The sequence below is a fragment of the Serratia liquefaciens genome (genome assembly GCF_027594825.1).
Lineage (GTDB): Bacteria > Pseudomonadota > Gammaproteobacteria > Enterobacterales > Enterobacteriaceae > Serratia > Serratia liquefaciens_A.
Genome location: NZ_CP088930.1, coordinates 2085376 through 2200718 on the forward strand (window position 1 = coordinate 2085376; position 115343 = coordinate 2200718).

Here is a 115343-nt window from a genome sequence, read left to right on the forward strand (position 1 = left end):
AGCATCGCCAGGGCGTGCAGTGGAATATCCGGGCGTGACCAGGCATCCGGTGCCGGCGACAGGTCATCAGTGTTGGTTTCACCGGTGACTTTGAATACGGTAACGGTGATTTTTTCCGCCAATTGCGGACGAGACAGATACCACTCGGCATCGGCCCAGGACTGCATAATCTGCTTGGCGTGCGGGTTACCCGCTTTGGCTTTTTCTTCCACGTCGTAGAAGTTGTCGAACATCAGCAGCGTATGGGACAGCGCAATGGCCGCAATCGCAGCCAACTTTTCGTTATCCAGCGCGTCGATCAGCGGATGAATGTTATAGCCACCTTGCATGGTGCCTAACAGTTCTACGGCTTTCTCGGGGGTAATCAGGGGGGAGGTCGCTTCGCCTTTGGCGATGGCTGCCAGGAAACCGGCTTTTACATAGGCGGCTTCGTCGACGCCCGGTGGCACACGGTTAATCAGCAGGTCTAACAGGAATTCTTCTTCGCCTTTTGGCGGATTCTTTAATGATTCAACCAGCGCTGCCATTTGGGTGGCGTCTAACGGCTTAGGGACGATGCCCTCTGCAGCACGCTCGGCTACGTGCTTACGGTATTCTTCTAGCACGACATTCTCCTCGCTCTCATTGTCATTTATTGTGCCTGGCGTTCTCTATTCAAACCGGGTTTAGCGCACGGTGTTGAGGCCATTGATCCTGACGGGGCACTGCTGTCGATGTCCTGGACTGTAAGTTACAGTGCCCGGTTCCGCTCAGCCAGCATATCAGGATTTGAATTGGTTGTTAATTCGTTCACATAAAAGCAACATTAAATCTTTGCTGAATCGTTGAGCGCAGTGTAATCGGCTGCAACACAGGCCCGACGGGGCTGCAGGAAGGTTCCGTTCACAACCTGCATCAGCCTGACGAGCACAACATAATACCCACTCACTTACAATGGCTATTGGTCGCGAATAGTAAAAATTGAGATCGGAAGGCACAAAAAAACCGCCGTTAAGGCGGTTCTGTTGTTCCGTTCGGTGTTAGCAGGCACCTTACGGATTTCTTACATCGTTAAAGAACGATACAAGCGCCACAAAGCAGGGATATTGTGCGCAACGATGATTAAAAAATCAACAAAAAGAATGTCTGGAAATTCATTTCAACGTAATATTTAGCCGGGTCTGTTCTGCCGGTTTAGCAGTCGGTCATCGGGCTTGAGAACAGTGCTGCAACGACTGCGATACAGGCGCCACAAAGCGCTTGTTCCGCCGGGATTTTTCCGGTGAAGTCGCGGTGGTCGTGGTTCCACAAGGATCGCGCAATGAAAGGGAGTTCCCTATTTATCCTGCTCATTGTACTGGGATCGGCGTTTGGCGTGAGCAAAGGCGGTTGGTCGGTTAACGGCAACAGCCTCACGTTCAACGTGATATTCCAGAACAAGTAAGCTACTGGCCGCTCATCGAGCGGCCTTTTACCTGGATGCCACGCATAAAAAAACGGCCCCTTTTCAGGAGCCGCTTATTCACCTTTCAAACCAGCAGAATTACTTCTTCTTGGCTTTCGGGTTAGGCAGATCGGTGATGCTGCCTTCAAAGATCTCTGCCGCCAAGCCTACGGATTCGTGCAGGGTTGGGTGAGCATGGATAGTCAGCGCGATGTCTTCCGCGTCGCAACCCATCTCGATAGCCAGACCGATCTCACCCAGCAGCTCGCCGCCGTTGGTGCCGACAATCGCGCCACCGATGATACGGTGAGTTTCTTTGTCGAAGATCAGTTTGGTCATGCCGTCTGCGCAGTCGGAGGCGATAGCACGGCCAGAAGCTGCCCACGGGAAGGTGGAAGTTTCGTAGCTGATGCCTTTTTCTTTCGCTTCTTTCTCGGTCAGACCCACCCAGGCAACTTCCGGCTCGGTGTAAGCGATCGATGGGATCACTTTCGGATCGAAGTAGTGCTTCATGCCGGCGATAACTTCAGCGGCAACGTGGCCTTCATGCACGCCTTTGTGCGCCAGCATCGGTTGACCGACGATGTCGCCGATAGCGAAGATGTGCGGCACATTGGTGCGCAGCTGTTTGTCGACGTTGATGAAACCACGCTCGTCAACTTCCACGCCGGCTTTACCCGCTTCCAGCAGCTTACCGTTAGGTACGCGGCCGATAGCAACCAGCACCGCGTCATAACGCTGTGGTTCTGCAGGGGCTTTTTTGCCTTCCATCGTGACATAGATGCCGTCTTCTTTGGCTTCTACCGCGGTCACTTTGGTTTCCAGCATCAGGTTGAACTGCTTGCTGATACGCTTGGTGAAGACTTTCACCACGTCTTTGTCAGCCGCCGGGATCACCTGGTCAAACATTTCGACGACGTCGATCTGTGAACCCAGCGCATGGTATACGGTGCCCATTTCCAGGCCGATGATGCCGCCGCCCATAACCAGCAGACGCTCTGGGACAGTTTTCAGTTCCAGTGCATCGGTAGAGTCCCACACGCGTGGATCTTCATGAGGAATGAATGGCAGTTGGATCGGACGAGAACCTGCAGCGATGATAGCATTGTCGAAGTTGATGGTGGTTGGACCATTTTCGCCTTCAACAACCAGGGTGTTAGCGCCGGTGAACTTGCCCAGGCCGTTAACCACTTTCACTTTACGGCCTTTAGCCATGCCAGCCAGACCGCCGGTCAGCTGATTGATGACTTTTTCTTTCCAGACGCGCACTTTGTCGATGTCAGTTTTCGGCTCGCCGAAAACGATGCCGTGCTCGGCCAGCGCTTTGGCTTCTTCGATCACTTTGGCAACGTGCAGCAGTGCTTTGGAAGGGATACATCCCACGTTCAGGCAAACACCGCCCAGCGTGGAATAACGTTCAACCAGAACGGTTTCAAGACCTAAGTCAGCGCAACGAAAGGCAGCAGAGTAACCTGCCGGGCCCGCCCCAAGTACCACGACCTGAGTTTTAATTTCAGTACTCATCATGACCTCTTAATTGATTGTCCGGCGGGTCAGACGTCATTTTTATTGCTAATCGATCTCATAACGCCCTTCATCCACCGGGACGCTTACACCGCGAGCAGTTTACAGAATTGTTAATAATCTGCAAAGCGTGTTCGAGTGACCCGTGTCTCAACAATTTTGTCGAGTCGTGCAAAAACCGACAAAACTGCTACAGAAGTGATAAGGGCGCAGCATGCTGCGCCCTTTTTTCATTACATCACCATACGGCGGATATCAGCCAGCATGTTGTTGATGATGGTAATAAAGCGCGCACCATCTGCACCATCGATAACACGGTGGTCGAAGGAGAGCGACATTGGCATCATCAGGCGCGGCACGAACTCTTTACCGTTCCAGACCGGCTCCATAGCAGACTTGGAGACACCCAGAATAGCCACTTCCGGCGCATTCACAATCGGCGCGAAGTGAGTTGTCCCGATACCGCCCAGGCTAGAGATGGTGAAACAGCCACCCTGCATTTCGCCGGCGGTCAGTTTACCGTCACGCGCTTTTTTGGAGATAGCCATCAGCTCACGGGACAGTTCGGTGATGCTCTTCTTGTTCACATCTTTGAATACCGGAACCACCAGGCCGTTTGGTGTATCAACCGCCACACCCACGTTGATGTACTTTTTCAGCGTCAGCTTCTGGCCATCTTCGGACAGAGAGCTGTTGAAACGCGGCATCTGCTCCAGAGCGGCTGCAACGGCTTTCATGATGAACACCACCGGGGTGAACTTCACGTCCAGCTTACGCTTGGCAGCTTCTTCGTTCTGTTGCTTGCGGAAAGCTTCCAGATCGGTGATGTCGGTTTTGTCGAAGTGAGTCACGTGCGGGATCATCACCCAGTTACGGCTCAGGTTGGCACCCGAGATTTTCTGGATGCGGCCCAGTTCAACTTCTTCGATCTCACCGAACTTGCTGAAGTCCACTTTCGGCCATGGCAGCATGCCTGGCAGACCGCCGCCGGCAGCAGCCGGAGCCGCTTCTGCACGTTTGACCGCGTCTTTCACGTAAGTCTGAACGTCTTCGCGCAGGATGCGGCCTTTACGACCGGTGCCTTTCACTTTCGCCAGGTTTACGCCGAACTCACGCGCCAGACGGCGGATGACCGGGGTAGCATGCACATAAGCGTCGTTCTCAGCGAACTCGCCTTTGGCAGCAGGAGCAGCCTGTTTGGCCGGTGCCGCACTGGCAGCCGGAGCCGGTGCCGCTTCTGCTTTTTGAGCAGGGGCTGCCGCTGGTGCTGCGCCTTCAACTTCGAACACCATGATCAGGGAACCGGTTTTCACTTTGTCGCCGGCGCTGATTTTGATTTCTTTCACGGTACCCGCGAACGGTGCCGGCACTTCCATAGAAGCCTTGTCACCTTCAACGGTGATCAGTGACTGCTCAGCGGCAACTTTGTCGCCCACTTTTACCATCACTTCGGTCACTTCTACTTCATCGCCACCGATATCCGGTACGGCAACCTCTTTGGCCGCTGAGGCAGCCGGTGCCGCTGGAGCAGCAGGCGTTTCAGCCGCAGCCGGAGCGGCAGCAGAAGCTGCGCCGGCCACTTCGAAGACCATAATCAGCGAGCCGGTGGTGACTTTGTCGCCGGTGCCGATTTTGATCTCTTTCACGGTGCCTGCGAACGGTGCAGGGACTTCCATGGAAGCCTTGTCGCCTTCAACGGTGATCAGGGACTGCTCGGCTTCCACCTTGTCGCCCACTTTCACCAGGATCTCGGTCACTTCCACTTCGTCGGCACCGATGTCCGGTACGGCAACGTCTTTGGCAGCCGCGGCCGCCGGAGCAGCAGGTGCTGCAGCCGGTTTTTCTTCAGCCTTGGCAGCCGGTGCGGCCTGAGCCGCCCCTTCCGCTTCGAAGATCATCAGCAGTTTGCCGGTTTCGGTTTTATCACCGACGGCAACTTTGATCTCTTTCACCACACCCGCCTGCGGGGAGGGGACTTCCATGGAAGCTTTGTCACCTTCAACGGTGATCAGCGATTGTTCAGCTTCAACTTTATCGCCCACTTTCACCAGGATCTCGGTGATTTCCACTTCGTCTGCACCGATGTCCGGTACTTTGATTTCGATAGACATTTCTTCTGTACCTCTTATGCCAGACGCGGGTTAACTTTTTCTGGGTTGATGTCGAATTTCTTAATCGCATCAGCTACCACAGAAGCTTCGATTTCACCGCGTTTAGCCAGTTCACCCAGTGCAGCAACCACAACGTAAGAAGCGTCAACTTCAAAGTGGTGGCGCAGGTTTTCGCGGCTGTCTGAACGACCGAAGCCGTCAGTACCCAGTACGCGATAGTCGCTGGCTGGAACGTAAGTACGAACCTGTTCTGCAAACAGCTTCATGTAGTCGGTAGACGCCACCGCCGGCGCATCGTTCATCACCTGAGCAATGTACGGTACACGTGGAGTTTCGGTTGGGTGCAGCATGTTCCAACGCTCGCAGTCCTGGCCATCACGCGCCAGTTCAGTGAAGGAAGTCACGCTGTAGATGTCAGAACCCACGCCGTAATCGTCTGCCAGGATCTTCGCCGCTTCACGTACGTGACGCAGGATAGAACCTGAACCCAGCAACTGAACCTTGCCTTTGCTGCCTGCCAGAGTGTCCAGCTTGTAGATACCTTTGCGGATACCTTCTTCTGCGCCCTGCGGCATGGCCGGCATGTGGTAGTTTTCGTTCAGCGTGGTGATGTAGTAGTAGACGTTTTCTTGCGCGTCACCGTACATGCGGACCAGACCGTCGTGCATGATCACTGCCACTTCGTATGCATAAGCTGGATCGTAAGAGATACAGTTAGGGATAGTCAGAGACTGAATGTGGCTGTGGCCGTCTTCGTGCTGCAGACCTTCACCGTTCAGGGTGGTACGGCCTGAAGTACCGCCGATCAGGAAGCCGCGCGCCTGTTGGTCGCCTGCTGCCCAGCACAGGTCACCGATACGCTGGAAACCGAACATCGAGTAGTAGATGTAGAACGGAATCATCGGCAGATCGTTGGTGCTGTAGGAAGTCGCTGCGGCCAGCCATGAAGATGCTGCGCCCAGTTCGTTGATGCCTTCCTGCAGGATCTGACCTTTTTCGTCTTCTTTGTAGTAAGCAACCTGCTCACGGTCTTGCGGAGTATATTGCTGACCGTTCGGGCTGTAGATACCGATCTGACGGAACAGACCTTCCATACCGAAGGTACGCGCTTCGTCGGCGATGATTGGAACCAGGCGATCTTTGATCGACTTGTTCTTCAGCATCACGTTCAGGGCACGCACAAAGGCGATGGTGGTGGAGATTTCTTTGTTCTGCTCTTCCAGCAGCGAGCTGAAGTCTTCCAGAGCCGGCATTTCCAGCTTCTGGGTGAAGGCTGGCAGACGGGTAGGAACATAACCTTTCAGCGCCTGACGGCGTTCGTGCAGGTATTTGTACTCTTCAGAGTCTTTCTCGAAGGTGATGTACGGCAGTTTTTCGATGTCAGCATCGGCAACCGGCACATTGAAACGATCGCGGAAGTGGTGAACCCCTTCCATGTTCATTTTCTTCACCTGGTGAGCGATGTTTTTACCTTCCGCGGTTTCACCCATGCCGTAACCTTTAATGGTATGGGCCAGGATAACGGTTGGTTTGCCTTGGGTGTCCTGCGCTTTTTTCAGTGCAGCGAAGACTTTCTTCGGATCGTGACCACCGCGGTTCAGCGCCCAGATTTCGTCGTCGGTCATGTCTTTGACCAGAGCAGCGGTTTCCGGGAAGCGGCCGAAGAAGTGCTCACGTACGTAAGCGCCGTCTTTGGATTTGAAGGTCTGGTAGTCGCCGTCCAGGGTTTCGTTCATCAGCTGGATCAGCTTGCCGCTGGTATCTTTACGCAGCAGTTCGTCCCAACGACCGCCCCAAATCACTTTCAGTACCTGCCAGCCTGCGCCGGAGAAGATGCCTTCCAGTTCATTGATGATCTTGCCGTTACCGGTGACCGGGCCATCCAGACGTTGCAGGTTACAGTTGATGACGAACACCAGGTTGTCCAGCTTCTCACGGGTAGCGATGGTGATCGCACCTTTGGATTCCGGCTCATCCATCTCGCCGTCGCCCAGGAAGGCGTAAACGGTCTGAGCAGAGGTGTTTTTCAGGCCACGGTGTTCCAGGTATTTCAGGAACTTCGCCTGGTAGATGGCGCTGATTGGGCCCAGGCCCATGGAAACGGTCGGGAACTGCCAGAATTCCGGCATCAGTTTAGGATGCGGGTAAGAAGACAGGCCTTTACCGTGAACTTCCTGACGGAAGTTGTTCATCTGGTCTTCGGTCAAGCGGCCTTCAAGGAAGGCACGTGCGTAAACGCCCGGAGAGATGTGGCCCTGGAAGTAAACCAGATCGCCGCCGTCTTGCTCGTTGCGTGCACGGAAGAAGTGGTTGAAGCAGACTTCATAGAAGGTCGCGGAAGATTGGAAGGAAGCCATGTGGCCGCCCAGGTCCAGATCTTTCTTGGAAGCGCGCAGCACGGTCATTACCGCGTTCCAGCGGATAGCGCTGCGAATACGACGCTCAAGATCCAGGTTACCAGGGTAAGCAGGCTCGTCTTCCACCGCGATGGTGTTGACGTAGTTGTGAGCCGCAGCACCGGCTGCAACGCTAACACCGCCTTTACGGGCTTCACCCAATACCTGATCAATCAGAAACTGAGCTCGCTCAACACCCTCTTCACGGATGACCGATTCGATCGCCTGCAGCCAGTCGCGGGTTTCGATCGGATCCACGTCATTGTTTAAACGTTCTGACATGGTGGTATTCCTTATCTGTCTAATGGTTTGTTTTGGAGCCTGTCTTCCTGTGTTCTGAGGCAAAACACACGAAGACAGGCCCATCAGTTTAGTTGCCGCTTAAATGCTTAACTAAGCACTTCGAACGAAAGCTCCGCAGGCTGGTGTGCCCTGAAGAGAACGCTCTTAATCCTTGCGTTGCTGGAGACGCCGTAGCGATCTCTCGCGCCGAGTATGCTCCCGACCGAGATCCAGCAAGATTTCCTCGATAAACGCCAAATGGCGGTGCGAGGCTTCACGGGCCTTTTCCGGCTCGCGTGCCACAATCGCCTCAAAAATTCCGGCGCGGTGGCTGCTCACCTTTGCCAACATCTCACGGCGCGAGTAGAGCAATTCAAAGTTCTGACGTACGTTCTGTTCCAGCATCGGCCCCATGCAGCGTAGCAGGTGAAGTAACACAACGTTGTGGGCAGCTTCGGTCACGGCGATTTGATACTGCATGACCGCGTCGGCTTCGGCGTCGAGATCGCCGCTTTCCTGGGCCTGCTGGATCACAATATGGCAGTCGCGGATGCGCGCCAGATCTTCGTCGGTACCGCGCAACGCCGCGTAATAGGCAGCGATGCCTTCGAGGGCATGACGGGTTTCCAACAGATCGAATTGTGATTCAGGGTGGTCGGCCAACAGTTCAGCCAGGGGATCGCTGAAGCTCTGCCACAGATTAGTTTGCACAAAGGTACCACCGCCCTGACGGCGCAGGAGCAGCCCTTTGGCTTCCAGGCGCTGGATGGCCTCTCTCAGAGAAGGACGGGAAACATCAAATTGTTTCGCCAGTTCGCGCTCCGGTGGCAGTTTTTCGCCTGGACGCAGTGTTCCCTCGAGGATCAAGTGTTCGAGCTGCTGCTCGATAACATCTGACAACTTGGGTTGGCGGATTTTGCTGTAGGCCATGGGTGAATTCTTCTCTGCGAATGGCGCGGAGTCAATTGGTAATACCAATTTCAAAAACGTGACGGTAAAGTAACAAAGTATTCACCTCCTGTCCATATGGGCCTTGATCGAAATCAGGTTACCCGCACATTTTAACACCCCAATACCAGACCTGCTGCAAACCGCTAACGCGTGCTTGGTAATACCATTTACGAGGTAGGTTTTTGATTTAACTTTTGCGAAACCTCCCGTCAGGCAGACTGAAGCATCAAAGACGGCATTTTATTGCATGTTTATTAAGCTTTAACGAATAGCTATTTGCAGCGCATAAAGTGCGCCTGACCGGTTAATATTTCGCCATCGCAAAGCGACCAGCGCCAAATTATTTTTGCGCATTATGTGATTTATTGCTTATTTCATGCACTGAATCCCCCTTGCCGTCACACAACCCGCATTTTGTTTCCTAAACTGCTGAAATCTTAATCACTCACCCTATAAAGCAGGTGCAAACTGACGCGCATAACATTATTCTTTGCCAAACGGTAGCGGCTCCGTGGAATTAATAGATATAACGCCGTAAATAAAACAAAACACACATCGTAACCACTGCTTTACAGCATGTGAGTAATTCTGCAACGACAGAGGGTTTCATTGATGGATGGTCAACAGCATGGCGACCAGCTGAAGCGCGGCCTGAAAAACCGCCATATTCAGCTCATTGCTCTAGGGGGCGCTATCGGTACCGGGCTATTTCTCGGGATCGCGCAAACAATAAAAATGGCCGGTCCTTCGGTCATTCTCGGCTATGCCATTGGCGGCTTTATCGCATTTCTGATCATGCGCCAACTGGGTGAAATGGTAGTGGAAGAGCCGGTTGCCGGCTCCTTTAGCCACTTCGCCTATAAGTACTGGGGCAATTTCGCCGGTTTTGCGTCCGGCTGGAACTACTGGGTGCTGTACGTGCTGGTGGCGATGGCGGAACTGACCGCGGTCGGTATCTATGTGCAGTACTGGTGGCCGGAGATCCCGACCTGGGTATCGGCGGCGGTGTTCTTCCTGGCCATCAACGCCATCAACCTGGCGAATGTGAAGGTCTACGGCGAGATGGAATTCTGGTTCGCCATCATCAAAGTCGTGGCGATTATCGGCATGATCGTGTTCGGTGCCTACCTGCTGTTCAGCGGCATGGGCGGCCCGGAAGCGACCGTGACCAACCTGTGGGCACAGGGCGGGTTCTTCCCGAACGGCATCATGGGGCTGGTGATGGCGATGGCGGTGATCATGTTCTCGTTCGGTGGGCTCGAGCTGGTGGGCATTACCGCCGCAGAGGCCGACAACCCGCAGAAAAGCATCCCTAAAGCCACTAACCAGGTAATCTACCGTATCCTGCTGTTCTATATCGGCTCTCTGACCATTTTGCTGTCGCTGTACCCTTGGGGCAAAGTGGTGGAAGGCGGCAGCCCGTTCGTGCTGATCTTCCACGCGCTGAACAGCAACCTGGTAGCAACGGTGCTGAACGTCGTGGTGTTGACCGCCGCGCTGTCGGTGTATAACAGCTGCGTTTACTGCAACAGCCGCATGCTGTACGGCTTGGCGAAACAAGGCAACGGTCCGAAGAGCCTGCTGAAGGTCGATGGCCGCGGCGTACCTGTCATTGCCATCGCCGTCTCCGCCACGGCCACGGCGTTCTGCGTGCTGATTAACTACCTGATCCCCGGTCGCGCATTCGAACTGCTGATGGCGCTGGTGGTCTCTGCACTGGTGATCAACTGGGCGATGATCAGCCTGGCACACCTGAAGTTCCGCGCCGCCAAGAACCGCGAAGGCGTAGAGCCGAAGTTCAAAGCCTTCTGGTATCCGTTCAGCAACTACCTGTGCCTGGTGTTTATGGCCGGTATCCTGGTGATCATGTACCTGACGCCGGGCATTCAAATCTCGGTGTTGCTGATCCCGGTCTGGGTGGCCATTTTGGCCATTGGCTATATCGTCAAGCAACGCAGCCAACGTGCAATGAGCGCAACCAGCCGCAGCTAGTTCACGTCAAAAACAAAATGGCCCGCAGTGCGAAACTGCGGGCCATTTTTTTAACCTGGCTTAAGCTACTTCTTGCGCAGCGCCTTCACCTGCTCAGCGGTGATATCCGCCGGCAAGCCTCCCCAGGTTACGCGCAGATAGTTCACCAACTCCGCCACTTGCGCATCGTCCAGACGTTCGCCAAAGGCCGGCATGCTCTGCATGCTTTCACCGTTGGGGAATTGCTGCGCCGGTAAACCGTCCAGCACCGAGACAATCAGATTCTTGGCGTCCGGCTGGCGCAGCGTGGCGTTATCGCGCATCGCCACCGCCACGTGTGGTTTACCCTCACCTTCCCTAGCATGGCAGCCGGAGCACTGATCCAGATAGCTGATGCGTCCGGCATCGCTGCCTTGGCCGAGTTTAACCGGCACTGCAGCAGGCGGCTGTTCCCCCATCAGATAGGTCGCCAGTGCTTGATGATCTTCCGGCGTCAGATGACGGGTGCTGAGATCCACCACCATGTGCATCTCACTGAACGCAGATCCCTGAGGTGCCATGCCGGTCGCCAGGAAACGGTTCAGGTCATCCGGCGTCCAGCCGCGCTGGGCCAATCCGTGCGGCGTGATATCCGGTGCCATAAAGCGCCCCAAATCGCCCCCCTGCATCGGCTTGCCAAGATTCATCTGCCCCAGCATGCCGCGTGGCGTATGGCATTCCCCGCAGTGACCCAGCGTATCCGCCAGGTAACGGCCGCGTTGCCACTGCGCCGAATTGCCTTGTGAACTGTTTGGCAACGGCTCCTGGCTGCGGAACAGCAGGTTCCAACCGATCAGCGCCATGCGTTGGTTAAACGGGAACGGCATGTTGTTTTCCGGAATGGCGACGTCCACCGCCGGGCGGGTCATCAGATAGGCGTAGATGTCATCAGCATCCTGGCGTGAAATGCCTTTATACGAGGTATAAGGCATCGCCGGGTACAGATGGCGGCCGCCCGGTGCCACGCCCTGAGTCAGCGCCAGGAAGAAGTCGTCCCGGGTCCAGCGGCCAATGCCATGATCGGCCGAAGGCGTCAGGTTGCTGCCATAGATAGTGCCGAACGGCGTCTCCAGCGGATAGCCGCCGGCCAAGGGGGCACCGCCGCTGGCGGTATGGCAGGCGGCACAGTCGGCGGCCTGCGCCAGATAGCGACCGCGAGCAACCTGTTCAGTGCTGGCGGTCACCTGCTGCACCGGCCCATCGTAGCGGCGGTTTTCCCGCCACCACAGCACGGCGATGACGATAATGACCACCAGCAGGATCAACAGAGCGAGACGTTTTTTCATTGCGCCGTCTCCTTCAGCAGGCCCGGAGTTTTCAGCACCACGTCACGAACCGCTTCGTAGTAACGGACATAGCCGGTACAGCGGCAGATATGGCTGTCCAGCGCCTGTTCAATGGCGTCTTCCAACTGCTCGCGGGCGATGGGTTCGCGCTTGAGTTTTTCCACAAAGATGGTGGCGGCGTTGACAAAGCCCGGCGTGCAGTAGCCGCACTGGAAGCTGTAATGCTTGAGAAACGCCTGCTGGATAGGTGACAACTCCACCACTTCGCCCTGCGCGTCCACCTTGGCATGCCCCTCGACGGTGCGGACTTTCTTGCCGCTGAAAAAGTGTGCGCCGGTAATACAGGTACGCACTTCTTCACTGGTGCCGCTGGGGTGATCGACAATCGCTACGCAGGCGTGGCAGATACCCTGCCCGCAGCCAAGCCGCGAGCCGGTCAGGTCGAGATACTCGTGCAGGAAATCGATCATCATCAGCCCTTCCGGTACGTCGATCGGGCCGTATTGCTTATCGTTGATGGTCAGGGAAATCGGCTGGGTTTTGATGCTCATTGTAATACCTCACGAATATTTTCTGCACGGACGGGCAAATCACGGAAACGGTGGCCAGTGGCGTCGGCGATGGCGTTGACCAAGGCCGCGACCACCGGGATCATCACCACTTCGGCCATGCCTTTGGGCGGATCGGTTTCCGACAGCGCAGGCAGGATGTCATCGGTCTGCTTCCAGACCGCCACATCGCTGGCGCGTGGCAGGTGGTAACGATTAAAGTTCCAGGTGCCGTTACCGGGCCCGTCTTCGTACAGCGGTAAATATTCGTGCAGCGCATGACCAATCCCCATCGCCAAGCCGCCTTGCAACTGGCCGGAAACCAGTTCCGGCACAATCAGGTTGCCGCACTCCATGATCGAATGGTGATTCAGCAGTTCTACCTGGCCGGTGGCGATATCCACCGCCACTTCCGCCAGGGTGCCGACGGCACTGTAATAGGTCACCGCCGCGTTATTGCGTTGGGTCGGGGGATAATAGGCCTGATTGCGCGGCAGCGTTTTGAACTCGCCGCCGGCGTGGCGTACAGCCAGGCCATCAATCGGCAGGCGTTCGCTGTTGCCGCTCAGGGTAAACTCCGCTTCCGCCCACTGCCAGCGGTTGAACACGTGTACCGCTGCACCGGCGATCCCGCCCATCTGGTAAAGTTGTTTTGCCAGCCGCTCCAGGCTCAACACCTCCATACCGGCAGCGGTCAATCCCCCCTCCACCCAACGCGCATCCTCTCGGCGCACCACCAAAGGCGCCGCCTGACCGCCGCCGATGCCGGATTGCCAAATCGCCATCGCCGCCGGCCACAGGCCATGATCGAATATCAGCCGTGCCGCTTCTCGCGTACTGTGGGAGAAATAATATGCCGAGTTGCTGGCGCTGGAAGGTGAGCAGTAGCTTGGCGTCCAGGCCGGATTGGTTTGCAACCGATCCTGATCGGCCTGCGACATAATGTAGGGATCGCCGCTGGTGACCATCGGCAACACTGACCAGTCGGTCACCGAGAAGTGAGCCTCGTCCGCCGGTTTGCCCAGCCACTGTGCGCACAACACCGACTGTGAAGTCGACATGCCGGTGCCCATCTCGGCACCGCTGTGATGCAGCATAATGCGCCCGTCTTCTCCCAGCTCGACGCGGGCGAATGAAGTCTCGGCACCGGTACCGAAGTCTTTTTGCACGCAGCCAAAGCCTACGCCATAGCGTTTGCCCGGGTGCTGGCTTTCAAACTCCGTCTTGCGCTTGGCGCGTTGCAGCCACATCTCATGCTTCGCCGCCTTCTCCAGCACTTCATCGGCGCGAATAGCCCCGGCAGGAATGGCCCCCTGAGTATTTTTCATGCCGGATTTCAGCACGTTGCGCAAACGGAATTCAATCGGATCAATCTTCAGTTCGGCAGCCAGCTCATCGACCATCATTTCGGTGGCGGCCATGCTTTGCAGCGTGCCGTAACCCCGTGCCGACCCCGCGTCGATGGCGCGCGAAGCCAGCCCCACCGCAGACAAATCGCTTTTCGGGAAGTAATAGATCGACTGTGCCGCGGTCGCCGCCACCATCACCACCGAAGGCGTAAAGTTGCTGCGGCCGCCGCCGTCTGCCGTCATCTCGCCGTGAAATGACTGCAGTACGCCGGTTTGGCGGTTTACCGCAATGCGGTAATTCATGTCGAAGGCATGACGTTTCAGCGCAGTCTGGAACTGTTCGAAACGGTCATTGGCCAGCCGAACCGGGTGCCCGTCGCCGTACATCGCCGCCACCGCGCCGTAATACGGGAAGTTAAAGTGATCTTTCGAGCCGTAACCGACGGTGTAGCAAGGGTGCAGAATCAGCTGTTTAACCGGCGGATTACGTTTTGCCAGCATGCGCGGCATTTCATCGGCCACTTCCTGCGGCGATTGAGTCGGCACCACCAGATGCAGCGTTTGCGTCTCGGCGTCGAACCAGCCGTTGGCGTTGTCCGGCTCCAGCGCGGAGGTGTCGACGGACTGCGTGGTGTAGCGGCGTGACATCACCAGCCACTCGTCCGGCGGCGTTTTCAACTCATCGGCAATCATGCCGGCGTAGTACATCCCTTCCTGATCCAGCTTGCCGCCTTCGCGCCCTTCCGGCCAGACCGGCAGGTGTTTCTTCATCGAAACCGGGAAGATCGGGGTATCTTTCAGGCTGGAAAAACGGTCGTCATCGAACGGCTTGTCTCCGCCCACCCGCACATAGCGGAAAGTGCCCCAAGGGTCACGCTGCAGCGGACCGGTTTGCGCCCCGTATTTAATCGTGCCTTCGCGGAATTTCAGCTTGTCTTTGGCGAAGCGGAAACGGGCAAAGTCGTGATAAATCAGGATTGCCACGGCCTGGCCCAGGTAAGCCGGGGTTTTGCCAATCGGCAGCAGCATGTCGTCACCGTAAAATGCCGGGAAGGCCAGACCGTCGCGCGCCAAATCCTCGGCGGTTACCAGCCGATCGGGTTGCAGGTCGTCGCCCAGCAAGGAGAGATCGATGCCTTCGAACAGCTTGTCAGCTTGAGTGACACGCAAAATAAAGGCGTGCGCCTGCTGCTGTGGCCAGTGCGGCATATCCACCGCGCGAATATCACGGGCAAAGACCTTCTGCCCCATGACTTTGGCACGGCCATCGATACGAAAACGTATGCGTTTCTCATGGGCATCCCAGTTCGGGGACTGGAGGATCTTTTGCTCAAACAGCGCGGCATAGGCGCGGCTGTACAGAGGCGCGAGGTACACGGAGACCCCCGCTATCACGGCGCTTTTGATAAAGCGACGCCGCGACGGGTTGAAATTGCTCATAAAAAGTCCTTTGCATCTTTATTGTAGTTTTGTGTTCAGCGGTGGTGTTGCGCAAACGCTGACGACCTTGCCGTAGACGTCATAAGCATATGCTTATAACCAAAATTATGTGATGATTAACATGCGATTTTCAATAAAAATACATCTCAACAACACATATTTTTAGTAAGGTAATTAGACGTTGCGCAAATTCGGGCGGGTAAGATGACAACAGGCATAGTGATCGCCGCTGCCGGACGTGGAGAACGCTTCTCTCAGGCCGGTGGCGCAGGCAATAAATTAAATGCCGAGTTTGCGGATGCCGCTGGCCGCCAACGTTCGCTGTTTGAACAGACGCTGCGTCAAGCGTTGGCGTCCGGCCTGCCAATATGGGTGGTCACCCGACCGGACAACCACCCGGTACAACAGATTTGCGCCGCCTATCAGGTTCCGGTCACGCTGCTGGCCAGCGACGGTCTTGGCGATTCCATTGCCGCCGGCGTTAACGCCACGCCGCACTGGCAAGGCTGGTTGGTTCATTTGGCGGATATGCCGTTCGTCATCCCGGCGGTTTTCCAGCAGGTAGCCAACGCGTTGCAGCACCACGCCATTGTCCGCCCCCGTTTTGAGCAACAGCCGGGTCATCCGGTTGGGTTTTCCGCTCTATTGCGCAAACAACTGAGCCAATTACGTGGCGATAATGGCGCACGCAATCTGCTTAAAGAGCAGGCGGTACACTGGCTTTATCTTGATCAACCCACCGTGGTGCAGGATATAGATCTTCCGTCGCAGCTACCGGTCAGCGAGTAACTCATCTATGCAACATCTCGATATCACCGTGGTCAGCCAGGCGATAAACTGGCTGAAACAACAACCGGTGTGGCTGTGCACCGTGCTAAGCACTTACGGCTCCTCACCGCGATCGCCGGGGGCGCTGTTGGCCGCCACGCAGGACGGGCATTATTGCGGCTCGCTGTCCGGGGGATGCGTGGAAGAAGACTTTCTGCGGCGCCTGGCGGCCGGGGAGTATCAGGCTGCCAGCCAGGTCATTCGTTACGGTGAGGGCGGTCTGGAGCCCAACGTGGCGCTGCCCTGCGGCGGCGTGCTGGAGGTGCTGATTGAGTATTTGCCGGCAGGCGACGAGAGCATCGATTACCTGACAACCCTCGCCGGCGCGCTAAACGGACACCATGCGCTGGTCAAACGCCTCACCCTGCCGGATGCCTGCGGCAGCCTGACATTGACCGATTTCGCCAGTGCGACCCAGGTGGAACGCCGCGGTCCGCAAATTACCCTGCATATTGCCGCGGCCCCGCGTTTGCTGATCGCCGGTCTGTCCAGCGTGGCATTGTACTGTGCCGATTTCGCCAGTTCGCTGGGGTTTGAAGTGTTGGTGTGCGAGAACCGTCCGGAGGCGCTGGAAAATTTCGCCCTGCAGTTGAGATCCAACGTAACGCTACTGCGTCAGTTTCCGGCCAAGTTTATTGAAGACGGCGGCTGTCACGCCAATACCGCAATTGTCGCGCTGACTCACGATCCCCGCATGGACGATCTGACGCTAATGGAAGCTATCCATACTCCGGCGTTTTATATCGGCGCCATGGGATCGTTGCGCAACAGCGCGCGTCGTCGCCAACGCCTGCAGCAGATTGCCGAATTCAGCCCGCAAGAGCTGGAGCGAATTCATGCCCCGATTGGCCTGCCGCTCGGCAGCAAGACCCCGGCTGAAATCGCGCTGGCAGTGATGGCAGATATCGTGCAGCAAAAGAACCGCTCTGCCACCACGCTCAGTCAAGGGGAGTCACTGGCACCAGGTGTTGGAGCTCAAGATGCAGCTCCTCCCGCTCATTTAGCGAATAGTTGAACATCGTCAGGTCAGGCCCTTCCCGGCGGGCCAGGCCAAGTTGCGGCAAGACCTGAGTGTACATCTGGACGATATGATCGTTCAGGGCCACCGGCTTGCCGGCATAGCAAAAACGACAAAAATCACCGGAGATATCCGGCAGCGCTTCAAGCCCGGCATCGTCACTGACCGGGCAGTCCGCCGCTACCCCCAGGGTGTAATCTACCCGCACTCTTTCCCCATCCGGCACAAACTGGGCCAGCGAATAGGTCAATGCCGGGCGCCCGCCCAGCAGGGCATAGAACGTCTCTTTTATTTTGCTGCGGATGGGAAGGTGCGACTTATCCAGATCGGTAATATCCAGATGGTAAGGGTAACTCTTCCCGCGGATAGCATACTGCCCCTTGGCGACCTTGACGCGATCGACCTTGATATCACCCGGCTGATTCACCGACAGCGAGCGAACCAGATGGCTGAAGTCCTGTTTACGCGCATGGCGATAAACACTGGGAGATTCGGCAAAGTGCTTTTTGAAGCAGCGAGAAAAGGTTTGTTGGTTATCGAATTGATATTCAATAGAAATATCAAGAATGCTTTTTTGCGTATAACGCAAGGCGAAAGCGGCGAGGTACAAGCGGCGTGCGCGAATATAGGAAGCCAGCGACAAACTGGTCTGCTTTTTGAACATTCGCTGCAGATACCATTTCGAGTAGCCTGATTTGGCAGAAACGATATCCAATGACAAGGGATTGGTTAGGTTGTCTTCAATCCAGACCAGCAATTCCCTGATATGACTTTCCTGCGTTTCCATGAGTTTGCCGAACCTTCTGTTCCAAATATGCCTTTATGCGCGTATTAGTGCTTTGCGCGTAGGGTATACAGGTTAAAACATGGCGTCCAGCGGGCTACAGTAATTTACACAGGGGTTGATAAAACCTGAAATTTGCCGCCCCACTGCGGGCGGCAAATCCTTTCGGCGGTTACTTCACGCAGCGAGAACACTGGCCGGCCTGGATCTTCTGGAAGAAGTCATTGCCTTTATCATCCACCAGAATAAACGCCGGGAAATCTTCCACTTCGATTTTCCAGATCGCTTCCATACCCAGCTCCGGGTATTCGACGCAGGTCAGGCTCTTGATGCTCTGCTGTGCCAATACGGCCGCCGGGCCACCGATGCTGCCGAGGTAGAAACCGCCGTGCTTGTGGCAGGCGTCGGTCACCTGCTGGCTGCGGTTGCCTTTCGCCAACATGATCATGCTGCCGCCGTGAGACTGCAGCAGGTCGACGTAAGAATCCATGCGCCCGGCCGTGGTTGGCCCCAGTGAACCGGAGGCGTAGCCGTCCGGCGTTTTGGCCGGGCCTGCGTAGTAAATCGGGTGATCCTTGACGTATTGCGGCAGGCCTTCGCCCCTGTCCAGGCGTTCTTTCAGCTTGGCGTGGGCTATGTCGCGGCCCACGATGATGGTGCCGCTCAAGGACAGGCGGGTGGATACCGGGTATTGCGACAGCTGTTTGAGGATATCGGCCATCGGGCGGTTAAGGTCAATTTTGATCGCCTCACCTTCGCCGGCCTGACGCAGTTCCTGCGGGATAAATTTGCCCGGGTTATGCTCCAGCTTCTCCAGCCAGATGCCGTCGCGGTTGATCTTGCCCTTAATGTTACGGTCAGCGGAGCAGGAAACCCCCATCCCCACCGGGCAGGATGCGCCATGGCGCGGCAGACGTACCACGCGGACGTCATGTGCAAAGTATTTGCCGCCAAACTGCGCGCCCAACCCCAGGTTCTGCGCTTCTTTCAGCAACTCTTCTTCCAGCGCCACGTCGCGGAATGCCTGACCGTGCTCATTGCCTTCGGTCGGCAGGCCGTCATAGTACTTGGTCGACGCCAGTTTTACGGTTTTCAGCGTCGCTTCCGCCGAAGTACCGCCGATAACGAATGCCACGTGGTACGGCGGGCAAGCCGCAGTGCCCAGCGTACGCATTTTCTCGACCAGATAATCCTTCAGCTTGCCCGGAGACAGCAGCGCTTTGGTTTCCTGATAAAGGTAGGTTTTGTTGGCGGAGCCACCACCCTTGGCAATGCACAGGAATTTGTATTCTTCGCCGTCTACGCTGTAGAGATCGATCTGCGCCGGCAGGTTGCTGCCGGTGTTGACCTCGTTATACATATCCAGCGCGGCGTTTTGCGAATATCGCAGGTTGTCTTCGATAAAGGTGTTATACACCCCGCGTGACAACGCTTCTTCGTCACCGCCACCGGTCCAGACACGCTGGCCCTTTTTACCGACGATAATGGCGGTACCGGTGTCCTGACAGGTCGGCAAAATACCTTTGGCGGCGATTTCCGAGTTACGCAAAAATTGCAGCGCAACGTATTTGTCGTTTTCGCTGGCGTCCGGATCCTTGAGGATATCGGCAACCTGCTGCTGGTGCGCCGGGCGCAGCATAAATGAAGCGTCATGAAACGCGTGCTGAGCAAGGAGGGTTAACGCTTCAGGGGCTACTTTCAGAACTTCCTGGCCTTCAAATTCGCTCACGGAAACGTGATCGCGGCTTAACAGATAGTATTCGGTATCGTCTTTCTTCAGCGGGAACGGATCTTGATAATGGAACGGTTTATTCGACATTGATCTCTCACTTGCAACATCAGCTGCGTTAAATTCACACTTACTCAGCCAGCTCGGGGCAGGCCGCGTCAAAAAACTTCCCACACCTTACGTATTTTTAATCAGTCGGTTATTGCGCTAAATCGCATAATAACCTGCTGGTTTCTAGGGGCGCTGTATACTGCGCCCGTGTTAATCGGGACGAATATATTCGTCCCCTACGGGTACAGACTCAGCATGTACGGTTTATTATCCCGCAGTTAACACATTGATTACAATCCATCAGCGTCGATCGGGTTATCAATGCGATAAAAAACCGGCCCGACAGGCGGGATGAGAATTAGTTTTTCGTCTTATTGCCAGCCGTCGCGCCATTGCTTAAGCTAGCCTCAATGAACAAAGTAAGAATCCCCATAGCGCTGCAACAGGCGGTGATGCGCAGCCTGCGCGAAAAACTGCTGCTGGCGCGTCAGCATTTTTCCGTCGAATTTCCGGAACCCAAAGTCGTTTACCAGCAACGTGGCACCAGTGCGGGCACCGCCTGGCTGCAAGCCTGGGAAATTCGCCTGAATCCGGTTTTGCTGATGGAAAACCAGCAGCCGTTTATCGACGAAGTGGTGCCGCACGAACTGGCGCACCTGCTAGTTTTCCGCCAGTTCGGCCGCGTAGCCCCCCATGGGCGCGAATGGCGCTGGATGATGGAAAGCGTGTTGCAGGTGCCGGCCAGCCGCACCCACCAGTTTGAGATTGCCTCGGTGCAGAGCAAAACCTTCCCCTACCTCTGCCGTTGCCAACAGCATCAGCTCACCGTACGTCGGCATAATCGGGTGCTTCGCGGTGAAAGCGAATATCGCTGCCGCCAGTGTGGTGAAAAATTGAAATTTATCGCCAACGAGCCTCTTTAACCGAAAATCCATCGCTATGCCCTGCGAGTTTAAGTTACAGCCAGGCACCCGACTGTAGCTAGGGAGCCACGGGCGTAAAGCCCGTCGTTTGCCACTGTCGTTGACTTCCGCTACCCTGCCTGCCTTTCCAATTTTGAGCCGTTTTGGAACATGCTTCGCAAAATTTTGTTTACGGTGGTTTTCGCCGCAGGTGCCGCACAGGCGCACGGCATTAATAATTTCTCTCAGGCCAAGGCTGCAGCGGCCAAAATCAACCAAGGCGCGCCCGGCTCTTTCTACTGCGGCTGCCGGATTGAGTGGCAGGGTAAGAAAGGCATCCCGGATTTGAACAGTTGCGGCTATCAGCCGCGTAAGAACGCCCAACGCGCACAGCGTATCGAGTGGGAACATGTGGTCCCGGCCTGGCAGTTCGGCCATCAATTGCAGTGCTGGCAACAGGGCGGCCGCAAAAACTGCAATAAAGACGCGGGCTATCGCCAAATCGAAACTGACCTGCACAACCTGCAACCGGCGATTGGTGAAGTGAACGGCGATCGCAATAATTTCATGTACAGCCAATGGAAAGGCGGCGAAGGTCAGTACGGCCAGTGCCCCATGAAGGTGGACTTTAAAAACAAGCAGGCCGAACCGCCCGCCCGCGCCCGCGGCGCTATCGCCCGCACCTACTTTTATATGCGCGACCGTTATCAACTGCGGCTTTCACGCCAGCAGACCCAACTTTTCGAAGTGTGGAACCGTCAGTATCCGGTCAGCCAATGGGAATGCCTGCGGGAGGCACGCATCGCTAAAGTACAGGGTAATCACAATCCCTATATTGAACAGGCTTGCCAGCAACGAAAGGGCTAAATTCCCTTCGTACTTAAAACTGCAGCGGCGTTGACTGCGTGAGCTTACCCGAATCACTTACTTAAGTAAGCTCATCGGGATGCACTCACTTGCCGCCTTGCTGCAGCTTCAATTACTTTGGGTATATACTCTTTTTTTTCAAACTGCAGCACTGATGACTGCACATGAGTCAGGAACGAATATTTCTATGCGTATACCCCGCATTTATCATCCGCAGCCGTTAATCGACCATGCAGAAATCGCACTGAGCGAAGACGCCGCCAACCACATCGGGCGTGTACTGCGCATGAGCGCCGGCCAGGCGCTGCAGCTCTTCGACGGCAGCAACCAGGTATTTGATGCCGAAATCACCCAGGTCGACAAAAAAAACGTGCTGGTGCGGTTAGCCGCCGGCCAACAGGAAGACCGTGAATCGCCGCTCAATCTGCATCTGGGCCAGGTGATTTCTCGCGGTGAGAAGATGGAGTTCACCATCCAGAAATCCATCGAGCTCGGGGTCAATGTCATCACCCCGCTGTTTTCCGAGCGCTGCGGCGTAAAGCTGGATGGCGAACGTCTGGCGAAAAAAATTCAGCAATGGCAGAAAATTGCCATCGCCGCCTGCGAACAATGTGGCCGTAACCGTATTCCGGAAATTCGCGAAGCGATGAAACTGGAAGACTGGTGCGCCGAGCAAGATGGCAGCCTGAAACTTAACCTGCACCCACGCGCCAGCCACAGCATCAATACGTTGCCGCTGCCAGTGGAACATGTCCGCCTGCTGATTGGGCCGGAAGGCGGTTTATCCGCCGACGAAATTGCGATGACCACAGGCCACGGATTTACTGATATCCTGCTGGGGCCACGCGTTCTGCGTACAGAAACCACAGCACTCACCGCAATTACCGCTTTGCAGGTACGTTTCGGTGATCTGGGTTAAAGGAGAAAAGATGATTAAGCTCGGCATCGTGATGGACCCTATCGCCTCCATCAACATCAAGAAAGACACCAGCTTCGCCATGCTGCTCGAAGCGCAGCGCCGTGGCTGGGAACTGCATTACATGGAGATGGACGATCTCTATCTGCACGCCGGTGACGGCCGCGCCCGCACCCGTCTGCTGAACGTAAAGGAAGATAAAGAAAGCTGGTTCAGCTTTGGCAGCGAACAGGATCTGGCGCTGCACGATCTGGACGTGATCCTGATGCGTAAAGATCCGCCGTTCGATACCGAATACATCTACGCGACCTATATTCTGGAACGTGCAGAGGTCAAAGGCACGCTGGTGGTCAACAAGCCGCAAAGCCTGCGCGACTGCAACGAAAAGCTGTTCACCGCCTGGTTCCCGGAACTGACGCCGGACACCCTGGTCAGTCGCAGCGCGGCACACATCCGCAAATTCCACCAGCAGCACGGCGACATTATTCTCAAACCGCTGGACGGCATGGGCGGCGCGTCTATCTTCCGCGTGAAGCAGGATGACCCTAACCTGTCGGTGATTATCGAAACCCTGACCGAGCACGGCAGCCGTTTCTGCATGGCGCAGAACTTCTTGCCGGCAATCAAGGAGGGCGATAAGCGCATTCTGGTGGTTGACGGTGAGCCTGTGCCTTACTGTCTGGCACGCATCCCGGCTCAGGGCGAGACCCGTGGCAACCTGGCGGCCGGCGGCCGTGGCGAAGCGCGTCCGCTGAGCGAAAGCGACTGGAAAATTGCGCGTGCGGTAGCCCCGACGCTGAAAGAAAAAGGGCTGATCTTTGTGGGCCTGGACGTGATTGGCGATCGCCTGACTGAAATCAACGTCACCAGCCCAACCTGTGCGCGTGAAATAGAAGCGGCCTTCCCGGTTTCCATCACCGGTATGCTAATGGACGCAATCGAAAAGCGTCTGGCGGCTAAGTAATTGCAAAGCGGGTGACATTGTCGCCCGCCTTCCCGACCTCCCTGAATGACGCTGTCGGCCCGCGTCAACCGAGTCGCGGCTTGAAAGGCGATGGGGATAGCCGCATACTGGCGGCTGTTTAACTTCTCACCAATCAATTACCTTGAATAACACCATGAATTTACAACACCATTTTCTTATCGCTATGCCATCACTTCAGGATCCTCGCTTCAAACGCTCGGTGATTTATGTCTGCGAGCACAATGAAGACGGCGCCATGGGCCTGGTGATCAATAAACCGGTGGAACAGTTCACGGTGGAAACAGTGCTGAGCAAACTGAAGATCATGCCGCAGGCGCGCGATCCGGCCATCAGTCTGGATAAGCCGGTGTTTGCCGGCGGCCCGCTGGCTGACGATCGCGGTTTTATCCTGCATACCCCGCGCAAAGGCTTCGGCTCCAGCATTCAGATCTCGCCGAAGACCATGATCACCACCTCGAAAGACGTGCTGGAAACGCTGGGCACACCGGAACAACCGGATGACGTGCTGGTCGCGCTCGGCTATGCCGGCTGGGAAAAAGGCCAACTGGAACAGGAAGTGTTGGAAAACGCCTGGCTGACCATTGAGGCCGACACTGACATTTTGTTTCATACGCCGATCGCCAGCCGCTGGCGCGAGGCCGCCAATCGCCTTGGCATCGATATCCGCAGCATTGCCAACCACGCAGGACACGCCTGATGACCAACCGCACCATTATCGCCTTCGACTTCGGCACCAAAAGCATCGGCGCGGCCATTGGTCAGGAGCTTACCGGCAGCGCCCGTGCGCTGGCGGCTTTCAAAGCGCAGGACGGCTCGCCGGACTGGCAGAAAATCGAGAAGTTGCTGAAAGAGTGGCAACCGGATCTGGTAGTGGTCGGCCTGCCGCTGAACATGGACGGCACCGAACAGCCGGTCACCGAGCAAGCGCGCAAGTTCGCCAACCGCCTGCACGGCCGCTTTGGCGTGCAAATCGCGCTGCATGATGAACGTCTCAGTACCGTCGAAGCCCGCGCCAACCTGTTCGATCGCGGCGGCTTCCGTGCACTTGACAAGGGCAGCGTGGATTCCGCCTCGGCGGTGGTCATTCTGGAAAGCTGGTTCGAACGGCAATTGGGTTAATCCTCTGGCAAAGTTCCCTCCACGCCGCCCAGTAACCCCGCACCGATCCGCTGTTGCAGACCTTGCTCAAAGGTCTGCATGCCGGACTGCCCACCGGTTTGCAGCACGCTGGCAAGCTGATGGGTTTTGCCCTCGCGGATCATGCTGCTGACCGCCGCCGTCGCCGTCAGCACCTCAAAAATCGCCACCCTGCCGCCCCCGGGCCGGCTCAACAACTTCTGCGCAATCACCGCCTGCAGGCTACCGGCCAACTGAGCACGCACGTAGGGCTTTTCTTCCGCCGGGAAAACATCCACCAGCCGATCGACCGCCTGCGTCGCGCTACGGGTATGCAGCGTCGCCAGTACCAGATGGCCGGTTTCCGCAGCGGTAAGCGCCAGCCTGATGGTTGTGGTGTCACGCAGTTCCCCCAGCAAGATGACGTCTGGATCTTCACGCAGGGCAGCGCGTAGCGCGTCGTCAAAACTGTGGCTGTCACGGCCCAACTCACGCTGCTGAATTAAAGAGTGTCGACTACGGTGAATAAATTCAATCGGATCCTCCAGCGTAAGAATATGCCGCCGCTGGTGCTGATTGATGCCGTCAATCATTGCCGCCAGGGTCGTGGATTTACCGCTGCCGGTCGCGCCGGTCACTAAAATCAGGCCATCTTCCCTGCGCACCAGTGCCGAAATGATGTCTGGTGCCGCCAACGCCGCCAGCGTCGGGCACTCGCCGGCAATCAGCCGCAAGGCAAGCGAAACCCCGAGGCTTTGCAGAAAGAAATTGGCGCGCAGCCGAATATCGCCCGCAAGCGTCAGCGCCAGATCAAGCTGCCCCTGCTGTTGCAATTGCTGCCGCTGCTGGGGTTGTAGCAGCGCGCTGCACAAGCGGTGCATCTTGGTCTCGGTCAGTTTTTCCGCACCTTCAAGCGGCTGTAATTCGCCATCGATGCGCAACATCGGCCGATGCCCCGTACAAAGGTGCAGATCGGAAGCATTATGCTTTACACTAAGGGCCACGAATTCACCGATATCCATATCAATCTCCTGGGTCAATAATGAGCACTATCCAACAGAATCTGCAGGATGTCAGAAACCGCATTGCCGCGGCCGCTCAAGGCTGCGCTCGCGCTCCAGAAGAAGTGACGCTGCTTGCAGTGAGTAAAACCAAACCTGTGGCGGCGATCGCAGAAGCCATCGCGGCAGGCCAGCGAACCTTCGGCGAAAACTATGTGCAGGAAGGCGTGGAGAAGGTTCAGCATTTTGCCGCGCTGCCGGAAGGGGCAACGCTGGAGTGGCACTTTATCGGCCCTTTGCAATCCAATAAGAGCCGGCTGGTGGCAGAGCACTTTGCCTGGTGCCATACCGTCGATCGGCTGCGTATCGCCCAGCGGTTAAGCGACCAGCGCCCGGCAGACATGCCGCCGCTTAACGTTCTGATCCAAATAAATATCAGCGATGAACAGAGTAAATCTGGCATTGTACTGGCTGAACTGCCGGCGCTGGCTGAAGCGGTGGCTGCCTTGCCAAACGTTCGTTTACGTGGGCTGATGGCGATTCCGGCTCCGCAAGAAGACTACCAGAGCCAATTGGCGGTATTCCGCCAGATGCACGACGCCTTCCAGGCGCTGCAACAGCATTATCCGCAGGTGGACACGCTGTCGATGGGCATGACCGATGACATGACGGCGGCCGTTACCGCAGGCAGCACTCTGGTTCGTATCGGTACCGCCATTTTTGGCGCGCGAGATTATTCGCAGTCCTGACACACTGACGAGGAATTTTAATGCAACACCGTAAGATTACCTTCATTGGCGCCGGCAACATGGCTCGCGCAATCATCGCCGGCCTGGTGGCGGGCGGTTACCCGGCCAAATCCATCAGCGTCTGCGCGCCTTCGGCTAAAAACCGCGATGCGCTGGCTGCCGACTATGGCATCGTCAGCAGCGGCGATAACCTGGCCTGCGCACGCGAGGCCGACGTCATCGTACTGGCGGTGAAGCCGCAGATGATGGCAGATGTCTGCCAGCCGTTGCGCGATCAGATCGATTTCAGCGGCAAGCTGGTGCTATCGATCGCCGCAGGCATTCAGGTCAGCCGTTTTTACCAGCTGCTGGCCGACAACTTGAACATAGTACGCATTATGCCAAACACGCCATCGCTGGTGGGAAAAGGCATGAGCGGCCTGTATGCGCCGCAGCAGGTAAGCCAACAGGATCGTGACTACACCAGTGATTTGATGGCGTCAGTCGGCAAGGTATGTTGGGTGGATGACGAAAACGGCATCAACAGCGTGATCGCCGCCGCGGGCAGTGCCCCAGCCTATTTCTTCCTGTTTATGGAAGCCATGCAGCAGGAAGCCGAACGTATGGGCTTCGACAGCCAGACGGCCCGTGCGCTGGTGCAACAAGCGGCTTCCGGCGCCGCTGCGCTGGTGGAAGCCAATCCGGAGACGCCGTTGTCGACCTTGCGTGAGCAGGTAACCTCCAAAGGCGGCACCACCGCCGAGGCGCTGCGGGTATTCAACGAGCAACAGCTGCCGGCAACCGTGGCCAAAGCCATGCAGGCGGCAGTTTCCCGTGCGCAGGAAATGGAAAAATCATTTTAAATAATCGAGAGTTAAGGAGAAGGACGACTTCATGCTAACGCTGACTTTTTTGGTCAAAACCGTTATTGATCTTTACGTCATGGTACTGCTGCTGCGCATCTGGATGCAGTGGACACGCGCTGACTTTTACAACCCATTCGCGCAGTTTATCGTGAAGATCACCCAGCCGGTGATTGGCCCGCTGCGCCGTATTATCCCGTCAATGGGACCAATTGACAGCGCATCACTGCTGTTGGCTTTCCTGCTGATGACCATCAAGTATCCGCTGTTGCTGCTGATTCAGGGCGGCGCGATGTCACTCAGCCCGTATAACCTGCTGTTTGGCTTGATCTCTCTGGTGAAGTCGGCCGGTTATCTGATCTTCTGGGTGATGATTATCCGCGCGCTGATGAGCTGGATAAGTCAGGGCCGCAGCCCGATTGATCAGTTGATGTATCAACTGACCGAACCGTTGATGGCGCCAATCCGCCGTATTCTTCCGGCAATGGGCGGCATTGATTTTTCAGCGATGGTAGTGATCTTGATCCTGTATCTGATCAACTACCTGGGTATGGATCTGTTCGGTGAGATCTGGTTCCTGCTGTGAGTGCAGTCACCCCCGTGCTGGACGGGCTGGCAATCAGGCTATATATTCAGCCGAAAGCCAGCCGCGACCAGATTGTCGGTTTGCATGGCGACGAACTTAAAGTCGCCATTACCGCCCCGCCGGTAGACGGCCAGGCCAACGCTCATCTGATCAAGTTTCTCGCCAAGCAGTTCAAAGTGGCGAAAAGCAACGTCACCATAGAGAAAGGCGAACTGGGGCGGCATAAACAGTTACGCATCGTTAATCCGCAACAGATCCCCGCCGTGGTCGCGGCGCTAATCGAATAAATTTCAAGGTAGTCATCATGCAAAAAGTCGTTCTTGCCACCGGTAACCCGGGTAAAGTGCGCGAACTCGCCGACCTGTTGGCCGATTTCGGTCTGAACGTGGTCGCACAAACCGAATTGGGCGTGGAGTCCGCCGAGGAAACCGGCCTGACGTTTATTGAAAATGCCATTCTGAAAGCCCGCCATGCGGCAAAAATCACCGGCCTGCCGGCGATCGCCGACGACTCGGGTCTGGCGGTGGATGCGCTGGGCGGCGCGCCAGGCATCTATTCTGCACGTTACGCGGGTGTAGACGCCTCTGACCAGCAAAACCTCGACAAGCTCCTGGTTGCGCTGAAGGACGTGCCCAAGGGCAGCCGTGGCGCACAGTTCCACTGCGTGCTGGTGTATATGCGCCACGCGGAAGACCCGACGCCGCTGGTGTTCCACGGCAGCTGGGCCGGTGAAATCACCGATGCCGCCGCCGGTGAAGGCGGTTTCGGCTATGATCCTATCTTCTACGTTCCAGAACTGGGCCGTACCGCTGCCGAACTGAGCCGTGACGAAAAACGCGCCGTATCACACCGTGGTAAAGCTCTGAAGCTGATGCTGGAAGCGATGCGCAATGCTTAAGTTGCCCCCGCTGAGTTTGTACATTCACATTCCGTGGTGCGTGCAGAAATGCCCGTACTGCGACTTCAACTCGCATGCGTTGAAGGGCGAAGTGCCGCATCAGGAATACGTCGATCACCTGCTGGCGGATCTTGATGCCGACCTGCCGCTGGTCAGTGGTCGTGAAATCAGCACCATTTTTATCGGCGGCGGCACTCCCAGCCTGTTGAGTGCCGAAGCGATGCAATCGCTGCTGGACGGCGTACGGGCACGCATCCCGGTGATTGACGGCGCCGAGATCACCATGGAGGCCAACCCGGGTACCGTAGAAGCCGATCGCTTCAGCGGCTATCAGCGCGCCGGTGTGAACCGCATTTCTATCGGCGTGCAGAGCTTCAGCGCCGAGAAGTTAACTCGTCTGGGTCGCATTCATGGCCCGGAAGAGGCCAAACGCGCAGCACACTTGGCTACCGGCCTGGGTTTGCGCAGTTTTAACCTCGACCTGATGCACGGCCTGCCGGACCAGTCGCTGGAAGAGGCGCTGGACGATTTACGTCAGGCCATCGCCCTCAATCCCCCACACCTGTCGTGGTATCAGCTGACCATCGAACCCAATACTCTGTTTAGCTCACGCCCGCCGGTGCTGCCGGACGACGACGCGCTGTGGGATATTTTCGAACGGGGCCATGAATTGCTGAGCGCCGCCGGCTACCAGCAGTATGAAACCTCGGCCTACGCCAAACCGGGCTATCAGTGCCAGCACAACCTCAACTACTGGCGCTTCGGCGACTACCTGGGGATTGGCTGCGGCGCACACGGCAAGTTGACCTTCAGCGACGGTCGCATTCTGCGCACCGCGAAAACCAAGCATCCGCGCGGTTTTATGCAGGGCAAGTACCGGGACAAGCAGCATGAGGTGACGGCGGCAGATCGGCCGTTCGAGTTCTTTATGAACCGCTTCCGCCTGCTGGAGGCCGCACCGCGTGCCGAGTTCGTCAACTACACCGGGCTGGATGAAAGCGCGATCCGTGCATCGCTGGACGAAGCGCTGGCGAAAGGCTATCTGGTGGAAACGCCGGAATACTGGCAGATCACCGAGAAAGGCAAACTGTTCCTTAACTCGCTGCTGGAGTTGTTCCTGGCGGATGAATGAAAAAAAAGCGCTGAATTATCAGCGCTTTTTTTTAAGTGTCAGGCAGCATGGTGGGGACAATGGGTAATATCCCCTCTTCCCTTTAGCAAGCCTTCAACAGAAATATCCTCATCCAACGTCTCCCAATGGATCCCGCGGGCACTCAGCTCAAAGTGGGCTCGCTCTTGGTCCGTTGCATTCAGCAATCGAGGAAACCAGGCGAGTGGAACGCCGATAATTCTGGCATCGCTCAACTCAACCCACATCGTTGTCTCATCGAAGTTTACGTTTTTAGCTGAAATACTCATCCCAGGCCTCCAAAAATAACCCTTTATGGACTCCAACAACTTCGGTTAATTCTTTTAATATTCTGGCATTAAACCCATCATTACGGGCTACCAGCACCTCTGGCATCAGCCAAAACTTGGCTTCTGCCACGGCATCTCTGACATGAATATGAGCCGGTTCCAACGGCTCACCTTCATTCGAATAAAAAAAGAATTTATAACCTTTATAACGGAATATCACTGGCATCAATGCAAAATCCTTTTAGTCATTGATTATAGTTTAACCAGTCTGTCAGATGTTCGTTAGAAGGTCAAAACAGACCATAAGCCAGATTACTTCAATGCATTAAGCAAATCTTTGCGCTGGGTTTCCAGGCCGGTAACGCGGTTGCACACGTCGTGGCCGAAGTTCTGGAAGTCCTGCTCCTGGTTATTCCATTCGTTCTGAATCGCCTTCTGCAGGCCCCCCAGATTGCCCATAATCGCCTGCAACGGGTTACCGCCACTGTTGGCTGCCTGCTTGACGCCCATCTCATTCAGGCTGTCCTGCAATACGCCACCCATGCTCTGCTGGACGATATTGCGGCCATCCTGTTCAACCTGATCAATCGCCTTGTGATGGAAGGTAAGGCCGTCGCTGCGGTGCTCGATGATACGGTTCATCTGTTGCTTAAGCTGACCGTTCAGCGTGGTCAGGCGGTTACGCACGTTGCTGTCGCTGCCCAACTCTTTGACGATCACCTTGTCCAGCGCCACCCGCGCTTTTTCCAGATGTTGCTGAGCGCCGTTGTCGATCCACGGCAGCTCTTTGCGCAATGCGCTCTGGTAGCTGAAGGCCTTCTGGCGCTGGCTGTCCGTCAGGCTCAACGCCTGGCCGTTGCGAGTGACATCGCCATCCGGTGAAATCTGCAGATTGCCGCTGGCCCCGGTCACCTGTACGTTCTGCGGGCTGATAATCACGTCGTCCTGGGGTTTAACGTTGCACTGATACTCGGCATGGGCCTGTGAAGCAGTCAACAACAGTAAGGCTAACCCGGTTTTCTTTAACATATATTCTCCTGACGCCCTTCCGTGGTGGGGCTAAAAAATCGAACGGCTAATCCGTTGAGACAACAGTTCCAGCGCCGCAGTTCCCGCCAATGAGTTACCGGAAGCATCCAGCTCCGGCGACCAGACGGCGATCGACAGCTCGTCGGGGACGATAGCGACAATGCCGCCCCCCACGCCGGACTTGCCCGGCATGCCCACGCGATAGGCGAATTCCCCTGCGCCGTCGTACATGCCGCTGGTCATCATCAGCGCATTAATCTGGCGTGCCTGCAGGGGGCTTATCACCTCGCGTCCGCTAAGATCACGCCCGTGATTGGCCAGATAAACAAAGCTGCGCGCCAGCTCCACGCAGCTCATCCGCAACGCGCAGTAGTGAAAATAGGTTTGCAGCACGGTAAGCACGTCGTTTTCGAAATTGCCGAACGACTTCATCAGGTAGGCTATCGCCGCATTGCGATCGGAGTGTTCGAACTCGGAACGGGCCACCCGCGAGTCATAGGCCAGGTCATCTTCACCGGCCAGTTGGCGCACCACTTCCAGCATTCGCTGCTTGGGCGCACTGAGCCGGGTTTGCAGCATGTCGCATACCACCAGCGCACCGGGGTTGATAAACGGATTGCGCGGTTTGCCCTGCTCCATCTCCAGCTGCAGCAGCGAGTTGAACGGCAGGCCGGAAGGCTCCTTGCCAACCCGACGCCAGATCTCCGGCTCCTGATAGCGCGTCAGCGCCAGCGTCAGGCTCAGCACCTTGGAGATCGACTGAATAGAGAAACGCTCGTCGGCATTACCGGCCTGGAACATTTCGCCGTCGACGGTGCAAACGGCGATCGCCAGCCGATCGGCCGCCACTTCCGCCAGCGCCGGTATATAGTCCGCCACCTTGCCCTGGCCAATCAGCGGGCGCACCTGTTGCAGGATCTCATCCAGCAACGCGTTATCCAATGTTGTTACCACCGCGGTCACACTCCGGACAAAATAAAGGTGCCGTAAAGGCACCTTAAATCAATAGATTCAGCGCGACGCCAGGCCGCGCTTATCAGGCAGGAAAATCAGTCCCACCAGATATCGAACAGATCGCTGACCTTAACGTCGGTCAGTTTACGCGCTTCCAGCCATTTTTTAACCAGTTCGCGTTGCTCGTCAGTGCAGTGACCAATGGTCTGCAGACAGATCAGGCCTTCCCACTGCAGGTAGCCGCTACCGTCAAAAGCCATGCCGTTCGGCTCAATCACTTCGTCGATAAAAGCGTCCAGCGTGCTGTCGATATCTTCAACCGCGGTGCCTTCGGCAAAGCGCCATGCTACGGAGAAGCCCAGCTCCTGAAACTCTTCAATGTGTAACTTTTTACGTAAACGACGACTGCGGTTCTTAGCCATTATTCTTTCCTCTCAAACATCAAGTCCCAAACGCCATGTCCCAGACGCTGGCCGCGTAATTCAAATTTTGTCAGTGGGCGTGAATCCGGACGCGGCACATAATCATTATCGCTGGAAAGATTGCGATAGCCTGCGATCCCGTTCATAACCTCTAACATATGTTCTGCATAAGGCTGCCAGTCGGTGGCCATGTGGAAGACGCCGCCGACTTTCAGTTTGCGACGCACCAGTTCAACAAACGGCGTCTGTACGATGCGGCGTTTGTTGTGGCGCGCTTTGTGCCACGGATCGGGGAAAAACAGCTGAACCATGTCCAGCGAACCGTCCGGGATCATATTTTCCAGCACCTCAACCGCGTCGTGACACATTACGCGCAGGTTGTTCAGTTCCGCTTCGGTAGCGTCGGCCAGGCAGGCGCCCACGCCCGGCGAATGGACTTCTATCCCCAAGAAGTTCTGCTGCGGGTTGTTGCCCGCCATGGTCACCAGCGAGGCACCCATACCAAAACCGATCTCCAGCACGGTCGGCGCGTCGCGCCCGAACAGTGCGGCGATATCGACAGGTTCAGCCTGATACTCCACGCCCATCACCGGCCAATAGTTGTCCAACGCGTGCTGCTGGCCTTTGGTCAACCGCCCCTGGCGGCGGACAAAACTGCGGATACGGCGCATCGCGCGGCCGTTCTCATCAAATTCCGGGGAGATGACGTCATTAATCATAGTGCTTTCTGTCTGTTTGGCTGCCAATTAGGGAAACGCGCATTATGCAAAGATACATTGGTTTAGCAAGTATTCATCTAATGTACCTGCCGTGCGACGTCGGAAAGTTCCGGTTTACAGCATCATGACTCTATGCTGCAATCGCGCTTCATTTTCTGCCGGATATCGAATCAGCTTATGATGCAAGCACAGCAGTTCGCACAGGTGGTGCTTGACTGGTACCAGCGTTACGGCCGTAAAACTCTGCCGTGGCAGCTTGATAAGACCGCCTATCAAGTATGGCTCTCTGAGGTCATGTTGCAACAAACTCAGGTTGCCACCGTGATCCCTTACTTCCAGCGCTTTATGGCACGTTTTCCCAACGTGCGTGCGCTGGCTGAAGCGCCGCTGGACGAAGTGCTGCACCTGTGGACCGGCCTGGGCTACTACGCCCGTGCGCGCAATCTGCATAAGGCGGCGCAGGCTATTGTCGCACAGCACGGCGGCGAGTTCCCGACAACCTTTGAAGAAATCCACGCCCTGCCCGGCATTGGCCGTTCAACGGCAGGCGCAGTGCTGTCGCTCGCGCTCGGACAACACTACCCCATCCTCGACGGTAACGTAAAACGCGTACTGGCCCGCTGCTATGCCGTCGAAGGCTGGCCGGGCAAGAAAGAGGTGGAAAACCGACTGTGGGAAATCAGCGAAAACGTCACTCCGGCCAAGGGTGTTGGCCAGTTCAATCAGGCGATGATGGATCTGGGGGCGATGGTCTGCACCCGCTCCAAACCGAAATGCGAACTGTGCCCGCTCAGCCTGGGCTGCATCGCCCACGCCCACCACAGTTGGGCAAAATACCCCGGTAAAAAGCCCAAGCAGACCCTGCCGGAAAAAACCGCCTACTTCTTATTGCTGCAGCACGGCGAACGAGCCTGGCTGGAACAACGCCCCGCCGTCGGTCTGTGGGGCGGTCTGTTCTGCTTCCCGCAGTTCAGCGAACGTGGAGAGATGGAACTCTGGCTGCAACAGCGCGGTCTGAAAAACAATCGCCGGGAGCAACTGACCGCATTTCGTCATACTTTCAGTCATTTCCATCTCGATATCGTGCCAATATGGCTGGAAATGGACGCTACAGGCAGCAGCATGGATGAGGGCGCCGGTCTCTGGTATAACTTAGCGCAGCCGCCATCGGTCGGCCTGGCCGCGCCGGTTGACCGCCTGTTGCAACAGTTGGCAAAACAGTCCCCGCGCCAACAGGGTTTATTTGGCGATAGCGCCATTGATGAGGAATTAGCATGAGCAGAACCATTTTTTGTACCTTCCTGCAGCGTGACGCCGAAGGGCAGGACTTCCAGCTTTATCCTGGGGAAGTCGGCAAACGCATCTATAACGAGATCTCGAAAGAAGCCTGGGCAGAATGGATGAAAAAACAAACCATGCTGATCAACGAGAAAAAACTGAACATGATGAACGTCGACGACCGCAAATTGCTGGAAGCGGAAATGATCAAATTCCTGTTCGAAGGGCATGACGTCCATATCGAAGGCTATACGCCACCAAGCGAATAATGCTGTTGGGGCCAGGCGCTGGCCCTTCCAATACTTCTCGTATACGGCTTGCAGATGAAGAAAATTTTAGCTTTGCTAGTGATAGCGCCCCTGCTGATTTCCTGTTCCGGCAAAAAAAGCACCGAAGTCAACGAAGCCTGGGTCAAAGACACCAACGGCTTCGAAATCCTGATGGGTCAGTTCGCCCACAACATCGAGAATATCTGGGGTCTGAACGAAGTTCTGATCGCCGGGCCGAAAGATTACGTCAAATACACCGACCAGTATCAAACCCGTAGCCACATCAACTTTGATTCTGGTGCCATCACTATAGAAACCATCGCCACCACCGATCCCGCCGCGCATCTGCGCCAGGCGATTATCAGCACCTTGCTGATGGGGGACGATCCGGGTTCCATCGATCTCTATTCCGACGTCAACGATATCCAGATCAGTAAAGAGCCGTTCCTTTACGGCCAGGTACTGGATAACAAAGGCGCCCCTATCCGTTGGGAATGGCGAGCGGCGCACTTTGCCGACTATCTGTTGCAGACCAAGCTGCAAAAACGCACCTCCGGCCTGCACGTGATTTACTCGGTCACTATTCAACTGGTGCCAAACCACCTGGACAAACGTGCCCACAAATACCTGCCGATGGTGCGCAAGGCATCGGAAAAATACGGCGTGGAAGAGTCGCTGATCCTGGCGATCATGCAGACTGAATCGAGCTTTAACCCCTATGCGGTGAGCGGTTCAGATGCGTTGGGCCTGATGCAGGTGGTGCAGCACACCGCCGGTAAGGACGTGTTCCAGATGCGTGGGAAATGGGGCAAACCAAGCCGCAGTTACCTGTTCGATCCGGAAAACAACATCGATACCGGTACGGCTTATCTGGCCATTTTGCAGAACAACTATTTGGGCGGGATTCAAAACCCTACCTCACGCCGCTACGCGGTTATCACCGCCTATAACGGTGGCGCCGGCAGCGTGCTGCGCGTGTTCTCGAGCGACAGGAGCCGTGCGGTGAGCATCATCAACGGCATGCAGCCGGGCGACGTCTATCAGACGCTGACCACCAAGCATCCGGCCGGCGAATCTCGCCGTTACCTGGTGAAGGTGAACAACGCCCAGAAGAGTTACCGCAGAAGATAATTTGCGGTGGCGTTATCAATGAAAAGGGCCGGTGCAAGGTACAAACCGGCCCTTATTTTCTATTGCTTGATCATATAGCCGAAAATGCGTTTCCAGCCGTGATCCTTTTTCTCGATATACACGCCCTGCAGCTCCGGTGAGAAGCCCGGCAGCCGGTTGATGCCCTCTTCCAGCGCCAGGAAATAACGCTGTACCGCCCCGCTCCAGACTTCACCCGGCACCACGCACAGCACGCCCGGTGGGTAAGGTAACGCGCCCTCTGCCGCAATGCGCCCTTCGGCCTGCCCGATCGGCACCAGTTCGACGTTGTCGCGAATAAACTCCACGTTGGCGTCCTGCGGATTCATCATCACCTGCGGGAAATGACGCTGACGGAACATCTCTTTTTGCAGCTGTTTAACGTCGAAGCTAACGTACAAATCGTGCATTTCCTGGCACAGCTGGCGAAGGGTATAGCCACGATAACGCTGCTCGTTCTTGCGATACACCGTTGGCAGCACCAGGCTCAGCGGCGCGTCCTCTTCCACGTAACGTTCGAACTGCACCAGCATATCCACCAGCTGTTCCATCTTGGCCGGGTTTTCCGCCGGGGTCAGCAGGAACAGGATCGAGTTAAGATCGCACTTCTCCGGCACGATGCCATTTTCGCGCAGGAAGTTGGCCAGAATGGTGGCCGGCACGCCAAACTCGGTGTACTGGCCGGTGGCTGCATCAATACCCGGCGTGGTCAGCAGCAGCTTGCACGGATCGACCAAATACTGGTCCTGCGCATAGCCTTCGAAACCGTGCCATTTCTCATCCGGAACAAAGTTGAAGAAACGGGCATCGTTGGCGATCAAATCGGTGTCGTGATCCTGCCAATTTTTGCCCGCAACCTGCAGCGGCACGAACGGCCTGAGCTGCGAACAACGTTCCAGCAGTTGCTTGCGCGTCTCGATGCCAAGCTTCACGCAGTCCATCCACATACGGCGACCGGCGGCCCCGGCATGCATCTTGGCGTTGACATCCAGCGCCGCAAACAGCGGATAGAACGGACTGGTAGAGGCGTGCAGCATGAAAGCGTTGTTCAGGTGCTTGTGGTTGCAGTGGCGCTTCTGGCCCTTGATATGGTCGTCTTTCTTGTGGATCTGCGAGGTTTGCGAGAAACCGGCCTGCTGCTTGTGCACCGACTGGGTAACAAAGATGCCCGGGTCAAGCTCATCCAGCTCCAACAGCAGCGGTGAACACTCTTTCAGCATCGGGATAAAACCTTCGTAGCCCACCCATGCCGAGTCAAACAAGATGTAGTCGCACATGTGACCGATGGTGTCGATCACCTGACGCGCATTATAAATAGTGCCGTCGTAGGTGCCGAGCTGAATGATTGCCAGGCGGAAAGGACGCGCTGCCTCGGCTTTCTCCGGCGCTACCTGACGAATTTGTTCGCGCAGATAACGCTCGTCAAAGCAGCGGGAATCTATTCCGCCGATAAAGCCAAAGGGATTGCGCGCGGTTTCCAGATACACCGGCGTCGCACCAGCCTGGATCAACGCACCATGGTGGTTGGACTTATGGTTGTTACGGTCGAACAGCACCAGATCGCCACGGGTCAGCAGCGCGTTGGTGACCACCTTGTTGGCGGCCGAGGTGCCGTTGAGCACAAAATAGGTTTTATCGGCGTTGAACACCCGTGCCGCATGCTTTTGAGCGTCCTTGGCCGAACCTTCGTGGATCAGCAAATCGCCCAGTTTGACGTCGGCGTTGCACATGTCGGAACGAAAAAGCGTTTCACCGTAAAACTCGAAAAACTTGCGGCCCGCCGGGTGCTTGCGGAAAAATTCCCCGCCCTGATGCCCCGGACAGGCAAAGGTCGAGTTCTCCATTTCCACATAGGTTTTCAAGGTTTTGAAAAACGGCGGCAGCAGCGCCTGCTCGTAAGCATCCGCCGCGGCTTCCAACTGCGCCATATAAAACGCCTTGCTGGCGCCGTCCAGCGCAAAAACGCCGCTGATAAACGGCAGGTAGTCCGGGGAGAGATGCTCGTCACCGGCCACCGCCACAAAGGTCGGGATCTCAAAACCGGTGGCTTTAAGCTGCGCCAGGATACCGGCATTGACGTCATCAACCGACACCACCAACGCCGCAACGTCGGTATAATCCGTCTGCTCGACGCGGACAATCTGGCGCAGCGTTTCAATGGCGGCGACCAGGCTGGCACTGGTAGCTATTTTCAATTCTTTCATAGTGCTAACTCTCAAACGGTTAAGGATGAGGGTGTGCCACAAGGCACGGTGATGAGATAACAAAGGTTATCCCGGCAAATTGATGTCCGGGGTGGCAGCATAGAGCGCATGCGTGACCGGCTGATGATCTTAAGATTATCAGGGTACTATCGGGAACTGGTATCAGCAGCGTCCAATAGACATCAGTAAAATCAGAGCCGCAGCTCTATTTTTAATAATGCCTAACAGCGAGCATGAAGTTGCCTTACCGCATGCTGGGCTGGGCGTTTCTGGAGGACGGCGTTCGGGAAAGATAGCGGCGGAGTAGCGGCATCATCAGATGTCTGGTGCGCAGTGGCGCTTGAGGAACCATACCAGTCATGCCTGCAACCCTCTGACTTAAATGAGCGGAAACGCCGTTAGGGGACGTAGAGTGCTAAAATTTGCGCAATGATTGCATGTTTTTTTATGAGGTTCAAGTAACTATTATGCTGATCACCCACTTGAACACACCAGCGTAACTAACTGTTATAAAAAGAATAAAAATAAAATACAGAAAAATCAAAACGGTATAAATACACGGATTTTTTGCATACTTACCGGGTGTTGATGCCCCAAAACGCCGCAGGCTTCGATCGTCACTGCATGAAAATAGAGCAACCGATCGGCTTTGTGACAGAAAGCGATTGACGATATCCGGCCAATAGGGTTAAATGCGCCCCGTTGCCCGGATAGCTCAGTCGGTAGAGCAGGGGATTGAAAATCCCCGTGTCCTTGGTTCGATTCCGAGTCCGGGCACCATATTTAGAGAACCCAGCCAATGGCTGGGTTTTTGCTTTTCTGGGGTAGGACTCTTCATCGAACAAGTTCGATTATTCGGCCTAAAGGCCTCCCCCTGCGGGCCAACGCTAAAGCGTTGTTCAATCCGGCGCAAGCACCGGTTGTCCGAGTCCGGGCACCATATTTAGAAGAACCCGCCTATGGCGGTTTTTTTGCTTTCTGGAGTTGAGCTCTTCATCGAACAAGTTCGATTATTCGGCCTAAAGGCCTCACCCTGCGGGCCAACGCTAAAGCGTTGTTCAATCCGGCGCAAGCACCGGGTGTCCGAGTCCGGGCACCCTATTTAGAAGAACCCGCCTATGGCGGGTTTTTTGCTTTCTGGAGTTGGACTCTTCATCGAACAAGTTCGATTATTCGGCCTAAAGGCCTCCCCCTACGGGCCAACGCTAAAGCGTTGTTCAATCCGGCGCAAGCACCGGTTGTCCGAGTCCGGGCACCATATTTAGAAGAACACGCATATTTCCCCCACAGGAAGGAACAATCACTATTTTTAAATAGCTAGTCTAAATGATTATATTATCTCTCATATATCACACACTATAAAATCATCATTGCAGTCGTACACATCAAGCTTATTTGTTTAAAGTATGACATAAGGCATTCTACTTTCTTGTAAACCAATTAATAATTAATCCAATCAAAAACATACAAGGATATTTTAGTTTTCAACGTTAACCTCCTCCGTAACCCACTCTTACACAATACAAAAAAACATCACAACTCCTTGACTTTATTTAAAAAAATATATTTTAAATAAAAAACATAAACAGTAAGCGCATCACATATTAATTCATAACAAAAACAAATAACATCAAATAGGCTAACCCACTTTAAATAATCAATACAAATCAGAACCTAAAGCTTTACCCCAATTTGAAGTTGAGCTATTTTAGCCATGTTAGATACCGAGAGAGACAATAATCAGCCTCAAATAACTTAATGCATTACCACCCTATTCCTCGGCCAACTCTCCCTCAAACAAATAAAATATCAATCATATTTAAATTAACATAAGGGACGTTAATACCATGTTCAGCTTCAAAGTAAAAAAGATAGCCCACGCCATTAATGGAGCGCTAATATTAGGCACTTCGTGTTTTTTACCCGGTTTACCTAATGCTTTTGCAGACACGCTGATTGTCACTAACGGCAAGCAAAGTGATGTAGAAAACAAAACATTCGATGGCCTTATTGCCTTCGGCAAGGATAGTAATATCACAGGGAAAAATATAACTGTACTTACCACTAGTTCAGATTATAAATCTGGGGCAATTGCTACTGGCCAATCGCATATATCGCTGACAGATGGGAGCATTACCACCCTTGGCAAGATGGGGGGCGGGCTTGTGGCGTCTGGTAACGGCTCGACTATCAGCACCACTGGCACCACGCTGGATATCAGAGGAGATGGAACCAAGGGAGCCATGGCTCAGGATGCCGCGATAATAACCCTTAAAGGCGGCAGTATAAAAACCGCGGGTGATATGAGCAATGGGCTCCATGCATTTGGCGCGGGCAGTTCCGTTAAGGCATCTGATGTCGACATAGCTACAGGCGGAAAAGAAGCCTATGGTGCGGCGGCTTATCAGGGTGGGAAAAACATCGTCAGCGGCGGGAGTATAAAAACCACTGGGGAGAATAGTCGTGGGGTCTATGTCAGCGATGCCGATTCCTCCATTGAAGTATCCGATACCATTATAGAAACAACAGGTCAGGATTCTTATGGTGTGGCGGCATATCAAAGCGGAAAACTTATCATTAACGACAGCACTATAAAAACCGCAGATATTAACGGCCACGGTATTGCCGCTACGGATACGGGCTCATCTGCTGAAGTTATCAATACGACCATTGAAACCATCGGGAACAACGCTGTAGGGGCAGTGTCTCTGAATAATGCCAAAGTCACTCTTCGTGATAGCAGCATAAAAACCGCCGGAGAAGAAGGCGTAGGGTTCCTGGCCAAGAACAATAATGCCGTTATTGAGACGTTTAACGTAAATACCGAAACAACCGGCAAAGACTCTTATGGAGCGGCTGCCTATAAAAGCGGTAAGGTTATTATCAATGATGGCACTATAAAAACGTTCAATACCCGAGGCTACGGGGTAGGTGCGGCGGATGTGGGTTCATCGGTATCTGCGACTAATGCAATCATCGAAACAAAGGGACTCAACTCGGCAGGTGCCGTAGCTGGTAATAAAGGAGAAGTTACTCTGGTTGGAGGAAGTATCACAACAACCGGCGAAATAGCTCACGGCCTTGGCGTATATAACGGCGGCCAGTTGAGCGTCACCGGTACTCAAATCCAGACCGAAGGAAGAAATGCCGCTGTTATTTTTGCCAACAGGGACGATCTATCAAATGCTGATGATACCAGCACCGTCAGTATAACTGATAGCACAATAACGGCCTCTCAGGGTAATATGCTTCATTCAAAAGGGGCTGCAATCGATGTGAATTTCAACAATGTCATTACCCCACGCTCCGGCAGCGGCCTGCTGATTAACGCCTTTGATGCAGATCCCGGTCAGCATGCCGCTGTCAATTTCACTGCAAAAAACTCCAGCCTCTACGGCAATATCATTGCCGCCCCAGAAAACGTGGTCTCAGTAAGGCTGGAAGATGCCACCCTTACCGGCGCAGCCAAAAATGCCACTAATATGGCTCTCGACCAAGGCGGAGTATGGACGGTAACCGATAATTCATCGGTATCACAGTCTGTCAGCAACGCCGGCACCCTTGCCTTCTCTGCCCCGACCGGCGGGCAGTTTAAGACACTCACCACTCAAAACTACACCGGTAACAATGGCACTCTGATTTTCAATACCCTGCTGGGTGACGATAAGTCGCAAACGGACAGGCTGGTGATCACCGGCAACTCGGCGGGTAATTCAAACGTTCAGATTAACAAGGCTGGCGGCAACGGCGCACAAACGGTCGAAGGCATCGAGCTGATTTCCGTCGGCGGAAAGTCTGAAGGCATTTTCACCAAATCAGGGCGTATTGCTGCCGGCGCCTATGATTACGACCTGGTTAAGAAAAACAAAAACTGGTATCTGACCAGCACGCAGGCAAACCCTGTCGACCCCGGCATATCGGAAGAAAAACCTGTTATCCCACCTATCGACCCAGGGACGTCGGAACAACCTGTAACACCGGTAGAGCCTGTAATACCGGCGGATCCTTCAACGCCACTCCTCCCAGTAAATCCTCTGGAACCAGCACGCCCTACCGAGCATATCTTCCGCCCAGAAACAGGCAGCTATGCCACAAATATGCTGGCCGCCAATACGCTGTTTACTCTCTCGCTGCACGACCGTTTGGGTGAAACCCAGTACACCGACGTGCTTACCGGTGAGAAAAAAGTGACCAGCATGTGGTTACGTAACCAGGGTGGGCATCAACGCAGCCAGATGGCTGATGGTCAGAACAAGACTCAGGCCAACCGTTATGTGGTGCAGTTGGGCGCAGATATCGCTCAGTGGACCAGCGACGGACTCAACCGTTACCACCTCGGTGTGATGTCAGGCTATGCCAACCAGAAAAGCCATACGCACTCATCAGTTACCGGCTATGGCTCACGTGGGAATATTGATGGTTACTCCACTGGCATTTACGGCACCTGGTATGCGAATGCGGCAAATAAGTCAGGGCTTTATATGGATGGCTGGCTGCAATACCAGTGGTTTAACAACGAGGTGAATGGCGACAACCTCGACGCCGAGAAATATAAATCCCGTGGATTTACCGCCTCATTAGCCAGCGGTTACAGCTTCCTTCTCGGTGAAAGCAAGAGCCGCCAGGGAATGATCAGAACCTTCTGGTTACAACCTCAGGCTCAGGTTACCTGGATGGGCGTGAAAGCGAAGGAACATACCGAATCCAATGGCACTCGCGTGCAGGGCGACGGACAAAACAACATCCGCACCCGCCTTGGTGTCAAGGCGTACATTAAAGGGCACAGCGCTATCGACGAAGGTAAGGATCGGACATTCCAACCCTTTGTTGAAGCCAGCTGGCTCCACAACAGTAAAAACTTCGGCGTGACCCTGGATGACACCAGAGTCTCAATGGCTGGCACTCGCCAGATCGGCGAAATAAAAACGGGTGTGGAAGGGCAACTCGGTAACAATCTGAATCTGTGGGCAAACATTGGGCAACAAATGGGGGATAAAGGCTACAGCGACACCCAGGCTGCGCTTGGCGTGAAATATCTTTTCTAAAATGCACTTTTGACTGATGTCAGCGTTGGCCGGGGGCATAACTCCTTAAAGGATATTTTCCCTCGGCCAGCGCCTCTCGTTGCAGGATAATCGTACAACCCACCGCTAACGCCGGCCGTCCAAGGTCGGTTTCCTATGCAAAGATAGGGTCGAAAGACAGGTTTTTTGCTTTCCGGCATAAATGCTAATATCGCCTTTTCTCGATAAACAGAATCCAGCATGCCATCGTCTTATCGTCGCTTTCTAACCCTTGTTATCGCACTGATTATCGGCGTTGCCACCCCAGTGCTGGTACAGGCCAGGCCCGATCTGGAACGTACCATTGGCGCTACCGTTGCCGATAGCCCATCACCTGATTATCAATTCAGCGATCTGCGGCTCACTTCCGCAGACGGCCAGCGTCGTTACCGTATCCGCATAGCGCAGCCACGCATTGCCCCACCGTCTACCGGCTATCCGGTGATCTACTTTCTGGACGGTAACGCGGTATTAATGGAGCTGAATGCCCATTTGCTGGCTCAGCTTGCCGTACAAAAACAGCCGCCGGTGCTGGTGCTGCTCAGCTATGACAACGATCTGCGCATCGACTCCAGGGGCCGCAGTTACGACTACACGCCGGCTTCGCAGCAGGATGCTGGAAAGCAGCCCAATGGCGGCGCGGACGCTTTCCTGAAACTGATCGAAACCCAGGTGAAACCTGCCGTTGCCGCTAAGGTTACTGTTAACCCGCAGCAACAAACGCTGTGGGGTCACTCTTACGGCGGCCTCTTCGTCTTGCATACTTTGTTAACTCAGCCAGCCGCATTCCAGAATTACATCGCCGTAGAACCTTCGCTGTGGTGGGGGAAAGGGTTTATCCTGCAAGAAGCACAGCGGGTTATTGACCGACATCCGCCTTTGTCTGCCCATCTGCAGCTGTGGATCGGCGGAGCGGAAAAAATGCGTGAAGCACCGCCGATTATCAGGCAGAGTCAGTTACCCGCAGACGCGGCTCAGAGCCTGACCAAACGGCTGGCAACTCTCGACGGGCTTAAGGTTGACTACCGGGAGTGGCCTGGCCTGGACCATGGGGCTATGCTCAGCGCAGCCATAAAGCCAGCTTTGGAAGGCATAGCCAAAGACAATGCTGCAGGTCAATAACGTGCTGAGGTTGGGGGAATGCGAAACGCGGCGGCTCCCCTTTGGCAAGTTAGCTTGCTCTACCGGTGGAGCCTGAATAACTAATGTATTCCCTGGATGGGGCCCTGGTGAGGCACAATAGGAATAGATTGACTGAGCAGGACCAAAGGCTATTTATTACCGCGTATTACGTTATTTTCTGGCCCTGTCGCAGCTAATATAAACGCTTGAGCACATCACGGGAACGGGTGAAAACCACCCTTGTAATACATTATGAAAAGTGATAGTTAAACCGGTTGGGGCAGCCTCAGTTTGATTGCACTGCCAAATAATTATCACAGGGAATTATATTATAACGATGAATATCAATATTACCGACCAGCCAAATCCGAAAGACGAAGAGTTTGTGATTGACAGTCTTTGGGCCCATAACGCCAAAATCGAGCCCGTGGACATCCACCCTTTATTCCTGACCGTGACCGATGACGAAGGCGCAATCGTCGCCGGCCTGGTAGCCAGAACCTGGTGGGGCGGGCTTGAAGTGCAGTATCTTTGGGTCAGCGATCAATACCGTAAAAGCGGTTACGGCCGTCAACTGATGGTACAGGCCGAAGAAGAAGCCAAGAAACGCGGTTGCCACATGGCTTATGTCGATACTTTCGATTTTCAGGCCCGAGGCTTTTATGAAAAATTGGGCTATCAGGTTTACGGCAACTTAGGCGACTATGCCAAACAGCATACGCGTCACTACCTGGCGAAAAAGATTTAACCCAATTTCAGTCGGTGAGGTCAGAATGGATTCGCCCGATAAAAGTAATGAATTCTATTTGAAAGGCCTGATTGCCATGATGGAGCACTTAAGTGAGCCCTGGGGCATTAAGGACCTGGCATCCCGTCATCTTTACATGAACCGGGCCGCCTACCTCTATACCAACACGCCATTGAGCTTTGATATAGCCGGTAAGCGAGACGACGAGTTCCCCGCCGACTGGGCCGAATCTGCGGCCGATTTTGTAGAACATGACAAAATGACCGAAATCTCGCGAGATCGGGTTGCCGTAATAGAAACGCATTATTGGTACGGGAAAGACAGCCTGACGCCGTTTATCAGCGAAAAACTGCCTATCTACAACGATAAGAAAGAAGTCTTCGGGGTAATGTGGAATGCCAAACCGCTTAACACCTTATCCCCGCTTAATTATATCAACCATCAAAAACCCAGCGTACTGACTACCGAAACCAACAGCACCATTTTTACCCGGGCTGAGCTTGACGTTATATTTTTAATGCTGCAACGGCTGTCGGTGAAAGAAATCGCCAAAATATATAATATCAGCAATAAGACCATAGAAAATAGAATATATAACATTTATCAGAAATCTGATGTCCACACACAGCAGCAGTTTGAGGAGTTTTGCAAATATGCGCGGCTGGACAGCTACATTCCCGATCGCCTGATAGCTAAAGGCATCCAGTTTATTTAAATAGCAAGGAATACCTCACCGTGATCAAAATCGAAGACTACCCGTTAACCCGGGTACCTCAGGATAAAAGAGTCTCGTTTCTAAGCGTGGCCATAGTGCATATGGGCATGTTGACCGCACTGGATCAGTTTATGCTGGGTGCCGTATTGGGCCATTCCATGACGCTGCTCGATGCATTTACCGCCATTTTCATCGGCAGCCTGATTTTTGGCGTAGTGACCTATGGCCTTGGCCTGGCGGGCATGCGTGAAGGGATCTCCGGCAGCCTGCTGGCCCGTTGGTGCGGCTTTGGTCGGCTGGGCTCGGTGTTGATCGGGGTGGTGGTCGCCGTCAGCCTGCTGGGCTGGTTTGGCATTCAAAACGCCATCTTCGCCAAGTCGCTGGATTTTGCTCTGGGGAACAAGCTGGGCTTTGGCCTGGCGGCCGGCCTGTCCGGCACCCTGCTGACCATTCTGGTGGCCTTCGGCTTCAAAGCGCTGCGCATCGCCGCCAGGATTGCGGTACCGATGTTTATTATGCTGGTGGCCTATATCTCCATCATCACCCTCACCGGCCACAATCTGCCTGAAATTATTCAATTGGTACCGCCGGGTGAACCTCTGTCGATCAGCGCCGGTATCACTATCGTGGTCGGGGGTGCGATTGTCGCCAGCCTGATGACCCCCGATTTGACGCGCTACTCCAAGAACGGCAAGCATGTTTTCGGCGTAACCATTTTTACCATTATTGCCGGGGAATTCGTGGTTAACGGCCTGGCGATACTGATCGCCAAAACCTTGGGCACGGCGGATGTGGTCACCATCATGTCACAGGTCGCCGGTGGCGCAGGCCTGCTGGTGGTGGTGTTCTCCACCCTCAGGGTTAACGACCTAAACCTGTATTCCTCCTCGCTCGGCATCGTTAACGCCGTCGAAGGCATGACGGGCAAAAGACTGAAGTACACCGCCACCACGTTGGTGATCGGCGTACTGGGCACCACGCTGTCGGTGCTGGGGATCCTGGACCGCTTCGTCGACTTCCTGACGGTGCTTGGCGTGGTGTTCCCGCCGATTATCGGCGTCATGCTGGTGGATTATTATCTGCTGCGCACCCACCGTAAAATTCTCGACGAGAGCCGCCGGGAAGGGAAATTGCCGGACCAGACGCCGACCATCGGCTGGGCGGCGATCATTGCCAGCATCGTCGGCAGCATCGTCGGGTTGGTAACCGAGTGGGGCGTGCCGACCATCAACTCACTGCTGGCCGCCAGCCTGTTATATTGGGTGTTCAAGTTGGCCATGAGCCGTTCCCAGAAGCCGGCGCAGGCGCAAAGCTGATTGATATCCCTGCTCTCCCGCTCTGGGAAGTGGGGATAATCGGAACATGAAGGGTGTTCGGTGATATTGCCGCAGCCTCTTTTAGGCGCAACAAATTGATATCGGTCGGCTAAAAGCCGACTGGCATCAATACGAAAGCGGTTTTTTTACTGCGGTGCTAAAACTGAAGACGTAGTGGGGATCCCTGGTGTCGGTAGCTAAAACATCCTTTAATACCCAGAGAATGGAAACGCCTCCCTCCCTGAGCTTTTTATTATAGAAGTTGTCAGACAATCGTTAATTAACCGTTTTGACCGTCAAGAAACACTTCAGTGTGGATGAACAGTAGCTCACGCAAACCACCGCGGTCAACACAAAAGTAGACACAAAACCCACTTTTGTGTCCACTTTTGAAGTGTTCTTCGTCTAAGCAATTGATTTATATTTAATTACTTTAATTTCACATTTATCTCATCATGATAAAAGCATCATTTGGCATGATGCATGACGTATAAAAACCCATTTTCAATGATTAATCAGCCGGTTACCCCCAGCTTCTCAGCGTCAGTTCTGGACAATGTTGGCGCGTGCGATATAGTAATGCCGGCCAGAATATTGTAAGGAATGCTTATGAAGACCACTAACGCGCAGCGCAAAATCAACATCATTAAGAATATTGAATATCTGATGCGCACCCGGGGCGAAACTAAAGCATCCTTCTCTAACCGCACAGGCCTGACGCGTACCACCATCTATAAAATTCTCGACGGCCGGGTCAACAACGTGCAACAGGCCACCGTCAACCGGATTTCAGATTTCTTTGGCGTTTCCTGTGAAGAGATCGAAGATTATGATCTGGCAAAACTGGAACTGCTGAACGAAACGCTTTCTACCGAAGGCAATAAAAACCCTTCCGCAGTCCCCGTAATTCCTCAGTCGCGTTTTTTAGCGGTTGCCGGTTGGAAAGTCGGCCAACTGGTGACGGAGTTTCCTTTGACTTATTTCTTCGGGGATGAGTCAAATATGGTAGCAATGAAAATAGAGACCGAAATAAAAGGTTCATTTATTCCAGGCGAGGTCATTATTATAAAACGCCCGCCGGTGCTGGTTTGCGATTCGCCTTTATTGTATCACTCGGGAAAAAACGGCTTCTTTGTGGTTAACGACAAAGAAGATTACTGCATGGAAAAAAATCATCAGGATACCGTGCAATTCCTGGGTTATATCTTTGGAGAACGGCTATAAATGGAACCGAATCAAAAGTTCAAGCTATTGGGCTTTACCCGGCATGGCACCCTGGCCGCCAATGTCATGATATTGGCCACCGGCAAAACCATCACCATGGGGCTCAATGAGCTGGCCGACAGCGAAATATCGGAAGATCTGAGCCGCCATGAGCTGCAGGCGCTGTACCGCAAAATCTACGGTAACAATCAGCAGCAAACCGCCTATGAGCTCAGCGATCGCCATGAACGATCGTGGTACGCCTACCTGATCATCACCGTCGCACTCAGCGTGATTTATATCTTCTCAACCCTGTGTGGCGTCAAACCGATTCAAATTCCCGCATTGAACCTCATCACTCCCCCGGCAATTTTTATTTACCCCCTCACCTTTATCCTGGTGGATATTCTGAACGAGTTTTACGGGCTGCGGCTGGCCAGGCGCACCATCATCATCTCGTTTATGGCAAACCTGATTTTCGTGCTGGGCGTCTGGGTCACCACGCTGGTGCCAAGTATTCCGCAGTGGGAATTCAGCAAGACCTATGACGGCATCGTCCACAGCATCATGGCGGTCCTGGTGGCGTCGTCTGCGGCCTATTTAATCTCCGAGAACGTCAACTCTTACCTGCTGTGCAAAATCAAAGAGCTGACCAACTCCCGCTACCTGTTTGTGCGCGTGATCACCAGTACCGTAGTCGCCTCGGCCATCGACAGCGTGGTGTTTTGTACGCTGGCGTTCTACAACGTCCTGAGCTGGGATATCATCAAGACCATGATCCTGTCACAGTTCTTGATCAAGGTGGTCTACGCCCTGGTGGGTGTCGGGCCGATTTACGCCGCTCGCAGCCTGTTTAACCGCTATATCAATACCGATCATGCAAGGAGCAATGAATATGCATATCAAAAAACAAGATAAAATCACCCATCTTGGCGCAAACTCCGATTATCCGGACCAGTACGCTCCCGAATTGCTCGAGGCCCTGCCACGCTCCCGCGGTCGGGATCTGATCGGTGTAGATGAACAAAATCTGCCGTTCAGCGGTTTTGATCTGTGGACCGCTTTCGAGCTTTCCTGGCTCAACGCCAAAGGCAAGCCGGTGGTGGGCATTGGCGAATTCACCCTGCCCCACTCTTCCACCAACCTGATCGAGTCCAAGTCATTCAAGCTTTATCTCAACAGCTTTAACCAGACGCGCTTCGACAGCGTGGAACAGGTGAGTGCCGCGATGCAAAAAGACCTGTCGCAAGCGGCAAACGGCCAGGTTGGGGTTAAGCTCTATCCGGGGCTGGACGGGTATTCGCCGCAGATCGACAGCCTGCCGGGCATCAATATCGACGATCTGGACATTGCCGTGGATAATTTCGACTTTAAGCCGGAATATCTGCACGGCGCGGCAGACCAACAGGGGGACATCGTGACCGAAACCCTGTCGTCCAACCTGCTGAAATCCAACTGTCTGGTCACCAACCAGCCGGACTGGGGCAGCGTGGTGATCCACTATCAGGGCCGGAAAATCGATCGCGAGCGCCTGCTGCGCTACCTGATCTCCTTCCGCCAGCATAACGAGTTCCACGAGCAGTGTGTCGAGCGCATTTTCAACGACATCAAGCAAAGCTGCCGACCGGAAAAGCTCAGCGTTTTCGCCCGCTATACCCGCCGCGGCGGCCTGGACATCAACCCGTTCCGCAGCGACTTCGAAACGGCCCCCACTCTCGGTCGTCTGATCCGACAATAAGCTTCCCCATCAATGCCCCCATGCGGGGCATTCAGGTTGTTGACAAAGGGGGATAAAAGCGTGGTTTTTCCCCCTTTGTGTGTTGCCAGCCGAAAATCAATAAATTGATTTTCCTGATTTATTTTCAAAACCTTTAACGCCAGCTGACAAACATTATATGTTTGTCAGCTGTCTCAATGCCCCCTGCGGGGCATTATTTTTCCCCTGTTCATCTCCTTGTTATTTTTCGCCATTACCGTCGTTAGCAACTATCTTCAAAACAAACCTCAGGGAGTTTAACGACGCATGCCTGACTTTTCGCGCAGAGAAATACTGCGGGCTGCCGCCATCGGATCGGCTTTTTCACTGTTACCCGCCTCGATCCGCAAAGCCTTGGCGATCCCAGCCAATAACCGCACCGGCACGATCAACGATGTCGAACACGTGGTGATCCTGATGCAGGAAAACCGCTCCTTCGATCATTACTTCGGCACGCTGCCCGGCGTACGCGGCTTTAGCGATCGCATAACCATTCCTTTGCCCGACAACCGTCACGTCTGGCAACAGCAAGGGGAAGATCGGCTGGTGCTGCCTTACCACCTGGACAGCAAACGCGGCAATGCCCAACGGGTAAGCGGTACGCCGCACTCGTGGGTGGATGAGCAATCCGCCTGGGACAGCGGCCGCATGAGCGCCTGGCCGACCTACAAAACGCCGACTTCGATGGGCTATTACCGTCGGCACGAATTGCCCTTCCAGTTTGCCCTCGCCGAAACCTTCACTCTGTGCGACGCCTATCATTGCTCGATCCACGCCGGCACTAACACCAATCGCTTGTTCCACTGGACCGGCACTAACGGCCCGACGGCGGCCGGGGTCGCCGTAGTGGTCAACGAATGGGACAGCCTAGGCCCATCCGACGTGGGTTACCAATGGCAAACCTATCCGGAACGGCTGGAAGCCAGCGGCGTCAGTTGGAAGGTCTACCAGTTTTTACCGGATAACTTCACTGACAACCCTTTGGCGGGGTTCCGTCAGTACCGTGCGGCCAGCGTGAAAGTGGGCAATCCGGCGCAGCCGCCGAAGGACTTTACTGCCTTTGTCCCCTACCGCGACGAGCTGAACGCCGAAGCGCCGTTATACAAAGGCAATGGCAATACGCTGCCGGCGGCGGACGGCAACGATTTAGAGGCCATGCTGGCCGGTTTCCGCGCCGACGTGCAGCAGGGCAAATTACCGCAGGTAAGCTGGGTCATCGCCCCGGCGGCCTACTCGGAACACCCTGGGCCTTCCAGCCCGGTGCAGGGGGGGTGGTTTACCCAGGAGATCCTCAACGCGCTGACGGAGAACCCCGAGGTGTGGAGCAAAACCGTGCTGCTGGTCAATTATGATGAAAATGATGGCTTCTTCGATCATATGCCGTCGCCCTCCGCGCCGTCGCTGCGTGAAGATGGCAGCTTCGCCGGTAAATCGACGGTGCCGTTCGACAGTGAAATCTTCCAGCATGTCGCCCCGCCAGGTTCACAGGAACAGCCGCCGCCGGACGGCCGCATCTACGGCCCCGGCCCCCGAGTGCCCATGCTGGTGCTGTCGCCCTGGAGCCGCGGTGGCTGGGTCAATTCGCAGGTGTTCGACCACACTTCGGTGCTGCAATTTCTGGAGAAACGCTTCAAGGTGCATGAACCCAATATCAGCGCCTGGCGACGCGCGGTATGTGGCGATCTCACTTCGGCCTTTAACTTTGTCGATCCCAACGGGGAAACCTTGCCCAACCTGCCCGTCACCAGCCGCCATTCCGCCGACAGCCTGCGCCAGCGGCAGGAGCAATTGCCGCAGGTGCCTCTGCCGGCCGCGGACAAACAACAGTTGCCGCATCAGGCGCGGCTGGCACGCCCTTCACGCGCCCTGCCTTACCAATTGCATGTTGAAGAAACCCTCTATCCCAGCCAGCAATTACTGACGCTCAACCTGTACAACACCGGTGCGCAAGGGGCGGTATTTCACGTTTACGATCGGTTGGATCTGAATCAGATCCCACGTCGCTATACCGTCGAGGCCGGCAAAGCGCTCAGTGATAACTGGTCCGTGGCGGACGAGTACCACCTGTGGCTGCTGGGCCCGAACGGCTTCCATCGTGAGCTGCGCGGCGCTATTGGGCAACCGCAGCCGGAAGTCCGGCTGACGCCACAAGGCGACCAGCTGTCATTAACGCTCACTAACCCCACCCGCCAGGCTATAACCGTGACTATCGCCCGCTGCCCTTATACGCAAAACGGCCCCTGGTCGATTGAGCTGCCGGCGGGAGGACGCCACCAGCACGCCTTTGACGCCAGGGTCAGCGGAGGTTGGTATGATATTTCATTGCAGGGTTCCGGCGACTGGCAGCGCCGGTTGGCAGGACGGCTGGAGACCGGTGAGCACAGCGTCAGCGATCCGCTGATGGGCAAAGCCTAAGATATCCGCACGGGGGTGTTCAAAAAGCGAAAGGATATGGATTATCATTAGCCTCTTTATTCAACACCCGATGCCCAAGGATCTCCATGCCTGCCGTTCTTATTGCCAAAGCCAGCCGTTGGCTGGCCGCCTGCGCCCTGCTGATGGTCAGCGCCGTACAGGCCGCACCGATCGTCGTGACCGATGTCGCGGGTCGAGAAGTCACCCTGCAGCAGCCCGCCCAGCGGGTGATCCTGGCCGATGCCCGCGCGCTGCTGGCACTGAATATCCTGCATCCGCAGGAGCCGTTGAAAAATATCATCGCCTGGGATAACTCGCTGAAGGTGAAGGCACCGGATCTGGTGGAGGCCTACGCGAAAAAATTCCCGCAGGTGATGCAGATCCCCACCTTCGATAACCCTTACGTCAGCGATTTCAGCGTAGAAAGCGCCGTTGTCCGCAAGCCGGATCTGATCATTTTCGACATCGGCCTGCTGGGCAAGCTGAAGGACAGCGGCGTGCTGGCCCAGTTGGAAAAAATCGGCATCCCGGTACTGATTATCGACTTTCGTCAGCAGCCGCTGACCAACACCGTCGCCAGCATGCAACTGTTGGGCAAGGTGTTTGACGAGCAGCAAAATGCCGACGCCTTTATCCAGCTCTACCAGCAACGTCTGGATCTGGTACGTCAGCGGGTGGCTACACTGAAGCCGGATCAGCGCCCCAGCGTGTTTATCGAACGCAGCGCCGGCATGAAAGGCGAGCAGTGCTGCAACACCTTCGGCAAGGGCAGCTTTGGCCAGTTTATCGATACCGCCGGCGGCAACAACATCGGCAGCAAACTGTTCCCGGAAATGGGCGGTGAGGTGAACGTGGAACAGATGATCGCCAGCAACCCGGATTTCTATCTGATGACCGGCGCCGACTGGAGCCGAGGTCATAAAGGTACATTGGCGGTTCCCTTGGGCTATGCCACCGATACGGCCATCACAGAGAAAAAGCTGGCGGTATTGATGAACCGCACCGGGCTGAACGTGCTGAAGGCGGTCAAGGAAAAACGCGTGATGGCGATCTACCACCAGTTCTATGACACGCCGCTGAATTTTATTGCGGTCGAGGCCATCGCCAAACTCCTGCACCCGGACTTATTTAAAGATATTGATCCGCAAGCGGATATTGAAATGGTGCACCATAAATTCACCGCGCTGGATTACAGCGGCGTGTTTTGGGTCACCGCAAAATAATCCCCCGCTCGGGGCCCGCCAGCCGGGCTCCGACACCTTTCCCCGCCACTTGCTTACCGGTTGAATTATTCCGCAACAAAGCTATTTACTTGCCAATAATTATCATTAAGATTGTCGTTTCTAAAAAAACACATCCGGGTTCGAAACTTTTAAGGCATTATTATGTCAATTCTTTTTCGTCTTTCGCTGTTGGCGGCTTCCGTTGCCATGGCGCTGCCAGTCCTTGCTGCTGATAATAAATCTCAAAATGATGCGCCTGCCGACACTATTACCGTCGTCGGCAACTGGCTGGATAACCCGGATACCAGTTCGGTGTTGCTCAACCACCCCGGCGCACGTTCCATCGTGACCGAACAACAAATGCATGAACAAGGCGACCAGACCATTGCCGATACCCTGCGCGGCGTGCCTGGCGTGCAGGTGCGCGACAGCAACGGTACCGGCGGCAGCGACATTTCGCTCAACGTCGGCGTGCGCGGCCTGACTTCTCGCCTTTCCCCTCGTTCCACCATTTTAATGGACGGAGTCCCCTTGGCGGTCGCGCCTTACGGCCAGCCGCAGCTGTCGATGGCACCGCTGTCGATTGGCAGCCTGCAATCGGTTGACGTGGTGCGCGGCGGTGGCGCGGTGCGTTACGGACCGCAAAACGTCGGCGGCGTAATTAACTTCGTCACCAAGGACATCCCAAAAACCTTCGGCGGCGCGGCCAGCGTCCAGACCCAGGGCGCCAGCCACGGCGGCCTGAAAACCCTGACCAGCACCTCGCTCGGCGGCACCGCCGACAACGGCTTCGGCGCAGAACTGCTGTATTCCGGCCTGCACGGCCAGGGCTATCGCGACAACAACGACAATACCGACATCGACGATTTCATGCTGAAAACGCGCTATGCGTTTACCGATCGCGATGAGTTACTGGCCAATTTCCACTATTACGACGCAAAATCCGGCATGCCGGGCGGGCTGAGCAGCGCGCAGTATGCGCAAAACCCGTTCCAGTCGACCCGCCCATGGGATCAGTTCGAAGGCCGCCGCAAGGACATGTCGTTCAAATATAAGCACCAGGAAGACGACAAGCAGTTCGAAGTGCTGACCTATTTCACCGACAGCTATCGCGGCAGCAGCATCGAATCGGAAGGCACCGGTAAAAACGCCGGGATGAAGCGTATGGTGTCTTACCCACGCCACTACTCCACCTGGGCGATTGAACCCAGCTACTCGCAGGTCTTCCGTTTCTGGGACATGGCGCACGAGATCACCCTCGGTTACCGCTACCTGAACGAAACCATGGATGAAAAAGCGTCCCGTTCTGCCTGGTACAACCCGGCAGATATCGGTTCTACGCCGGAAACGCCGGATTACTATCAGCACACCTCCGGCGGCACCGCAGCCCACGCACTGTACATAGACGACACCATCAACGTCGGCAACTGGACGGTTACGCCGGGCCTGCGCTATGAAAGCATCCGCACCCATGTAGACGATTCGTTCAACAATATCAGCCGCGAGAAGAGCTACAGCGAACCGCTGCCGTCACTGAATGTCATGTACCACATGTCCGACGCCTGGAAGCTGTTCGCCAACGCCAACACCTCGTTCGGCAGCATGCAGTACTTCCAGTTGACCAAGGGCGGCAACGGCAACCAACCCGCACCGGGCCTGACGGCGGAAAAAGCCCATACCTATGAGTTCGGTACCCGTTACGACGACACCATCGTCAAAGCCGAAGCCACGCTGTTCTATATCGATTTCGATAACCAGCTGCAGTACATCAGCAACGACGTCGGCTGGACCAGCATGGGCGCCACCAAGCACAAGGGTATCGAGCTGGCGCTCAGCTACGATCTCAGCGAACTGAACCGCGCGCTGGATGGCGTAAGCGTCTACACCAGCTACACCTATACCAAAGCCAGCACCGACAAGGGCGACTTCGCCGGTAAGGATCTGCCGTTCTATTCTCGCCAGGTGTATACCGTCGGCACCCGCTACGCCACCGGCAGTTGGGTGTGGAATCTGGACAGCTATGCCCAGTCCAGGCAGCACTCGCCGGGCACCGGGCCGGATTACATCACGCAGGAAAGCGCCGACGGCCAGTTTGGCAACATCGCCGGGTATATGGTGTGGAATATGCGCGGGGAGTATAACTTCGGGCCGCAGCTGTCGAACCTGACGCTGGGTGCCGGGGTGAAAAACCTGTTCGATCAGCGCTACTTCACCCGCTCTAACGACAACAACTTCGGCAAATACGTCGGTGAACCGCGCACCTTCTTCGTGCAGGGTTCCGTGGCGTTCTAATCATCAGCGCCCTCTTCGGGGGGCGCTGATCTCAGCGACAGTGCAAACGAAACAGGCGCGCCAGGTGTGCGCCCATCGGCGTCAGCGTGGTGTCCTTACGCTGAATCAGATAAAACGTCGCCTTAGGTAAGCTTTCTTCCAGTGCCAGCGGTACCAGATGCTTACCCAGTATTGGATCAGAGATCACATCTACCGATAAAATACTGACGAAATCACTTTGCGCCACCAGGCTGGTGCAGGCCATAAACGTCTCGCAGGTCACGCTGATTGACGGCGCCATTCCCAAATCCCCGAACAAATCGTGCAGCAGACGGTAGTAGCTGCCTTTGGGCGTCGGCATGGTCCAGTCGCAGTGCTGCAGCTGTTTCAGGGACGTCGCTCCTTCCATCGGATGCCCCTTGCGCACCACCACTCTGTACTCTTTTTCCATCAGCCGTTCGTACTGTAATTCATTGTCCAGGCTGCTGGGGTAATAAGTATTGACGGTAAAATCCAGTTCGCCCTGGCGCAGCTCCGGGATCATCGATACCAGCTGTCCTTCGACAATCCGTACTTTGACCTTCGGGTATTCACGATGAAACTGGGTGATCACCTGCGGCATGACGGTGCGCGCAATGCTGCCGCCTACGCCGATATTCACCGAACCACCCGCCAGCCCCAGCCGTTGCTGAATATCCTCCTGCGCCACCCGCAGCTCTTCGAGGATCAGGCTGGCATGCTGGAAAAAGTTATCGCCGCAGTCGGTCAGCACCACGCCCTGGCTGCGGCGGATAAACAGCTTGGCCCCCAGCACCTGCTCCAACTCCTGAATAGACTTGGTTAACGCAGGCTGGGAAAGGCGTGAAGTGCGGCTGGCGGCGCGGATGCTTCCCTGGCGACTGACTTCTACAAACGCACGTAATTGGTGCAATTTTATTGAGGCTGGCATAGGAAAATGGCGATAACCGTTGTTTATCAATAGCAAGATATTGGCATCTTATTTAGCCTGATTCCATTGTGTACATTCGAAAAAAATAGAATATATAACCAAATTCTTATTTCGCTTAATTAAGCGCATTTTCTGCGCCGATAAGCGCTATTCACGGCAGTTAGTCACTAAATACGCCTTTTTTTCATTAAATAGCTTCACCGTCTGATTTCAGTTCAGCGCACCACTGCTGCCCGGCATTTACCTGGGCGCGATAACTTATGAGATATCAAAATGAATAATCCGCTTTCGATGTTGGTGACCGATCTGTACCCGCAGCTGCAGGCCTGGCGGCGTGACTTTCACCGTTACGCCGAGTCCGGCTGGTTTGAGTTCCGTACCGCTACCCTGGTGGCGGAAGAGCTGGATCGGCTGGGCTACCGCCTGCAACTGGGCCGTGAAGTGATTAACGCCGACGCCCGCATGGGGTTACCGTCGGCCGAGGCTCTGCAGGCTCAGGAGCAGCGCGCCCGCGAACAGGGCGCGCTGGAAAAATGGCTGCCACATTTTTCCGGCGGCTTCGCCGGTATTGTCGCCACGCTGGACACCGGCCGCCCCGGGCCGGTGATCGCCTATCGCGTTGACATGGACGCTCTCGATCTCAACGAAAAGCTGCAGCCTGATCACCTGCCGTTTCGCGAAGGTTTTGCCTCCTGCAACAGCGGCATGATGCATGCATGCGGTCACGATGGCCACACCACCATCGGCCTGGGGCTGGCACACGTTTTCAAAAGCCTGGAGCCTCAGCTCAACGGCACCATCAAACTGATTTTCCAACCGGCAGAGGAGGGCACCCGTGGCGCAAAATCCATGGTGGAAGCCGGCGTAGTGGACGACGTTGATTTCTTCACTGCGGTGCATATCGGCACCGGCGTGCCGGCCGGCGAACTGGTGTGCGGCAGCGACAGCTTTATGGCGACCAGCAAACTCGACGTCACCTACCGTGGCGTGGCCGCCCATGCGGGGGCCAAACCGGAAGATGGCCGCAATGCGCTGCTGGCGGCGGCACAGGCCACGCTGGGGCTGTACGCCATTCCACGCCACAGCGAAGGCAGCTCGCGCATCAACGTCGGTGTGCTGCAGGCAGGGACCGGTCGTAATGTGATCGCCGACCACGCATTTATGAAAGTAGAAACCCGTGGCGCCACCAATGCCATCAACGAATTTGTCTACCAGCAGGCGCTTAACGTGATTGAGGGCGCGGCAAAAATGCACGGCGTTGAGTGCGATATCGCACTGATGGGCGCGGCGCAGAGCAGCAAACCGACCCAGCCGTGGGTGGACTACATTCACCGACAGGCGCAGGGCATTGCCGAACTGAGTTCGGTGGTCGACCGCCGCGAGCAGGCCGCCGGTTCAGAAGACGCAACCTACATGATGGAACGGGTGAAATCGCACGGTGGACAGGCCTCGTACGTGATCTTCGGCACCGAGCTGAGCGCCGGGCACCACAATGAGAAGTTTGATTTTAACGAACAGGTCATGGCGGTGGCAGTGAAAACGCTGGCGTCGCTGGCGCTTAACCTGCCTACTTTTGGGAGCCAAGCATGAGCCATCCACAGCTGCTGAAGTTTATCCATCACTACATTGACCAACACCAGCCGCGTTTTAGCGCACTGAGCGACAGCATCTGGGATCACCCGGAAACACGCTTTACCGAAACCTATTCCGCCAATTTGCTGGCCGATGCGCTGGAGCAAGAAGGTTTTACGCTTGAACGCGGCGTCGGCGGCATTGAAACCGCATTTATCGCCAGCTATGGCAGCGGCCAGCCGGTGATCGCCCTGCTGGGCGAGTACGACGCCCTTGCCGGATTAAGCCAACGGTCAGGCTGCGCCACGCCACAACCGCTGGTCGAAAACGGGAACGGCCACGGCTGTGGTCACAACCTGTTGGGCACCGCCGCATTGGCGGGAGCCTTCGCGGTAAAAGCCTGGATGCAGCAACAGCGCCTGACCGGCACCGTGCGTTTCTACGGCTGCCCTGGCGAAGAGGGCGGTTCCGGCAAAACCTTTATGGTACGCGAGGGGCTGTTCGATGACGTCGACGCCGCCCTCACCTGGCACCCTGAAGGCTTCAGCGGCATGTTCAATACCAGCACCCTGGCCAATATTCAGGCAGCGTTTCAGTTCAAAGGGGTCGCCGCGCACGCCGCCAACTCACCCCACCTTGGCCGCAGCGCGCTGGATGCCGTGACATTGATGAACACCGGTGCCAACTTCCTGCGTGAGCACATCGTGCAGGAAGCGCGATTGCACTATGCGGTTACCAATACCGGCGGCAGTTCGCCCAATGTGGTGCAAGCCGACGCCGAAGTGCTGTATCTGATCCGCGCGCCGCAGCTCGATCAAGCGCAAGATATTTACCAGCGAGTGATCAACATCGCCAAGGGTGCAGCGCTAATGACCGACACCCAAATGACGGTACGTTTCGACAAGGCCTGCTCCAACTATGTGCCAAACCGCAGCCTGGAGCAGGTGATGTATCGCCACGTCTGTGGCTTCGGTCTGCCGGAGTACAGCGAGGAGGAGCGCAGCTTCGCCACCGAGATCCGCCAAACGCTGAACAAAGACGACCTGCGTAATGCCAAGCTGAACATCGCCCGGACTGGCGGGGCGGCCGGCCGTGAATGGGTGCAAAACCTGGGCGACAAGGTACTGATGGATGAAGTCGCGCCTTATGTGGCCTCGGAAGATCTGCTGTACGGCTCCACCGACGTCGGCGACGTCAGTTGGGTGACGCCGACCGCTCAGTGCTTCAGCCCGTGCTTTGCGCTCGGCACTCCGCTGCACACCTGGCAACTGGTGGCGCAGGGCCGCACCTCTATCGCGCACAAGGGCATGTGCCTGGCGGGCAAGGTGATGGCGGCCACCGCCATCGACCTGTTGAGCGACAGCGCACTGCTGGCGGAGTGCCGCCGCGAGTTCGAACGCCAACGCACAGAACAGCCGTACAGTTGCCCAATCCCGCCAGGGGTTAACCCTTCGCCGTTAAAATAAAGACAGAACTGCGCAGGCCCGCCCACGGGTCTGTGAAAATAATTATAAATAAATCAAATAATAAAAAATAAACACAACAGGACAAACACAGAGGGTAAGACAATGAGTGAGGCCACAACGTCAGTCAATAAAAGCCCCGGTCGCGTTTTTTACTGGGTAGAACGCATCGGGAATAAAATCCCCAATCCATTTTTACTGTTCGTCTATTTAATCGTTGTTTTAATGCTGGCCACGGCGCTGTTCTCCTGGCTGGACGTAGCGGTGAAGAACCCGGCCACCGGCGAGCTGATCAAGGTGAATAACCTGATGAGCGTAGCGGGCATGCAGTGGATTTTCCCGAACATCATCCATAACTTCAGCAGCTTTGCGCCACTGGGGGCCATTCTGGCACTGGTCATCGGCGCTGGGCTGGCAGAGAAAGTCGGGCTGTTGCAGGCGCTGATGTATAAAATGGCCTCACGCGTTAGCGCACGCTATGCCAGTTACATGGTGCTGTTTATCGCCTTCTTCAGCCACATTTCATCGGATGCCGCGCTGGTGGTGATGCCGCCGCTCGGCGCACTGATGTTCCTTGCCGTGGGCCGCCATCCCATTGCCGGGCTATTGGCCGCGATCGCCGGGGTCGCTTCCGGCTTTACCGCCAACCTGCTGATCGTCACCACCGACGTGCTGCTGTCCGGTATCAGTACCGAGGCCACCAAAGCGGTAGACGCCACCGTTCACGTCAGCGTGATCGACAACTGGTACTTTATGGCCACCTCGGTGATCGTGCTGACCATCGCCGGCGCACTGCTGACCGATAAGTTTATTGAACCCAGGTTGCCGGAGTGGCGCGGCAGCGCGGAAGACAAAATTGAAGCGCTGACCCCGCTACAAAACCGTGGGCTGATGATGAGCGGCATTGCCGCACTGGTGTTTATCGCCATTATCGCCGCGCTGGTGGTACCGGAAGCCGCCCCGCTGCGCGATCCGAAAACCGGTTCGGTGATCCCCTCGCCGTTCATCAAAGGCATTGTACCGATCATCATCCTGTTCTTTTTCACCGTCGGTATTACCTACGGCGTGGTGACCAAACAGATCCGACGGCCAGACGATATTCCCCACCACCTGATAGAGCCGATGAAGAGCATGGCCGGCTTTATCGTGATGGTGTTTCCGCTGTCGCAGTTCGTGGCGTTCTTTAACTGGAGCAACATGGGCAAGTTTATGGCCATCGGCCTGACCGACATGCTGGAAGCCGCCGGCATGAGCGGCGCACCGGCGTTCCTCGGTCTGATGTTCCTCTCCGCCTTCCTGTGCATGTTTATCGCCAGCGGTTCGGCCATCTGGTCGATTCTGGCACCGATCTTTGTCCCGATGTTTATGCTGCTCGGCTTCCACCCGGCATTCGCGCAGATGATCTTCCGCATTGCCGACTCCTCGGTGCTGCCGCTGGCACCGATGTCGCCGTTCCTGCCGCTGTTCCTCGGTTTCCTGCAGCGTTACCGCAAAGACGCCCAGCTCGGCACCTATTACGTGCTGATCCTGCCGTATCCGCTGGTGTTCTTTGCCGTGTGGATTTTACTGTTGCTGGCGTGGTACGCACTCGGCCTGCCGATCGGTCCGGGGGTCTATCCGAAGATGGGGTAAAGATTACCGGCCTCTTGATATCGGGAGGCCGGAAGCGTTCAACTATCAGAAACGATAGCCAACGCCGATATTGAAACCGTTGATAGAGCGATTTTTACCACCGGCATCCAGTTTGGAGCCTTCATAACCGATATCTACCGCCAGATTTTCCATCGGGTTAACCTGGAAACCAACACCGTACATAAAGGAGGTTTTCTTCTGGTTACCGCTCTCTTCACCCATATATTCGTAAGTGTTGTATGCGTAATTACTCCAGGAGGACTTGTAATCCACCTTGTTATAATTCAAACCCAGCAGCACGTAAACGCTGACAAATTGATTAAAACGGTATGCCGGACCAACGGACAGTGAGTAATATTTAACTTCGGCATGATTATTAACCTTGTCGCGATAGACATTGTAAGACTCGTCCTTGTCACCGCTCATATAGGTAAATGAGCTGATAACGCTGATTGGCGAATCCCACTCGTAACGGTACTTAACGTTCACGCCGTTGATATTCTTGAAGTCCTGCACCTTGCTCTGTGCATAACCGGCAGTGATGGTACTTTGCCCGGCATTGGCAGCCATGCCGAAGCCCAGAGTGGAAAGAACCAAAGTGGAGATGATTAACTTTTTCATGCAATCTTCCTTAATCGTAAGTGGAACAACATTGGTAAAAAAATAACTATCCATATCGTACTGGCGGCATAAATCATTAATTTTGCATTATCTAACCCAATTGATAGATGAAATGACAGCGTAGCAAATTCAGTATCATAATTAATTAGTCGTACCGGTAACTTGCGAGCTGCTTCGCGTCAATAGTAATTTCGTCCACCCAACAAGCCTGTTTTATAGCTGCACTCTTTATCTTCATTGCCCCAGGATTTTGGCGCATGGGTGCTACTGGTCAGGTCAACAATCCTTACACCAGAATTAACCGGGTAAATGTCATAATCGTGACCGACTTCAGGAATGAAACTGGATGAGCGCGTCTCTATTACTTGATTATATTGCGATCTAAAGGTTTCTTCTTTATAAGTAATCATAATATGCTGATTAGCTTTAATCTTATACTCTATGGCATCCCTCCCCTGCATCTCTGAAGATGGCGGCAGCATGCCCGGCAGTTTTTTGTTGTAGGTCGACTTGATACCGATGATATTAACACCAGCAGTTAAGCTCTTGGCATCTACAAGCTTGTAGCACTGCCCTGATTTCTCATAAACCTCAAAGGTTAACGGTGGCAGGTAGTTTTTCACTCTGATCCTGGAAAAATCCGTTCCAGTGTAGTCATCGACAGATTTTGTTAAGTTCACGGAACAGCCAGAAACAGCAGTGACTGATAAAAAAACGGCAAAAATTGCACCTAATTTTATTGCCATAATAATCACACTCCATTGTATGTAAGAATATGGATTTAAAAATATCTTAAGCATCCCTATCAAGGGGCATGCTCAGCCTTTTTCATTACGTCTATTTATTTATCAATCCTTTGGTGGTTCATTAGAGGATGATTTTTTATTAGCGTTATACTCATCTATCTTTGCAAAAATCCATGAACCAACACCGGCTGCAACACCAACGATACCACTAACCACCAAAGAGTCTTTAAAAGATTGCTGAGTAAAGCGCAGCTCACCAAACTTTAAAAAATTAATACCAACCTTCACTATCAAAATGAACAAAAGAAAACACACAAAGCAGTAAATAACGCTAATAAACAATATTTTCAATTTCACTTTAGGTTTATTTTCCATTTTTATCCCCCACCCCATTTATCGTGTTTTTCAATTCATTACTAATAACTTCGCCACCCATGGTGCCGAAGATATCGCTAACCATACCGGCTGATGGCCCTAATACAGGTTTAAGCACCGTCGGAGCATAAGTTCCGATGGCACCACCGAACGCTGAGCCAGCGACACTGCCCGATAGAGCACCAGGATCAGCTCCATCAGTAAAGATAGTTCCACCAATAGCAATACCGATATTCGCTGGGATACCTCTTCCAGGCGCTAATCCCCCCGTGACTGCCGCCGCCGTGGTGCTCCAATAATCATAAGTTTTGGATTCATTCCCTGGCTTATTCATGTCGTACCATTGATATGCAGCATTTGCTCCACCACTTAAGACTGAGCTGACGGCAACCTTACCGATCGATGCTGCTGGCCCAAGGTAAATCGCCCCCGCAATCATTGCGCCATCAGCGTAACCATTTACTATCACTTTAGCGATATCGGCTCCCTCAGGCATATCTCCCTTGGCGTAATGACTCATTGCAGCTTGAATTTCATCGAACGATTTTCCTTCGTTCATCATACTTGCTTGTAGAGTAGTCGCTCCTTGGCCATAACTCATCAACCCTGGTGGTAAAGTAATATTCTGGTCATTATTCTCAGAAGTATTCTTCCCGGATTGTCCACCAACGACCGCCCCCGCCGTATCACCGCTTGCCAGGCCGCCGGCCAAACCACCTGCAAGCGTAGCCAACGCGGAAACAGTCTGGCGCTGTTCTTCGCTCATTTTGCTGAAGTCACTGGTGCCGAACATCGCCTCGGCAATCGCTTTGGTGCCTAATGCAGCTGTCGCAGCGCCCGCAGCTCCCGCTGCGGCCGATTGGCCTTGCAGTTCAGCCAGTGCGCCAGCCACCACGGCATGTGCGATAATTCGGCTTTCCTCATTCGGTGCCAGACGATGAATCTGTTCAGCCAGATACGGCGCAGCCCCACCGGCAATCGCGGCTTGTAGATCGCCACCAGCTAACCCTTGCACTGCGGCAACCGCCGCCTGCATACCCTGTTGAACCTTACCGCCCGTACCATAGCCCGACTCGCTGAACGCCTGGTTATACGCCGTCTGGTAAATCTGCTCGTTGATATCCTTATCGGTGATGACCTTGCCAGGTTTTTCTTTCGCCAGCTTATCTGCCGCGGCCTTGCGATCGGCATCGGTAACGTTATTCATTTTCTCGTTGGCGGCTTTGGTTGCGGCGATCGCCCCCTCGGTCCGCGCAATGTCCATCGCCTGATTGCCGATCTCGCCGATCAGCTGCGCCTGCTGTAGCCGTTTCTGCTCTTTCTCTTTGTCGAAGATCGGGCTTAACGTCTGGTTGGCGTGCTCCACGTCGCGGCTCAGGTCGTTGACGTCCTGCGTTTGTTTGTCCCGATCGCGGATGATGATGGTGCCGTCGCTCACCGCCGCATGGGTGGTTGAGCTGTCGTGTCCGCTGTTGTTGGCCCCCACCAGCAGGCCGTTGGCCATGTTGCCGGCGAACTGGCTGCCGATGCTGCCGCCGGAGCTGATGCCTACGCTCTGGTGCTCCACTTCGAAATCAGCCTGATTGTGGATGTCCTTAAAGCCCAGCGTGCCGGTATCGAGCTTGTTTTTGTCGGCGGTGGCGGTGCTGCCGATCACCGCACCGTTAAGCTGGGTATGTTCGCCCACCGTCAGGTCAAAGCCGCCCTTGCCGGCGAAGATGCCCGTCTGCTCCTGCACGCTGTCGTAATTGCTGTGCATCTTGTCTTTGCTCAGGCTGATGCTGCCCGAACCGGTCATCGAACCGAAGGTGAAGCTGCCACCGGCGCTGGCGTTTTGCTGTTTGGAATCGTAACGATCGCTGTCCTGCTGGCTTTCCAGCAGCAGATTGCGGCCCACGTCGGCCTTGACCGATTCGCCGGTGACCTGTGCGCCGATCAGGTTGGTATCGCGCCCGCTGGTAATCTTGACCTGATTACCGGCGTTAACCGTGGTTTCGGTGTGGCTGGTGCCGTTGCCCTTCTCGTTACCCTTGCCCTTGTTGACGCTGGCGGAAACGCTCAGCCCAATACCGCCGGAACCGACACCGATACCCACGCCCAGCGTACCGCCCTGGCTCTCGTTTTTACCGTCCAGATACTGGGTGTTCTCGGCGGAAAGCAGGTTAACGTCGCGATTGGCATTCAGGGTGACGTCCTTGCCCGCCTGCAACTGGCTGCCCTGCACCAGGATGTCGCCGTCCTGGCCCTTCACGCCGTTGCCGCTGGCGGTAATGCTCAGGTTGTTGCCCGCCGTCAGGCTGCTGCCCTGCGCGGTGCTCTGCCCGCTGTTTTGAGTAGACGTGGAAGACTGGGTACCGTAGGAAATGCTGATCCCCACCATGTTGTTATTGGCCGGATCGGCGCCCTGCGCCTGCGCCAAACGCGCCGCCTGCACCGCCTGTACGCCGCTCAGCGCCGCCTTGGTTCCCTGTAATGCCGCCAGACGACTGTCGTCGGTGGATTTCGCCTGCTGCGAGGTTTCTACCGCAGTGTTCAGCGCACTGCCGACCGTGCCGGACAGTGCCAGCGTCAGGCCGGATTTCTTCTGTTCGACCTTGTGAGTCTGGCTGTTCTGATCCTGCGCCTGTGTCACCGACACATTCTTGCCGCTCAGCGCCATGTCCTTGCCGGCCACCAGTTCGGACCCGGTCACCGCCAGGTTATTACCGGCCCCCAGGGTGACGTTGCCGTTTACGCTGCCGACGGTGCTGCCCTGATTGGTCAGCCCCTGCGCGGTATCCGTGGTTTTCAGGCTTTCGGTGCCGTAGCTGATGCCGATGCCACCGCTGCTCATCAGGCCGGATTTTTTCTCCTGCTTGAGGTGCAGTTCACTGTTGCTTTCGGTCGCGCCGGTGATGCTAAGATCGTTCCCTGCCAGCAGTTTCACGTCCTGAGTCCCGGCCACGCTGCTGCCCTGAACCCGTAAATCGTTGCCCGCCAACACATTAATGCTGTCGCCGCTCAGGGTAGTGCCCTGTACGGTCTGGCGATCCAGGGTGTCGCGGGTGGTGGTAGTGGTTTTCGACATCAGGCCGTTACCGCCGGTCACCTTGTGTCGCTCGTCCAGATCGAGGGTGTTCTCGCCGCTGAGAATATTGATGTCATGGCCGGCATTGAGGTTCAGCGCATCGCCGGCCGAAACCGTTGCGGCATGGGCAGTGATATCGTTCCCGGCATTGAGGGTTACGGCCCCTTTGCCCACCACTTCGCTGCCGACCTGCTGGCTATTGCCCTGTTTCAGGCTGTTGTCGCCATTCCAGATCAGGTTGTCGCGGCTGGCCGTGGTCACCGTATTCAGGGTGAGATCGCGCCCGGCACTCAGCAGGGTTTGGCCATTCTCGCCGCTGTTAACTACCTGCGCCGCATCCAACTTGATGTCGCGACCGGCCTGCAGCATCAGCTTGCCGTCAGCTCCCTGCACGTACATGCCTGCCACGCTGTCGATGTTGGTGCGTTCGAAGCTGTTGGCACCGTTAACGCTCTGTGCCGTCCGGGTGGTGCTGATGGCGTTGATATCACGCCCGGCGCTGGCCAGCAGCGAGTTGTTGCCCTGGATCACTCCGCCGATATTGTTAATGTCGGTGCGGGCAGTCAGGCCAACGTCGGCCCCCTGAATGTGGCCCGCCACGTTGGTGATGTTGGCGGCACTCAGTTTCACCACTTCACGCCCGGCGATATGGCCGCTGTTGAACAGGCCTTCGCCCAGATTGAGATTGACGTTACGCCCGGCGATCAGCGCACCGGAGCCGTCAAGATCGCCCGGTTGCATACGGGCATACACTTGCGGCACCAGGACGTTTTGCTGGCTGCCGTCCGGCAAGGTGACTTTGGCGTTCACCAGCCAAACGATATCTTGGGTCAACAACCCCATCTGCTCGGCCGTCAGCGCCACGCCCACCTTCAGGTTATATTGCTGGCTGAAGGCCAACCCCTGATCCATCAGCGCCTTAAACTGCTCTTCGTCGTTGTTGTAACCGTCCAGATAGCGCTGGCCGGTCAGGTTGATCACCTGTTCGCGGATCAGCCGCTGCTCGTAGTAACCGTCGCCCAGGCGCTTCAATACGTTGTCCGGGTTATTGGTTGCCTTGGCGATCATGTAGTCCGAGCCCAACCAGGCTTTCTGGTTGGTGAAGCGCGGATCGGTCTCTACCAGATACTGGCCGCCCGGTGCCGGATTGGTCTTGAACAGGCTGTTGTCCGGCAAACGGGTGTCTGACCCGACAATGCGCACCACGCTGTCCGCCGCGTCGCCCTGCTGGTTATTGACCTTGTTGGCGACTTCGAACTGCTGGCCCGGCTGCAACGCTACGGCCTGGATCACCGGCAGCGCGCCGCTGCCAATGGTCTGCAGGCCGGCGGAAATATCACTGCCGCTGACCACCGCATTGACCCCACCGGCAGCGCCGATAGTGGCATTGGTGCCCTGCTGCGTCAGTGGGGCAATGGCGATCGGGTTACCTGCCACCTGCCCGTGGTCAATCAGTTGGCTCGGCTTCAGCGAAATGGTCTGAATGATGGTCGGCGGCGTATAGGCCGTGGCATTGTGCCCCTGCTTATCTTTACCCTTCTTCTTGATGCGGTAGTAACTGGTCACTTCGCCGACGTCGGTGGTCAGGCGCTGGCCCGGCACCGCCACGTTATCCACGCTGCCGGCATTAATCGCCAGCGTGCCGCCCGCGATCACCTGGCTCTTGTCGTTCAGCAGATGCCCGGCGTTGATCGCCATATCGCTACCCGCGATGATTTTGGCCGGATCGCTTTCCTTGACCTGGGTTTCCTGCACCGTACGGTTGTAGTCGTATTGCGTAAATCTGTCGTTGTTATGCCCCGTTTTCCCGGGGGTATTCAGGTTCAACAGCGAGTCTGATGAATTGCGGTCAACGAAGACGCCCGGTTCTCCGGCCATCCAGCGTACCGGATCGCCCGATTGCTGATACTCGGTGATTTTTCCGTTGGAAACAGTAACCAGTTCGGTAGTAAAGCGGTCGTTGACGTTGTTGATCTGTCCGGCCGAAATAGCCATGTTGCCCGCAGATTCAAGGGTCGAACTGTGATTATTGAGGATGCCGGCCTGGCCGGTGGTCAGGTGGTTGGCGTCAAGCTGGCCGCCAATCGCCATGTCCCCACCGCTGTAAATCAACCCATGATCGTAGTTATTCAGCGTTTGGGTGCCGATATCCACCCGTTCGCGCCCGGCCAGCGTGGCAGCGGTGCCGTTCTCCGCCAGGTTGTTAAAGGTGACGGTTTGCACGCCAATAGCATCGCCATAAATACGGCCGGTGCCAATGTTGGTCAGCGTATTGGCCTGGATCAACGTATGTTTGCCGTCAATCAGGCCATAGTTGGTCAAGGTGCCGTTGACCGTCAGCCAATCCTGCCCGGCGTTAATCTCGCCGCTGGCGGCATTGAACAGATTATTGGCGCGCAGATCGAGCTTGGCGCCCGCCAGCAGTTTGCCGCTGTTGGTCACATCGCCCGGCGTGGTGAAGTTGAAATTGCCGTTGGCAATCATCTCACCGCTGTTATTGATGCCCTGCGCGCTGACCAGGTTCATATCGCCCAGCGACAGCAATTGCCCGTCGCCGCCGACCGCTGCGGCGTTGATGTCCAGCAGCTTGCCCGCTTTAACGATACCGCCGGTGTTCAGCAGGTTAAGCGCCGCGCCCTGCAACTGCAGATTTTCGCTGGCGGCCAGTTGGCCAGCGCTGTTATCCAACTGACCGCCGTTGGTGATAGTCAGCTGTTGGTTAGCCAGAATGCTGCCGCCACGGTTGCTCAGCGAGCCGGTGTTCAGCGCCACGGCTTGGCCTTCCAGCCCTTTATTTTCCGCCTTGGTGTCGTCGTTGATGAACTGCAGAGCATTGAGCGTCACGGTGGCGCCGCTGCGGATCAGCCCCAGGGCGTTGTCGATAACCCCCTGCGCGCTGTCCAGCAACAGGTTGCCGACCGCCTGAATTTGTCCGTTGCGGTTATCCAGACCGGCGCTGGCGAGTTGAACCGCCTGTTCGCCAATAATCCGCCCGCCGTTACCGTTGTCCAATTTCAGCGCCGCCAGGGCAAAGTCGCCTTTGGCCCCCAGCGTTCCGCCCTGATTATTGACGTCGCCACTGCCGAGCTGCAATTTACCCAGGCTGTGCAGGGTACCATTCTGGTTATCCAGCCGCTGGCCGTGGGTATCGACATGCATATCCGCGCCCGACTGCACCAATCCACCCTGGTTATTCAGGCCGCCCGCGCCGGTGGTATTCAGCACCAATGCCTGCTGCGCCACCAGTTTGCCGCCACCGTTGAGCAGCGCCTCGGCATCGAGCTGCAAGCCTTTACCGGCAATCACCACGCCCTGGCCGTTATCGAACACGCCGGTCGTGAGGTTCATCGTCCCCTGGCTGGTGATGCCGCCCTTGTCACCGCTGTTGGCGTTGGTCAGCCGATCAACGGTCAGATCTAACCCCTCACCACTCTGGATCAGGCCGCCGTCGTTGTTATTGAGGCTATTGCCGTGCAGCTCCAGCGCCGTCTGTGCCGCCAATTGGCCGCCCTGGTTCTCCAGCAGGCCGAAGTTAATCTTCGCCGCATCGGCGCTGACCACCGTGCCCTGATTGTTCACCAGCTGATCGCTGTCCAACCGCAGTTTTTTACCTGCGCCAATCACCCCCAGATTGCTGTTATCCAGCAATTCTTTGGCATCCAGCGTCATATCCTGACCGGACTTGATCGCCCCGCCCTGGTTATTGAACGCCCTGGCGGTGGCCGACAGCTGCTTCTCTGAAGCCAGCGTGCCGCGGCGGTTATCCAGTTGCTCGCCATGCAGTTGCAGGTCGCCCGAACTGGCGATAAAGCCGGCCTGGTTATCCACGTCACCGCTGGCGATCGCCAGCTTGCCCAGGCTGCTGATACCGCCATTCTTGCCGCTATCACGGTTGCTCAACGCCTGTCCGTGGGTATCGATGCGCGCATCGCCGCCCGCCTGCAACAGTCCACCGTCGTTGGTCAGTGCCAGGCTGTCGATATTCAGCTTCTGCTTGCCGACCAGAGTGCCCTGGCTGTTATCAAGCTCGCCGGTGAACAGATCGGTCGTTCCGGCGCCCACCAGCATGCCCTGGCTGTTGTCCAGCGCACCGCTGTGGATCGTCAGCATCCCCTGGCTGAGGATGCCGCCGGTTTCACCGCTCAGGCGGTTGCTCAACGCCGCGCCCTGGGTGTCGATATTCATGTTGCCGGCGGATTGCAGCAGGCCGGCGTCATTGTTCAGCGCCCCGCTGTTCAGGCCCAGATCGCCGCTGGCGGCAATGACGCCCTGTTGGTTATTCAGCGCCCCTTTGCCCAGCGCCAGCGAAAGCGCGCCGCCCACCACCTGCCCGGCCTGATTCTCCAACCCGGCCCCGGTCAGTTGCAGAGCCTGTCTGGCCTCGATACGGCCGCCGCGGTTATCCAGCGCCTGTCGTGCCGTGATCTCAGCGTCGCCCGTCGCGGCGGAAACCAGCCCTTTGCGGTTATCCAACTTGTCCGTCCGCAGCTGAGTATGGCCACTGGCCGCCAGTTGACCCTGGCGGTTATCGATAGCGCCACTGACCTGCGCCTTCAGGCTGCCGTCCTGCGCAGCAATCACTTTGCCGCTCTGGTTGTTCAACCGCGCGGCGTTAAGTGCGACGTTGCCATTGGCCGCCAGTTGGCCGCCCTGGTTATCAATCCCCTCGCGGGTATTGAGGCGCATCTCACCCTTGCCGCTCTGCACCAGTTGACCGTTGCGGTTAGACAGGCTGCCGGCATCCAACGCGATCTGCTGCGCCGAAGTGGTGCCGCCGTCCAACACATAGTCGCCGCCCTGCATGCTAAGCTGGCCGTTGGACAGCAGCTTGCCGCCATCGCCCTGCAAGCGACCGGTATTCACCGCCAGCGCGCCTTTACCCGCATGGACGATTTGCCCGTCCTGGTTGTCGATCGAACCGGCTTCCAACGTCAAGTCATTGCCGTTGCTGGCAATACGGCCGCCGGCGTTATCCAGTTTGCCCTGCGGGTTCAACCGCAGGTTGTCTTCGCCAAGCTGGGTGATCTCCCCCTTGCGGTTGGATAAGTCATGCGCGTTGAGCGCCAGCTTATTCGCCGCCAGCTTGCCGCCGTCATTGTTGAACAGCTTGCCGCTGCTGGCGGTCAGCTGTTGCGTGGCTTCAACCTGCGCATTGGCCGTGGTCAAATCGCCGGCCCCGGCTTCCAGCGTGACCTGGGTAGCCGCGGTACGGCTGCCGCTGATGTCCACGCCCTGCCCATTGGCACGCAGGTTGCCTGCCGCCAGATTTTGGCCCTGTGCAGTCAGTTTGCCGCTGGTGGTTAGCGCCAGTTCGCCGCTGCCGCCAAGCCGACCATCCTGTTGCACACCGGCCGCCAGCGTACTGCCTTTGCTGCTGTTCAGACTGGCTGCCTGGACACGCACATTATTGCGGGCCGCAATAGAGCCGCTGTTTTGTACCTCACCGTCGCTGCTGACGTCGGCATGGCCCGCCGCGAACAGTGAGCCGCTGTTACTGACGCCGCCCTTCGAGGCCAGCTGCGTATCGCCGCCGCTGCTGATTTTACCGCTGTTTTCAATACGGCCATCGGCAGTGACTATCACGCTGCCGGCCTGCGCACCGATGTTACCGGCGTTACGTACCCCAACGCCGGTTTCGGTGCCGATCATGCGGATCTTACCGGCGTACATACCGCCCAGCTTAGCCACGTCCACCGCCAGCTGCGGGCGGGTGGAGGGATCGTCGCTTTGTTTGTCGATTTGTTGATGCGCGGCATCCACCTTGTTGCGCCCGGTGGTGACTTTGAGATCGTTCGCCCACAGTCCGGCATTGATCTTCGTCGAACGTGCAATGATTTCGGTGTAATCCTGGCGCGAACTGTCCATGCCGGCGCCTTCAACCACCACTTCGCCCCGCTCGACGTTAAAGCCGGTCAGGTTACCGTTGTTGATCTGCGCCTGACCGGTGGTCAGGGTGGCGCGGTTGGCGTTGATAAAGCCGCAACCGTTACAGGTAATGCCGGACGGGTTGGCGATCACCACCTGAGCACGCTGCCCGGCAACCTCGATATAACCGTTCAAACGGCTGGGATCGCGGGAGTTGACCTCGTTGAGGATCACCTTGGCTTCGCCTTTCGCCAGCCACGGGTTACCGTCGACCCAGCCGCCCTGCTGGGTTTGGGTCATTTTGTGGGAGTTGTTGAGGATCGCACCCTGTTTGTCGACGTCAAACTGGCTGTAGGTATTGCGAGAAACCCCACCGGCGCTTGGCGTCTGGATATTGACCTGTGGCGTACCGTTGGCGCTGTTGACGATGGTCGGCTGCTGGCCGCCCGGCGCATTGCCGTCGGCAATAATCGCCGCCTGCACCGGTTGGATAGCCCCCAGCGCCATCAGCAGGCTAAAGCTGACGGCGTTCATCTTGCCGATGCACTGGCTCAGGGTATGCCCCAGACCAGACGAGCGGGCCGCTCCGGCACGACCGGAGCGGGCGATATCCGCCACCACCATCAGCATGCCACGCGCTTTGTTGAAAACGATACGATACAGGTTCTTGTTCATGGCAATGTCCTTATTGGATTTCTGACGGCTCGACGGCTAACGGGTGGCTCGCCCACCATTGCTGCGCCTGCTGATGGCTAACCTGCGCGCCTTTAAAGTTCACCACGCGCTTTCCACGCTGCTCTCCGCGGTGATACAGCGCCCGCATACACAGGTGCGGGAAGATTTCCCGCGCGACCAGATTGCGCATTTCTCGCGTATGCCCGAAGGGCGCTATCCAGTCGCAGAACCACAGGCGATCGCCGCTGTTCCAGTCACTTTCCAGCATATTCACCGCAGGCTGCGTCAGATAACGCGCCTCGGCATCTTGATTCATCCACGCCCAGCTGAGGAAAAACACCGGCTGATTCCGATGCGACGCCAGCACATATTGCTGTCGCTTGATGATCGGCAGCAGCAGCGTCGGCAGGGTGTGCAACGGGGCATCGCGGTGCATCGGCGAATGCATCCACAGCCATACCGCCGCGCCAAAGGCTTCTGCCTCGCTGTCTTCACCGCCGAGGATCATCGGCGCCCTGATATCGTATTGGCCTATGCGCATGGTCGTGCCCTCAGTAGTTCCAGCTCAGGTTAAAGCCCAGGGTGACTGGGCTGGTGCTGAACCCCTCGGGTTTGGAGAAAGGCACGCCGGCGAACAGATCGTAACCGACCTTGAAGGCGTAGCCGCGCAGGCCCACTACGCCACCGGCCAGGTGCTGCCCAACCAGATAGTCGGAACCGTAGCCGCCCACTTCGCCGTAGTCGGCACCGAGATACAACTCTTGCCCCTGCAACGGCGTGCGCCAGGCCAGATCGTTACGGACGAACCAGCCGTGATTGGCGTTCAGGGTACGCTCGCCGTCAAAGCCGCGCACCGTCCAACGGTTGCCGATAGCGAACTGATCCTGCGGCGTCAGCGGCGTATCGCTGATCTGACGCTGGTATTGCACGTTGTAGCGGAAGTTCTGGCTGAACAGGCTGAATGGCACGTCGAGCTGGGCGTTAAGCTGCACAATTTTGCTGAGCGCCGTCGCCTCGCCAAAGGTCTCTTCCGGCGCAGGCAATGCGCCGAACCAACGGGTACCGCGCTGATAGCTGACACCCGCGTCCAGCGTGGCTTGTTGAATGTAATGGCGGTGCTGCAGCCCCAGGCGCCAGCCCGAGGTGCGTCGGCGCTGCACTTCCACTTCGGTATCGTTGATGTAGTTGCTGGACTCGCGCGCCAGCACGTCATAGGTCAGCGTGGTTTTCTGGCTGCCGTTACGGTGCAGTACGCGGCTGAGTTGGAAATCCAGGTTCTTGCTCTTGCCGCTGTAGCGGTAATCCTGATTCTGGCCGGCAATGGTCTGGTGGTAGTCATAGCTGTTGGCGGTGACCCCGGCCATCCAGTAACCGAACGGCACCGAATAGTGCCCGGTGATGTTCTTCGATCCCTTGCCGCCCTGGTTTTGCAGATCGCTAGAGCCGGAGATATAGAACAGATCGCTGAGCGAAAACGGGTTATCCAGCGACAGCGTCAAACCGCCCTGATAACGCCCGGTGCTCTTGGTGCCGGAATCATCCAGCGAGGCGCCAATACGCCACATGCGTTCCTGCTTCCAGCTCAGGGCAATGTCGCTTTCGCCGGGCTGTTCGCCGGGGATGATTTCCATATTGGCCTGCACCGTCGGCAAGCGCTGCAGGTTTTCCAGCCCCTGTTCAATATCACGCAGATCCAGCAGGTTGCCCGCATGGGCCGGGAAGCTGCTGTAAGGCTGAATGTAATGGCCGCTGTCCGGCGTCAGTTTCACCTGCCGCACGTAGCCTGGTACCACCACCAATCGCAGTTGGCCGCTTTTCAGATCCTGCGTCGGCGCCAATACGCGGGTGGTGATATAACCGTGATCCACCAGCCGGTTTTGCAGGGTGCTCATCAGCAGGTTAATGCCCTGCCCGCCCAGGCAACGGCCCTGCGCCTGATTGGCGATGCGCTGCAACGGCAGCCAATGGGGGAGCTTGTCCTGGCCGCTCAACACGACCTGATCAATTGGGAAACAAGGTTTTTCTGCTGGGAAAGCAATGCGACCAAAGCTGGACGAAGGTGGCGACAGGCGCACATCAGGCGTCGGGGGGGTCAGCTGTTGCTCCAGCGCCTTTTGCCGCTGCTGCTGTATGATCAGCTGTTCGCTGTTTGATGTTGCCGCCAGCAGCGGTTGGCTGAATATAAATAGCGGCAAGACAACGGAGCCAAATGGAATACAGCCCTTGCGCACAGCAAGGCTGAGCGAAGAGTAAGCGGAGTGGCGCATTACTTTTTCCCTGTCGAAAGACAAATAAAAGATAAGAATTGTAAAAAAGCGCAAACATTATGCGCACGAATAGCTCACGATCAACTTAATTTTGGTCGGTAATGGGCGCTGGGTAACAAAATGCTTAATAAGAATGATCTGCGACGCTAATGCCACCGCTGTAATCCCAAGTCAAAAACAACACTCAACCAATTGTTTTAAATCATTATATTTATTATTTTATTTTGATTGTCATTCATATTCATGAATAATTGCATCTAAACAATGCAATTATTCATCACCGAGTGATTAATGCCAAACAGGCCATGGTCTTTAGGAAACTTCCTATTTCCAATACGGTTGAGCGCTTTATTAGTTTTCGCCAGAAATCAAATTCGCGATTAATTGCCATGCTGATTTTTAATTATATTTGTCAATGCGTTACTTATTCACAATCGATATAACTTATTCCGCCATCAGGTCATAGCCACCTCGCAGCCTGCTGCCCTTTCGCGTTGCGCGACAGATTCTTTCATTGCAATGCTAAACCGGTTCTTCTATTTTAGCTCGCCATCTGACATGGGTGAAAACAGGGGTAGAACATGGTTAATCGCGTATGGGTTCTGGGTGACGCAGTCGTCGACCTGGTTCCAGAAAATTCAAACAGTTACCTAAAGTGTCCCGGTGGTGCGCCCGCCAATGTGGCGGTCGGCATTGCCCGCTTGGGCGGCGACAGCGCCTTTATCGGCCGGGTCGGCCAGGACAGTTTTGGTCTCTTTCTGCAACAGGTGCTCAGCGAAGAGCAGGTGGACATTCGCCATATGTTGCTGGACGCCGATCACCACACCTCCACCGTGGTGGTGGATCTGGATTTGTCGGGCGAACGCTCCTTCACCTTCATGGTCAACCCCAGCGCCGATCTGTTCCTGCAGCCTGGCGATCTGCCTGATTTCAAAGCCGATGAGTGGCTGCACGTCTGCTCTATCGCCCTGTCGCAAGAGCCCAGCCGCAGCACCACGTTCACCGCCATGGAGAACATCAAGGCGGCCGGCGGTTGGGTCAGCTTCGACCCGAACATTCGTGAAGAAGTCTGGCGTCAACCGGATGCGCTGCGCACCTGCCTGCAAAAAGCCCTGCTGCTGGCGGACGTGGTGAAAATATCGCGGGAGGAGCTGAGTTTTATCAGCAATATCGGTGAGTTAGAGAGCGCCATTGACTGGATGATGCAACGCTACCCGCTGCGTTTGTTGCTGGTGACGCTGGGCGGCGACGGCGTATGCGTGCATGACGGCAAGCAGATCCGGCATTTTCGTGCCCCTGCGATCACCCCGATCGACACCACCGGCGCAGGTGACGCTTTTGTCGCAGGCCTGTTGGCGGCGCTGGCGCAGATCGGCGCCTTGCCGCAGGAGGAACAATGGCCGGCGGTGATCGCTCAGGCCCAGGCCTGTGGCGCATTGGCGACCACCGCCAAAGGTGCAATGACCGCCCTGCCGCACGCTGACGAACTGCGGGCTTTCCTCCGCCGCTGAGCCGTTCTCAGCCCATCGGGCCCCGAAAAACTCGAGCTTAAGCGGGCGAAATTGGGGCCGACTTCACTGTTTGTTGCTCAGGCACAATTTGCGGACTCGATCACAATAGCTGAATCGGGTTAGCAAACTTGATTGCCAGTCGCTCTTCAACTCACTATCTTTCATCCTGAAAAACCGGTTTAGCAATTTAGCAAAAAATAATAACAACCTTCCCGGATGATAGAAAATCATGAAAAAACTTAGCTATCTGGCCATCACTACAGGGCTTCTCATCTCTACCTCTGCGGCGGCAACAGGCGCCAACGACAGTATCGAAGCGCGTCTGAATGCGCTGGAACAGCGGCTGCAGCAGGCCGAACAACGGGCGAGCCAGGCAGAAACGCGCGCCATGGCGGCGGAGCGCAAGGCCCAGCAGTTGGAACAACGCACCGCCAACACCGAGCGGCAAACCGTTCAGGTGGCGCAGCGCACTGCAACGCTGGAAACTCAGGCCGCGCCGGCCGCCAACCTGAAGCTCACCGGTTTAACCGATCTCAAGCTGTACGGTGACGTCGAGTTCAACCTGGACGGGGCCAGCCGCAGCGGCCAGTTGACGTCGTTGAAAGGCAGCGACAACAAGGACTGGAAGCCCGGCAACAAAGAAAAGTGGGATATCAACGGTCGCATACTGGTCGGCGTGGACGGTTATCGCCGCAACCCGGACGGCAATTTCTCCGGTTTCAGCGTGCAACCGCTGGCGGATATGACCGGCAAGATGAACCTCGACGACGCCGCCTTCTTCTTCGGCAACGAAAAGAACTGGCAAACCAAGATTGGTCGCTTTGAAGCCTATGACATGTTCCCGCTCAATCAGGACACCTTCATCCAGTATTCCGGCAATACCGCCAACGATCTGTACGCCGATGGCTTCGGTTATATCTACATGATGAAAGAAGGCCGCGGTCGTAGCAGCAGCGGCGGTAACCTGATGCTGAGCAAGTACGCCGGCGACTTCTACTTCGAACTGAATACGCTGGTCGAAGACGGTACTTCGCTGTTCCAGGACGACGCCTATCACGGCAACAGTCTGGATAACAAAAAGAATGTCGCCTATCTGCGGCCGGTGATCGCCTGGAAAAAAGATCGGCTCAGCGCGGCGGTGGCGATGGAAAGCAACGTGGTCAACAACGCCTATGGCTACCGTGACAGTCAGGGGCAATTCGTCGACCAGTCCAAACGCAACGGCTATGGCATGACCCTCAGTTGGAACAACACCGCCACCCATCCGGACAACGGCGTGGTCGCCAACCTGAGCACCGCCTATCTTGACGCCGCCGGCGAGCAGGACTTTACCGCCGGGATCAACGTGCTGTGGCGTCGCTTTGAAGTGGGCTATATCTATGCTCACAACAACATCAAAGAGTTCAACACGGCCGGAATGACGGCCGATATCAGCAACCCGCTCAGCGAACCGGGCAAGTATGACATCCACACAATCCATACTTCGTATCAGATACCTAACATCATGAATATGAAGAATTTCAATTTGTACCTCGGCACCTACGTCTCGATGTTGGAGGCCAATGCCGAGAACAAGATAGCTAACGCCAATAACGATCAGCGCTACGGCGTACGTGCCAGATTCAAGTACTTCTTCTGACGCTGATGAACTGATTTCCGCCGCGAAAATCCGCGGCGGCATTTTTATTTATGAAGGGAGTGAACATGGACATAACCGCAACCGCCAACGCGCTACTGCCACTGCTCGGCGGCAAAGAAAATATCGCCAGCGCCGCCCACTGCGCCACGCGCCTGCGTCTGGTGCTGGTGGATGACAGCAAGGTAGACAAAGTGGCGATCGGCAAGCTGGACGGGGTGAAAGGCTGCTTTAGCAACGCCGGGCAGATCCAGGTGATTTTCGGTACCGGACTGGTCAACAAGGTGCACGCGGAATTTATCAAAGCGGCCGGCGTCAGCGAATCCAGCAAATCGGAAGCCGCCGACATAGCCGCTAAAAAACTTAATCCGCTGCAACGCATCGCCCGCCTGCTGTCGAACATCTTCGTGCCGATCATTCCGGCCATCGTCGCCTCCGGCCTGCTGATGGGCCTGCTCGGTATGGTGAAAACCTACGGCTGGGCCGATGCCAACAGCGCCCTGTTCGTGATGCTGGACATGTTCAGTTCGGCGGCGTTCATCATTTTACCGATCCTGATCGGTTTCACCGCGGCGCGCGAGTTCGGCGGTAACCCCTATCTGGGCGCCACGCTCGGCGGCATTCTGACTCACCCGGCGCTGACCAACGCCTGGGGCGTCGCCAGCGGTTTCCACACCATGGATTTCTTCGGGCTGGAAATCGCCATGATCGGCTATCAGGGCACGGTATTCCCGGTGCTGCTGACGGTGTGGTTTATGAGCGTACTGGAAAAACAGCTGCGTAAAGTGATCCCCAACGCGCTGGATTTGATCCTGACGCCGTTCCTGACGGTGGTGATCTCCGGCTTCGTCGCCATGCTGTTTATCGGGCCCGCCGGGCGTGCGCTGGGTGACGGCATCTCCTTTGTCCTCAGCACGTTGATTGCCCACGCCGGTTGGTTTGCCGGCTTGCTGTTCGGCGGCCTCTATTCCGCTATCGTGATCACAGGCATTCACCACAGCTTCCATGCCGTCGAAGCCGGGTTGTTAGGGAATCCGAATATCGGCGTTAACTTCCTGCTGCCGATCTGGTCAATGGCCAACATCGCCCAAGGTGGTGCCTGTCTGGCGGTGTATTTCAAAACCCGTGATGCAAAAATCAAAGCCATTGCGGTACCTTCCGCCTTTTCCGCCATGCTTGGCATTACCGAAGCGGCGCTGTTCGGCATCAACCTGCGCTTTGTGAAGCCGTTTTTGGCGGCTCTGGCGGGCGGTGCGCTCGGTGGAGCCTGGGTGGTGGCCAATCATGTCGGCATGAACGCCGTTGGGCTCACGGCCATTCCGGGAATGGCGATTGTGCAAGCCAGTTCGCTGGTGAGTTATATCATTGGTCTGGTGATCGCCTTTGGCAGCGCCTTTACCCTCTCGTTGTTGCTGAAATACAAAACGGACAGTGAATGATGGAAGAACTGAACCTGATGAAACAGGCCGTTCAGGCGATCATGAGCGGCATGCCCAAGGCGCTGCGCGATCCGCACCGACCGGCGTGGCACCTGGCCCCCAGCGTCGGGCTGCTCAACGATCCCAACGGTTTTATCCAGCATAACGGGGTTTACCACCTGTTCTATCAGTGGAACCCGCTGGGCTGCGATCACCGCAACAAATGCTGGGGCCACTGGCAGTCGACGGACCTGGTCCACTGGCAGCACCAGCCGGTGGCGCTGGTGCCGGGAGCCTGCTACGACAGCCATGGCTGTTACTCCGGCTCGGCGGTAGTGGCGGACGGCAAAATCATGCTGGCGTATACCGGCAACGTAAAATATCCCGACGGCTCGCGTACCGCCTATCAATGCCTGGCACAGGAGAATGCACAAGGCGGCTATGACAAACTCGGGCCGGTGTTGCCGCTGCCGCCGGGTTACAGCGGTCACGTGCGCGATCCGAAAGTCTGGCGCCATCAGGACAACTGGTACATGGTGCTCGGCGCCCGTGACCTGCAGGATCGCGGTGAGGTTTTGCTGCTGCGCTCCGCTGAACTGCGCAATTGGCAGCTGTTGGGTGAAATCGCAGGTTCACAGCTGAACGGCATGGGCGACTTCGGCTATATGTGGGAATGCCCGGATCTGTTTACGCTGGACGGTGCCGAGGTGCTGATCTGCTGTCCACAAGGGCTGGCGGCGGAAGCCGAACGCTATCTCAATGTTTACCAGGCGGGTTATTTCACCGGCAGGCTGGATTATCGACAGGCCACTTTCGACCATCAGGACTTCCACGAGCTGGATGCCGGGTTTGAATTCTACGCGCCGCAGACCACCCTGACCGAAGATGGCCGTCGGTTGCTGGTTGGCTGGATGGGCGTGCCGGAGCAAGACGAGGATTGCCACCCGACTCTGCAGTATGGCTGGATCCATATTCTGACCTGCCCACGGGAGCTGTCGTTGCATAACGGCAAACTCTGCCAACGTCCGGCACGTGAACTGCAACAGCTGCGGGGCGAAAGCCGCCAATGGCAGGGCACCGCCGACGACGCACCTTGCTGGCCTGTCGACAGCGCGGAGCTGCTGCTGGTGCCAAACGGCACGTTCAACGCCGACTTTGGCGGGGCGATGACCCTGAATTGGGATGGCACCGTGCTGCAGCTGACGCGCAACAACCTGCGCAGCGGGCAGCAGGAACACCGTTACTGGCGCGGTGAGCTGACTCAGCTGCAGATACTGTTCGACCGTTCGAGCGTGGAGATTTTTATCAATCACGGCGAAGCGACCATGAGTTCGCGCTACTTCCCCGACCCACAACCCTTGCTGCACCTGCGCGGTAAAGCGCAGCTGGCGCTCGAGCACTGGTCGCTGACGCCATGCATGCTAGAATGACGCATCCTTCGATGAATTCAGATGCCGTCAGTGAAAAAAAATAAACGCATAACCATCAGTGATATTGCCGCACTGGCCGGCGTGTCGAAATCGACCGCCAGCCTGGTGCTTAATGGCCGCAGCAAGGAGTATCGGGTGTCCGACGATACCCGCGATCGCATCCTGGCGCTGGCCGGCGAGCACCATTACCAGCCCAGTTTCCATGCCCGTTCGCTGCGTTCCTCCCGCAGCCATACCCTGGGGCTGGTGGTGCCGGAAATGACCAACTACGGTTTTGCGGTGATTTCACGCGAGCTGGAAACGCTGTGCCGCGAGGCCGGTTTGCAATTGCTGATCGCCTGTACCGACGAAAACCCGGCGCAGGAAATGATGGCGGTGAACAGCCTGGTGCAACGTCAGGTCGACGGTCTGATTGTCGCCTCCAGCCAGCTCAACGATGCGGAATACCAAAAGATTAACGCCAGCCTGCCGGTAGTGCAGATGGACCGCCTGATAACCGGCTCCGAGTTGCCGCTGGTGATCACCGACTCGCTGAGCTCGACCGCTACTCTGATTGAAAACGTCGCACGCCAGCATCCTGACGAGTTCTATTTCCTTGGCGGACAACCGCGAATCTCGCCGACCCGCGATCGCTTGGCTGGTTTTCAGCTCGGCCTTGAGCGCGCCGGCGTGGTGTGTAAACCGGAATGGATCATCAACGGCAATTATCACCCCAGCTCCGGCTACGAGATGTTCGCCCAACTCTGCGCGCAACTGGGCCGTCCGCCCAAGGCGCTCTTTACCGCCGCCTGCGGCCTGCTGGAAGGGGTATTGCGCTACCTGAATCAGCACCAGTTGATGGAGAGCGATCTGCATTTGTGCAGTTTCGACGATCACTACCTGTTCGATGGCCTGACGCTGAAAATCGACACCGTGGCACAAGACTGTCGCGCCCTGGCCCAACAAAGTTTCGACATGGTCAGCGCGCTGATTGACGAGCGTCCGTTGGAACAGAACGCGCTTTACCTGCCGGGCAACATCCACTGGCGCCACGCCGGTTCGAAGGCGCTGCTCGGCCAGCCCTGACTTGAGTTTTTTCTTTTCCCGCTTAAGGAGCTCAGCATGAGCCGTGAGATTAACAAAGAGACCCAGCTGTGCATGTCGCTGGCCGGTCGCCCAGGCAACTTCGGCACCCGTTTCCATAACTATCTGTATCAGGAACTGGATCTGAACTTTATCTACAAGGCGTTCACTACCCAGGATATCCAGGCAGCAGTGGGCGGCGTAAGGGCTTTGGGTATCCGTGGCTGCGCGGTTTCCATGCCGTTCAAAGAGAGCTGCATCCCTTTCCTCGATGAGCTGGACGCTTCCGCAACGGCGATTGAATCGGTCAATACCATCGTCAATGACGCCGGTTTTTTGCGGGCCTATAACACGGATTATATCGCCATCGCCAAATTGCTGGCCCAGTACCAAATCCCGACAGAAACCTCCTTTGCCCTGCGCGGCAGCGGCGGTATGGCAAAAGCGGTGACCGCGGCGCTGCGTGACGCCGGTTTCAAAAATGGCCATATCATCGCCCGTAACCCGGAAGCCGGACAGGCTCTGGCCAGTGCATACGGTTATCAGTGGCAGGCGGAAGTCGATGAGCTAAAGGTGGATATGGTGATCAACGTAACGCCAATCGGCATGGCGGGTGGCGCAGAAGCCGAGCAGTTGGCCTTCTCCCCGGCGACTGTCGATGCGGCGAAAATCGTCTTCGATGTGGTGGCACTGCCTGCGGAAACCCCGCTGGTCCGTTACGGACGTGAGCACGGCAAACAGGTGATTACCGGAGCAGAAGTGATTGCGCTGCAGGCGCTGGAACAGTTTGTCCTCTACACCGGCGTACGCCCTACCGATGAACAGATCGCCCGCGCAGCGGCGCACGCTCGCGGCTAATAAGCGCTAAACAACGCCGGGGCCGCGGTTGGTTTGAGCGGCCCTGACGACCTAGCGATGAGCCAACAGACGCAAAATATTTCTCGCCCCGTGGAGTACTCGCTCGATCCTGACATTACGTTGTATCGCTGTGGAAACGATAAGGTATTTTCCGTAGGCGCTGATCCTGACGTCCCGGCCAAGTTCAGGACGCTTTTGGTTGGCTTCCGGCGACTCGCCGATACGCTGGCATTGTTTATACAGTTCAGAAATAAAACTCAGCGCCCGGGCCGGGTTATCCTGTGCAATATGGTCGCCAATACTTTCAATGTCATATATCGCTGCTGGCGATATTGTTAGCCCCATCAGTCACTTCCGTTATCCACCATCCGTTGGTATTTAGCCCGCAAGCGCGCAAACGCCTCTTCCGCCGGGACTCCCTCACCACTTTCAACTCCCTGTACAATGGCCACTTGCAACTCTTCAATTTTCATCGCGCGCTCATGTTCTTCAAGCAGGCGCAGCCCTGCCCGTATCACTTCGCTGACGTTGCCGTAACGTCCGCTGTCAATTTGCTCATGAACAAACTTTTCAAAATGAGGGCTTAAAGCAATGCTGGTTGGCATAGCCGACTCCGGAAAGTAGTGTTAATTACTATTTATTAGTATTTTCATTTGTCGGCAATGCGTCAAGCCCCGGTACGAAATTCAATCAATAAAAAAGGGCGCCTGAGCGCCCTTCTAACCCTGGGTGATGACAAGCCCGCTACTTGGCGGTGCCTTCCATCCCCACCAGCCCCACTTTCAGGTAGCCGGCCTTACGCAGCGTATCCATTACGCTCATCAGCGTTTCGTAGTCCACGCTCTTATCCGCCTGGAAGAAGATGGTGGTCTCTTTGTTCGCCTGCGTCCGTTGATCCAGCACCGACGTCAGTTGATCTGCACTGACCGCCTGCTCGCCAACGTAAAGCTGTTTGTCCGCTTTCACCGACAGGAACACCGGCTTTTCCGGACGCGGCTGAGGTTTGGCGGAGGACGCCGGGAGATCGACACGGATATCTACCGTTGCCAGCGGCGCGGCCACCATAAAGATGATCAACAGCACCAGCATGACGTCGATAAACGGCGTCACGTTGATTTCATGCAGTTCGCCGCTGTCGTCCAGATCTTCATTTAAGCGCATCGCCATAACTCACCCCACCCGCAGTTGGTGTGAATGCTGTGAGCGTTTGGCTTCCGCCGTGGCGGCCAGATCCAAATCACGGCCCAGCAACAGCAGAACCTGTGCCGCTACGTCGCCAACCTGAGCGCGGTGACCACTGATCACACGGGCAAAGATGTTATAAATCACTACCGCCGGGATCGCGGCAACCAGGCCCAGCGCGGTAGCCAGCAGCGCTTCTGCGATGCCAGGCGCAACCACCGCCAGGTTGGTGGTTTGTGAGTGGGCGATGCCGATAAAGCTGTTCATGATGCCCCAAACGGTACCGAACAGACCGACAAACGGCGAAATGGCACCGATGGTCGCCAGGAAGCCATTGCCGCGCCCCATGTTACGGCTGTAGCCCGCTACGCGACGCTCCAGACGGAAACCGGTACGTTCCTTGATGCCGTTGTTGTCGTTGGACGCCGCCGACAGCTCCAGCTCGTTTTGCGCATCGTTGAGCAACACGGCGCTGATGCTCTCGTCCGAGAAGCTCTGCGCCAGTTCGGACGCTTCGTCCAGCGAGCGTACGTTGGCCAACGCCAGCTGTTCGCGGCGCAGACGGCGCTTGGCGCGGAACAGTTCGCTGCCTTTGGAGAACAGGATGGTCCAGGTGACGATAGACGCCAGCACCAGGCCAATCATCACGATTTTCACCACGATGTCCGCATGCTGGTACATACCCCAGACGGACAGGTCCATACCGCGGGTTTCCGGCGGCTGGATGGTCGGTTGCGGGTTCACCGGAGTGAGAGTTTCAGGCGCTGCCGCGGCAGGCGCGGTGGCAGCCGGAGCCACGCTTTCGGTAACGGCCGGATTAGCCGCTGGTGCCGCATGAGCACTGCCGGCCAGACCTACCACCAATACCATTGAAGCTAACAGACCACGGCCGAACGCCTGGCCCCATTGCGCCCGGCCCTGACCGAACGATCCTTGATTTAAATTCTTGCCAGCCGTTTTCACGCTGTGCCTCCACCCGTTACCGATCAAAATTGAGGAATAATTCAGCGTGCGATCATATCAAACCAATCAGGGATTGATAGTAGTTCTCATTATTATTTACCAAATAATCGGGAAAATTGCCCCTGCGGCGCACTAAAGGCCTTCTCACTAACCCATTCGCCGCCTGTTCGGGCCTATATGCACCCTTTATAGGGCTATTTCGTCACTTTTACCGCACAGGGCTGCAACAAAGACGGGGGATTTGTCGCATTTTACTGTTACATCCCGGACTCACCGATAAACCCGCTTGGTTATCGCCGTCAGGCAGAAGGATGGCATGCGAGAGCACGATTGAGCAGAAGATTATAGCCGTTTCTACATTTGGATGTTAAAACGTCTGGATGGCTATAAGGCGTCATGCTAACGTAAGGGCTATCGCAAATGACCCGTGAAGATCAAGCAAAGGTGAGCCCGCTCCTATGACGTCTAAAAACATCGAAACTACCCTGATTGGCGCCGGGCGCAGCAAGCGCTATACCCAGGGCTCCGTCAACCCCGTCACCCAACGCGCTTCTTCATTGGTATTTGACTCCGTGGCGGCCAAAAAAGAGGCCACCGCCAAACGTGCTCATGGCGAGCTGTTTTACGGCCGACGCGGCACCCTGACCCACTTCGCGTTGCAGGATGCGATGGTCGAACTGGAGGGCGGCGCAGGCTGCGTGCTCTACCCTTGCGGCGCGGCGGCGGTTTCCAACGCCATTCTGTCCTTTGTCGGCGCGGGCGACCACCTGCTGATGACCGGTTCCGTCTATGAGCCGACGCAGGACTTTTGTACCCATATTCTGAGCCGCATGAATGTGGAAACCACCTATTTCGATCCGCTGATCGGCGCCGATATCGCCGGGCTGATTCAGCCCAATACCCGCGTGGTGTTCCTCGAATCCCCCGGTTCGATCACCATGGAGATCCAGGATATTCCGGCAATGGTGCAGGCGATTCGCGCCGCGGCGCCTGAAGTGGTGATCATGATCGATAACACCTGGGCGGCCGGGGTGCTGTTCAAGGCGCTGGATTTTGATATCGACATTTCGATTCAGGCCGGCACCAAATACATTATTGGCCATTCCGATTACATGCTCGGCACCGCCGTGGCTAACGAGCGCTGTTGGGACCAACTGCGTGAATACTCCTATTTGATGGGCCAAATGGTGGACGCCGATACCGCTTATATGGCCAGCCGCGGTTTGCGCACCCTGGGCGTACGCCTGAAGCAGCACCAGCATAGCAGCATCGAAGTCGCTCATTGGCTGGCCCAGCGACCCGCGGTGGCGGTGGTCAATCACCCGGCGCTGCCCGGTTGCAAGGGCCACGAGTTTTACCTGCGCGATTTCAGCGGCTGCAACGGCCTGTTTTCTTTCGTGCTGAAACAGCGCCTGAGCGACGTGCAGTTAGCCGAGTATCTGGATAACTTCAGCCACTTCAGCATGGCCTATTCCTGGGGCGGCTTTGAATCCCTGATCCTGGCTAACCAGCCGGAGGAACTGGAAGCCATTCGCCCAGCGGGCGGCGTCGACTTCTCCGGCACCCTGGTGCGTCTGCATATCGGCCTGGAGAACGTGCAGGATCTGATTGCCGATCTCGCCGCCGGGTTCGACCGCATCGCCAATACGCGCTAACAGAATGCCTGTTTGCATCGGCAACTTTATTCGCCTTGTTTAATGTGTGCTTAAGCTATTAGCGTTACACTAGGCGAGTAACTGTCAGATACGGCCAACACTGTGCCCTGGATACCCTGAAGCCAGGCGCAACCGGTATGCAACAGGATAAATAATGGATGTATTACGAGAGATTGTTCATGCGCTTTGGCAGCAGGACTTCATTGCCCTTGCCAATCCCAGCGTAATTTGGGTGGTTTATGCAGTACTTTTCACCACTCTTTTTTTAGAAAACGGACTACTGCCAGCTTCCTTCTTACCCGGCGACAGCCTGCTGCTGTTATCCGGCGCGCTGATCGCCAAGGGCGTGATGGCCTTTGTGCCGACGCTGATCATTTTGACCGTCGCCGCCAGCCTGGGCTGCTGGCTGAGCTACCTGCAGGGCCGCTGGTTGGGCCATACCAATCTGGTCAAAGGTTGGCTGCTGCAACTGCCCGCTCAGTATCACCAACGTGCACACAACCTGTTTAACCGCCATGGCCTGACGGCGCTGGTCATCGGCCGTTTCCTGGGTTTCGTTCGTACTCTTTTGCCCACCATGGCCGGTATCTCTGGCCTCAACAGCACCCGTTTTCAGTTCTTTAACTGGTTGAGCGCGGTGATTTGGGTGGGTGCAGTGGTCGGCCTCGGCTACGCTTTCAGCCAGATCCCTTTGGTGAAACGCTATGAGAGCCAGGTGATGACCGGGCTGATGATCCTGCCGCTGGTGCTGCTGCTGGTTGGCCTGCTCGGCGGCATGTTGGTTATCTGGCGTAAAAAACGCGCAGCCTCTTCCTGATACCCAGACGGGCGGCCATCGTCGCCCATTAGAGGAGCGGGTTCCGGCTTAGCCCTCCATCATTAAAGGGGGGTTGTCGCGCAACCGGGCAACTTCATCACTCGGCGTCACGCCAAAGAAACGTTTGAATTCGCGGCTGAACTGCGAAGCGCTTTCATAGCCGACGCGGATTGCGGCGGTACTGGCCTTCAGACCGTCGTGCACCATCAGCAAACGCGCCTTGTGCAAGCGATAGGATTTCACATATTGCAGCGGCGAGGTGTTGGTCACTGCCTTGAAGTTATGGTGAAACGCCGAGATGCTCATATTCACTTCCCCTGCCAACTGCTCAACGTTGAGGCTGTCCGCATATTGGTTCTCGATGCGCCGCAGCGCCTTGGCGATTTGGCTGAAGTGGGTATGGCGATTAACCAATTCCTGCAATGAGGCGCCACAGGCTCCGCGCAGTACGTGGTAGAGAATTTCACGCACAATCTGCGGCCCCAGCACGCGTGCATCCAGCGGTTTGGCCATCACATCCAGCAGGCGTTCGGTAGCGCACAACAGCTCTTCCGACAGCTCGGCCAGGTTCACCCCGCTGCTTTCTCTGCGCGGCTTCACCAAGTAGTCGTCATCGCCGATGTCGATCAACAGGTCCTGCAGCATTTGGCTGTCGATATTCACCGACAACCCCACCAGCGGCAATTCCGGGCTGGCAAAGGTCTCACACTCAAACGGCAGCGGCACCGTCATCAACAGATAATTGCGCGGATCGTACTGAAAGACCCGGTTACCGCAGTATCCGACCTTATGCCCCTGAAAAATGATCACGATCCCCGGTTCATACATCACCGGCTGGCGCGGGCAATGGCGATCAACATAGAGGATTTTCACCAGCGGTACCGGCGAAGGCGTATAACCGTTGCTCTCGGCAAAGCAGGCCGCCTGGCGCGCCATGCGGCCGCGCAGTTCATCGATTTCGCTCACGGAAACACCCTCTTACATTAAGAATAATTCGGCATAAATAATAGTTTAAAACTCTATTTTTCTACAACGCTTTGTAGGAATAGGCAAGACTCGGGCAGGAATGTGCATTGTGCTGCTGAGCCAAGTTACTGACAATACGCCTCAGATATTTTGCGCCGACGGCGCTGGCCCCATGCAGAAGAGAAATCACCCATGCAAAACTTTATTCTCCATACCCCAACCAAAATCCTGTTCGGCCAAGACCAAATCGCCGGCCTGGCACAGCAGATCCCTGCCGACGCACGCATTCTGATCACCTACGGTGGCGGCAGCGTGAAGAAAAACGGCGTACTGGATCAGGTTTATGCCGCACTGGCGGGCCGCAACGTGCAGGAGTTTTCCGGCATTGAGCCTAACCCAACCTACGAAACGCTGATGAAAGCGGTCGAGGTGGTGCGTGCAGAAAATATCGATTTCCTGCTGGCGGTCGGCGGCGGCTCGGTGGTTGATGGCACCAAGTTTATTGCCGCAGCGGCCCACTATCAGGCGGATGCCGATCCCTGGCACATCCTGAAAACCGTGGGCAGTGAAATCAAAGGCGCGGTGCCAATGGGCTGCGTACTGACACTGCCGGCCACCGGCTCTGAGTCCAACAGCGGCGCAGTGATTACCCGCAAAAGCAGCGGCGACAAACAGCACTTCTTCTCGCCACACGTGCAACCGCTGTTCGCGGTGCTGGATCCGGTAGTGACCTACTCCCTGCCGCCGCGCCAAATTGCCAATGGCGTAGTCGACGCCTTTGTCCACACCATCGAGCAGTACCTGACCTACCCGGTCGACGCCAAGGTGCAAGACCGCTTTGCCGAAGGCCTGCTGTTGACGCTGCTGGAAGATGGTCCGCGCGCGCTGTCCGAGCCGGAAAACTATGCGGTGCGCGCTAACGTGATGTGGAGCGCCACCATGGCGCTGAACGGCCTGATCGGCGCCGGCGTGCCGCAGGACTGGGCAACCCATATGCTGGGCCACGAGTTGACCGCGATGCACGGTTTGGATCATGCCCAAACGCTGGCGATTGTTCTGCCCGCGCTGCTGATCGAGAAAAAAGCCCAGAAACGCGAAAAACTGCTGCAGTACGCCGACCGCGTTTGGGGCCTGCGCGACGGCAGTGAAGACAGCCGCATCGACGGTGCCATTGCCGCCACTCGTGCCTTCTTCGAACAAATGGGCGTACCGACCCGCATGGCGGATTACCAGCTCGACGGCAGCTCTATTCCGGCCCTGCTGGATAAGCTGCATCAGCACGGCATGACCGCATTGGGCGAGCACCAGGACATCACTCTGGAAGTCAGCCAGCGCATTTATAACGCGGCGCGTTAATCGCAAAACCGGTATTTCCTGCTAGGCTTTAGTTTCGACTTCTCTCCTGCGCCCGACCGATCATCGGGCGCAGTTCAGCGCACTTTCTGCGCTGCCGATCGTTTCGCATGACATCATCTGGTTAACCCATGGGAGAAAACATGACCTGTAGCCGCCCTGTCCCGACAGCGCTGGAATTTGGTTAGCAAACTCAGCACCACCCCAATTTGCCAACTAGAATTTATTAATAGCCGTTTCCGGTGCATGCAGCACTGGGCAATCCGTTGACAAGGAGATACGCATGACAACGCAACAACCCATCATCAAACTCCACGATGGTAATCTGATGCCGCAGTTGGGTCTCGGCGTTTGGCAGGCGAGTATTTCAGAAACCACCCAGGCGGTGCTTAAAGCACTGGAGGTGGGCTATCGCTCGATCGATACCGCTGCAATCTACAAGAATGAGGAAGGGGTTGGCGCAGCATTGCAATCCACCTCAGTACCACGTGATGAGCTGTTTATCACCACCAAACTGTGGAACGACGATCAGGGCGACCCGCAAGGCGCGCTGGAAACCAGCCTGGAAAAACTCAAGCTGGATTACGTCGATCTGTATCTGATCCACTGGCCAAAACCGCAGCAGGACCAATATGTCGACGCCTGGCGCGGGTTGATCAAACTGCGTGAGCAGGGGCTGGTCAAAAGCATCGGGGTATGCAATTTCCACACCCCGCACCTGCAGCGCCTGCTGGACGAAACCAATATCGCACCGGTGATCAACCAAATTGAGCTGCATCCGTTGCTGCAACAGCGCCAACTGCGCGCCTGGAACGCAACCCACCATATCGCAACCGAATCCTGGAGCCCACTGGCACAGGGCGGCGAAGGGGTGTTCGACCAAGCGGTGATCAAAAAGCTGGCGGAAAAATACGAGAAAACCCCGGCGCAGATCGTGGTGCGCTGGCACCTGGACAGCGGGCTGATCGTGATCCCGAAATCGGTCACGCCAGCGCGAATTCGTGAAAACTTCGAAGTCTTCGACTTCAAACTGGATAAAGACGAACTGGGCGAAATCGCCAAACTGGATATCGGCAACCGTCTGGGGCCGGATCCGGACTCTCTGTAATCTCCCTGCGCCCGCCTTCGGTCGGGCGCAGCATGATCCAAAATACGCTTATCGGCGATAGGCCTCCGCCAGATTTACCGACGCTCGCCGCTCCGCCTCTCTAAGCCAGGCAACCGCTTCTGCTCCCGTGATCTCTGCACGCCCGAACGCCGCCTGCTGAATACGCCCCAGCGTCTGAGCGGCGCGTTGCCGGATGACGGCCATATCCTGTCCTACCAGTTCGCCATGCCGCTTGCGGATCTGGCCGTTGATGATCACCGTATCCACATCGGCGGCATGGGACTGCAACACGCAGCTCGCTCCCGGGAAAGAAGAAGGCACCATCGCCCGCTGATGTTTAAGCATAATCACATCGGCCTGTTTTCCCGGCGTCAGTGAACCGATGCTGGCCTCCATTCCCAGCGCAGCCGCGCTGCCGTGGGTCGCCCAACGCAGCGCATCCCCCACCGAGAGAGAAAGTTCAGAAACAACTTCGCCACGGATATGGTGCTTATGGTTATCCAGGCAGCGCTGGGTTTGCAGCCCCAACCGCATCTGCGAAAACAGATCGCCAGACCCCACACAGACAATATCGGTGCTGATCGCCGGGGCTATACCGTGATCCAAACAGGCTCTGATAGGGGGAAAACCCATGCCCATTTGCATTTCAGTTTCGGGGGCAATGCTGACTTTAGCGCCGGTTTTAGCCAACAGCCGCCATTCAGGATCGGTCAGACCGGAACAGTGAATATGCAGGTGGCCGGGCTGCAGCAATTGATGATCGTCCAGTTCCTGCAACCCTTTTAATAACCGACTGTTAGGCAGTGCACCGGTATGAGAAGCAATCAGGATATCCTGCTGCTGCGCCATGCGGATCTCTGCCGCAGTCTGCGCAAAGGGCACGGTGCCAAAATCGCTGAGCAGGGTTCCCATACGCAGCAAACCCCGATCGTCGCTAAAATAACGCTCGCGCAATTCAGCGGCAAAATTGACGCGTTCTTGATGGCTGGAAAAACCGGCGGGCTGAAAATCATAAACCTGAAATCCATAGGAATACACGCCACGGATACCGGATTGCTGTAGTGATTCAATCGCCGCGACGGCATGATCCGGGCTATTCACACAGTCACAGCAGTCGAGGATGGTTGTGACCCCGCTGTCTATGGCCTCGAGCGCTCCCATCAGGGTGGCAGTGGACAAATCCTCGGCGGTCACCAGGGCCCCCAGTCCATAAAACGTGTTTGCCAGAAATTCCGGCAACGACATATCGCCGGAGATCCCACGAAACAACGACATCCAGGTGTGGCGATGACTATCGATCATACCCGGCAACACGATCGCACCACGCGCATCGATCACCTCGGCATCCAGATGACTAAACGCCTTTGCGTTTTCCGCCAGCGCTGCAATCCGGCTATTTTCAATCAGCAGCGCCCCCTGGGGCAATTCCCCATACTCTGCGTCCATGGTGATAATATGACCGCCAGTGATCACCTTACGATCGACCTGCATGCTCATGTTTTACCTCCTGATTACCCACTGGAAAACAGGCGTGCACAATGTCGGTGGTTTAATCACGGCAGACATGCCGAACGACATAAATACGGCTACGCACATTCTTATGAATCTGCTCATCATTAGGAGCGCTGTTGCTACGGCGGGATGTTGCCTAGCCAATAAATGACCGGATTTCCATCACCACTTTGTCCGGCGATTCCAGAGTGGGGAAATGACTCGCCCCCGCAATTTTCACCGGGTTGAACCAACGGTGGCGTTGGGAGAATTCGCGCTGCAGCTGGTCATACTCGGCGCTATGCGGTTGTGAATAGAGGTGCATTACCGGACGCTCCGGAGTGAGTTGCTCCAGGCGTTGCAGGGGCGAACCAAATTGCCCATAGGCCAACTCGATTTCCCGACAAGAACGGATCCACATCTCCTGATCGAACCCGGCCATTTCCTATTGAACATGGTTGATCACATCCTGGTTATCCGTATGGGCTACCCATTCCGCAAACAGAGCATCTCGAGCCTGTTGCCAGCTTTCCGGCCGCTGGCTCTGCTGTAAATTCTGCAGCAGATCGGTAAAAGCTCCGGTCATCAACCAGTCCACCACAATGGTTTTCGGTACCCGCAACGGGCCCAACTGCTGGCTTAAAGCGATGTTGGCCCAGCCGCCATGGGATGTAGAGAGCGGGATCAAATGCTCAACATCCAGCCGATCAAGAAACAGGACCAGATCGGCCGTAAGATCGTTGATGCCAAAATCGCCATCGTAGCTGCGCTCGGCATTGTGCCCACGCCAATCAATATTAAGTACGCGATAATGTTGCGCCAGCAGCGGCGTTAAGTGTTTAAAAAGCCGGTGATCCTGGCACCAGCCGGAAAGCAGCAGCAGCGTGGTGTCCCCGCTGCCGCTATCCTGGTAGTCGAATGTATTGCTGCCCAGCGTTATCGTTTTCATGGTTATTCCCTCATCATGCAGAAAGCGGGATACGGGGGAGAATGGCGATCCTGCCAGCTTTGGCGGTTCCCCAAGGGAACTGTAGCAGATGCTTATGCTCTGCCAGCTGGCGAGGAAAATCATGTGGCGGTTCAAGCGGGGAATCGCTCATCTCACCCTCCTGTTTGTGATGGTACGGTAAGGCAATGATTTGACTATATGGCGTTTTTATAGGCGGTGAATAATGAATAGTCACAACACGGGTATGCCGAAATGGAATAGCAAGAGGCAGTTTTGAGAAGGGAATGATTGACGGATAGATCGGAGAAAGGGGATAAGTACCTGCCCAGCCTAAAATTTTACCTATCAGCCTGGGACATACTGAGACTTACCCCTGCGTGAGCTACAGCCGTTCGCCGTTGGTGGCGATCACCTGCTGATACCAGCCAAAGCTCTGCTTCTTCTTACGTGCCAGATTGTTGTCGTGATCGACATACACAAAGCCGTACTGTTTCTGATAGCCGTTGAGCCAGGAGAGCAGATCGATAAATGACCACGGGTAATAACCACGAACATCCGCGCCCTGCTCGATCGCCGCGCCGATCGCCTGGATATGATCGCGCAGATAATCAATTCGTGGTTGATCGCGCACCTCACCTTCGACGATCGGATCCTTGGCTCCCAGCCCGTTCTCGGTAATGTAGATCGGAATATTGCCGTAGCGTTTGACGATACGGCCAATGGCATCGGTCAACCCCTGCGGATAGACCTCCCAATCCCAGTCGGTGTAGACGCCGTTCGGGTTACGAACCTGTTTGAACAGCCCCTTGAAGCCCAGCTCGCGCCCGCTGCCCTTCTGCCCGCTGGTGTTGATGGCATAGCCGTCCACGTCATCGTTGTGCGCGACCATTTCACGCTTGTAGTAATTCAGGCCGATAAAATCGACGATATTCTCTTTCAGCAACGCCTCATCGCCCGGCGCGAAATGCGGTACGCCAAAGGCCTGCTGCGCCATCGCCAGCAGCTCTGACGGGTATTCGCCTTTCAGCACCGGATCGTACAGCCAGTGGGTGAAGATCCCTTCGGCGATCTCGCAAGCGCGACGATCCTGCGGTGAATCGCTGATCGGATCGTTCGGTTGCAGCACGTTGACGAAGCCGATCTGGCCGTTGATCTTCATTTCACGGAAGCTTTTTACCGCACGGGCGTTGGCCAGGAACACATGGTGACACGCCTGAATGCCCTTTTTCGGATCGGTCAGTTTGGGTGGGTGCGCCCCGGTGAAATAGCCCATGCCGATAAACACGATGGTTTCATTGAACGTGGACCAGAGTTCGACCCGGTCGCCAAACCGCGAGTAACACAGCCGCGCATACTCATCAAAAGCATCGACGATCTCACGCGATTCCCAACCACCAAACGCGTCCTGCAACGCCTGCGGCAGATCCCAGTGGTAAAGGGTGATCATCGGTTTGATATTGTGCTTGAGCAGTTCGTCGATCAGATCGCTGTAGAATTGGACCCCGGCCTCGTTCACTTCGCCCCGACCTTGTGGCAGCAGCCGTGGCCAGGAAATCGAGAATCGGTAGGTCTGCATACCCAGTTCGGCCATCAGCGCCACATCTTCACGGAAGCGATGATAGTGATCGACCGCCACGTCGCCGTTAGTGCCCTGATAAGTGGTGCCTGGCAGGTGGGAGAACAGGTCCCAGTTGGACAGGCCTTTGCCGTCGGCATCATAGCCACCCTCGACCTGATAAGACGCGGTCGCGGCTCCCCAGAGAAAATCTTTCGGAAATACGCTCATTGGTTTTTCACCCCGTTTTGCTCCAGTAATCGGTAAATTCTCACCAGTTCCTCCACCAGATCGCGCGCCAGCATGGCATTCATGATGTGGTCCTGCGCGTGCACCATAATCAGGTTGACCGGCAGCTTGCCCTCTCCTTCGTCAAAACCGATCAGCTCGGTCTGGGTGGCGTGGGCGCGCTTCGCCGCCAGTCGCGATTCCGCCAGCAGAATATCCACCTGGTCCCACTGGTACTTTCGCGCCGCATACAGTGCCTGCATGGCACAGCTGCGCGCCTCTCCGGCGTTGATGATCAGCTCCATTACCGCCGTTTCCATGTCGATCATTCGGTGACTCCTTGTGTCTGTTCAATCTGCTCCGCTTCGCTCACTTCCTGATCCAGCAGCTGTTGCTCATAGACTTTGAAGAACGGGTAGTAGATCAACGCCGAAACCGCCGCCAGCAGCAGCACCAACAGCGCAGCGCGGAAATCCCAACCGGTAGCCCAGGCGGCACCAATCGGCGCCGGAGCAGTCCAGGGCACTACCGAGATCACCCGCCCGATCAGATCCAGCTTCACCGCCGCGTAGGCAATGATCGAGTTGACGATCGGCGCGGTGATAAACGGAATAAAGAAGGTGGGGTTCATCACGATCGGCGTGCCGAAGATCACCGGTTCGTTGATGTTGAAACAACTAGGCACCAGGCTCAGCTTGCCGATCGAACGCAGGTGTGCCGAACGGCTACGCAGATAAAGCAGCACCAACCCAAAGGTGGCGCCGGATCCGCCGATAACGATAAAGAAGGTCCAGAAAGCCTCCATAAAGATGTGCGGCATCGGTTGGTTGGCGGCCAGCGCATCCTGATTGATCCCCAGGTTGGTGAGCCAGAAGGCCTGCAGCATGCCGGAAACGATCACTGCGCCGTGGATACCTGCAAACCACAGCAGATGGCCGATCAGCACCGCCAGCAGGATCGCCGGCAGCGAATCCGCAGCGGAGATCAAGGGTTGGAACAGCGCCATGATCGCCTGCGGCAGCAGCAGGTTGAACTGGTGCTGCACCAGCAGGCTCAGCGGATACAGGGTGATTACCACCGCCAGGATCGGGATCAGCAGATCGAACGACTGCTTGATCTTGGCCGGCACCTGTTCCGGCAGCGAGATGCCGATATTGTGCGCCTTGAGGAAGCGGATCAATTCGGTGGTATAAATCGCCACCAGAATGGCGGTGAAGATCCCCACGCCGCCCAGTGCCGCCGTCGGCAGCATCTTTTCGCTCTGCGGCGCGGCAACCAGCAAGAACGACATCAAGGCCAGCATCGCCGCCATAAAGGGATCGAGCTTATAACTTTGCGCCAGGTTGTAGGCAATGGCGGCAGTGATATAGATGGACATAATGCCCATCGTCATATTAAACGGGGTAAGAATAGCGACCTGATGTTTTTCCGCCGCCCCCAGCCACCATTGGGCAATTCCCCAACTGCTGTCAGCGGAAAAAGGCGGGTAGGCAAAGACCAATAAAAATGAACCGACAATCATAAAGGGCATCGCGGAAATAAAACCGTCGCGGATCGCCATAATATGTCGCTGAGTTGATAATCTCCCGGCTATCGGGCTGATGCGATTTTCAATAAAATTGAATGCGGCCTGGCTGATACTCATGGTTCAACCCTCGGGACGTTCTGAGTCAATGGTCACAAAGCGGGAACCCGGCGGAAACAGGCTGTTGCCGGCGCCCCGGCGGGATCAGTGTTGTGCGATCATCTGTAAGGCTTCGGCGAGAATTTTATCGCCGCGCATCATGCCGTAATCCATGCTGTTTATCACCGCTATCGGCTTATTTTCCCTGTCGGCAATCTTTTTAAAATCGGCCAGCTTATATTTCACCTGCGGCCCAAGCAGACAGCATTGGTAATTCGCCAGCGTGGATTCAAATTCCTCCAGGCCGACGGCGATAATATCAACCTCAATCCCCTGCTGTTCGGCAGACTTTTTCATTTTATTCACCACCATACTGGTCGACATTCCGGCGGCGCAGCATAAAAATATTTTTTTCATCCGTTCTCCTGGGGGCATAGGTACAAATGATTCAGTTGAAGAATGAGTATGGTTTCAAAAACGAAAAAACCGCAACCGGTTTCAGTAACCGGTTGCAGAGTTTGAATGGGTTCTGTGAAGGAGATCCGAATTTTAATTTTCGGGCTTAAACCGCGGAATAACTGAGCAACATTGTCTGGCTAAACCGCTCCCCTTTTGCCAGGCGGCGCAGCCCACCCAGGTCAGCCATGTTATGCCCGTTGGCCGCATGGGACATGGGTTCCAGGCAGAAGAAATCGAACTGATACCCCGGATCGAACGCCGGATCCGAGACGAACAGGAAGTAAACCGGGCAAGCCGGCTGAGTGTTCATTCGTAACCGAGCTCCCTGCTCCGGCCACTGGATCTCCGCCTCGCCATTCCAGCCGCTAAAGCCGTTGTTCACCCAATGACGCGGCAATGGCCCCGGCTGGTTGAAATCCATTTCTTCGCTCAGCGCCGCCTGCTCGCCCGCCAGCCAGTCTTCGGCTTCTCGCCAGTAAGCCCCGGCGGATGCCTGTACCCGAGTATTCGCCGTTAACGGGAAGTACGGATGCCAACCCAGACCATAGGGCATCGGCCTTTCACCACGGTGCTCTACCGCCAGTTCGATACTGAGTTGCTGCTGATGAAGCGTGAAATATTGCTCTACCTGATAACGGTAAGGGCCATCCTCATGCCTATAGCGCAAGTGAAGGGCATCGTCAGCTTGTTCCACACATTGCCATTCCTGCAGCCAGCCATCACCATGCAGATAATGCCGATCCCAATCGGTATTAGCGCTGAGCCGGTAGTCTTGTTGTTCGAAGCTGAAGCGGTTTTGATTGACCCGATTGCCGAAGGGGACCAGCGGAAAACACCCCGATTGCAGCGCCGGTGTGGCGTCGCTCACTGCCGCAGGCCGCAGCAGAGGGATCTCTCCCTCCGGTGTGTGGGCGGTGAATTTCAGCACGCTGCCGCCCAGCGAGGAAACCACCAGCGAGACGCAGCCGTTATCCAAACGAAACAGTGCCATAGTGCCTCCTGACGTTAATCGGCGAAGTTAATCACCACTTTGCCGCACTGTCCGGAAGCCATCAGCGCATAGGCTTGCGCGGCCTGCTCGAGCTTAAAACGGTGGGTAATGGCCTGATGCGGATGCATTTTCCAGTCGTGCAGATCGGTGCAGCATTTTTCCATATGGTACAGGCTGGTGACCCAGGAGCCGATGATCCGCCGCTGGTGGTGCATCAGGTCTGCGCTGACTTCAAATTCCACCTTGCCGGTTTCACCGATGTAGACAACCCTTCCCCAGTCCGAAGAAGCCTGCAGCGCCAGCAGGCGCCCTTTGGCATTGCCGGAACAGTCGAGGGTGACGTTGGCACCGCCCGCGGTCAATTCGCGAATGCGTTCGGTCACGCCCTCGCCGGTCAGAAAACCGTGATCCATCAGCCCCAGCCGCTTCGCGGTCGCCAGACGCTCCGGGATAACATCGACGCCAATCACCGTTTTTGCCCCGCGTCCCTTCGCCAGCATCATCGCCATCATGCCGACCGGGCCCAGCCCCACCACCAGCACGTGATCGCTGCCGGACACCTCGCCGCGCACAATGCCTTCATAGGCCGTGCCGACGCCGCAGGAAATAAAAGCCCCGTCTTCGTAGCTGAGCGAATCAGGCAGATGAATCAAATCTTTTTCCTCCGCCAACAGGTAGTCGGCGTGGCCGCCATCCCGCTGCCAGCCATAGGCGGCCTTGCCGGCGCCGGTACAGGAAATCGGATAGCCCCGGCGGCAGTTGCTGCAAAAACCGCAGCCGGAAATATGGTACACCAGCACGCGGTCACTCTCGCGAAAGTGCCGGCAACCGGCCCCCAACGCGACAATCTGCCCACAAGGTTCGTGGCCGTTAATAAATCCCCGGTACAAGGGCTGCTCCGGTGCAGCCGCCGTACCACGGTGCTGATGATAAATATAATGAATATCGCTGCCGCAAATACCGGACGATTTCATTTTAATTAACACCTGGCCAATACCCGGCTGCGGAATATCCAACTCGCGCAGCTCTGCCGTGGAGTTTCCGGGTAAATAAGCCGACAACATTTTTCCCATAATATTTTCCTTCCAGATTTAAAGCGTTATTTTTAGTGGTACATGAGGCTATTGCTTATTGTTCTTCTGCATCACGATAATATTGGCCAGCACCGCCAGTACGATAATCACGCCTCTGACCACCTGTTGGAAAAAGGAGTTAATCCCCAGCAAGACCAGGCCGTTGCCAATCAGGGTGATCACCAGCACGCCGAGCAGCGTGCCGAGCATCGAACCGCGGCCGCCGGACAAGGCGGTACCGCCCACCACCACGGCTGCGATCACGTCAAACTCCAGGCCGCTGGCCGCACCGGCATTGCCGGAGCCCAGACGTGCCGCCAGCAGAATACCGGTGACGGCAGCCAGCAGGCCGGCCAGGGTGAATAACAGGACGCGAATACGCTTGACGTTAATGCCGCACAGCTGGGCGGCGCTGGCGTTACCGCCAATGGCGTACACCGAGCGACCAAAGGCGGTTTTCTTGCTGATAAACTGAAAAATCACAAACAGGATCAGCATAATTACCGCTGAAACCGGCAGGCCCAACACCTGTCCGCCCAGCCAGTCCAGCACCGCATTTTCGTCGATCGGCACCGGCAAGGCGTTGGTCATAAACAACCCCATACCACGTAGAGCACTCCAAAGTCCCAGCGTGGCGACAAAGCTGGGCACGTTGAACCAGCCACGTAATACTCCGGCGACCGAGCCTAACGCCGCCCCCAGGCACAAGGCCAGGATCAACGCTAATGGCAGCGGGATGGCGTATTGCATTAAATAAGCCAGGATCACCGAAATGAAGGCCACCATCGGGCCAACGCTGACGTCTATTTCCCCGGAAATAATAATCAGCGTCATGGCCCAGGCGGCAATGCCGATAGTGGCGGCATCGCGTAAAATATTCATTTGGTTATTCAGTGAAATAAACCCGGTGGCATAAATAGAAAACACCAGGTAGAGCACGATAATAATCGCCAGTAAGCCAAGTTCATTGGCGTGCTTTGATAGCTTTCTGGTTTTGGCTATATTGACTTCCGGTACCAATGTGGACATTGTCATTACCTCCGGTGCCTTCGAATGCGGGCAGAATTATTGGATCATCAGCACTTCAGACATCAGCTGTTCAACATCCACGGGTGAGATAAATTCCTTCACTATCCTTCCTTGCTGCAACAATAAGATCCGGTCGCAGACCTGCGGCAACTCCTCCACTTCGCTCGACACGAAAATAATGCTTTTCCCCTCCGCCGCCAGCTCACGCGCAATACGGTAGATTTGATTTTTCGCTTCGACATCCACCCCGCGCGTCGGCTCATCCAGCAACAGGATCCGGCTTCTGGCGTAAACCCAACGGCCAATCACCACTTTCTGCTGGTTACCACCGGAGAGCGTCATGATCGGCGTGCCGGTTTCCGCGGTTTTCACCCGCATGCGGCCGACGATCGCTGAGGTAACCTGTTTGATCTTCGGCCAGTTCAGCACGCCAAAGCGGCTGACTGAAGGGCTGTCGGTCATCACGGTATTTTCATCCACGCCCAGCAACGGCATGATGCCCTCAGCCTTTCGGTTTTCCGGCGTGTAGGCCATACCGCGTTTGAGCATCTGGGCGTAATTGGGGTAGGTCAGGGTTTCACCGTCGAGGATCAGCTCGCCTTCGGTGAACGGCGTCAGGCCGACAATGGCTTTCAGCAATTCACTGCGGCCTGCGCCCAGTAACCCGGCGATACCCAACACTTCGCCACGCCGCAGCTCAAAACTGACCTGGTGCAATTTGGGCGACAGCGATAATTGTTTAACTTCAAAAACCTTGTCCCCGCCCTTCGGGGCCGTGACGGTTTGCGTATGGTGGTCCTGATGGCCCAGCATCAGGTCGACAATTTGCTGGGTGGAGGTGTTGTCCAGCGCCACGTCACCCGCCACGCGGCCGTCGCGCATAATGGTGCAGGACGACGCCAGCCGACGGATCTCGTTCATTCGGTGGCTGACATACACCACTGCAATCCCGGCGGCGGAAAGGCGCATGACTGCCGCCGCGACCAGATCCGCCTCGGCGTTGGCCAGCGAACTGGTTGGCTCGTCGAGGATCACCACTTTGGGATCCCCCTGGCAGGCCCGGGCGATCTCCACCAGTTGCTGCTGCGCCGGGCTGAGATCGCGAACCCATTGTTGAGGATCGATATCCACCCCGAGCAACGCCAGCGCAAGACGTGCCTGCGTCAGCATGCCTTGTGTGTCAATCACTCCGGCGCGCTGCGGCCAGCCCCCCAGACACAGGTTTTCCGCCACGCTCATGTCCTGAACCAGGCTCAGTTCCTGATAAACGGCCCGAACGCCAAGCTCACCGGCCCGACGCGTCAACAGCGCCTCTGGCCCATCCAGCAACTGCTCGCCGATAAACACCTGCCCGGTATCCGGCCGCTCACTGCCGGTCAACATGCGGATCAAGGTGGACTTGCCCGCGCCGTTTTTCCCCAGCAAAGCGCGAACCTCGCCACACCGCAGGGTAAAATTCACATCCTGCAGCGCCACCACTCCCGGATATCGCTTATGCACGGATTGAATACGAGCCACCACCGGTTGCTGCGCCAATTCGTTTAAGGCTCTGTCGCTCATGGGGGTCACCGACATTAAGGCAAGCCATCTTTATGAGTCGCCAGCCAATCAGCGGCGCTCTGCGAGGAGGCATAAAGATCGATCGGCACCTGCACCACCTTTTGGCCGACCGGTTGGCGGTTGATGGCATTCATCGCCTGAGCAAAGACCAGAGCGCCCATTTTCTTGCCCGAGATATCCACCACCGCCTGCAGTACCTGGCGGTTCACCAGTTCCTGCGCGATTTCAGTGGTCATATCCGAGCCGAACACCACCGTTTGGCCTACCTTGTTCTGGTTGCGCACGGCTTTAACCGCGCCAAGCGTAGCGCCGCCGGACTCGCCGAAAATGGCATCGACTTTCCCGGAGGAGATCAGCAGCTTCTCGCCGACCGAGATCGCCTTGTCCAGCACCGTGCCTTCCTGATTAGCGACGATTTTCATGCCCGGCACTTTCGCTTTTAACGCCGCTTCAAACCCTTTACGCCGTTGCACGCACACTTCGAAAGCTTCGCAATTAATAACCGCAATCGCAGGCTCGGTGATTTTCTTTTCAATAAAGTAATCAGCGGCGCTATTGCCCAGTTTTTTGCCAAACTCATAAGGATCGCCCACCAGATAGGCATAAACATATTTATCTACGCCTTTCTCATTAATGCAGGTGTTGTAACAAATCACCGGAATATTCGCTTCGTTGGCGCGCTTGATGGCCCGCACGCTGCCATTGACCGATACGGCGGAAAGCACGATGGCATTCACGTCGCGCGCAATCATGGTATCGATAAACGAACTTTCTTTAGAAACATCCCCCTGCGCATTGGTTTCTATGATTTCAATTTTTCCTTCGCCCTTGGCAGCGCCGTCTTGCACGCCCCAGCGGACGCCGGCGTAATACCCCTGGGTATCGAGATAAATAGCGCCAAGGGTAGTTTTATCGTTTTTAGCCTGTGCGCCTGCACTGCAAATAATCAGGCCCCCGGTAATGGCTAACAGCACGTGTTTTATTTTTTTTAGCAACATCGTTATTCTCCAGTTAATGTTCATTAACCTCTTGCTGCCTATTTTTATTATTCCGCCGGAGAGCTTTACCGCTGTTCGCCCCCTGGCGGAGCACAGACTCATTACACTAAATGATCAAGCTGATTACTTACCGCCACAGGATCACGCATTAAACTAAACAGGGTTAAGTAAACTCTTTCTCCTTGATGGCAGTAGCGCCTGCTGCGCTGAGCTGCTCCTCCAGCGCCTCCAGCGTGATGCCCTTGGTTTCCGGCACTCTGGCGTAAATAAACCCTGCGCCAGCCAGGCAAATGACGCCATACAACAGGAAACTGCCCGCCGCGCCCAATGCCGCATTCAGCAACGGGAAGCTATAGGTCAGGACAAAACAGGCCACCCACAGCGCAAAGGTACCGGCAGCCATCGCCGCGCCGCGAATGCGGTTGGGGAAGATTTCAGACAGCAGCACCCAGGTGACGGGAGCAAGCGTGACGGCATAAATAGCGATGGCAACCAACACCAACAGCAAGACCGGCAACCCCAACAGCCCATAGGCATAAGCCGCTGCCATCAGCAGGTAGATCACCGTTAATCCGCTGGCACCGATCAGCATCAGCCGGCGGCGGCCTATGCGATCCACCAGCGGCAGGGCCAGCAGGGTGAAGATCAGATTGATCAACCCGGTGGCGACGATCGATTTCAGCGTGTCGTTAATATCAAACCCTGCCGAAGCGAAGATCTCCTGCGCATAGTTAAAGATCACGTTGATGCCGCACCACTGCTGGAATATCGCCAACACAATGCCAATCACCAGCACCGGCCGCACGTCGCTGCGCAACAGTGCGCTGAGCGGCACCTTGCGACGGTCCTTGTCCAGCGTATGGCGGATTTCCGCCAGCGTTTGCTGCGCATAACCTTCATTGCCGATGCGTCGCAAGACCTTCTGCGCCTGCTCGTGGCGACCGACCTTCGCCAGCCAGCGCGGCGACTCCGGCACCGCCAACATCAACAGCAGGAAGGCCAGCGCCGGCACCAGCTCGGCGCCAAACATGTAGCGCCAGCCAACCTGACCGTTCCAGCTGGTCAACAGCTCCGCCTGACCGGCATTGGTCGCCACCGGATCGGCAATCAGCAGGTTGATCAACTGCGCTGCCAGCACCCCAATCACAATGGTCAGTTGGTTCACCGCAACGAAGCGACCCCGCTGCGCCGCCGGGCTGATTTCGGCGATATACACCGGCGACAGCGCCGAAGCCAGGCCAATACCGACGCCACCGACAATGCGGTAAATGATAAAGGCGTCAAAACTGGTGGCCACGGCGGTGCCCCAGGCCGAGATCACAAAGGTCAAAGCGGCGAGCGCCAGCGGCAACTTGCGACCAAAGCGATCTGACAGCAGGCCCGAGATCACCGCGCCGAAAATACAGCCCACCAGCGCCGAACTCATCGCCCAGCCGGACTGGGCGGGATCGGTAATGCCAAAATAGGCCTCGTAGAAGGGTTTGGCTCCGCCGATGACCACCCAGTCATAGCCGAACAGCAGGCCACCGCAAGCGGCGACCAGGCAGATAGTCCAGACATAGGGCATGTTCAGTTTATTCGTCACATTCGTCCCCTTTCAGCATCAGTTGGCCAAAACTTCGGCCAACAGGCTGAATAAACGCGCTTTGTCATGCGCAGGATTGATCGCCAGCAACTCGCTCAACGTCTGCTGCGCCGCCGGTAGCTGCCCTAACCCCAGCTGCGCCAACGCCGTAACCAACAGGCAGTGCTGCTGATGCGCCTGTTGCAGGTCATTGTCCAAGGCCATCAGATCCGGCAGCGAAACGGCAAAGAAATCGGCGCCAGGCGCGGCCCCTGACTGCTGGCTTGCCCATTGCTGCATTTGCCAGAATTGCTGTTCGGCCTGCGCCGACTGCCCGAGTTGCTTTTGCGCCATGCCGCGATAGAACAAATAATCCACCGGCTGGTCGTTGTAGTAGCGGCTCTCCGTCAGATCGCTGTGCCCGACGCAGGCCCGTTGCCAGTAGCCGGCGGCCGCATCGAGCTTGCCTTGTCGCGCGGCGCAGATACCCAGCCAATAGTAGATGTCGTTGTCGCTTTGCCCGGCCAGGCGGCCTTCCCCCAGATTCTGCGGGTAGTGCAATGCCGACTGCAGCAACTCATGCGCCTGCTGCGGTTCCCCCCGTTGCAATGCCTGGAATGCCAGCCGCTGCAGGTTGATCAGATACTGACCGGTCACTTTGCCTTCGCCGCCTTCCCACGGGTGGAACTCACGCTGTTGCAGGATCCGCTGCGCATCGCTCAGCCGACCGCATTGGTTGTAAAGGCTCAGCAATTCGGCGGTCAGGTCGTCCCGACGGGCCACTACCGGCAAATGTTGCTCCAACATAGCCAGCCGTTGATCAGGCGCAGTACCCAGGCGCTTGTTCAGTTGATCCAGTTCGAACAGCAGGCGAGCGTCATCAGGCTGCAGGGCAAAAGCCCGCTGCAGATGAGCCAGCGCCACATCATGCTGTTTGAGCTTATTGAAGGCGTAGATCCCCAGATTACGCCAGGCATCGGCAAACGTCGGTTGCCGCTCCACACAGCTCTGCCACAACGCTACCGCCTGCGAGTAGTTGCGTTTGCTGTAATGGAAACAGGCCAGCAGATACTGCGCGAAATCGCACCCCGGCAGTTGGCTGAGCATCTGCACTTCGTTCAGGGTATTGGGGAAACGTACCTGCCGGGCAAAGCTGTTTCGCGCTTGCGTCAATAATCGGTGGTATTCCTCGTCGCTTACCGCGCCTTTGCGCAGGCTGGCCAACATATAGCGCGGCAAGGTTTCCTGGCTGTCCAGCAGCGTCAATAATTCAATCGCCTGTTCTTTGGCTCCCCATTCACCGAGTTGGCCGGCGATGGTCAACGCATTGATCCCGCGGCAGCCGGTCACCGCCTTCAGGCGTTGCAGATCGGCCTCCGCGCGGGTTTGCGCATAGCGCAGGTAGTACAGGCTGTAATGCAACGGGCGGGCGACAAGCTGGTCATCGATATAGTCCAGGCTCTGTGCCCCTTTCCCCAGGCGTTGCAACAGCAGCGCCTTCAGGGCAATCAGCGGATAATGGCTGGCGTTCACGCTCAGGCTACTTTCACAAAACTCCAGCGCCTGCTGATACTCCCCGCGCCGCGCCGCAATCCGCGCCAGACCATAGAAACCGCCCGGTTTGCCATTACCGCTCCAGATGGCACGGTAGAAATCTTCGTAGGCGGCATCGTCGTTGCCCAATTGTTCCTGAGCGCAGGCACGGATCAGACTGGCTAACCCGCACTGTGGGTTACGGTTAAGGTTGTGGGCCCGCGCCAGCGCGTCATCCGCGTAGGCAATGGCAGGTTTAAAATTGGCGCGGTTATATTCCAACGTGGCCAGTGCCAGATTGCAGCGGTAATCGAGAGGATCCAACGCCAGACCCCGCTGGTAGTAATCGAACGCCGAACGGCTGGCGTGGTGATACTGCTCCAGATGCTGGCCGATAAACCAGGCCTCATCGGCACTGGCGATCTGCTCTGCCGCCAACGGTGCCCTGGCAGGCTGCGGCAACTCGGCGCTTTCACTCGCCTGATGCTGGCGATAGCTGAGTACACAGCTGCCCTGCGCGTCCTGCAATTCAATCGTCAGGCGGCCAGAGAAATCGCCGGTCATGGTCTCCAGCAACGCCGCACCTGGGGTGAGATCGACACGCCGGTCGAGCAGCAACTGCTGGTCGCTGTCGCTGCGGATCACCAAGCGGTGCTGTGCCAGTGGCGCGACCGCATACAATCCCCACACCAGCTGCCGCCCGTCGCTTTCCAGTTTTAGCGCTGCACGAGTGTTGGCGTTCTGCACCATGCCCAGGGTGTTGTAGGGCAGGAAATTCTGCACGAAGCATTTTTCTTCGTAGGCATCGAGCCAGGTGAAATCCGGTTGGTTATCGGTGTAAACCCCGGTCATCAGCTCAATGTAAGGACCGTTATTGTCGGTCAGGCTGCGATCCCAGGCCTGACCAAATTCGCCGTGGCCCCAGCTCCACTGTTTCTTGCCGGGCGACACGTGGCGATCGGCGATATGCAGCAACCCGCCCTGCTCATCGTGGCTGTAAGCGCCCACAAAGTCATAGTCCGACTTATGCGCCATGTAAGACGTCGGTACCGGGATATTCTTGTAGCGTGAAATATCCACGCCGGCCGAATAATCCACCTTGTAATAGGTGCCGGTGGCAATAGGGAACGAAGAGACATCACGCTTGCCATGGTCAAAAACGGCGGTCACATCCGGCGGGAACACGCTCTGGTGATCGTCCCCGCCTTTCACCGCCGGGTTGGCCCACCACAGGAAATGGCGCGGCGTCGGGTTGGCATTGAAGATCCTGGCGCTGATTTCGATCAGCGCGCGGTCAGGATACAGCGTGAAACCGGCCATCACCTGCAGCCCGCGCATCGGCTCCACTTCCCCCAGCCAGACGGTCTGCGCACCGCTATCGTGCTGCTGGATCTGGCAGTCCACCGGCATATAGGTGGTCGGGCGATGGTGTTGCGGCCAGTTGAACTCGATCCCCCCCGAGATCCACGGCCCCAGCAACCCCACCAGCGCCGGCTTCACCACTTCGTTGTGATAAACAAAATCACGCTGCTGCACTTTGTCGTAAGCCCGATGAATACGCCCGCCCAGCTCCGGCAACAGCATCACGCGCAGGTAGTCGTTTTCCAGATACACCGCCTGATAGCGACGCAGGGATTTTTCACCGCTCAGGGTGTCAATAACGCCATAGGGATAAACCGCACCGGACGATCCCTGATAGACCCGATTTTCCAGGAACATCGGGTGCGAATCCTGCTCGCCGGTGCCGTAAGTGGGTAATTCAACCTGCTCTTGCCAAACCTTGACTGTCCCGTGCATGTTTTCCTCACTAAAAATACTGAAGGTTGCGTTTCAGGCAGTCTAGATGACAGAATTGCTTGCTTTCTGCGCTACCATCACGCAATACAGTAAACGAGGTTTAATGAATGGCATTGCAAGGGTTGAATAACCAACGGGTGCGCAATTTTAATAAACGGGTGCTGTGCGCGCTGCTGTATCGGGAAAAGATCGCCAGTAAATCGACGCTGGCACGGCTTTCGCAGCTGTCTATTCCCGCCGTCGGCAAAATTCTTGATGAACTGCAGGCAGAACGGCGGGTTGAGCACGACCAGCAGAATTTACACCGTCGCGGCTTGGGGGGCGGCAGTTACCGCATCGCCGCCGCCGGGCAACGGATCCTGTGCCTGAACGTGTCGCCCTATCTGATTGAAAGCATCGTGGTGGATGGCCTGATCACGCCGTGCAGCGCCTTCACCCCGCAACCAATCGTGGCCACCACGCCGCAGGCGATGCTGCAGGAAATGGTGCAAATCTATCATCTGCACAGCCGCCAACAGGGCATGCCGCTGAAAATAGCCTTGTCGATCCACGGCCAGGTCAACCCGCTGACCGGCGTGTCGCAGCGTATGCCACAGGCCCCGTGGGAAGGACCGGTGGAGATAAAATACCTGCTGGAAGAGCGCCTGAAGACCGAGGTCTTGCTGGATAACGACTGCGTGATGCTGGGGCTGGCGGAAAAGTGGCAAAATAACGCCAATGCGCAGGACTTCTGCGTGATTAACGTCGATTACGGCATCGGCTCGTCGTTCGTGATTAACCAGCAGATTTACCGGGGCAGCCTGTTCGGCAGCGGCCAGATTGGCCACACCATCGTCGATCCCGATGGCAGCCTGTGCTCCTGTGGCCGTTACGGCTGTCTGGAAACCATCGCCTCGCTGTCGGCACTGAAGAAAAAGGCGCGCATCCAGCTAAAGGTCGCCCCCAGACTGCCGCCCGAAGGCGAAAGGCTTAAAACTCCCACCACCGCCGAATTGATCGCCCGTTATCATCAAGGGGATGCAGCCTTGCAGGTGTTGGTGCAGCGTGCCGCCCAGGCGATTGGCCTGAGTCTGTATAACTTCCTAAATATCTTAAATATTAACCGTATTTACCTTTATGGCCGCAGCTGTGGCTTTGGTCAGGCCTGGCTGGAGACCATCATCAGCCAGACCGGGTTCAACCCCTTCGATCGTCACGACCAGATCCAGACTCAAGCAACGCACATCGGTTTTGGTCAGCTGACGCGCGCGCAGCAGGTGATGGGAATTGGCTATCTGTATGTCGAACAGGCACTGACGGAGATGCTATGATGCCGACTTTATCCCAGCAAAAACAATACGGAGCACCATGAAACCCACCCTACGACTCTGGTCGCGCGCAGGCGTGATATGCCTGATGCTGATCCTGGCCGGTTGTTCCAGCAAAAAACCGCGCACCAGCTATGATGCTCATGCTTTTGACGATGCGATCGAAGATGCTGCGGATAAATACGATGTCGATCAAAAACTGATCGCCGCGATGATCAAGGTGGAGTCCGGCTTTAATCCGGCGGCAATCAGCCGCTCCAATGCTATCGGCCTGATGCAGTTGAAAGCCGACACCGCCGGCTGTGACGCCTACCGTTACAAAGGGAAACGCGGCTGCCCGGACGACGACGACCTGCTGGATCCGGACACCAATATTGACCTCGGTGCCGCCTACCTGGCGGTGCTGCAAAAGCAGCAGCTTAAAGGCATCGACGATCCTGTCACGCTGCGTTACGCCACCATCATCGCCTACGTCAACGGCACCGGCGCACTGCTGCGGACCTTCTCCAGCAACCGTCAGCAAGCCATCTCGATGATTAACAATCTGTCGCCGGAAGCCTTTAACTGGCACGTGCGCAAATACCATCCCGCACCGCAGGCACCGCGCCATTTGATGAAAGTCGAAGCGGCCTACGAGCAGCTCTGATTTTCAAAAGCAAAAAAGGAGAACCCGAGGGTTCTCCTTTTCATTTAAGCCAGTGCCTGACCGTTATGGTTTGCCGTTGCGAATCGGCTTGCGCGGCGGCTTATTGGACGGCGTACGCTGACGGGTGATGTCAGTGTGCTTGGTCAGCGCCGGACGAGTATGGCGCTGCAGCCGCTTGGCTTCGCGCTGTTCGTCAATGCTTGGCGCCGGCACCAGACACTCGCGACGGCTGCCGATCAGGTGTTTCATGCCCATGTCTTCCAGCGCGGTGCGGATCATCGCCCAGTTGGCTGGATCGTGATAACGCAGCAACGCCTTGTGCAGACGACGCTGACGATCGCCTTTCGGTATCACGACATCTTCACTCTTATAACCCACTCTGCTCAACGGGTTTTTGCCGCTGTAATACATGGTGGTGGAGTTCGCCATCGGTGACGGATAGAAGTTCTGCACCTGATCGAGACGGAACCGGTTTTTCTTCAGCCACAGCGCCAGATTCACCATATCCTCATCACGGGTGCCCGGATGCGAAGAGATGAAATACGGGATCAGATACTGCTCTTTGCCCGCCAGCTTGGAGTAATGGTCAAACAGCTGTTTAAACCGGTCGTAGCTGCCCATGCCCGGCTTCATCATTTTCGACAGCGGACCTTCTTCGGTGTGCTCCGGTGCAATCTTCAGGTAGCCGCCAACGTGGTGGGTAGCCAGCTCTTTGATATAGCGAGGATCTTCTACCGCCAGATCGTAACGCACGCCGGAGGCGATCAGGATCTTCTTGATGCCTTCCAGCGAGCGCGCACGGCGATACAGCTTGATGGTCGGTTCGTGGTTGGTGTCCATGTAGGTGCAGATTTCCGGGTACACGCACGAGGCGCGGCGGCAGGTCTGCTCAGCGCGCGGGTTGGTGCAGCGCAGCATGTACATGTTGGCGGTCGGGCCGCCCAGATCGGAGATCACACCGGTAAAGCCCGGCACTTTGTCACGAATTTCTTCGATCTCGCGAATAATTGAGTCTTCCGAACGGCTCTGGATGATGCGCCCTTCGTGCTCGGTGATCGAACAGAATGAACAGCCGCCATAGCAACCGCGCATGATGTTGACCGAGAAGCGGATCATGTCATAGGCAGGAATGGTTTCCTTGCCGTAGGACGGGTGCGGAATACGCTGGTACGGCAGGGCAAACACGCTGTCCATTTCCGGCGTGGTCAGTGGGATCGCCGGTGGGTTGATCCACACGTAACGGTCGCCGTGCGACTGCATCAGCGCACGGGCACAGCCTGGGTTGGTTTCATGGTGCAGAATGCGCGAAGTGTGGGCATACAGGACCTTGTCGGCTTTCACCTTTTCAAAAGACGGCAGCAGCACATAGGTTTTTTCCCACGGCTTGGGCTTGGCGGCGCGCACGGTGACCGGTTTGGCTTCCGGCTCCGGTTTACCGCCGTCGGCACAGGGCAGATCGTCGCCGTAAGGGTTGGGGATAGGCTCAATGCGGCCCGGCTTGTCCAGACGGGTAGAATCCACACCGGTCCAGCCCGGCAACGCGCCTTTGCGCATCACCGCCGTGTTGCGGATGTCGTGGATTTCACTGATTTTCTCGCCCGCAGCCAGGCGGTGTGCCACTTCCACCAGCGGGCGCTCGCCGTTGCCGTAAATCAGCATGTCGGCTTTGGAATCCACCAATACCGAACGGCGCACGGTATCCGACCAGTAATCGTAGTGAGCGATGCGACGCAGGCTGGCTTCAATGCCGCCCAGCACGATCGGCACGTCTTTATAGGCTTCTTTGCAACGTTGGCTGTAAACCAGCGTCGCGCGATCCGGACGCTTACCGCCCACGTTGCCGGCGGTGTAGGCATCATCGTGGCGCAGTTTGCGATCGGCGGTATAACGGTTGATCATCGAATCCATGTTACCGGCGGTGATGCCGAAGAACAGGTTCGGTTTGCCCAACCGCATGAAATCTTCTTTATTGCTCCAGTCCGGCTGCGCAATGATGCCGACGCGGAAGCCCTGCGCTTCCAACATGCGGCCGATGATCGCCATACCAAAACTCGGGTGGTCGACATAGGCGTCACCACTGATAATGATCACATCGCAGCTATCCCAGCCCAGTTGATCCATCTCTTCGCGCGACATCGGTAAAAACGGCGCGGTGCCATAACATTCGGCCCAATAAGGCTTATAGGAAAACAATTCACGATCGGGTTGGATCAGGCTGGTAGTGCTCATTCTGGTGCTCTTTCACAGGTTAATTAATCGCCGGGCGGCGATTATACGCACTAGTGACAAAAAGAGCATGGTTATTTCACCGCTGGCCACAGCATCTCGGGCTTCCCTCTCGACTCCACGCGTCTGCGCGGTCATCATAGCGCATTCTGTTCGGCCCACCGGCCGACAGCGGAGGAAATTAATGAGCGAGTTTTTAGCAGTAAAACCAATTCTGGCCCTGGGCAGCGCGATCGTTGAGGTGACGCTGACGCAGGAGCAAAAAGTAGGTGGCTGCGCGTTTAACGTCGCGCGGGCGCTCAGACGCCTGCAGGTCCCGGTGATCAACGGCATGCCGGTTGGCAACGGAGTATCGGCTGCGGCGGTTGAGGCCGAAATGAATCATCTGGATATGCCGGTACTGTTGCGCCATGGTCAAATGGACAATGGCCGCCGCCAGACACGGATGCACCCCAACGGTGAGTCTCTGTCGGTGGTCGAACCCGGCTGCGAAACCCAGTGGAATAAAGCCCAGTTGGGCACGTTGCCCCTGACGGAAGACACGCTGATTTACATCAGCGGCGAGCAGTTGGCCGGAGAAAGCGGCGAGGCCGTACGCGAATGGCTGACCAGATTGCCGTTCGACCAGTGGCGACTGATCGATCCCGGCCCGGGCATCGCTCAATTGGATGAAGATTTCTTTGCCATGCTCAGCGACAGCCATAGCCTGCTGACGCTGAACCGTAGCGAAACAGTAACGCTGTGCGGCGCAGGTGATACGCTCACCCTGGCCCAGGAGTTTGCCAGCGCGCACAATATCACGCTGATCTGTCGGTTGGATTGCGATGGCGTCTGGATATGCCGTGGCGATACCCCGCCGCTCCAGGTAAAGACCCACCCGGTGGACGTCGTCGACACCCAGGGTGCGGGCGACGCCCACTGCGCCGGCCTGCTGGCCGGGCTCTCCGCCGGTTGGCCGCTGCCGCAGGCGGTCGATTTGGCTAACCGCGTGGCCGCCTGCATGGTGGCCAGTCGGGGTGCAAGCAGCGCGCCGGACTGGCAACAGCTGCAACGGCATTTTCCCGGCGTTTGACGCCAACTGGGCACGGTTTGCGTGCCCCTCTCCTTTTTCTAATGCGCTCGCTCGACCGGCCCAACGTACTCCTCCGGCCGGTGCTGATAGTTGAAGGTCAGCGCAAAGATGATCCCCAGCACCAAGGTATACAGCGCGAAGATCAACCAGATGCTCTGCCAATCTTTTACGCCGTCGTGGGTGAAGAAATCCACCACTTCGCCGCTGGCTATCGCCCCCAGATACGCGCCGATACCGTTGACCATGGTCATGAATAACCCCTGTGCGCTGGCACGGATGCGGCTATCGGCCTCTTTCTCAACGAAGATAGCCCCGGAAATATTAAAGAAATCAAAGGCACAGCCGTAAACGATCATCGAAAGCAGCAGCAGCACAAAGCCGAAACCGACCGGGGTACCATAGGCCAGGAACAGGAAGCGCAGCGTCCAGGCCGCCATACTGATCAGCATCACCTGTTTGATGCCATATCGGCGCAGGAAGAACGGAATGGTGAGGATAAAGAACACCTCGGAGATTTGTGACAGCGACAACAGCACCGCTGGGTACCTGACGCTTATGCTGTCCTGATACAGCGGATTGCTCGCAAAATCATGCAGGAAAGGATTGCCAAAGGTGTTGGTAACCTGCAGTGCCGCACCCAGCAGCATGGCAAACAGGAAAAACAGCGCCATACGCCGTTGGCGAAACAAAACCAACGCATCCAGCCCCAGTACGCTGAACCAGCTTTTCGATTTTTCAACTTTGCTGGTCGGGCAATTCGGCAGCGTCAGAGAATAGCAGGCCAGCAACAGTGACACGGCAGAAGCCAGATACAGCTGCATATTGCTCAGCTCAATTCGACTAAAGCCGATTAGCCACATCGCCACAATAAAGCCCAGGGTGCCGTACACCCGCACCGGGGGAAAATCTTTCACCGTGTCGTAACCGTGCTTCTCCAGACAAAAATAGGCAATGGCGTTGGAAAGCGAAATCGTCGGCATATACACCATGGCGTTGAACAACATGACCCAGAACATCACCATCGGCTGCTCAACCTGGGCCGCGCAATACAGCGCAAGCGCACCGAACAGATGACACAGTGCATACAGGTAATTGGCGCGGATCCAGCGATCGGCAAGAATGCCTGCCAACCCCGGCATAATCAGCGCCGCGACGCCTTTAGAGCTGTACACCATGCCCACCTGCAACCCGCTGAAATGCAGGGTATTAATCATGTAAGATCCCAGCGTCACCAGCCAGGCACCCCAAATAAAAAACTGCAGAAAAACCATTACCTTCAGTCGCGTTTTTATTGCCATCACCATCACCTTATTATTTTGATTAAAACGATGATTCACGCGGCCAGGCCCCTGCACCTCGCCGCGGGGGAGCTTGCAGCGTTACAGCGTTTTGAAGAACTCACGGATCAGGCGCATAAAGTCCTCTGCCGCCAGGGCCGCGCAGCTCAGCGTTTGCTCGTGGGACAGTGGCGTATCGGACAGCCCTTCGGCGTAGTTGGTCATCGCAGAAACCACCAGGACTTTCAGCCCGCAATGGCGCGCCGAGAGCACTTCCGGCACGATAGACATGCCGACCACGTCACCCCCCAGCGTTTGCATCATGCGGATTTCTGCCGGGGTTTCGAAGTTGGGCCCGGTGTAGGCGGCAAACACCCCTTCCGCCAGCGGAATACCCACGCTCTGCGCCACCTGGGTCAATTGGCCACGCAGCTCGCTGTCATAGGCATTGGCCAGGCTGAAGAAGCGCGGGCCGAAACGCTCGTCGTTATCGCCAACCAACGGCGACTCGGGCATAAAGTTGATGTGATCGGTGAGTGCCACCAGGCTGCCCGGCGGTACCGACTGGCGCAACGAACCGGCGGCGTTGGTCGCCAGCAGGAATTCGCAGCCCAACAGTTTGAAGGTGCGCACGGCGGTGGTCATCACCTGCATACCGCGCCCTTCGTAGTAATGACCACGCCCTTTCATGCACACGACAGGAACGCCTTCCAGCCAACCGGCAACCAACTGACCGGCATGCCCCACCACGCTGCTGACCGGGAAGCCCGGCAGTTCGGCGTAGTCGATGGTCAGGGTGTCGGTCATCACCTCCGCCAGCGCACCCAGCCCGGAGCCCAGGATCAAAGCCGCTCGCGGTTGGAAGCCCGGCATGCGGGCGCGGACAATTTCAGCACAGGAAAAAGC

Annotated in this window: 94 protein-coding genes and 1 tRNA gene (2 of these 95 only partly in view); 47 read left to right on the forward strand and 48 right to left on the reverse strand. The window is 56.2% G+C overall.

Translation table 11 applies throughout. The features are described 5' to 3' along the window. On the reverse strand, positions 1 to 605 hold the start of the coding sequence (acnB, locus tag LQ945_RS09495; protein WP_270102768.1) for a bifunctional aconitate hydratase 2/2-methylisocitrate dehydratase. The gene continues 1993 nt to the left of window position 1, outside the view; 605 of the gene's 2598 nt are visible here — the first part of the coding sequence; the start codon lies at positions 603 to 605; its stop codon lies beyond the left edge, outside the window. 695 nt (positions 606 to 1300) lie between these two features. Between acnB and LQ945_RS09500 the strand changes: the two genes are divergently transcribed. Next, entirely contained in the window at positions 1301 to 1423 is a 123-nt protein-coding gene (locus LQ945_RS09500) for a hypothetical protein (RefSeq protein WP_255477881.1), read from the forward strand. 99 nt (positions 1424 to 1522) lie between these two features. Here LQ945_RS09500 and lpdA read toward each other — a convergent pair whose 3' ends face one another. From lpdA to pdhR, 4 genes are all read right to left on the reverse strand, one after another. Beyond that, positions 1523 to 2947, reverse strand: a complete 1425-nt coding sequence (gene lpdA / locus LQ945_RS09505; RefSeq protein ID WP_020828582.1) for a dihydrolipoyl dehydrogenase — start codon at positions 2945 to 2947, stop codon at positions 1523 to 1525. A gap of 233 nt (positions 2948 to 3180) precedes the next feature. Beyond that, entirely contained in the window at positions 3181 to 5058 is a 1878-nt protein-coding gene (gene aceF, locus LQ945_RS09510) for a pyruvate dehydrogenase complex dihydrolipoyllysine-residue acetyltransferase (protein WP_270102769.1), read from the reverse strand. Between the two features lie 14 nt (positions 5059 to 5072). Beyond that, a complete protein-coding gene (aceE, locus tag LQ945_RS09515; RefSeq protein WP_020828584.1) occupies positions 5073 to 7736 on the reverse strand; it encodes a pyruvate dehydrogenase (acetyl-transferring), homodimeric type in 2664 nt (887 codons plus the stop codon). Positions 7737 to 7901: 165 nt separating this feature from the next. Next, positions 7902 to 8666: a pyruvate dehydrogenase complex transcriptional repressor PdhR gene (gene pdhR, locus LQ945_RS09520; RefSeq protein ID WP_044553402.1), complete on the reverse strand. Its 765-nt coding sequence runs from the start codon at positions 8664 to 8666 to the stop codon at positions 7902 to 7904. A 633-nt stretch (positions 8667 to 9299) separates the two neighbouring features. Between pdhR and LQ945_RS09525 the strand changes: the two genes are divergently transcribed. Then, positions 9300 to 10679 carry an amino acid permease gene (locus LQ945_RS09525; protein ID WP_270102770.1) on the forward strand — a complete coding sequence of 460 codons (1380 nt, stop codon included), beginning with the start codon at positions 9300 to 9302 and terminating at the stop codon, positions 10677 to 10679. Between the two features lie 65 nt (positions 10680 to 10744). On the opposite strand, the gene LQ945_RS09530 is transcribed toward LQ945_RS09525, so the two are convergent. From LQ945_RS09530 to LQ945_RS09540, 3 genes are read right to left on the reverse strand one after another with little or no spacing between them, the layout of a single operon-like run. Next, positions 10745 to 11983 (reverse strand): cytochrome c, encoded by a 1239-nt coding sequence (locus LQ945_RS09530; RefSeq protein WP_270102771.1) that lies wholly within the window; start codon positions 11981 to 11983, stop codon positions 10745 to 10747. Then, positions 11980 to 12534: a (2Fe-2S)-binding protein gene (locus LQ945_RS09535; protein ID WP_270102772.1), complete on the reverse strand. Its 555-nt coding sequence runs from the start codon at positions 12532 to 12534 to the stop codon at positions 11980 to 11982. The genes LQ945_RS09530 and LQ945_RS09535 overlap by 4 nt, the downstream gene beginning before the upstream one ends. Next, a complete protein-coding gene (locus LQ945_RS09540; protein ID WP_270102773.1) occupies positions 12531 to 15320 on the reverse strand; it encodes a xanthine dehydrogenase family protein molybdopterin-binding subunit in 2790 nt (929 codons plus the stop codon). The genes LQ945_RS09535 and LQ945_RS09540 overlap by 4 nt, the downstream gene beginning before the upstream one ends. Positions 15321 to 15524: 204 nt before the next feature. On the opposite strand from LQ945_RS09540, the gene LQ945_RS09545 reads away from it, so the two are divergent. Both LQ945_RS09545 and LQ945_RS09550 read left to right on the forward strand, forming a co-directional pair. Further along, a complete protein-coding gene (locus LQ945_RS09545) occupies positions 15525 to 16109 on the forward strand; it encodes a nucleotidyltransferase family protein (RefSeq protein WP_270102774.1) in 585 nt (194 codons plus the stop codon). A 7-nt stretch (positions 16110 to 16116) separates the two neighbouring features. After that, positions 16117 to 17163: an XdhC family protein gene (locus LQ945_RS09550; RefSeq protein WP_270102775.1), complete on the forward strand. Its 1047-nt coding sequence runs from the start codon at positions 16117 to 16119 to the stop codon at positions 17161 to 17163. Here LQ945_RS09550 and LQ945_RS09555 read toward each other — a convergent pair. Together LQ945_RS09555 and fumA are read right to left on the reverse strand one after the other, a co-directional pair. Continuing rightward, a complete protein-coding gene (locus tag LQ945_RS09555) occupies positions 17087 to 17953 on the reverse strand; it encodes a helix-turn-helix domain-containing protein (RefSeq protein WP_071827055.1) in 867 nt (288 codons plus the stop codon). The two genes, LQ945_RS09550 and LQ945_RS09555, sit on opposite strands and share 77 nt — an antisense overlap. A gap of 169 nt (positions 17954 to 18122) precedes the next feature. Further along, entirely contained in the window at positions 18123 to 19769 is a 1647-nt protein-coding gene (gene fumA / locus LQ945_RS09560) for a class I fumarate hydratase FumA (protein WP_044553416.1), read from the reverse strand. A 371-nt stretch (positions 19770 to 20140) separates the two neighbouring features. Between fumA and LQ945_RS09565 the strand changes: the two genes are divergently transcribed. The 6 genes from LQ945_RS09565 to ruvX all read left to right on the forward strand — a co-directional run bounded on the left by LQ945_RS09565 (position 20141) and on the right by ruvX (position 24519). Beyond that, positions 20141 to 20653, forward strand: coding sequence for a SprT family zinc-dependent metalloprotease (locus tag LQ945_RS09565; protein WP_044553418.1), 513 nt, complete (start codon positions 20141 to 20143; stop codon positions 20651 to 20653). Between the two features lie 150 nt (positions 20654 to 20803). Further along, positions 20804 to 21499, forward strand: a complete 696-nt coding sequence (endA, locus tag LQ945_RS09570; RefSeq protein WP_270102776.1) for a deoxyribonuclease I — start codon at positions 20804 to 20806, stop codon at positions 21497 to 21499. Between the two features lie 187 nt (positions 21500 to 21686). After that, positions 21687 to 22418 carry a 16S rRNA (uracil(1498)-N(3))-methyltransferase gene (rsmE, locus tag LQ945_RS09575; protein ID WP_044553422.1) on the forward strand — a complete coding sequence of 244 codons (732 nt, stop codon included), beginning with the start codon at positions 21687 to 21689 and terminating at the stop codon, positions 22416 to 22418. A 10-nt stretch (positions 22419 to 22428) separates the two neighbouring features. Next, positions 22429 to 23379, forward strand: coding sequence for a glutathione synthase (gene gshB, locus LQ945_RS09580; protein WP_044553424.1), 951 nt, complete (start codon positions 22429 to 22431; stop codon positions 23377 to 23379). Positions 23380 to 23533: 154 nt separating this feature from the next. After that, the gene (locus tag LQ945_RS09585; RefSeq protein WP_044553426.1) at positions 23534 to 24097 is read left to right on the forward strand and encodes a YqgE/AlgH family protein; all 564 of its coding nucleotides are present in this window, start codon (positions 23534 to 23536) and stop codon (positions 24095 to 24097) included. Next, positions 24097 to 24519 carry a Holliday junction resolvase RuvX gene (gene ruvX / locus LQ945_RS09590; protein WP_020828599.1) on the forward strand — a complete coding sequence of 141 codons (423 nt, stop codon included), beginning with the start codon at positions 24097 to 24099 and terminating at the stop codon, positions 24517 to 24519. Before LQ945_RS09585 ends, ruvX begins: the two co-directional genes overlap by 1 nt. On the opposite strand, the gene LQ945_RS09595 is transcribed toward ruvX, so the two are convergent. Further along, positions 24516 to 25538, reverse strand: coding sequence for a type IV pilus twitching motility protein PilT (locus tag LQ945_RS09595; protein WP_270102777.1), 1023 nt, complete (start codon positions 25536 to 25538; stop codon positions 24516 to 24518). The genes ruvX and LQ945_RS09595 overlap by 4 nt on opposite strands. Before the next feature lie 20 nt (positions 25539 to 25558). Between LQ945_RS09595 and LQ945_RS09600 the strand changes: the two genes are divergently transcribed. From LQ945_RS09600 to hemW, 6 genes are read left to right on the forward strand one after another with little or no spacing between them, the layout of a single operon-like run. After that, positions 25559 to 26266 (forward strand): YggS family pyridoxal phosphate-dependent enzyme, encoded by a 708-nt coding sequence (locus LQ945_RS09600; RefSeq protein ID WP_270102778.1) that lies wholly within the window; start codon positions 25559 to 25561, stop codon positions 26264 to 26266. Positions 26267 to 26286: 20 nt separating this feature from the next. Further along, a complete protein-coding gene (proC, locus tag LQ945_RS09605; protein WP_020828602.1) occupies positions 26287 to 27108 on the forward strand; it encodes a pyrroline-5-carboxylate reductase in 822 nt (273 codons plus the stop codon). A 31-nt stretch (positions 27109 to 27139) separates the two neighbouring features. Next, positions 27140 to 27694, forward strand: a complete 555-nt coding sequence (locus LQ945_RS09610; RefSeq protein ID WP_044553435.1) for a YggT family protein — start codon at positions 27140 to 27142, stop codon at positions 27692 to 27694. Then, entirely contained in the window at positions 27691 to 27981 is a 291-nt protein-coding gene (yggU, locus tag LQ945_RS09615) for a DUF167 family protein YggU (protein ID WP_020828604.1), read from the forward strand. Before LQ945_RS09610 ends, yggU begins: the two co-directional genes overlap by 4 nt. A gap of 17 nt (positions 27982 to 27998) precedes the next feature. Then, complete coding sequence (locus LQ945_RS09620; protein ID WP_270102779.1) at positions 27999 to 28592, forward strand: XTP/dITP diphosphatase; 594 nt, start codon at positions 27999 to 28001, stop codon at positions 28590 to 28592. Continuing rightward, positions 28585 to 29724, forward strand: coding sequence for a radical SAM family heme chaperone HemW (hemW, locus tag LQ945_RS09625; protein WP_182822534.1), 1140 nt, complete (start codon positions 28585 to 28587; stop codon positions 29722 to 29724). Before LQ945_RS09620 ends, hemW begins: the two co-directional genes overlap by 8 nt. 38 nt (positions 29725 to 29762) lie before the next feature. Here the strand turns inward: hemW and LQ945_RS09630 are convergent, their stop codons facing one another. From LQ945_RS09630 to trmB, 6 genes are all read right to left on the reverse strand, one after another. Further along, positions 29763 to 30011: a DUF2442 domain-containing protein gene (locus tag LQ945_RS09630; protein ID WP_270102780.1), complete on the reverse strand. Its 249-nt coding sequence runs from the start codon at positions 30009 to 30011 to the stop codon at positions 29763 to 29765. Next, positions 29995 to 30237 carry a DUF4160 domain-containing protein gene (locus LQ945_RS09635; protein ID WP_270102781.1) on the reverse strand — a complete coding sequence of 81 codons (243 nt, stop codon included), beginning with the start codon at positions 30235 to 30237 and terminating at the stop codon, positions 29995 to 29997. Before LQ945_RS09635 ends, LQ945_RS09630 begins: the two co-directional genes overlap by 17 nt. A gap of 86 nt (positions 30238 to 30323) precedes the next feature. Then, positions 30324 to 31040 carry a DUF2884 domain-containing protein gene (locus tag LQ945_RS09640; RefSeq protein WP_044553444.1) on the reverse strand — a complete coding sequence of 239 codons (717 nt, stop codon included), beginning with the start codon at positions 31038 to 31040 and terminating at the stop codon, positions 30324 to 30326. A gap of 30 nt (positions 31041 to 31070) precedes the next feature. Next, positions 31071 to 31994, reverse strand: coding sequence for a glutaminase B (glsB, locus tag LQ945_RS09645; RefSeq protein WP_044553889.1), 924 nt, complete (start codon positions 31992 to 31994; stop codon positions 31071 to 31073). Between the two features lie 95 nt (positions 31995 to 32089). Continuing rightward, positions 32090 to 32416 carry a YggL family protein gene (locus LQ945_RS09650; RefSeq protein ID WP_020828611.1) on the reverse strand — a complete coding sequence of 109 codons (327 nt, stop codon included), beginning with the start codon at positions 32414 to 32416 and terminating at the stop codon, positions 32090 to 32092. Continuing rightward, on the reverse strand, positions 32416 to 33135 hold the full coding sequence (trmB, locus tag LQ945_RS09655; protein WP_044553445.1) for a tRNA (guanosine(46)-N7)-methyltransferase TrmB: 720 nt from the start codon (positions 33133 to 33135) through the stop codon (positions 32416 to 32418). Before trmB ends, LQ945_RS09650 begins: the two co-directional genes overlap by 1 nt. Before the next feature lie 177 nt (positions 33136 to 33312). Between trmB and mutY the strand changes: the two genes are divergently transcribed. The 3 genes from mutY to mltC are packed head-to-tail and all read left to right on the forward strand — an operon-like array spanning position 33313 to position 35813. Further along, positions 33313 to 34413, forward strand: coding sequence for an A/G-specific adenine glycosylase (gene mutY / locus LQ945_RS09660; protein ID WP_420136179.1), 1101 nt, complete (start codon positions 33313 to 33315; stop codon positions 34411 to 34413). Continuing rightward, positions 34410 to 34682 (forward strand): oxidative damage protection protein, encoded by a 273-nt coding sequence (locus tag LQ945_RS09665; protein ID WP_020828614.1) that lies wholly within the window; start codon positions 34410 to 34412, stop codon positions 34680 to 34682. The genes mutY and LQ945_RS09665 overlap by 4 nt, the downstream gene beginning before the upstream one ends. 54 nt (positions 34683 to 34736) lie before the next feature. Further along, positions 34737 to 35813 (forward strand): membrane-bound lytic murein transglycosylase MltC, encoded by a 1077-nt coding sequence (gene mltC / locus LQ945_RS09670; RefSeq protein WP_270102783.1) that lies wholly within the window; start codon positions 34737 to 34739, stop codon positions 35811 to 35813. 59 nt (positions 35814 to 35872) lie between these two features. Here mltC and speF read toward each other — a convergent pair whose 3' ends face one another. Then, positions 35873 to 38035: an ornithine decarboxylase SpeF gene (speF, locus tag LQ945_RS09675; protein WP_270102784.1), complete on the reverse strand. Its 2163-nt coding sequence runs from the start codon at positions 38033 to 38035 to the stop codon at positions 35873 to 35875. A 704-nt stretch (positions 38036 to 38739) separates the two neighbouring features. On the opposite strand from speF, the gene LQ945_RS09680 reads away from it, so the two are divergent. The 12 genes from LQ945_RS09680 to LQ945_RS09735 all read left to right on the forward strand — a co-directional run bounded on the left by LQ945_RS09680 (position 38740) and on the right by LQ945_RS09735 (position 55888). After that, positions 38740 to 38815, forward strand: a tRNA-Phe gene (locus LQ945_RS09680). Between the two features lie 1067 nt (positions 38816 to 39882). Beyond that, a complete protein-coding gene (locus LQ945_RS09685) occupies positions 39883 to 43080 on the forward strand; it encodes an autotransporter outer membrane beta-barrel domain-containing protein (protein WP_270102785.1) in 3198 nt (1065 codons plus the stop codon). A 219-nt stretch (positions 43081 to 43299) separates the two neighbouring features. Then, positions 43300 to 44220, forward strand: a complete 921-nt coding sequence (locus tag LQ945_RS09690) for an alpha/beta hydrolase (RefSeq protein WP_270102786.1) — start codon at positions 43300 to 43302, stop codon at positions 44218 to 44220. Between the two features lie 337 nt (positions 44221 to 44557). Beyond that, positions 44558 to 44968, forward strand: a complete 411-nt coding sequence (locus LQ945_RS09695) for a GNAT family N-acetyltransferase (RefSeq protein WP_044553450.1) — start codon at positions 44558 to 44560, stop codon at positions 44966 to 44968. Positions 44969 to 44993: 25 nt separating this feature from the next. Next, positions 44994 to 45683: a helix-turn-helix transcriptional regulator gene (locus LQ945_RS09700; protein WP_044553451.1), complete on the forward strand. Its 690-nt coding sequence runs from the start codon at positions 44994 to 44996 to the stop codon at positions 45681 to 45683. Between the two features lie 20 nt (positions 45684 to 45703). After that, positions 45704 to 46999, forward strand: a complete 1296-nt coding sequence (locus tag LQ945_RS09705; RefSeq protein WP_262242453.1) for a cytosine permease — start codon at positions 45704 to 45706, stop codon at positions 46997 to 46999. 609 nt (positions 47000 to 47608) lie between these two features. Next, positions 47609 to 48223, forward strand: coding sequence for a helix-turn-helix domain-containing protein (locus LQ945_RS09710; protein WP_020828621.1), 615 nt, complete (start codon positions 47609 to 47611; stop codon positions 48221 to 48223). Then, on the forward strand, positions 48224 to 49120 hold the full coding sequence (locus LQ945_RS09715) for a queuosine precursor transporter (protein WP_020828622.1): 897 nt from the start codon (positions 48224 to 48226) through the stop codon (positions 49118 to 49120). Next, positions 49098 to 49940: an NADPH-dependent 7-cyano-7-deazaguanine reductase QueF gene (gene queF / locus LQ945_RS09720; protein WP_270102787.1), complete on the forward strand. Its 843-nt coding sequence runs from the start codon at positions 49098 to 49100 to the stop codon at positions 49938 to 49940. The genes LQ945_RS09715 and queF overlap by 23 nt, the downstream gene beginning before the upstream one ends. Before the next feature lie 285 nt (positions 49941 to 50225). Continuing rightward, positions 50226 to 52373: a phosphocholine-specific phospholipase C gene (locus tag LQ945_RS09725; RefSeq protein WP_270102788.1), complete on the forward strand. Its 2148-nt coding sequence runs from the start codon at positions 50226 to 50228 to the stop codon at positions 52371 to 52373. Positions 52374 to 52516: 143 nt separating this feature from the next. Beyond that, positions 52517 to 53596: an ABC transporter substrate-binding protein gene (locus tag LQ945_RS09730; protein ID WP_420136186.1), complete on the forward strand. Its 1080-nt coding sequence runs from the start codon at positions 52517 to 52519 to the stop codon at positions 53594 to 53596. A 162-nt stretch (positions 53597 to 53758) separates the two neighbouring features. Next, complete coding sequence (locus tag LQ945_RS09735) at positions 53759 to 55888, forward strand: TonB-dependent receptor family protein (RefSeq protein WP_270102790.1); 2130 nt, start codon at positions 53759 to 53761, stop codon at positions 55886 to 55888. Between the two features lie 31 nt (positions 55889 to 55919). Here LQ945_RS09735 and LQ945_RS09740 read toward each other — a convergent pair whose 3' ends face one another. Then, positions 55920 to 56816, reverse strand: coding sequence for a LysR family transcriptional regulator (locus LQ945_RS09740; RefSeq protein WP_270102791.1), 897 nt, complete (start codon positions 56814 to 56816; stop codon positions 55920 to 55922). Between the two features lie 273 nt (positions 56817 to 57089). On the opposite strand from LQ945_RS09740, the gene LQ945_RS09745 reads away from it, so the two are divergent. From LQ945_RS09745 to abgT, 3 genes are all read left to right on the forward strand, one after another. Next, complete coding sequence (locus tag LQ945_RS09745; RefSeq protein WP_020828628.1) at positions 57090 to 58406, forward strand: M20 family metallo-hydrolase; 1317 nt, start codon at positions 57090 to 57092, stop codon at positions 58404 to 58406. Further along, positions 58403 to 59854 (forward strand): M20 family metallopeptidase, encoded by a 1452-nt coding sequence (locus LQ945_RS09750; protein WP_270102792.1) that lies wholly within the window; start codon positions 58403 to 58405, stop codon positions 59852 to 59854. The genes LQ945_RS09745 and LQ945_RS09750 overlap by 4 nt, the downstream gene beginning before the upstream one ends. 102 nt (positions 59855 to 59956) lie before the next feature. Next, complete coding sequence (gene abgT, locus LQ945_RS09755) at positions 59957 to 61483, forward strand: p-aminobenzoyl-glutamate transporter (RefSeq protein ID WP_044553459.1); 1527 nt, start codon at positions 59957 to 59959, stop codon at positions 61481 to 61483. Positions 61484 to 61528: 45 nt separating this feature from the next. Here the strand turns inward: abgT and LQ945_RS09760 are convergent, their stop codons facing one another. From LQ945_RS09760 to LQ945_RS09785, 6 genes are all read right to left on the reverse strand, one after another. Next, positions 61529 to 62104: an Ail/Lom family outer membrane beta-barrel protein gene (locus LQ945_RS09760; RefSeq protein ID WP_270102793.1), complete on the reverse strand. Its 576-nt coding sequence runs from the start codon at positions 62102 to 62104 to the stop codon at positions 61529 to 61531. Positions 62105 to 62283: 179 nt separating this feature from the next. Further along, a complete protein-coding gene (locus LQ945_RS09765; RefSeq protein WP_269934168.1) occupies positions 62284 to 62850 on the reverse strand; it encodes a hypothetical protein in 567 nt (188 codons plus the stop codon). Between the two features lie 102 nt (positions 62851 to 62952). Then, positions 62953 to 63225, reverse strand: a complete 273-nt coding sequence (locus tag LQ945_RS09770) for a hypothetical protein (RefSeq protein WP_270102794.1) — start codon at positions 63223 to 63225, stop codon at positions 62953 to 62955. Continuing rightward, positions 63215 to 72832: a hemagglutinin repeat-containing protein gene (locus LQ945_RS09775; protein WP_270102795.1), complete on the reverse strand. Its 9618-nt coding sequence runs from the start codon at positions 72830 to 72832 to the stop codon at positions 63215 to 63217. The genes LQ945_RS09770 and LQ945_RS09775 overlap by 11 nt, the downstream gene beginning before the upstream one ends. Before the next feature lie 10 nt (positions 72833 to 72842). Further along, positions 72843 to 73373: a toxin-activating lysine-acyltransferase gene (locus tag LQ945_RS09780; RefSeq protein ID WP_182822507.1), complete on the reverse strand. Its 531-nt coding sequence runs from the start codon at positions 73371 to 73373 to the stop codon at positions 72843 to 72845. A gap of 10 nt (positions 73374 to 73383) precedes the next feature. Then, on the reverse strand, positions 73384 to 75099 hold the full coding sequence (locus tag LQ945_RS09785; RefSeq protein ID WP_269934165.1) for a ShlB/FhaC/HecB family hemolysin secretion/activation protein: 1716 nt from the start codon (positions 75097 to 75099) through the stop codon (positions 73384 to 73386). Positions 75100 to 75680: 581 nt separating this feature from the next. Between LQ945_RS09785 and LQ945_RS09790 the strand changes: the two genes are divergently transcribed. The 6 genes from LQ945_RS09790 to LQ945_RS09815 all read left to right on the forward strand — a co-directional run bounded on the left by LQ945_RS09790 (position 75681) and on the right by LQ945_RS09815 (position 83014). After that, on the forward strand, positions 75681 to 76610 hold the full coding sequence (locus LQ945_RS09790) for an aminoimidazole riboside kinase (protein ID WP_044553467.1): 930 nt from the start codon (positions 75681 to 75683) through the stop codon (positions 76608 to 76610). A 229-nt stretch (positions 76611 to 76839) separates the two neighbouring features. Next, complete coding sequence (locus tag LQ945_RS09795) at positions 76840 to 78249, forward strand: carbohydrate porin (RefSeq protein ID WP_270102796.1); 1410 nt, start codon at positions 76840 to 76842, stop codon at positions 78247 to 78249. Between the two features lie 65 nt (positions 78250 to 78314). Next, positions 78315 to 79685, forward strand: coding sequence for a sucrose-specific PTS transporter subunit IIBC (locus LQ945_RS09800; RefSeq protein WP_044553469.1), 1371 nt, complete (start codon positions 78315 to 78317; stop codon positions 79683 to 79685). Then, a complete protein-coding gene (locus tag LQ945_RS09805) occupies positions 79685 to 81094 on the forward strand; it encodes a sucrose-6-phosphate hydrolase (RefSeq protein WP_270102975.1) in 1410 nt (469 codons plus the stop codon). Before LQ945_RS09800 ends, LQ945_RS09805 begins: the two co-directional genes overlap by 1 nt. Before the next feature lie 21 nt (positions 81095 to 81115). Continuing rightward, a complete protein-coding gene (locus LQ945_RS09810; RefSeq protein WP_270102797.1) occupies positions 81116 to 82159 on the forward strand; it encodes a substrate-binding domain-containing protein in 1044 nt (347 codons plus the stop codon). Positions 82160 to 82195: 36 nt separating this feature from the next. Then, a complete protein-coding gene (locus LQ945_RS09815) occupies positions 82196 to 83014 on the forward strand; it encodes a shikimate 5-dehydrogenase (protein ID WP_270102798.1) in 819 nt (272 codons plus the stop codon). 51 nt (positions 83015 to 83065) lie between these two features. Here LQ945_RS09815 and LQ945_RS09820 read toward each other — a convergent pair whose 3' ends face one another. The 4 genes from LQ945_RS09820 to exbB form a co-directional block, all read right to left on the reverse strand. Further along, on the reverse strand, positions 83066 to 83359 hold the full coding sequence (locus LQ945_RS09820) for a type II toxin-antitoxin system RelE/ParE family toxin (protein WP_270102799.1): 294 nt from the start codon (positions 83357 to 83359) through the stop codon (positions 83066 to 83068). Continuing rightward, on the reverse strand, positions 83359 to 83619 hold the full coding sequence (locus LQ945_RS09825; RefSeq protein WP_182822497.1) for a type II toxin-antitoxin system ParD family antitoxin: 261 nt from the start codon (positions 83617 to 83619) through the stop codon (positions 83359 to 83361). Before LQ945_RS09825 ends, LQ945_RS09820 begins: the two co-directional genes overlap by 1 nt. A gap of 139 nt (positions 83620 to 83758) precedes the next feature. Beyond that, positions 83759 to 84181 (reverse strand): TonB system transport protein ExbD, encoded by a 423-nt coding sequence (exbD, locus tag LQ945_RS09830; protein ID WP_020828649.1) that lies wholly within the window; start codon positions 84179 to 84181, stop codon positions 83759 to 83761. A gap of 3 nt (positions 84182 to 84184) precedes the next feature. After that, positions 84185 to 85159 carry a tol-pal system-associated acyl-CoA thioesterase gene (gene exbB / locus LQ945_RS09835; protein ID WP_262241069.1) on the reverse strand — a complete coding sequence of 325 codons (975 nt, stop codon included), beginning with the start codon at positions 85157 to 85159 and terminating at the stop codon, positions 84185 to 84187. A 458-nt stretch (positions 85160 to 85617) separates the two neighbouring features. Here exbB and metC point away from each other — a divergent pair, with 458 nt between their 5' ends. Next, on the forward strand, positions 85618 to 86814 hold the full coding sequence (gene metC, locus LQ945_RS09840; RefSeq protein ID WP_270102800.1) for a cystathionine beta-lyase: 1197 nt from the start codon (positions 85618 to 85620) through the stop codon (positions 86812 to 86814). Positions 86815 to 86968: 154 nt separating this feature from the next. After that, positions 86969 to 87631 carry a DedA family protein gene (locus tag LQ945_RS09845; RefSeq protein WP_044553478.1) on the forward strand — a complete coding sequence of 221 codons (663 nt, stop codon included), beginning with the start codon at positions 86969 to 86971 and terminating at the stop codon, positions 87629 to 87631. A gap of 48 nt (positions 87632 to 87679) precedes the next feature. On the opposite strand, the gene LQ945_RS09850 is transcribed toward LQ945_RS09845, so the two are convergent. After that, the gene (locus LQ945_RS09850; RefSeq protein WP_420136187.1) at positions 87680 to 88567 is read right to left on the reverse strand and encodes an AraC family transcriptional regulator; all 888 of its coding nucleotides are present in this window, start codon (positions 88565 to 88567) and stop codon (positions 87680 to 87682) included. A 222-nt stretch (positions 88568 to 88789) separates the two neighbouring features. On the opposite strand from LQ945_RS09850, the gene yqhD reads away from it, so the two are divergent. Both yqhD and dkgA read left to right on the forward strand, forming a co-directional pair. Then, on the forward strand, positions 88790 to 89953 hold the full coding sequence (gene yqhD / locus LQ945_RS09855; protein ID WP_020828656.1) for an alcohol dehydrogenase: 1164 nt from the start codon (positions 88790 to 88792) through the stop codon (positions 89951 to 89953). 280 nt (positions 89954 to 90233) lie between these two features. Beyond that, positions 90234 to 91058: a 2,5-didehydrogluconate reductase DkgA gene (dkgA, locus tag LQ945_RS09860; RefSeq protein ID WP_269934158.1), complete on the forward strand. Its 825-nt coding sequence runs from the start codon at positions 90234 to 90236 to the stop codon at positions 91056 to 91058. 48 nt (positions 91059 to 91106) lie between these two features. On the opposite strand, the gene LQ945_RS09865 is transcribed toward dkgA, so the two are convergent. From LQ945_RS09865 to LQ945_RS09935, 15 genes are all read right to left on the reverse strand, one after another. Next, a complete protein-coding gene (locus LQ945_RS09865) occupies positions 91107 to 92555 on the reverse strand; it encodes an amidohydrolase family protein (RefSeq protein WP_270102802.1) in 1449 nt (482 codons plus the stop codon). Positions 92556 to 92706: 151 nt separating this feature from the next. Continuing rightward, a complete protein-coding gene (locus LQ945_RS09870; RefSeq protein WP_270102803.1) occupies positions 92707 to 92991 on the reverse strand; it encodes a hypothetical protein in 285 nt (94 codons plus the stop codon). A 3-nt stretch (positions 92992 to 92994) separates the two neighbouring features. Then, entirely contained in the window at positions 92995 to 93498 is a 504-nt protein-coding gene (locus tag LQ945_RS09875; protein ID WP_270102804.1) for an alpha/beta fold hydrolase, read from the reverse strand. A gap of 13 nt (positions 93499 to 93511) precedes the next feature. After that, entirely contained in the window at positions 93512 to 93649 is a 138-nt protein-coding gene (locus LQ945_RS09880; protein ID WP_270102805.1) for a hypothetical protein, read from the reverse strand. A 231-nt stretch (positions 93650 to 93880) separates the two neighbouring features. Next, complete coding sequence (locus LQ945_RS09885) at positions 93881 to 95284, reverse strand: GH1 family beta-glucosidase (protein WP_269934155.1); 1404 nt, start codon at positions 95282 to 95284, stop codon at positions 93881 to 93883. Beyond that, a complete protein-coding gene (locus LQ945_RS09890; RefSeq protein ID WP_270102806.1) occupies positions 95281 to 95610 on the reverse strand; it encodes a PTS lactose/cellobiose transporter subunit IIA in 330 nt (109 codons plus the stop codon). The genes LQ945_RS09885 and LQ945_RS09890 overlap by 4 nt, the downstream gene beginning before the upstream one ends. Further along, positions 95607 to 96926 (reverse strand): PTS sugar transporter subunit IIC, encoded by a 1320-nt coding sequence (locus LQ945_RS09895; RefSeq protein ID WP_020828662.1) that lies wholly within the window; start codon positions 96924 to 96926, stop codon positions 95607 to 95609. The genes LQ945_RS09890 and LQ945_RS09895 overlap by 4 nt, the downstream gene beginning before the upstream one ends. Positions 96927 to 97010: 84 nt before the next feature. Continuing rightward, entirely contained in the window at positions 97011 to 97322 is a 312-nt protein-coding gene (locus LQ945_RS09900; RefSeq protein WP_044553491.1) for a PTS sugar transporter subunit IIB, read from the reverse strand. Positions 97323 to 97467: 145 nt separating this feature from the next. After that, complete coding sequence (locus LQ945_RS09905; protein WP_270102807.1) at positions 97468 to 98355, reverse strand: aldose 1-epimerase; 888 nt, start codon at positions 98353 to 98355, stop codon at positions 97468 to 97470. A 14-nt stretch (positions 98356 to 98369) separates the two neighbouring features. Beyond that, positions 98370 to 99428 (reverse strand): zinc-dependent alcohol dehydrogenase family protein, encoded by a 1059-nt coding sequence (locus tag LQ945_RS09910; protein ID WP_270102808.1) that lies wholly within the window; start codon positions 99426 to 99428, stop codon positions 98370 to 98372. 48 nt (positions 99429 to 99476) lie between these two features. After that, the gene (locus LQ945_RS09915) at positions 99477 to 100463 is read right to left on the reverse strand and encodes an ABC transporter permease (RefSeq protein ID WP_262241080.1); all 987 of its coding nucleotides are present in this window, start codon (positions 100461 to 100463) and stop codon (positions 99477 to 99479) included. A gap of 30 nt (positions 100464 to 100493) precedes the next feature. After that, positions 100494 to 102017: a sugar ABC transporter ATP-binding protein gene (locus LQ945_RS09920; RefSeq protein WP_270102809.1), complete on the reverse strand. Its 1524-nt coding sequence runs from the start codon at positions 102015 to 102017 to the stop codon at positions 100494 to 100496. Between the two features lie 14 nt (positions 102018 to 102031). After that, complete coding sequence (locus tag LQ945_RS09925) at positions 102032 to 103015, reverse strand: substrate-binding domain-containing protein (protein ID WP_420136180.1); 984 nt, start codon at positions 103013 to 103015, stop codon at positions 102032 to 102034. Positions 103016 to 103178: 163 nt separating this feature from the next. Next, complete coding sequence (locus tag LQ945_RS09930; RefSeq protein ID WP_270102977.1) at positions 103179 to 104582, reverse strand: sugar porter family MFS transporter; 1404 nt, start codon at positions 104580 to 104582, stop codon at positions 103179 to 103181. A gap of 36 nt (positions 104583 to 104618) precedes the next feature. Continuing rightward, complete coding sequence (locus LQ945_RS09935) at positions 104619 to 107909, reverse strand: DUF5107 domain-containing protein (RefSeq protein WP_270102810.1); 3291 nt, start codon at positions 107907 to 107909, stop codon at positions 104619 to 104621. A 107-nt stretch (positions 107910 to 108016) separates the two neighbouring features. Between LQ945_RS09935 and LQ945_RS09940 the strand changes: the two genes are divergently transcribed. Both LQ945_RS09940 and LQ945_RS09945 read left to right on the forward strand, forming a co-directional pair. Beyond that, on the forward strand, positions 108017 to 109219 hold the full coding sequence (locus LQ945_RS09940) for an ROK family protein (RefSeq protein WP_270102811.1): 1203 nt from the start codon (positions 108017 to 108019) through the stop codon (positions 109217 to 109219). A gap of 37 nt (positions 109220 to 109256) precedes the next feature. Next, on the forward strand, positions 109257 to 109862 hold the full coding sequence (locus LQ945_RS09945) for a transglycosylase SLT domain-containing protein (RefSeq protein WP_044553503.1): 606 nt from the start codon (positions 109257 to 109259) through the stop codon (positions 109860 to 109862). A gap of 63 nt (positions 109863 to 109925) precedes the next feature. On the opposite strand, the gene LQ945_RS09950 is transcribed toward LQ945_RS09945, so the two are convergent. Beyond that, on the reverse strand, positions 109926 to 112091 hold the full coding sequence (locus tag LQ945_RS09950) for a YgiQ family radical SAM protein (RefSeq protein ID WP_044553504.1): 2166 nt from the start codon (positions 112089 to 112091) through the stop codon (positions 109926 to 109928). 181 nt (positions 112092 to 112272) lie between these two features. Between LQ945_RS09950 and LQ945_RS09955 the strand changes: the two genes are divergently transcribed. After that, the gene (locus LQ945_RS09955) at positions 112273 to 113160 is read left to right on the forward strand and encodes a PfkB family carbohydrate kinase (protein ID WP_270102812.1); all 888 of its coding nucleotides are present in this window, start codon (positions 112273 to 112275) and stop codon (positions 113158 to 113160) included. Positions 113161 to 113198: 38 nt separating this feature from the next. Here the strand turns inward: LQ945_RS09955 and LQ945_RS09960 are convergent, their stop codons facing one another. Further along, positions 113199 to 114458, reverse strand: a complete 1260-nt coding sequence (locus tag LQ945_RS09960) for a nucleoside permease (RefSeq protein ID WP_270102813.1) — start codon at positions 114456 to 114458, stop codon at positions 113199 to 113201. A gap of 81 nt (positions 114459 to 114539) precedes the next feature. Beyond that, a protein-coding gene (gene xapA / locus LQ945_RS09965; RefSeq protein WP_270102814.1) for a xanthosine phosphorylase crosses the window boundary here: on the reverse strand, positions 114540 to 115343 show its 3' portion. The gene runs 18 nt beyond the window's last position; 804 of the gene's 822 nt are visible here — the last part of the coding sequence; its start codon lies beyond the right edge, outside the window — the gene reads right to left on this strand; its stop codon occupies positions 114540 to 114542.

What these genes read in the sequence shown, in the direction of transcription:
- LQ945_RS09550 (WP_270102775.1), top strand. Translation starts at nt 16,117, where the DNA reads ATGCAACATCTCGATATCACCGTGGTCAGCCAGGCGATAAACTGGCTG.
- LQ945_RS09800 (WP_044553469.1), top strand. Translation starts at nt 78,315, where the DNA reads ATGGACATAACCGCAACCGCCAACGCGCTACTGCCACTGCTCGGCGGC.
- metC (WP_270102800.1), top strand. Translation starts at nt 85,618, where the DNA reads ATGACGTCTAAAAACATCGAAACTACCCTGATTGGCGCCGGGCGCAGC.
- LQ945_RS09910 (WP_270102808.1), bottom strand. Translation starts at nt 99,428, where the DNA reads ATGGGAAAAATGTTGTCGGCTTATTTACCCGGAAACTCCACGGCAGAG.
- queF (WP_270102787.1), top strand. Translation starts at nt 49,098, where the DNA reads ATGCATATCAAAAAACAAGATAAAATCACCCATCTTGGCGCAAACTCC.
- endA (WP_270102776.1), top strand. Translation starts at nt 20,804, where the DNA reads ATGCTTCGCAAAATTTTGTTTACGGTGGTTTTCGCCGCAGGTGCCGCA.
- LQ945_RS09930 (WP_270102977.1), bottom strand. Translation starts at nt 104,582, where the DNA reads ATGCCCTATGTCTGGACTATCTGCCTGGTCGCCGCTTGCGGTGGCCTG.
- LQ945_RS09935 (WP_270102810.1), bottom strand. Translation starts at nt 107,909, where the DNA reads ATGCACGGGACAGTCAAGGTTTGGCAAGAGCAGGTTGAATTACCCACT.
- LQ945_RS09770 (WP_270102794.1), bottom strand. Translation starts at nt 63,225, where the DNA reads ATGGAAAATAAACCTAAAGTGAAATTGAAAATATTGTTTATTAGCGTT.
- LQ945_RS09870 (WP_270102803.1), bottom strand. Translation starts at nt 92,991, where the DNA reads ATGGCCGGGTTCGATCAGGAGATGTGGATCCGTTCTTGTCGGGAAATC.
- LQ945_RS09690 (WP_270102786.1), top strand. Translation starts at nt 43,300, where the DNA reads ATGCCATCGTCTTATCGTCGCTTTCTAACCCTTGTTATCGCACTGATT.
- LQ945_RS09925 (WP_420136180.1), bottom strand. Translation starts at nt 103,015, where the DNA reads ATGTTGCTAAAAAAAATAAAACACGTGCTGTTAGCCATTACCGGGGGC.
- LQ945_RS09790 (WP_044553467.1), top strand. Translation starts at nt 75,681, where the DNA reads ATGGTTAATCGCGTATGGGTTCTGGGTGACGCAGTCGTCGACCTGGTT.
- LQ945_RS09845 (WP_044553478.1), top strand. Translation starts at nt 86,969, where the DNA reads ATGGATGTATTACGAGAGATTGTTCATGCGCTTTGGCAGCAGGACTTC.
- LQ945_RS09525 (WP_270102770.1), top strand. Translation starts at nt 9,300, where the DNA reads ATGGATGGTCAACAGCATGGCGACCAGCTGAAGCGCGGCCTGAAAAAC.
- LQ945_RS09775 (WP_270102795.1), bottom strand. Translation starts at nt 72,832, where the DNA reads ATGAACAAGAACCTGTATCGTATCGTTTTCAACAAAGCGCGTGGCATG.
- LQ945_RS09895 (WP_020828662.1), bottom strand. Translation starts at nt 96,926, where the DNA reads ATGAGTATCAGCCAGGCCGCATTCAATTTTATTGAAAATCGCATCAGC.
- LQ945_RS09695 (WP_044553450.1), top strand. Translation starts at nt 44,558, where the DNA reads ATGAATATCAATATTACCGACCAGCCAAATCCGAAAGACGAAGAGTTT.
- LQ945_RS09640 (WP_044553444.1), bottom strand. Translation starts at nt 31,040, where the DNA reads ATGTTAAAGAAAACCGGGTTAGCCTTACTGTTGTTGACTGCTTCACAG.
- exbD (WP_020828649.1), bottom strand. Translation starts at nt 84,181, where the DNA reads ATGGCGATGCGCTTAAATGAAGATCTGGACGACAGCGGCGAACTGCAT.
- LQ945_RS09715 (WP_020828622.1), top strand. Translation starts at nt 48,224, where the DNA reads ATGGAACCGAATCAAAAGTTCAAGCTATTGGGCTTTACCCGGCATGGC.
- LQ945_RS09900 (WP_044553491.1), bottom strand. Translation starts at nt 97,322, where the DNA reads ATGAAAAAAATATTTTTATGCTGCGCCGCCGGAATGTCGACCAGTATG.
- LQ945_RS09760 (WP_270102793.1), bottom strand. Translation starts at nt 62,104, where the DNA reads ATGAAAAAGTTAATCATCTCCACTTTGGTTCTTTCCACTCTGGGCTTC.
- LQ945_RS09915 (WP_262241080.1), bottom strand. Translation starts at nt 100,463, where the DNA reads ATGACAATGTCCACATTGGTACCGGAAGTCAATATAGCCAAAACCAGA.
- LQ945_RS09595 (WP_270102777.1), bottom strand. Translation starts at nt 25,538, where the DNA reads ATGGATATCGGTGAATTCGTGGCCCTTAGTGTAAAGCATAATGCTTCC.
- proC (WP_020828602.1), top strand. Translation starts at nt 26,287, where the DNA reads ATGCAACACCGTAAGATTACCTTCATTGGCGCCGGCAACATGGCTCGC.
- speF (WP_270102784.1), bottom strand. Translation starts at nt 38,035, where the DNA reads ATGAAAGAATTGAAAATAGCTACCAGTGCCAGCCTGGTCGCCGCCATT.
- fumA (WP_044553416.1), bottom strand. Translation starts at nt 19,769, where the DNA reads ATGTCGAATAAACCGTTCCATTATCAAGATCCGTTCCCGCTGAAGAAA.
- LQ945_RS09785 (WP_269934165.1), bottom strand. Translation starts at nt 75,099, where the DNA reads ATGCGCCACTCCGCTTACTCTTCGCTCAGCCTTGCTGTGCGCAAGGGC.
- LQ945_RS09610 (WP_044553435.1), top strand. Translation starts at nt 27,140, where the DNA reads ATGCTAACGCTGACTTTTTTGGTCAAAACCGTTATTGATCTTTACGTC.
- LQ945_RS09905 (WP_270102807.1), bottom strand. Translation starts at nt 98,355, where the DNA reads ATGGCACTGTTTCGTTTGGATAACGGCTGCGTCTCGCTGGTGGTTTCC.
- LQ945_RS09960 (WP_270102813.1), bottom strand. Translation starts at nt 114,458, where the DNA reads ATGGCAATAAAAACGCGACTGAAGGTAATGGTTTTTCTGCAGTTTTTT.
- lpdA (WP_020828582.1), bottom strand. Translation starts at nt 2,947, where the DNA reads ATGAGTACTGAAATTAAAACTCAGGTCGTGGTACTTGGGGCGGGCCCG.
- yqhD (WP_020828656.1), top strand. Translation starts at nt 88,790, where the DNA reads ATGCAAAACTTTATTCTCCATACCCCAACCAAAATCCTGTTCGGCCAA.
- LQ945_RS09885 (WP_269934155.1), bottom strand. Translation starts at nt 95,284, where the DNA reads ATGAGCGTATTTCCGAAAGATTTTCTCTGGGGAGCCGCGACCGCGTCT.
- LQ945_RS09745 (WP_020828628.1), top strand. Translation starts at nt 57,090, where the DNA reads ATGAATAATCCGCTTTCGATGTTGGTGACCGATCTGTACCCGCAGCTG.
- aceF (WP_270102769.1), bottom strand. Translation starts at nt 5,058, where the DNA reads ATGTCTATCGAAATCAAAGTACCGGACATCGGTGCAGACGAAGTGGAA.
- LQ945_RS09890 (WP_270102806.1), bottom strand. Translation starts at nt 95,610, where the DNA reads ATGATCGACATGGAAACGGCGGTAATGGAGCTGATCATCAACGCCGGA.
- LQ945_RS09700 (WP_044553451.1), top strand. Translation starts at nt 44,994, where the DNA reads ATGGATTCGCCCGATAAAAGTAATGAATTCTATTTGAAAGGCCTGATT.
- LQ945_RS09710 (WP_020828621.1), top strand. Translation starts at nt 47,609, where the DNA reads ATGAAGACCACTAACGCGCAGCGCAAAATCAACATCATTAAGAATATT.
- LQ945_RS09735 (WP_270102790.1), top strand. Translation starts at nt 53,759, where the DNA reads ATGTCAATTCTTTTTCGTCTTTCGCTGTTGGCGGCTTCCGTTGCCATG.
- gshB (WP_044553424.1), top strand. Translation starts at nt 22,429, where the DNA reads ATGATTAAGCTCGGCATCGTGATGGACCCTATCGCCTCCATCAACATC.
- mltC (WP_270102783.1), top strand. Translation starts at nt 34,737, where the DNA reads ATGAAGAAAATTTTAGCTTTGCTAGTGATAGCGCCCCTGCTGATTTCC.
- LQ945_RS09820 (WP_270102799.1), bottom strand. Translation starts at nt 83,359, where the DNA reads ATGGGGCTAACAATATCGCCAGCAGCGATATATGACATTGAAAGTATT.
- LQ945_RS09540 (WP_270102773.1), bottom strand. Translation starts at nt 15,320, where the DNA reads ATGAGCAATTTCAACCCGTCGCGGCGTCGCTTTATCAAAAGCGCCGTG.
- LQ945_RS09810 (WP_270102797.1), top strand. Translation starts at nt 81,116, where the DNA reads ATGCCGTCAGTGAAAAAAAATAAACGCATAACCATCAGTGATATTGCC.
- LQ945_RS09850 (WP_420136187.1), bottom strand. Translation starts at nt 88,567, where the DNA reads ATGGCGCGCCAGGCGGCCTGCTTTGCCGAGAGCAACGGTTATACGCCT.
- LQ945_RS09600 (WP_270102778.1), top strand. Translation starts at nt 25,559, where the DNA reads ATGAGCACTATCCAACAGAATCTGCAGGATGTCAGAAACCGCATTGCC.
- LQ945_RS09635 (WP_270102781.1), bottom strand. Translation starts at nt 30,237, where the DNA reads ATGCCAGTGATATTCCGTTATAAAGGTTATAAATTCTTTTTTTATTCG.
- LQ945_RS09780 (WP_182822507.1), bottom strand. Translation starts at nt 73,373, where the DNA reads ATGCGCATAGGCCAATACGATATCAGGGCGCCGATGATCCTCGGCGGT.
- dkgA (WP_269934158.1), top strand. Translation starts at nt 90,234, where the DNA reads ATGACAACGCAACAACCCATCATCAAACTCCACGATGGTAATCTGATG.
- mutY (WP_420136179.1), top strand. Translation starts at nt 33,313, where the DNA reads ATGATGCAAGCACAGCAGTTCGCACAGGTGGTGCTTGACTGGTACCAG.
- LQ945_RS09585 (WP_044553426.1), top strand. Translation starts at nt 23,534, where the DNA reads ATGAATTTACAACACCATTTTCTTATCGCTATGCCATCACTTCAGGAT.
- hemW (WP_182822534.1), top strand. Translation starts at nt 28,585, where the DNA reads ATGCTTAAGTTGCCCCCGCTGAGTTTGTACATTCACATTCCGTGGTGC.
- LQ945_RS09865 (WP_270102802.1), bottom strand. Translation starts at nt 92,555, where the DNA reads ATGAGCATGCAGGTCGATCGTAAGGTGATCACTGGCGGTCATATTATC.
- LQ945_RS09950 (WP_044553504.1), bottom strand. Translation starts at nt 112,091, where the DNA reads ATGAGCACTACCAGCCTGATCCAACCCGATCGTGAATTGTTTTCCTAT.
- LQ945_RS09955 (WP_270102812.1), top strand. Translation starts at nt 112,273, where the DNA reads ATGAGCGAGTTTTTAGCAGTAAAACCAATTCTGGCCCTGGGCAGCGCG.
- LQ945_RS09750 (WP_270102792.1), top strand. Translation starts at nt 58,403, where the DNA reads ATGAGCCATCCACAGCTGCTGAAGTTTATCCATCACTACATTGACCAA.
- LQ945_RS09650 (WP_020828611.1), bottom strand. Translation starts at nt 32,416, where the DNA reads ATGGCTAAGAACCGCAGTCGTCGTTTACGTAAAAAGTTACACATTGAA.
- LQ945_RS09620 (WP_270102779.1), top strand. Translation starts at nt 27,999, where the DNA reads ATGCAAAAAGTCGTTCTTGCCACCGGTAACCCGGGTAAAGTGCGCGAA.
- LQ945_RS09730 (WP_420136186.1), top strand. Translation starts at nt 52,517, where the DNA reads ATGGTCAGCGCCGTACAGGCCGCACCGATCGTCGTGACCGATGTCGCG.
- aceE (WP_020828584.1), bottom strand. Translation starts at nt 7,736, where the DNA reads ATGTCAGAACGTTTAAACAATGACGTGGATCCGATCGAAACCCGCGAC.
- LQ945_RS09875 (WP_270102804.1), bottom strand. Translation starts at nt 93,498, where the DNA reads ATGAAAACGATAACGCTGGGCAGCAATACATTCGACTACCAGGATAGC.
- rsmE (WP_044553422.1), top strand. Translation starts at nt 21,687, where the DNA reads ATGCGTATACCCCGCATTTATCATCCGCAGCCGTTAATCGACCATGCA.
- LQ945_RS09555 (WP_071827055.1), bottom strand. Translation starts at nt 17,953, where the DNA reads ATGGAAACGCAGGAAAGTCATATCAGGGAATTGCTGGTCTGGATTGAA.
- LQ945_RS09815 (WP_270102798.1), top strand. Translation starts at nt 82,196, where the DNA reads ATGAGCCGTGAGATTAACAAAGAGACCCAGCTGTGCATGTCGCTGGCC.
- LQ945_RS09545 (WP_270102774.1), top strand. Translation starts at nt 15,525, where the DNA reads ATGACAACAGGCATAGTGATCGCCGCTGCCGGACGTGGAGAACGCTTC.
- LQ945_RS09795 (WP_270102796.1), top strand. Translation starts at nt 76,840, where the DNA reads ATGAAAAAACTTAGCTATCTGGCCATCACTACAGGGCTTCTCATCTCT.
- LQ945_RS09880 (WP_270102805.1), bottom strand. Translation starts at nt 93,649, where the DNA reads ATGAGCGATTCCCCGCTTGAACCGCCACATGATTTTCCTCGCCAGCTG.
- LQ945_RS09940 (WP_270102811.1), top strand. Translation starts at nt 108,017, where the DNA reads ATGGCATTGCAAGGGTTGAATAACCAACGGGTGCGCAATTTTAATAAA.
- LQ945_RS09530 (WP_270102771.1), bottom strand. Translation starts at nt 11,983, where the DNA reads ATGAAAAAACGTCTCGCTCTGTTGATCCTGCTGGTGGTCATTATCGTC.
- LQ945_RS09500 (WP_255477881.1), top strand. Translation starts at nt 1,301, where the DNA reads ATGAAAGGGAGTTCCCTATTTATCCTGCTCATTGTACTGGGATCGGCG.
- LQ945_RS09740 (WP_270102791.1), bottom strand. Translation starts at nt 56,816, where the DNA reads ATGCCAGCCTCAATAAAATTGCACCAATTACGTGCGTTTGTAGAAGTC.
- LQ945_RS09565 (WP_044553418.1), top strand. Translation starts at nt 20,141, where the DNA reads ATGAACAAAGTAAGAATCCCCATAGCGCTGCAACAGGCGGTGATGCGC.
- LQ945_RS09945 (WP_044553503.1), top strand. Translation starts at nt 109,257, where the DNA reads ATGAAACCCACCCTACGACTCTGGTCGCGCGCAGGCGTGATATGCCTG.
- abgT (WP_044553459.1), top strand. Translation starts at nt 59,957, where the DNA reads ATGAGTGAGGCCACAACGTCAGTCAATAAAAGCCCCGGTCGCGTTTTT.
- LQ945_RS09805 (WP_270102975.1), top strand. Translation starts at nt 79,685, where the DNA reads ATGGAAGAACTGAACCTGATGAAACAGGCCGTTCAGGCGATCATGAGC.
- LQ945_RS09825 (WP_182822497.1), bottom strand. Translation starts at nt 83,619, where the DNA reads ATGCCAACCAGCATTGCTTTAAGCCCTCATTTTGAAAAGTTTGTTCAT.
- LQ945_RS09665 (WP_020828614.1), top strand. Translation starts at nt 34,410, where the DNA reads ATGAGCAGAACCATTTTTTGTACCTTCCTGCAGCGTGACGCCGAAGGG.
- LQ945_RS09765 (WP_269934168.1), bottom strand. Translation starts at nt 62,850, where the DNA reads ATGGCAATAAAATTAGGTGCAATTTTTGCCGTTTTTTTATCAGTCACT.
- LQ945_RS09685 (WP_270102785.1), top strand. Translation starts at nt 39,883, where the DNA reads ATGTTCAGCTTCAAAGTAAAAAAGATAGCCCACGCCATTAATGGAGCG.
- pdhR (WP_044553402.1), bottom strand. Translation starts at nt 8,666, where the DNA reads ATGGCCTACAGCAAAATCCGCCAACCCAAGTTGTCAGATGTTATCGAG.
- LQ945_RS09535 (WP_270102772.1), bottom strand. Translation starts at nt 12,534, where the DNA reads ATGAGCATCAAAACCCAGCCGATTTCCCTGACCATCAACGATAAGCAA.
- trmB (WP_044553445.1), bottom strand. Translation starts at nt 33,135, where the DNA reads ATGATTAATGACGTCATCTCCCCGGAATTTGATGAGAACGGCCGCGCG.
- ruvX (WP_020828599.1), top strand. Translation starts at nt 24,097, where the DNA reads ATGACCAACCGCACCATTATCGCCTTCGACTTCGGCACCAAAAGCATC.
- LQ945_RS09725 (WP_270102788.1), top strand. Translation starts at nt 50,226, where the DNA reads ATGCCTGACTTTTCGCGCAGAGAAATACTGCGGGCTGCCGCCATCGGA.
- LQ945_RS09920 (WP_270102809.1), bottom strand. Translation starts at nt 102,017, where the DNA reads ATGAGCGACAGAGCCTTAAACGAATTGGCGCAGCAACCGGTGGTGGCT.
- LQ945_RS09630 (WP_270102780.1), bottom strand. Translation starts at nt 30,011, where the DNA reads ATGAGTATTTCAGCTAAAAACGTAAACTTCGATGAGACAACGATGTGG.